Annotated in this window: 110 protein-coding genes and 1 tRNA gene (2 of these 111 cut by a window edge); 57 read left to right on the forward strand and 54 right to left on the reverse strand. The window is 58.7% G+C overall.

Annotation, left to right across the window (positions count from 1 at the left end; all coding sequences use genetic code 11):
- Nucleotides 1-842: the 5' portion of an NAD-dependent succinate-semialdehyde dehydrogenase gene (locus tag TM5383_RS12250; protein ID WP_058319319.1), read on the reverse strand. 640 nt of this gene lie to the left of the window's left edge; the window shows 842 of its 1,482 coding nt (coding positions 1-842); it begins with the start codon at nt 840-842; its stop codon lies beyond the left edge, outside the window.
- A gap of 113 nt (nt 843-955) precedes the next feature.
- On the opposite strand from TM5383_RS12250, the gene TM5383_RS12255 reads away from it, so the two are divergent.
- Nucleotides 956-1,747, forward strand: a complete 792-nt coding sequence (locus TM5383_RS12255; RefSeq protein WP_058319460.1) for a hormone-sensitive lipase — start codon at nt 956-958, stop codon at nt 1,745-1,747.
- A 4-nt stretch (nt 1,748-1,751) separates the two neighbouring features.
- On the opposite strand, the gene TM5383_RS12260 is transcribed toward TM5383_RS12255, so the two are convergent.
- Nucleotides 1,752-2,765 carry a P1 family peptidase gene (locus TM5383_RS12260; protein WP_058319320.1) on the reverse strand — a complete coding sequence of 338 codons (1,014 nt, stop codon included), beginning with the start codon at nt 2,763-2,765 and terminating at the stop codon, nt 1,752-1,754.
- Nucleotides 2,766-2,966: 201 nt separating this feature from the next.
- Between TM5383_RS12260 and TM5383_RS12265 the strand changes: the two genes are divergently transcribed.
- A complete protein-coding gene (locus TM5383_RS12265; RefSeq protein WP_058319321.1) occupies nt 2,967-4,175 on the forward strand; it encodes an aminopeptidase P family protein in 1,209 nt (402 codons plus the stop codon).
- A gap of 70 nt (nt 4,176-4,245) precedes the next feature.
- On the opposite strand, the gene TM5383_RS12270 is transcribed toward TM5383_RS12265, so the two are convergent.
- A complete protein-coding gene (locus TM5383_RS12270; protein ID WP_058319322.1) occupies nt 4,246-4,671 on the reverse strand; it encodes an organic hydroperoxide resistance protein in 426 nt (141 codons plus the stop codon).
- A gap of 132 nt (nt 4,672-4,803) precedes the next feature.
- Between TM5383_RS12270 and TM5383_RS12275 the strand changes: the two genes are divergently transcribed.
- The 3 genes from TM5383_RS12275 to TM5383_RS12285 all read left to right on the forward strand — a co-directional run bounded on the left by TM5383_RS12275 (nt 4,804) and on the right by TM5383_RS12285 (nt 6,521).
- The gene (locus TM5383_RS12275) at nt 4,804-5,253 is read left to right on the forward strand and encodes a MarR family winged helix-turn-helix transcriptional regulator (RefSeq protein ID WP_058319323.1); all 450 of its coding nucleotides are present in this window, start codon (nt 4,804-4,806) and stop codon (nt 5,251-5,253) included.
- Between the two features lie 55 nt (nt 5,254-5,308).
- A complete protein-coding gene (locus tag TM5383_RS12280) occupies nt 5,309-5,650 on the forward strand; it encodes a hypothetical protein (RefSeq protein ID WP_143570240.1) in 342 nt (113 codons plus the stop codon).
- Between the two features lie 226 nt (nt 5,651-5,876).
- Entirely contained in the window at nt 5,877-6,521 is a 645-nt protein-coding gene (locus TM5383_RS12285) for a DUF1523 family protein (protein WP_058319325.1), read from the forward strand.
- 77 nt (nt 6,522-6,598) lie between these two features.
- Here TM5383_RS12285 and pdxR read toward each other — a convergent pair whose 3' ends face one another.
- The gene (gene pdxR, locus TM5383_RS12290; protein ID WP_058319326.1) at nt 6,599-8,068 is read right to left on the reverse strand and encodes a MocR-like pyridoxine biosynthesis transcription factor PdxR; all 1,470 of its coding nucleotides are present in this window, start codon (nt 8,066-8,068) and stop codon (nt 6,599-6,601) included.
- Nucleotides 8,069-8,182: 114 nt separating this feature from the next.
- On the opposite strand from pdxR, the gene TM5383_RS12295 reads away from it, so the two are divergent.
- Both TM5383_RS12295 and TM5383_RS12300 read left to right on the forward strand, forming a co-directional pair.
- On the forward strand, nt 8,183-8,494 hold the full coding sequence (locus TM5383_RS12295; protein WP_058319327.1) for an ArsR/SmtB family transcription factor: 312 nt from the start codon (nt 8,183-8,185) through the stop codon (nt 8,492-8,494).
- The gene (locus TM5383_RS12300) at nt 8,487-9,521 is read left to right on the forward strand and encodes a permease (protein ID WP_058319328.1); all 1,035 of its coding nucleotides are present in this window, start codon (nt 8,487-8,489) and stop codon (nt 9,519-9,521) included. The genes TM5383_RS12295 and TM5383_RS12300 overlap by 8 nt, the downstream gene beginning before the upstream one ends.
- A 31-nt stretch (nt 9,522-9,552) precedes the next feature.
- Here TM5383_RS12300 and TM5383_RS12305 read toward each other — a convergent pair whose 3' ends face one another.
- From TM5383_RS12305 to TM5383_RS12335, 7 genes are all read right to left on the reverse strand, one after another.
- Entirely contained in the window at nt 9,553-10,116 is a 564-nt protein-coding gene (locus TM5383_RS12305) for a HupE/UreJ family protein (protein ID WP_143570239.1), read from the reverse strand.
- A gap of 124 nt (nt 10,117-10,240) precedes the next feature.
- The gene (locus TM5383_RS12310) at nt 10,241-10,831 is read right to left on the reverse strand and encodes a GNAT family N-acetyltransferase (RefSeq protein WP_058319330.1); all 591 of its coding nucleotides are present in this window, start codon (nt 10,829-10,831) and stop codon (nt 10,241-10,243) included.
- Complete coding sequence (locus TM5383_RS12315) at nt 10,831-12,225, reverse strand: aminotransferase family protein (protein WP_058319331.1); 1,395 nt, start codon at nt 12,223-12,225, stop codon at nt 10,831-10,833. The genes TM5383_RS12310 and TM5383_RS12315 overlap by 1 nt, the downstream gene beginning before the upstream one ends.
- A gap of 152 nt (nt 12,226-12,377) precedes the next feature.
- Nucleotides 12,378-13,337 (reverse strand): OmpA family protein, encoded by a 960-nt coding sequence (locus TM5383_RS12320; RefSeq protein ID WP_058319332.1) that lies wholly within the window; start codon nt 13,335-13,337, stop codon nt 12,378-12,380.
- An 8-nt stretch (nt 13,338-13,345) separates the two neighbouring features.
- On the reverse strand, nt 13,346-13,906 hold the full coding sequence (locus tag TM5383_RS12325) for a peroxidase-related enzyme (protein WP_058319461.1): 561 nt from the start codon (nt 13,904-13,906) through the stop codon (nt 13,346-13,348).
- Between the two features lie 40 nt (nt 13,907-13,946).
- Nucleotides 13,947-14,696 carry a GNAT family N-acetyltransferase gene (locus TM5383_RS12330; protein ID WP_058319333.1) on the reverse strand — a complete coding sequence of 250 codons (750 nt, stop codon included), beginning with the start codon at nt 14,694-14,696 and terminating at the stop codon, nt 13,947-13,949.
- The gene (locus tag TM5383_RS12335) at nt 14,693-15,415 is read right to left on the reverse strand and encodes a competence/damage-inducible protein A (RefSeq protein ID WP_058319334.1); all 723 of its coding nucleotides are present in this window, start codon (nt 15,413-15,415) and stop codon (nt 14,693-14,695) included. The genes TM5383_RS12330 and TM5383_RS12335 overlap by 4 nt, the downstream gene beginning before the upstream one ends.
- A gap of 50 nt (nt 15,416-15,465) precedes the next feature.
- On the opposite strand from TM5383_RS12335, the gene sfsA reads away from it, so the two are divergent.
- From sfsA to TM5383_RS12355, 4 genes are all read left to right on the forward strand, one after another.
- On the forward strand, nt 15,466-16,167 hold the full coding sequence (gene sfsA / locus TM5383_RS12340) for a DNA/RNA nuclease SfsA (protein WP_058319335.1): 702 nt from the start codon (nt 15,466-15,468) through the stop codon (nt 16,165-16,167).
- An 86-nt stretch (nt 16,168-16,253) separates the two neighbouring features.
- Entirely contained in the window at nt 16,254-17,066 is an 813-nt protein-coding gene (map, locus tag TM5383_RS12345; RefSeq protein WP_058319336.1) for a type I methionyl aminopeptidase, read from the forward strand.
- Nucleotides 17,067-17,352: 286 nt separating this feature from the next.
- Nucleotides 17,353-18,837, forward strand: coding sequence for a SulP family inorganic anion transporter (locus tag TM5383_RS12350; RefSeq protein WP_058319337.1), 1,485 nt, complete (start codon nt 17,353-17,355; stop codon nt 18,835-18,837).
- An 11-nt stretch (nt 18,838-18,848) separates the two neighbouring features.
- Nucleotides 18,849-19,700 carry a universal stress protein gene (locus tag TM5383_RS12355; protein WP_197407402.1) on the forward strand — a complete coding sequence of 284 codons (852 nt, stop codon included), beginning with the start codon at nt 18,849-18,851 and terminating at the stop codon, nt 19,698-19,700.
- 71 nt (nt 19,701-19,771) lie between these two features.
- Here the strand turns inward: TM5383_RS12355 and curA are convergent, their stop codons facing one another.
- From curA to TM5383_RS12380, 5 genes are all read right to left on the reverse strand, one after another.
- On the reverse strand, nt 19,772-20,806 hold the full coding sequence (gene curA, locus TM5383_RS12360; protein ID WP_058319339.1) for an NADPH-dependent curcumin/dihydrocurcumin reductase: 1,035 nt from the start codon (nt 20,804-20,806) through the stop codon (nt 19,772-19,774).
- 8 nt (nt 20,807-20,814) lie between these two features.
- Nucleotides 20,815-21,246 (reverse strand): PaaI family thioesterase, encoded by a 432-nt coding sequence (locus tag TM5383_RS12365; protein WP_058319340.1) that lies wholly within the window; start codon nt 21,244-21,246, stop codon nt 20,815-20,817.
- A 4-nt stretch (nt 21,247-21,250) separates the two neighbouring features.
- Nucleotides 21,251-22,270, reverse strand: a complete 1,020-nt coding sequence (locus tag TM5383_RS12370; protein WP_058319341.1) for a phosphotransferase family protein — start codon at nt 22,268-22,270, stop codon at nt 21,251-21,253.
- Nucleotides 22,271-22,292: 22 nt separating this feature from the next.
- Nucleotides 22,293-23,225, reverse strand: a complete 933-nt coding sequence (locus tag TM5383_RS12375) for an SDR family NAD(P)-dependent oxidoreductase (protein WP_058319342.1) — start codon at nt 23,223-23,225, stop codon at nt 22,293-22,295.
- 532 nt (nt 23,226-23,757) lie between these two features.
- A complete protein-coding gene (locus TM5383_RS12380; protein ID WP_058319343.1) occupies nt 23,758-25,389 on the reverse strand; it encodes a long-chain fatty acid--CoA ligase in 1,632 nt (543 codons plus the stop codon).
- Between the two features lie 205 nt (nt 25,390-25,594).
- Here TM5383_RS12380 and TM5383_RS12385 point away from each other — a divergent pair, with 205 nt between their 5' ends.
- Nucleotides 25,595-26,560, forward strand: a complete 966-nt coding sequence (locus TM5383_RS12385; RefSeq protein ID WP_058319344.1) for an NADPH:quinone oxidoreductase family protein — start codon at nt 25,595-25,597, stop codon at nt 26,558-26,560.
- A 169-nt stretch (nt 26,561-26,729) separates the two neighbouring features.
- On the opposite strand, the gene mbfA is transcribed toward TM5383_RS12385, so the two are convergent.
- On the reverse strand, nt 26,730-27,704 hold the full coding sequence (gene mbfA, locus TM5383_RS12390) for an iron exporter MbfA (RefSeq protein WP_058319345.1): 975 nt from the start codon (nt 27,702-27,704) through the stop codon (nt 26,730-26,732).
- A gap of 166 nt (nt 27,705-27,870) precedes the next feature.
- Here mbfA and TM5383_RS12395 point away from each other — a divergent pair, with 166 nt between their 5' ends.
- Nucleotides 27,871-28,506, forward strand: a complete 636-nt coding sequence (locus tag TM5383_RS12395) for a TetR/AcrR family transcriptional regulator (RefSeq protein ID WP_058319346.1) — start codon at nt 27,871-27,873, stop codon at nt 28,504-28,506.
- Nucleotides 28,507-28,577: 71 nt separating this feature from the next.
- Here TM5383_RS12395 and TM5383_RS12400 read toward each other — a convergent pair whose 3' ends face one another.
- Both TM5383_RS12400 and TM5383_RS12405 read right to left on the reverse strand, forming a co-directional pair.
- Complete coding sequence (locus tag TM5383_RS12400) at nt 28,578-29,690, reverse strand: S-(hydroxymethyl)glutathione dehydrogenase/class III alcohol dehydrogenase (protein ID WP_058319347.1); 1,113 nt, start codon at nt 29,688-29,690, stop codon at nt 28,578-28,580.
- A 67-nt stretch (nt 29,691-29,757) separates the two neighbouring features.
- Nucleotides 29,758-30,192: a c-type cytochrome gene (locus TM5383_RS12405; protein WP_058319348.1), complete on the reverse strand. Its 435-nt coding sequence runs from the start codon at nt 30,190-30,192 to the stop codon at nt 29,758-29,760.
- A 126-nt stretch (nt 30,193-30,318) separates the two neighbouring features.
- On the opposite strand from TM5383_RS12405, the gene TM5383_RS12410 reads away from it, so the two are divergent.
- The gene (locus TM5383_RS12410; protein ID WP_058319349.1) at nt 30,319-30,663 is read left to right on the forward strand and encodes a DUF2794 domain-containing protein; all 345 of its coding nucleotides are present in this window, start codon (nt 30,319-30,321) and stop codon (nt 30,661-30,663) included.
- Nucleotide 30,664: 1 nt separating this feature from the next.
- Here TM5383_RS12410 and TM5383_RS12415 read toward each other — a convergent pair whose 3' ends face one another.
- From TM5383_RS12415 to TM5383_RS12425, 3 genes are all read right to left on the reverse strand, one after another.
- Nucleotides 30,665-31,522, reverse strand: a complete 858-nt coding sequence (locus TM5383_RS12415) for a C40 family peptidase (RefSeq protein ID WP_058319350.1) — start codon at nt 31,520-31,522, stop codon at nt 30,665-30,667.
- Between the two features lie 10 nt (nt 31,523-31,532).
- Complete coding sequence (locus TM5383_RS12420; protein ID WP_058319351.1) at nt 31,533-32,918, reverse strand: leucyl aminopeptidase family protein; 1,386 nt, start codon at nt 32,916-32,918, stop codon at nt 31,533-31,535.
- Nucleotides 32,919-33,005: 87 nt separating this feature from the next.
- Nucleotides 33,006-33,389: a hypothetical protein gene (locus TM5383_RS12425; RefSeq protein WP_058319352.1), complete on the reverse strand. Its 384-nt coding sequence runs from the start codon at nt 33,387-33,389 to the stop codon at nt 33,006-33,008.
- Nucleotides 33,390-33,560: 171 nt separating this feature from the next.
- On the opposite strand from TM5383_RS12425, the gene TM5383_RS12430 reads away from it, so the two are divergent.
- From TM5383_RS12430 to rpe, 3 genes are all read left to right on the forward strand, one after another.
- Complete coding sequence (locus TM5383_RS12430) at nt 33,561-34,211, forward strand: carbonic anhydrase (protein WP_058319353.1); 651 nt, start codon at nt 33,561-33,563, stop codon at nt 34,209-34,211.
- A gap of 195 nt (nt 34,212-34,406) precedes the next feature.
- Nucleotides 34,407-35,369 (forward strand): class 1 fructose-bisphosphatase, encoded by a 963-nt coding sequence (locus TM5383_RS12435; RefSeq protein ID WP_058319354.1) that lies wholly within the window; start codon nt 34,407-34,409, stop codon nt 35,367-35,369.
- 24 nt (nt 35,370-35,393) lie between these two features.
- Nucleotides 35,394-36,077, forward strand: a complete 684-nt coding sequence (rpe, locus tag TM5383_RS12440; RefSeq protein ID WP_058319355.1) for a ribulose-phosphate 3-epimerase — start codon at nt 35,394-35,396, stop codon at nt 36,075-36,077.
- Between the two features lie 76 nt (nt 36,078-36,153).
- On the opposite strand, the gene TM5383_RS12445 is transcribed toward rpe, so the two are convergent.
- The gene (locus tag TM5383_RS12445) at nt 36,154-36,735 is read right to left on the reverse strand and encodes a PAS and helix-turn-helix domain-containing protein (protein ID WP_058319356.1); all 582 of its coding nucleotides are present in this window, start codon (nt 36,733-36,735) and stop codon (nt 36,154-36,156) included.
- Nucleotides 36,736-36,900: 165 nt separating this feature from the next.
- On the opposite strand from TM5383_RS12445, the gene TM5383_RS12450 reads away from it, so the two are divergent.
- The 8 genes from TM5383_RS12450 to TM5383_RS12485 all read left to right on the forward strand — a co-directional run bounded on the left by TM5383_RS12450 (nt 36,901) and on the right by TM5383_RS12485 (nt 46,588).
- On the forward strand, nt 36,901-38,184 hold the full coding sequence (locus tag TM5383_RS12450; protein ID WP_058319462.1) for an acetylornithine deacetylase/succinyl-diaminopimelate desuccinylase family protein: 1,284 nt from the start codon (nt 36,901-36,903) through the stop codon (nt 38,182-38,184).
- Nucleotides 38,185-38,212: 28 nt separating this feature from the next.
- Nucleotides 38,213-39,706 (forward strand): ABC transporter substrate-binding protein, encoded by a 1,494-nt coding sequence (locus tag TM5383_RS12455; protein ID WP_058319463.1) that lies wholly within the window; start codon nt 38,213-38,215, stop codon nt 39,704-39,706.
- A gap of 107 nt (nt 39,707-39,813) precedes the next feature.
- The gene (locus TM5383_RS12460) at nt 39,814-40,761 is read left to right on the forward strand and encodes an ABC transporter permease (protein ID WP_058319464.1); all 948 of its coding nucleotides are present in this window, start codon (nt 39,814-39,816) and stop codon (nt 40,759-40,761) included.
- Nucleotides 40,758-41,573 carry an ABC transporter permease gene (locus TM5383_RS12465; RefSeq protein WP_058319357.1) on the forward strand — a complete coding sequence of 272 codons (816 nt, stop codon included), beginning with the start codon at nt 40,758-40,760 and terminating at the stop codon, nt 41,571-41,573. Before TM5383_RS12460 ends, TM5383_RS12465 begins: the two co-directional genes overlap by 4 nt.
- On the forward strand, nt 41,570-43,180 hold the full coding sequence (locus tag TM5383_RS12470) for an ABC transporter ATP-binding protein (RefSeq protein ID WP_058319358.1): 1,611 nt from the start codon (nt 41,570-41,572) through the stop codon (nt 43,178-43,180). The genes TM5383_RS12465 and TM5383_RS12470 overlap by 4 nt, the downstream gene beginning before the upstream one ends.
- A gap of 18 nt (nt 43,181-43,198) precedes the next feature.
- The gene (locus TM5383_RS12475; RefSeq protein ID WP_058319359.1) at nt 43,199-44,653 is read left to right on the forward strand and encodes an aldehyde dehydrogenase family protein; all 1,455 of its coding nucleotides are present in this window, start codon (nt 43,199-43,201) and stop codon (nt 44,651-44,653) included.
- 37 nt (nt 44,654-44,690) lie between these two features.
- Nucleotides 44,691-45,431 carry an SDR family oxidoreductase gene (locus TM5383_RS12480; RefSeq protein WP_058319360.1) on the forward strand — a complete coding sequence of 247 codons (741 nt, stop codon included), beginning with the start codon at nt 44,691-44,693 and terminating at the stop codon, nt 45,429-45,431.
- Nucleotides 45,432-45,565: 134 nt separating this feature from the next.
- Nucleotides 45,566-46,588 carry an aspartate-semialdehyde dehydrogenase gene (locus TM5383_RS12485; RefSeq protein WP_058319361.1) on the forward strand — a complete coding sequence of 341 codons (1,023 nt, stop codon included), beginning with the start codon at nt 45,566-45,568 and terminating at the stop codon, nt 46,586-46,588.
- A 73-nt stretch (nt 46,589-46,661) separates the two neighbouring features.
- Here TM5383_RS12485 and zapE read toward each other — a convergent pair whose 3' ends face one another.
- Nucleotides 46,662-47,723 carry a cell division protein ZapE gene (gene zapE / locus TM5383_RS12490; RefSeq protein WP_058319362.1) on the reverse strand — a complete coding sequence of 354 codons (1,062 nt, stop codon included), beginning with the start codon at nt 47,721-47,723 and terminating at the stop codon, nt 46,662-46,664.
- Between the two features lie 131 nt (nt 47,724-47,854).
- Between zapE and TM5383_RS12495 the strand changes: the two genes are divergently transcribed.
- Nucleotides 47,855-49,090: an MFS transporter gene (locus TM5383_RS12495; protein ID WP_058319363.1), complete on the forward strand. Its 1,236-nt coding sequence runs from the start codon at nt 47,855-47,857 to the stop codon at nt 49,088-49,090.
- Here TM5383_RS12495 and TM5383_RS12500 read toward each other — a convergent pair.
- The 5 genes from TM5383_RS12500 to TM5383_RS12520 form a co-directional block, all read right to left on the reverse strand.
- A complete protein-coding gene (locus tag TM5383_RS12500) occupies nt 49,087-50,010 on the reverse strand; it encodes an ornithine cyclodeaminase family protein (RefSeq protein WP_058319364.1) in 924 nt (307 codons plus the stop codon). The two genes, TM5383_RS12495 and TM5383_RS12500, sit on opposite strands and share 4 nt — an antisense overlap.
- Nucleotides 50,007-50,465, reverse strand: coding sequence for a YaiI/YqxD family protein (locus TM5383_RS12505; RefSeq protein WP_058319365.1), 459 nt, complete (start codon nt 50,463-50,465; stop codon nt 50,007-50,009). Before TM5383_RS12505 ends, TM5383_RS12500 begins: the two co-directional genes overlap by 4 nt.
- Nucleotides 50,462-51,292 (reverse strand): S-formylglutathione hydrolase, encoded by an 831-nt coding sequence (fghA, locus tag TM5383_RS12510; protein WP_058319366.1) that lies wholly within the window; start codon nt 51,290-51,292, stop codon nt 50,462-50,464. The genes TM5383_RS12505 and fghA overlap by 4 nt, the downstream gene beginning before the upstream one ends.
- 206 nt (nt 51,293-51,498) lie before the next feature.
- Nucleotides 51,499-52,719, reverse strand: a complete 1,221-nt coding sequence (locus TM5383_RS12515) for an HlyD family secretion protein (RefSeq protein ID WP_156415732.1) — start codon at nt 52,717-52,719, stop codon at nt 51,499-51,501.
- A complete protein-coding gene (locus tag TM5383_RS12520; RefSeq protein WP_159438567.1) occupies nt 52,700-54,079 on the reverse strand; it encodes an ATP-binding cassette domain-containing protein in 1,380 nt (459 codons plus the stop codon). Before TM5383_RS12520 ends, TM5383_RS12515 begins: the two co-directional genes overlap by 20 nt.
- Nucleotides 54,080-54,862: 783 nt before the next feature.
- Between TM5383_RS12520 and TM5383_RS12525 the strand changes: the two genes are divergently transcribed.
- Nucleotides 54,863-56,554 (forward strand): DUF3131 domain-containing protein, encoded by a 1,692-nt coding sequence (locus tag TM5383_RS12525; RefSeq protein ID WP_058319369.1) that lies wholly within the window; start codon nt 54,863-54,865, stop codon nt 56,552-56,554.
- Nucleotides 56,554-57,957, forward strand: a complete 1,404-nt coding sequence (locus TM5383_RS12530; RefSeq protein ID WP_058319370.1) for a hypothetical protein — start codon at nt 56,554-56,556, stop codon at nt 57,955-57,957. Before TM5383_RS12525 ends, TM5383_RS12530 begins: the two co-directional genes overlap by 1 nt.
- A gap of 89 nt (nt 57,958-58,046) precedes the next feature.
- Here TM5383_RS12530 and TM5383_RS12535 read toward each other — a convergent pair whose 3' ends face one another.
- The 5 genes from TM5383_RS12535 to TM5383_RS12555 are packed head-to-tail and all read right to left on the reverse strand — an operon-like array spanning nt 58,047 to nt 64,621.
- Entirely contained in the window at nt 58,047-59,342 is a 1,296-nt protein-coding gene (locus TM5383_RS12535) for a DUF3131 domain-containing protein (protein ID WP_058319371.1), read from the reverse strand.
- Nucleotides 59,326-61,173, reverse strand: coding sequence for a glycosyltransferase family 2 protein (locus TM5383_RS12540; protein ID WP_058319372.1), 1,848 nt, complete (start codon nt 61,171-61,173; stop codon nt 59,326-59,328). The genes TM5383_RS12535 and TM5383_RS12540 overlap by 17 nt, the downstream gene beginning before the upstream one ends.
- A gap of 21 nt (nt 61,174-61,194) precedes the next feature.
- On the reverse strand, nt 61,195-61,941 hold the full coding sequence (locus TM5383_RS12545; RefSeq protein WP_058319373.1) for a hypothetical protein: 747 nt from the start codon (nt 61,939-61,941) through the stop codon (nt 61,195-61,197).
- Nucleotides 61,938-63,431: a sugar phosphate nucleotidyltransferase gene (locus TM5383_RS12550; RefSeq protein WP_058319374.1), complete on the reverse strand. Its 1,494-nt coding sequence runs from the start codon at nt 63,429-63,431 to the stop codon at nt 61,938-61,940. The genes TM5383_RS12545 and TM5383_RS12550 overlap by 4 nt, the downstream gene beginning before the upstream one ends.
- Before the next feature lie 11 nt (nt 63,432-63,442).
- On the reverse strand, nt 63,443-64,621 hold the full coding sequence (locus TM5383_RS12555; RefSeq protein WP_231725147.1) for an acyltransferase: 1,179 nt from the start codon (nt 64,619-64,621) through the stop codon (nt 63,443-63,445).
- 285 nt (nt 64,622-64,906) lie between these two features.
- Here TM5383_RS12555 and TM5383_RS12560 point away from each other — a divergent pair, with 285 nt between their 5' ends.
- Nucleotides 64,907-65,371, forward strand: a complete 465-nt coding sequence (locus tag TM5383_RS12560) for an OmpA family protein (RefSeq protein WP_159438565.1) — start codon at nt 64,907-64,909, stop codon at nt 65,369-65,371.
- Nucleotides 65,372-65,411: 40 nt separating this feature from the next.
- Here the strand turns inward: TM5383_RS12560 and TM5383_RS12565 are convergent, their stop codons facing one another.
- The 4 genes from TM5383_RS12565 to TM5383_RS12580 form a co-directional block, all read right to left on the reverse strand.
- On the reverse strand, nt 65,412-66,332 hold the full coding sequence (locus TM5383_RS12565; protein WP_058319377.1) for an AEC family transporter: 921 nt from the start codon (nt 66,330-66,332) through the stop codon (nt 65,412-65,414).
- A 195-nt stretch (nt 66,333-66,527) separates the two neighbouring features.
- Entirely contained in the window at nt 66,528-67,814 is a 1,287-nt protein-coding gene (locus tag TM5383_RS12570; RefSeq protein ID WP_058319378.1) for a bifunctional folylpolyglutamate synthase/dihydrofolate synthase, read from the reverse strand.
- Nucleotides 67,811-68,770 (reverse strand): acetyl-CoA carboxylase, carboxyltransferase subunit beta, encoded by a 960-nt coding sequence (accD, locus tag TM5383_RS12575; RefSeq protein ID WP_058319379.1) that lies wholly within the window; start codon nt 68,768-68,770, stop codon nt 67,811-67,813. Before accD ends, TM5383_RS12570 begins: the two co-directional genes overlap by 4 nt.
- 65 nt (nt 68,771-68,835) lie before the next feature.
- Nucleotides 68,836-69,738, reverse strand: a complete 903-nt coding sequence (locus TM5383_RS12580; RefSeq protein ID WP_058319380.1) for a CPBP family intramembrane glutamic endopeptidase — start codon at nt 69,736-69,738, stop codon at nt 68,836-68,838.
- Between the two features lie 334 nt (nt 69,739-70,072).
- On the opposite strand from TM5383_RS12580, the gene TM5383_RS12585 reads away from it, so the two are divergent.
- The 9 genes from TM5383_RS12585 (at nt 70,073) to TM5383_RS12625 (ending at nt 77,045) form a co-directional block, all read left to right on the forward strand.
- Nucleotides 70,073-70,705 (forward strand): hypothetical protein, encoded by a 633-nt coding sequence (locus tag TM5383_RS12585; RefSeq protein ID WP_156415733.1) that lies wholly within the window; start codon nt 70,073-70,075, stop codon nt 70,703-70,705.
- Between the two features lie 183 nt (nt 70,706-70,888).
- Nucleotides 70,889-71,665 (forward strand): DUF6478 family protein, encoded by a 777-nt coding sequence (locus tag TM5383_RS12590; protein ID WP_058319382.1) that lies wholly within the window; start codon nt 70,889-70,891, stop codon nt 71,663-71,665.
- An 11-nt stretch (nt 71,666-71,676) separates the two neighbouring features.
- On the forward strand, nt 71,677-72,054 hold the full coding sequence (locus tag TM5383_RS12595; protein ID WP_058319383.1) for a hypothetical protein: 378 nt from the start codon (nt 71,677-71,679) through the stop codon (nt 72,052-72,054).
- Between the two features lie 122 nt (nt 72,055-72,176).
- The gene (locus TM5383_RS12600; protein WP_058319384.1) at nt 72,177-72,506 is read left to right on the forward strand and encodes an ArsR/SmtB family transcription factor; all 330 of its coding nucleotides are present in this window, start codon (nt 72,177-72,179) and stop codon (nt 72,504-72,506) included.
- A 27-nt stretch (nt 72,507-72,533) separates the two neighbouring features.
- Nucleotides 72,534-73,040 (forward strand): arsenate reductase ArsC, encoded by a 507-nt coding sequence (locus tag TM5383_RS12605; protein WP_058319385.1) that lies wholly within the window; start codon nt 72,534-72,536, stop codon nt 73,038-73,040.
- Nucleotides 73,037-73,720, forward strand: coding sequence for an MIP/aquaporin family protein (locus tag TM5383_RS12610; RefSeq protein ID WP_058319386.1), 684 nt, complete (start codon nt 73,037-73,039; stop codon nt 73,718-73,720). The genes TM5383_RS12605 and TM5383_RS12610 overlap by 4 nt, the downstream gene beginning before the upstream one ends.
- Nucleotides 73,717-74,139 (forward strand): arsenate reductase (glutaredoxin), encoded by a 423-nt coding sequence (gene arsC / locus TM5383_RS12615; RefSeq protein WP_058319387.1) that lies wholly within the window; start codon nt 73,717-73,719, stop codon nt 74,137-74,139. The genes TM5383_RS12610 and arsC overlap by 4 nt, the downstream gene beginning before the upstream one ends.
- Complete coding sequence (arsH, locus tag TM5383_RS12620; RefSeq protein ID WP_058319388.1) at nt 74,132-74,863, forward strand: arsenical resistance protein ArsH; 732 nt, start codon at nt 74,132-74,134, stop codon at nt 74,861-74,863. Before arsC ends, arsH begins: the two co-directional genes overlap by 8 nt.
- A 157-nt stretch (nt 74,864-75,020) precedes the next feature.
- Nucleotides 75,021-77,045 (forward strand): NADPH-dependent 2,4-dienoyl-CoA reductase, encoded by a 2,025-nt coding sequence (locus TM5383_RS12625; protein ID WP_058319389.1) that lies wholly within the window; start codon nt 75,021-75,023, stop codon nt 77,043-77,045.
- Between the two features lie 64 nt (nt 77,046-77,109).
- Here the strand turns inward: TM5383_RS12625 and TM5383_RS12630 are convergent, their stop codons facing one another.
- Nucleotides 77,110-77,454, reverse strand: coding sequence for an antibiotic biosynthesis monooxygenase family protein (locus TM5383_RS12630; protein WP_058319390.1), 345 nt, complete (start codon nt 77,452-77,454; stop codon nt 77,110-77,112).
- Between the two features lie 226 nt (nt 77,455-77,680).
- On the opposite strand from TM5383_RS12630, the gene TM5383_RS12635 reads away from it, so the two are divergent.
- A complete protein-coding gene (locus tag TM5383_RS12635; RefSeq protein ID WP_231725149.1) occupies nt 77,681-78,565 on the forward strand; it encodes an AEC family transporter in 885 nt (294 codons plus the stop codon).
- Between the two features lie 133 nt (nt 78,566-78,698).
- The gene (locus TM5383_RS12640) at nt 78,699-79,604 is read left to right on the forward strand and encodes a LysR family transcriptional regulator (protein ID WP_058319391.1); all 906 of its coding nucleotides are present in this window, start codon (nt 78,699-78,701) and stop codon (nt 79,602-79,604) included.
- Nucleotides 79,605-79,751: 147 nt separating this feature from the next.
- On the opposite strand, the gene ureG is transcribed toward TM5383_RS12640, so the two are convergent.
- The 3 genes from ureG to ureE are packed head-to-tail and all read right to left on the reverse strand — an operon-like array spanning nt 79,752 to nt 81,539.
- A complete protein-coding gene (gene ureG, locus TM5383_RS12645; protein WP_058319392.1) occupies nt 79,752-80,387 on the reverse strand; it encodes an urease accessory protein UreG in 636 nt (211 codons plus the stop codon).
- On the reverse strand, nt 80,384-81,028 hold the full coding sequence (locus TM5383_RS12650; RefSeq protein WP_058319466.1) for an urease accessory protein UreF: 645 nt from the start codon (nt 81,026-81,028) through the stop codon (nt 80,384-80,386). The genes ureG and TM5383_RS12650 overlap by 4 nt, the downstream gene beginning before the upstream one ends.
- Entirely contained in the window at nt 81,018-81,539 is a 522-nt protein-coding gene (gene ureE, locus TM5383_RS12655; RefSeq protein WP_058319393.1) for an urease accessory protein UreE, read from the reverse strand. The genes TM5383_RS12650 and ureE overlap by 11 nt, the downstream gene beginning before the upstream one ends.
- Nucleotides 81,540-81,702: 163 nt before the next feature.
- On the opposite strand from ureE, the gene TM5383_RS12660 reads away from it, so the two are divergent.
- Nucleotides 81,703-82,026 carry a hypothetical protein gene (locus tag TM5383_RS12660; RefSeq protein WP_197407404.1) on the forward strand — a complete coding sequence of 108 codons (324 nt, stop codon included), beginning with the start codon at nt 81,703-81,705 and terminating at the stop codon, nt 82,024-82,026.
- Nucleotides 82,027-82,043: 17 nt separating this feature from the next.
- Here the strand turns inward: TM5383_RS12660 and ureC are convergent, their stop codons facing one another.
- From ureC to TM5383_RS12685, 5 genes are all read right to left on the reverse strand, one after another.
- A complete protein-coding gene (ureC, locus tag TM5383_RS12665) occupies nt 82,044-83,804 on the reverse strand; it encodes an urease subunit alpha (protein WP_058319395.1) in 1,761 nt (586 codons plus the stop codon).
- Nucleotides 83,805-83,823: 19 nt separating this feature from the next.
- A complete protein-coding gene (locus tag TM5383_RS12670; RefSeq protein ID WP_058319396.1) occupies nt 83,824-84,228 on the reverse strand; it encodes a lysozyme inhibitor LprI family protein in 405 nt (134 codons plus the stop codon).
- Between the two features lie 77 nt (nt 84,229-84,305).
- The gene (locus tag TM5383_RS12675) at nt 84,306-84,614 is read right to left on the reverse strand and encodes an urease subunit beta (RefSeq protein WP_058319397.1); all 309 of its coding nucleotides are present in this window, start codon (nt 84,612-84,614) and stop codon (nt 84,306-84,308) included.
- A 16-nt stretch (nt 84,615-84,630) separates the two neighbouring features.
- Entirely contained in the window at nt 84,631-84,933 is a 303-nt protein-coding gene (locus tag TM5383_RS12680; protein ID WP_058319398.1) for an urease subunit gamma, read from the reverse strand.
- A 7-nt stretch (nt 84,934-84,940) separates the two neighbouring features.
- The gene (locus TM5383_RS12685; RefSeq protein ID WP_503169798.1) at nt 84,941-85,714 is read right to left on the reverse strand and encodes an urease accessory protein UreD; all 774 of its coding nucleotides are present in this window, start codon (nt 85,712-85,714) and stop codon (nt 84,941-84,943) included.
- 479 nt (nt 85,715-86,193) lie between these two features.
- Between TM5383_RS12685 and TM5383_RS12690 the strand changes: the two genes are divergently transcribed.
- The 11 genes from TM5383_RS12690 (at nt 86,194) to TM5383_RS12740 (ending at nt 98,302) form a co-directional block, all read left to right on the forward strand.
- Nucleotides 86,194-86,270 (forward strand) — tRNA-Met (locus TM5383_RS12690).
- Between the two features lie 270 nt (nt 86,271-86,540).
- Complete coding sequence (locus tag TM5383_RS12695) at nt 86,541-88,715, forward strand: response regulator (protein ID WP_159438564.1); 2,175 nt, start codon at nt 86,541-86,543, stop codon at nt 88,713-88,715.
- 346 nt (nt 88,716-89,061) lie between these two features.
- Nucleotides 89,062-90,657 carry a methyl-accepting chemotaxis protein gene (locus tag TM5383_RS12700; protein WP_058319401.1) on the forward strand — a complete coding sequence of 532 codons (1,596 nt, stop codon included), beginning with the start codon at nt 89,062-89,064 and terminating at the stop codon, nt 90,655-90,657.
- A gap of 126 nt (nt 90,658-90,783) precedes the next feature.
- Nucleotides 90,784-91,068, forward strand: a complete 285-nt coding sequence (locus TM5383_RS12705; protein WP_058319402.1) for a hypothetical protein — start codon at nt 90,784-90,786, stop codon at nt 91,066-91,068.
- Between the two features lie 30 nt (nt 91,069-91,098).
- Nucleotides 91,099-91,464, forward strand: coding sequence for a response regulator (locus TM5383_RS12710; protein WP_058319403.1), 366 nt, complete (start codon nt 91,099-91,101; stop codon nt 91,462-91,464).
- Complete coding sequence (locus TM5383_RS12715) at nt 91,464-93,476, forward strand: chemotaxis protein CheA (protein WP_058319404.1); 2,013 nt, start codon at nt 91,464-91,466, stop codon at nt 93,474-93,476. The genes TM5383_RS12710 and TM5383_RS12715 overlap by 1 nt, the downstream gene beginning before the upstream one ends.
- The gene (locus TM5383_RS12720; RefSeq protein WP_058319405.1) at nt 93,473-93,973 is read left to right on the forward strand and encodes a chemotaxis protein CheW; all 501 of its coding nucleotides are present in this window, start codon (nt 93,473-93,475) and stop codon (nt 93,971-93,973) included. The genes TM5383_RS12715 and TM5383_RS12720 overlap by 4 nt, the downstream gene beginning before the upstream one ends.
- A 101-nt stretch (nt 93,974-94,074) precedes the next feature.
- Complete coding sequence (locus TM5383_RS12725) at nt 94,075-94,602, forward strand: chemotaxis protein CheW (protein WP_058319406.1); 528 nt, start codon at nt 94,075-94,077, stop codon at nt 94,600-94,602.
- Entirely contained in the window at nt 94,599-95,432 is an 834-nt protein-coding gene (locus tag TM5383_RS12730) for a CheR family methyltransferase (protein ID WP_058319407.1), read from the forward strand. The genes TM5383_RS12725 and TM5383_RS12730 overlap by 4 nt, the downstream gene beginning before the upstream one ends.
- Nucleotides 95,433-95,435: 3 nt before the next feature.
- A complete protein-coding gene (locus TM5383_RS12735) occupies nt 95,436-96,575 on the forward strand; it encodes a protein-glutamate methylesterase/protein-glutamine glutaminase (protein ID WP_058319408.1) in 1,140 nt (379 codons plus the stop codon).
- The gene (locus tag TM5383_RS12740) at nt 96,575-98,302 is read left to right on the forward strand and encodes a hypothetical protein (RefSeq protein WP_058319409.1); all 1,728 of its coding nucleotides are present in this window, start codon (nt 96,575-96,577) and stop codon (nt 98,300-98,302) included. The genes TM5383_RS12735 and TM5383_RS12740 overlap by 1 nt, the downstream gene beginning before the upstream one ends.
- Before the next feature lie 137 nt (nt 98,303-98,439).
- Here the strand turns inward: TM5383_RS12740 and TM5383_RS12745 are convergent, their stop codons facing one another.
- Complete coding sequence (locus TM5383_RS12745) at nt 98,440-101,307, reverse strand: ATP-binding protein (RefSeq protein ID WP_058319410.1); 2,868 nt, start codon at nt 101,305-101,307, stop codon at nt 98,440-98,442.
- A 675-nt stretch (nt 101,308-101,982) separates the two neighbouring features.
- On the opposite strand from TM5383_RS12745, the gene TM5383_RS12750 reads away from it, so the two are divergent.
- The 4 genes from TM5383_RS12750 to TM5383_RS12765 all read left to right on the forward strand — a co-directional run bounded on the left by TM5383_RS12750 (nt 101,983) and on the right by TM5383_RS12765 (nt 106,851).
- On the forward strand, nt 101,983-103,101 hold the full coding sequence (locus tag TM5383_RS12750; RefSeq protein ID WP_058319411.1) for a THUMP domain-containing class I SAM-dependent RNA methyltransferase: 1,119 nt from the start codon (nt 101,983-101,985) through the stop codon (nt 103,099-103,101).
- A gap of 78 nt (nt 103,102-103,179) precedes the next feature.
- Complete coding sequence (gene mutL, locus TM5383_RS12755; RefSeq protein ID WP_058319412.1) at nt 103,180-105,099, forward strand: DNA mismatch repair endonuclease MutL; 1,920 nt, start codon at nt 103,180-103,182, stop codon at nt 105,097-105,099.
- Entirely contained in the window at nt 105,099-106,424 is a 1,326-nt protein-coding gene (locus TM5383_RS12760) for a DNA recombination protein RmuC (RefSeq protein WP_058319413.1), read from the forward strand. Before mutL ends, TM5383_RS12760 begins: the two co-directional genes overlap by 1 nt.
- A 100-nt stretch (nt 106,425-106,524) precedes the next feature.
- Nucleotides 106,525-106,851, forward strand: a complete 327-nt coding sequence (locus TM5383_RS12765; RefSeq protein WP_058319414.1) for a DUF3775 domain-containing protein — start codon at nt 106,525-106,527, stop codon at nt 106,849-106,851.
- Nucleotides 106,852-106,933: 82 nt separating this feature from the next.
- Here TM5383_RS12765 and TM5383_RS12770 read toward each other — a convergent pair whose 3' ends face one another.
- The 6 genes from TM5383_RS12770 to TM5383_RS12795 form a co-directional block, all read right to left on the reverse strand.
- Entirely contained in the window at nt 106,934-108,070 is a 1,137-nt protein-coding gene (locus tag TM5383_RS12770; protein WP_058319415.1) for a saccharopine dehydrogenase C-terminal domain-containing protein, read from the reverse strand.
- Nucleotides 108,071-108,087: 17 nt separating this feature from the next.
- Nucleotides 108,088-109,143 carry a saccharopine dehydrogenase gene (locus tag TM5383_RS12775; protein WP_058319416.1) on the reverse strand — a complete coding sequence of 352 codons (1,056 nt, stop codon included), beginning with the start codon at nt 109,141-109,143 and terminating at the stop codon, nt 108,088-108,090.
- Nucleotides 109,144-109,175: 32 nt separating this feature from the next.
- Nucleotides 109,176-109,835: a histidine phosphatase family protein gene (locus tag TM5383_RS12780; protein ID WP_058319417.1), complete on the reverse strand. Its 660-nt coding sequence runs from the start codon at nt 109,833-109,835 to the stop codon at nt 109,176-109,178.
- Nucleotides 109,836-109,971: 136 nt separating this feature from the next.
- Nucleotides 109,972-110,211, reverse strand: coding sequence for a WGR domain-containing protein (locus tag TM5383_RS12785; RefSeq protein WP_058319418.1), 240 nt, complete (start codon nt 110,209-110,211; stop codon nt 109,972-109,974).
- Between the two features lie 67 nt (nt 110,212-110,278).
- Nucleotides 110,279-110,992: a response regulator transcription factor gene (locus TM5383_RS12790; RefSeq protein WP_058319419.1), complete on the reverse strand. Its 714-nt coding sequence runs from the start codon at nt 110,990-110,992 to the stop codon at nt 110,279-110,281.
- Complete coding sequence (locus tag TM5383_RS12795) at nt 110,989-112,941, reverse strand: PAS-domain containing protein (protein ID WP_058319420.1); 1,953 nt, start codon at nt 112,939-112,941, stop codon at nt 110,989-110,991. The genes TM5383_RS12790 and TM5383_RS12795 overlap by 4 nt, the downstream gene beginning before the upstream one ends.
- A 199-nt stretch (nt 112,942-113,140) precedes the next feature.
- Between TM5383_RS12795 and TM5383_RS12800 the strand changes: the two genes are divergently transcribed.
- Nucleotides 113,141-113,391 carry the 5' end (the start) of an AMP-binding protein gene (locus TM5383_RS12800; RefSeq protein WP_058319421.1) on the forward strand. Its footprint extends 1,723 nt past the window's final position, so only the first 251 of its 1,974 coding nucleotides appear in the window; the start codon lies at nt 113,141-113,143; the stop codon falls past the right edge of the window.

Below are 113,391 nucleotides of genomic sequence, written 5' to 3' on the forward strand. Positions count from 1 at the left end.
TCCAGATCGGCGTCGTCAAAGACGATGAAGGGCGCGTTGCCGCCCAGTTCCATCGAACATTTCATCACCTGATCCGCCGCCTGACGCAGCAGGATACGACCCACGTTGGTCGATCCGGTGAAGGTCAGCTTGCGCACCGCGTGGTTTTCGCAGAACTCTTGCCCCGTGCCTGCGGCATCTGTGGTCGGCAGGATCGACAGCACGCCTTTGGGGATGCCTGCACGGTCGGCCAGCACACCCAGCGCCAGCGCGGATAGCGGGGTCAGTTCCGAAGGACGCGCTACAAAGGCACAGCCCGCTGCCAGCGCCGGACCGGCCTTGCGGGTGATCATCGCATTGGGGAAGTTCCATGGGGTGATCGAGGCGGCAACGCCGATGGGCTGTTTCATCACCATGATACGCTTGTCACGCTGGTGGCCGGGGATCGTCTCGCCGTAAACGCGCTTGGCCTCTTCGGCAAAGAATTCGATGAAGGAGGCCCCATAGGCGATTTCGCCTTTCGCCTCTGCCAAAGGCTTGCCCTGTTCGGCGGTCAGGATGGTGCCCAGATCGTCCTGATGTTCCATCATCAGATCGAACCAACGGCGCAGCACGGCTGCGCGTTCCTTGCCGGTCCAGCTGGCCCACTCTTTCTGCGCGGCTTCGGCCTTGGCAATCGCCTCGGTCACCTGCGCGCGGCTGGGATCGGCAACAGTGGCGATGATATCGCCGCGGGCAGGGTTCGTCACCTCGTAGGTGGCGCCAGTGTCACTGTCGACCCACTCGCCCGCGATATAGGCTTGGGTCGCCAGCAGCTCTGGATCTTTTAGCAGCGATTTCAGATCGGTGGTTGTCTGTGTCATTGGTGGCTCCTCCCAACGTATGCTTGCGATATCTCTGGCATAGGTGGACCATCTGGCGATAGGATTGTCCAGAAAAAGTGATCAAATTCTGGGAGGCCTTGATGAAACCCGCCATGGAACTGGATGAAGCCTACGCAAATATGCAGTTTATCGAAAACGGCGCTGAATACCCGCAGCGCTGGGCACAGGCCGCAGCCGCGTTTCGTGAAGGCATGATGCAAAGCGGTCAGGTTGAACTGGACCTGCCCTATGGGGAGGGCGCGCGCCATCGTTTCGATCTATACAAACCCGAGGGCACCCCAAAGGGCCTGCTGGTTTTTGTGCATGGTGGCTATTGGTTGTTCTTTGACAAATCCAGCTGGTCCCATTGCGCACAGGGCGCGTTAGAGGCGGGGTGGGCGGTGGCGATGCCGTCTTATGACCTGTGCCCCGATGTGTCGATTGCCGAGATTACACACCAGATTGCCCGCATGATCCCCGTGGCAGCGGAAATGATTGATGGACCGATCCATCTGGCCGGTCATTCTGCAGGCGGGCATCTGGTGGCGCGTATGTCGGTGCCTGGTCTGTTGCCTGACGCTGTGGCAGCGCGGATCAAACGGGTGATGCCAATTTCGCCGGTGTCAGACCTGCGACCTTTGTTGAAAACCTCGATGAACGAGAAGTTCAAGATGGACGAAGCAGACGCGCGCGCCGAAAGTCCCGTGTTGCAACAACCGCTGTCCCATATCGATGTCACCGTTTGGGTCGGGGCGGAGGAGCGTCCGGCGTTTCTGGAACAGGCTACTGCCTTGGCCGAGGCATGGGGGTGCGAGTGTGTGATTGACGCGGGTCGTCACCATTTCGATGTAATTGATCCATTGGCGGATCGGGATGGGCGGATACTGGCGCGGCTGTTGGGTTAAGGTCTTAGCCGTGCCGTTCGGCCCACGTCGGCTGGGCGTCATTTGGCTGTGCGGTTGCATGATAGATCGCGCGGGCAATGGCGCGGGCCATCACAGTGGCCGCTGCGTGGCCGAGGTAGAGAGTATCTGCAATCGGGTCGCCCAGTGGTTTTTCGGATGTGGCTGCGGCGAAGATTAGGTCCCCGTCCATCGGCGTATGGGAGGGATACAGCGCGCGGGCGTAACCGTCATGGGCCGCAGTGGCGAGGCGTGTGCATTGCGCCTGTGTCAGCGCGGCATCTGTGGCGATGATGCCGATGGTGGTGTTGGCGTGCGCCGCCAGTTTGGTTGGCGGCACATGGGTGTCGCTATAGCTTTGCGCCACGCCTTTGCCGCCGAACTCAGCATTCTGTTCAAACGGCGCGGCCCAGAACGCGGGGCCGTCGCCTACCACGGCAGATCCCAGCGCGTTCACCGCCACCAGCGCGCCAACCGTGTGGCCTGAGGGCAGGGTGATGGATGCAGAGCCAAGCCCGCCCTTCAGGTTCGCCGTGGTCGCGCCGGTGCCCGCGCCGGTGGATCCGAGGGCGAAATCTGTATCTGCATTTGCCAGCGCCGCAGCGCCCAGCCGTTTATAGGGGTTTTCAGACCAGTTCTTGTCGCCGCCATTGATCAGGTCGAACAGGATTGCGCCGGGCACAATCGGCACCAGTTGATCGCCCACCTTGAAGCCGCGCCCCTGTGCGCGCAGCCCATCGGCAACGCCAGACGCCGCATCCAGACCAAAGGCCGATCCGCCAGACAGCACCAGCGCGTCCACCTGTTCCACCGTTTTGTCCGGCGCCAACAGGTCTGTTTCCCGCGTCCCCGGCGCGCCGCCCATCACATGCACACCGCAGGTAAACGGCTGATCCGCCAGCAGAACTGTCGCGCCAGTCTTGATCGTCTGATCGTCGGCATTGCCGACGCGCAGGCCCGCGACATCGGTGATCAGATTTCGGGCACCAACTTCGGTACTGGGCTGTGCGGAAATGGTCATTGTGTATTTTTCCCTGAAAAGGTCGCAAAAACATCTTGCCTGAATTCTCAGGATCGGCAAGTTGGGGCTTATACGGGTCAGGCCCTTCGGGCTGGGCGATGGCGTCGCCGCATTGCTGCACAACGGATGCAATAGCAATGGGACCCCGTTCAAACCGTCCTGAACGCCGGGACCTTTCTTTTGATTAAGGAGGGTCAACAAATGACATCTCGTCCTGAATTCTATCGTTTCCACAATGGCGAAAAGGCTGCGCTGCAGTTTGCAGATGCCGAATATGCCAACCGCGTTGCCGGCCTGCGCAAGATCCTTGTCGACACCGGTGTGGATGCGGCGGTGTTTTCGTCGATGCACAACATCTCTTATTATTCTGGCTTCACCTATTGCGCCTTTGGCCGCCCCTATGCGCTGGTGGTGACAGCGACAGAATGTGTCACTATTTCAGCCGGAATCGATGCAGGCCAGCCGTGGCGACGGTGTTATGGCGACAACATCACCTACACCGACTGGCAGCGCGACAACTATTGGCGCGCGATCCTGTCCGTCACCGGCGCGGGCAAGGTCATCGGCTATGAAAGCGATCACCTAAGCCTGTTGCAGAAATCCAAACTGGACAGCTTCCTGTCGCCCGCCGCGACCAAGGATCTGTATGAGCCGACCATGCGCCAGCGTATGCACAAATCCGCGGCCGAGCTGGAAATGATCCGCGCAGGTGCTGCGGTGGCTGATGTGGGCGGTTATGCGATCCGCGATGCGGTGAAAGAGGGCGCGCGCGAAATTGACGTGGCGATGGCCGGTCGTGACGCGATGGAGCTGGAGATCGCTAAACGCTTCCCCGATGCGGAATACCGCGACACCTGGGTGTGGTTCCAATCCGGTATCAACACCGACGGCGCCCACAACCCTGTCACCGCACGGCGGTTGCAGCGTGGCGATATCCTGTCGCTGAACACCTTCCCGATGATCTCGGGCTATTACACCGCCCTGGAACGTACCATGTTTGTGGGTGAGGTTGATGACGCTTCCCTCAAGTATTGGGAGGCGAATGTGGGCGCGCATGAGCTGGGGATTTCGCTGCTGAAACCCGGCGCCAGCTGCGCCGAGGTGACCCATCAGATCAACGAATTCTTCGCTGAACGTGACATGCTGCAATACCGTACGTTTGGGTATGGTCATTCCTTCGGGGTGCTGTCGCATTACTATGGTCGTGAGGCCGGTCTGGAACTGCGCGAAGATATTGACACCGTGCTGGAACCGGGCATGGTCATTTCGATGGAGCCGATGCTGACCATCGCAGACGGCCAACCGGGCGCGGGGGGCTATCGCGAACATGACATCCTGATCATCACCGAGGATGGCAATGAAAACATCACCGGCTATCCCTATGGGCCGGACTTTAACGTGGTTGGGTGATTGGCCCCATACCATGAAACGAGAGAGGGAGGGCGCATTGCCCTCCCTCTTTGCGTTCGGCCCCCTCTGATCACCCCTTCAGGCGCGGGGTGATGTCGATGTTGCCGCGGGTGGCGTTGGAATAGGGGCAGACCTGATGCGCGGTTTCGATCAGCGCCTCTGCCTGTGCGGGATCCATCCCGGGCAGGGAAACGTCGATCGCCACATCCAGACCAAAACCACCGCCAACGCGCGGGCCGATGGCAACGGCAACATCCGCGGTGGCATCCGCAGGCACGGCGATTTTTTGTTCGCCGGCCACATGTTTCAGCGCCGACAGGAAGCAGGCCGCATAGCCTGCCGCAAACAGCTGTTCGGGGTTCATGCCATTGCCGTTGCCGCCAAATTCCTTGGGCGGGGCCAGGCCGAAGGTTGCGTCAGAATCAGCAAAGCTGGCGGTGCCATCACGGCCCCCGGTTGCGGTTGCGGCTGTTTTGTAGATTACGCTCTCAAGCATTGTCATGTCCTTTCGGTCTCGCAGGTACTCAATTTGTTATCGAGCAATTAAATCGTGTGCGATATAAGTGTCGGCATCATCTCGCACTGTCAACCCTTGCGATTTAATCGTGTGCGATTTAATTGGGTAAGCATGACACAGACCGCACCCTTCACCACCCTCGACCAGCAACTTTGCTTTGAGGTCTATGCCGCCTCTCATGCGTTTACCAAGTTCTACAAACCCCTCTTGGATCCGCTGGGGCTGACCTATCCGCAGTATTTGGTGATGCTGCTGCTCTGGGAACGCGATGACCGCGCGGTTGGCGATCTGGGGCAGGCTCTGTCACTGGAAAGCTCAACCTTGACGCCGCTGCTCAAACGGATGGAGGCATCGGGCCAGATCACCCGCCAGCGCGACCCCGAGGATGAGCGCCGCGTCCGCATCCGCCTGACCGACGCAGGCCGCGCTCTTCAGGATCAGGCCGCCACGATCCCCGCCTGTCTGGGGGAGGCTGCGGCAATGCCCGCGTCAGAGGTGACTGAGTTGCGCGAAGAAGTGCGGCGTCTACGTTTGCGATTGGAAGCGGCGCTGGCGGGGTGATTGCGGTAGGCTTTGATTCATCGATCAGCTCGCATAGATTGTATGGTGAAAGTGAATGGCCATGAATTTAAACATTTTTCGAAAGCGGACACCTCTTCGCGTGCGCAGCGTTAAAGAGTTGGACCCGAAATTCAAACCGCGTTGGGTGAAAATTGAGCTGGGTCTCTTAGCTGCTATGGCAGGCGCCTGTGGTTGTGTTGTGGTTGCTGCGATCTTGCAAATTGGTTGGTTGGCGATGATTGCTTTCTATGGCCTTCCGACTCTGTTTGCTGCCGTTTTCGCGGTGAAATACGGCACAGTTGGTTTGGGTTTCATCGGGGTTTGGTTCCCGATTTTGGCTTTAAAGGCCGCGCAATTGGAGCGTTGGTTGGAACTGGATCTGGATTGGAAGCGATGAGGAATGGAACTGCAGGCATCGTCGTAGAGAGCCCAAAAAGTCACATCTGCACAGATGGTTGTCGTAGTGCTGCAATCCACACAACCTCATTCCTAATATGCTAACCGTTGCGTCGCAGCGCTGACCTGTTCTTGAAACTTCGGCCCAAATCCCCCAACTGTGTCTGTAGATTTTAGGCGCCTGCTGGCGTAGCAAGGCGTAGAGCGGATTTCAGAAAGGGGCCGTCATGGGCTATGTGAAATGGGCATTTCGGATTGTGGTGCTGACCCTTGTGGTCGGATTTTTCCACTACACCCTGCCGCAGCATGACATTGTGCGGGTGACCGGCACCTATGAAGAGCGGATTGATTTCGGCAACAACTCCCTCTTCTGGTCTAGTGCCGGTAGCGGCAATGCGGCATCGCCAGTGAACCGTGATGTGTTCTTTATCCAGACCAAATCGCCCGAAGATGAGGTGATGGTCTACCGTAATGAGGACACCGGCTGGGGCTGGCCGCCGTATTTCAAGTTCGACACGTCGAACCTGCAGGCCGAGGTGGGCGATATGGAATCCACCGTCGAGGCGCCGAAATGGGTGGTGATCACCCATTATGGTTGGCGCAATGAGCTGTTTTCGATCTATCCCAACGCGGTGGATGTGCGCCCTGCAACGGGTCCGGATGAACAGATCATTCCTTGGTTCAATATCGTTTTCCTGACCTTCATGGCGGCGCTGTTCTGGGGGCTGTACGTGCGTTGGCGGCGTTTCCGCGAGGCGCGGATTGATCCGGTGCTGGAGGATATCGAGGATGGCTATGATGCCGCCTCTGACGCGATTGCCGATCGCGGTAGCCGTATGGGCCGCTGGCTTAAAGGTTTGCGTGGCAAGTAAGTCCGGCTTGGTGCTGGTTGCAGCGCTGGATTTGGGATGTTTTGGGAACGGTGAAGGGCGCGGTGTGGCGCCCTTTTTCATGCGCCGGTGTTTGCGGCGATCGCGGCGGCGATGCGCGCGACGCCTTCGGTGATGCGATCGGACGGGATCGAGGAATAGGCCAGCCGGTAATGATTGCGCGGGGCTTGCGCGCCGCTGAAAAACCGATTCCCGCTTTCGATCAACACGCCGTCGTGCAGGAGGTGCTGGCGCACCTGTTCCATATCCGCGCCTTCTGGCGCCTGCATCCAGAAGCTGGAGCCGCCGAAGCTACCGCTGCCTGCAATGCTCAGCCCATGATCCAGCAGCGCAGCCTGCATCACCGCGCGGCGTTCGGCCAGTAGTCGCGACATCCGCTTGATCTGCGCATCATAATGGCCAAGGCGCAGGAAATAGGCTGCTGTGCGCTGGATATGTCCCGGCGGGTGGCGCAGCACCGTGGCGCGCAGGGCGCGGGCCTGCCGGATAAACGGTTCGGGACCCACCAGATAGCCGAGGCGCAGCCCGGGAAACAGCACCTTGGAAAAGCTGCCGACGTAAATCACCCGCCCATCGCCATCCAGACTTTTGAGGGCGGGCAGGGCAGGGGTGAGGAAGGACATTTCAAATTCATAATCATCCTCCACCACCAAGGCGCCACGGTCGCGGGCAGCTGCCAGTAACGCCTTGCGCCGTGCGACGGGCATTGTCGCCGAGGTTGGGCATTGATGCGACGGTGTGGTGAATATGACGTTGCATTGATCCGGCAGCGCCTCGGGCGGCAGGCCGTCTGCGTCCACATCCACGGGCGTGACGTGACAGCCGATCTGCGCCAGCGTGTCCTTCAGCGGCGGGTAGCCGGGGTTTTCCACCACCGCGCGGCGGTTGCCGTCCAGCAGCACCTGCGCTGCCAGCCACAGCGCGTTCTGGGCGCCCATTGTAATCAGCACCTCCTGCGGGCGGGCGCTGATACCGCGGCGGGGCAGGCTGTGGCGCAGGATAAATTCGATCAGTTCGGGATCGTCCTGATCGTAGTAATCGGTGGTCAGCGCGGTGAAATCCTTCTGCCCCAGCGCCTGTAACGCACACAGCCGCCAATGGGCGTGATCAAAAAGCGTCGGATCCGCTTGTCCGTAGACAAAGGGGAAGCGGTAGCGCGCCCAATCTGAAGGGCGTCCAGGCACGACAGAGGAGGTCAGTTGCTTTGGCAATGCCGCGTCCCAATCGACCGTTGACGCGCCCTCGGGCGGGGTGGGGTCTGGCAGCGGTTCGGGGGCATTGTCGCTGACATAGTAGCCGGAACGGTCGCGCGATTGCAGATAGTCGCTGACCTGCAACTCGGTATAGGCCAAGGTCACAGTCAGGCGGCTGACGCCAAGGTGTGTCGCCAGTTTGCGCGACGATGGCAGTTTCTCCCCTCGCCGCAGACGGCCCGACAGGATCGCACTGGCGATCATCTGCTGGATCTGTGCCTGCAGCGTGCCCTGTGCATTCGGGGTGAGGAAGAAGGTTTCGACGGGAACAGCCATGGGGGCAGATTAGGCTGGACCTAAGATGGCTGCAATCTGGATATATATGAGGGCCTTGTGCTTCTTTATTAAAACTATAAAACTAGTTTTATAGAATCAATTGGGATATGACCGATGGAACTGGAAGTGGCCGCAGGCGGCTTTGGCGCAATGGGATCAGAGGCACGGTTGGACGTGCTGCGCATCCTGATCCGCGCCGGTGCTGCAGGATTGAGTGTAAGTGAGATACAAGAGAGGTCGGGCATTGCCCCCTCAACGCTGGCGCATCATCTGAAGTTTCTGGCCGCGGGCAATGTCGTCCTGCAAGAACGTCAGGGGCGCAGCACGATCACACGGGCGAACTTTGATCACCTGCGACTGCTGGCAGATTACATCCTGTGCGAATGCTGCGCCGATGCCCCACAGGAGGTGGCGAACGATGACTGATATTTCCCAATCCCCGCGTAATTGGTCCACTGGGCTAAGCTATCTGAAAACCCCATGGTCCTTGGTGATCCTGCTGCTGGCACTGGTGGCGCTGTTGGATCCGGCGAACCTGCGCGACGTGACCGAATTTGCCATCGCGGCTCTGCTCAGCACTGCACGCTACATCGTGTTGGCGGTGTTTCTGCTGGCCTATCTGAAGGCCACGGGGGCAGAGGTGATGGTGGCCCGCGCATTTGAGGGGCGGGAAAGCCGGATGATCCTCTTGGCCGCGCTGTTTGGTGGGCTGGCGCCGTTCTGCTCCTGTGAGGTGATCCCGTTTATCGCCGGTCTGTTGGCGCTTGGCGCCCCCTTGCCTGCGGTGATGGCGTTCTGGTTGTCCTCGCCCCTGATCGATCCGCCGACGCTGTTGATCACTGCCGGTGCGCTTGGCTGGCCTTTTGCGATTGGTAAGGCTGTGGCGGCTGTATCCCTCGGGCTGTTTGGTGGCTTTGCCCTGCGTGGGTTGATGCGTTTGGGTGCGTTCCAATCGCCATTGAAAAAGCAACAGTCGTCGGGTTGCGGCAGCTGCTGCAGTGCGCCCAAGATGGGCGGCAAACCGCAGTGGAAATTCTGGCAAGAGGCAGAACGTCGTCAGACATTCGGGCGCGAATTCCGTGGCAATGCGCTGTTCTTGCTGAAATGGCTGGCACTGGCCTATGTGTTGGAGGCGTTGCTGGTGCACTATGTGCCCGCCGATCTGATCGCCACGCTGGTGGGGGGCACCGGTGTGCTGCCGATCATCACCGCTGCCTTTGTCGGGATGCCTGCCTACCTCAACAGCTATGTCGCGCCGCCGCTTTTGGCTGGGCTGATGGATCAAGGGATGAGTGCGGGGGCCGCGATGTCGTTCATGATCGCGGGCGCGGTCAGTTCGATCCCTGCGATGGCCGCGGTGTGGTCGCTGGTGAAACCGCAGGTCTTTGCTGCCTATCTGGGGCTGGGGATCAGTGGCGCGATCCTGTCGGGTATTCTGTTTCAGATGCTCTAACGAAAAGAGGGGGCCGCGCGGCCCCCTTTTGTCATCCAACGGCTATAATGACACCGGCCAATGCGGTGCCGCCGCCAAGGATGCGTAGGGGCAGTTGGAACCGTTGCAGGCTGGCCCCGATCAGGGTGCCAAAGGCGTGCAGAACAATCGTCGCCATCAGGAAGCCCGCGCCATAAGGCAGCGCCTCTGCCGCGCCCAGTTCCGACCCGTGGGCGTGACCGTGAAACAGGGCAAAGCCCGCCACCGTCAACATCGCCCAATGGGTTTGCGGCTGCACCGCCAGTGCCACCAACAGGCCCAGAATGACCGACGACGCTAGGATCACTGGCTCCACCACTGGCAGCGGTACACCGGCGAGGGATGCAAGGAAGCCTGCCAGCATGGCCGACACAAACCCCAATGGCACCGACCAGATCGCCCAGCCGCCGATTTGCGCGGCCCACAGGCCAACGACGATCATCGCCAGCACGTGATCAAGGCCAAACAGAGGATGGGTAAAACCCGCCGCGATCGAGCCATGTTCGGCGGGGTCCATATGGGCAAAAGCGGGGGAGGCCAGCAGCAGCGCGGCCAGAAGAGTGAGATATTTCATCATCGGATCCTTAGTTAGGTCATCCGGCACCCCGAAATGGGTCGTGCCTGTACGTGATCTAAGACCACGCCCTGCGCGAAAGCGCAAGGCGGAGGTGTTGGCTGGGTAGATTGCCCAGCCCAGATGCTTAATCGCGCGGCTTTTCCAGCTGCCAGTTCAGATGCGCCTGCACCATTGGCCATTCATGCGACAGGATGGAATAGACCGCCGTATCTCGCAGGCTGCCGTCCGCCATACGGGTATGGCTGCGTAACACGCCATCCAGTTTTGCGCCCAGCCGCTCAATCGCACGGCGGCTTTGATGGTTCATGAAGTGGGTGCGAAACTCTACCGCGACACACTCAAGATCATCGAAAGCATGCGACAGCAGCAGGCGCTTGGCCTCTGTGTTCAGCGAGCTGCGCTGCACCTCTGGCGCGTACCAGGTGGAGCCAATCTCAACCCGTTTGGTGGCGGCGTCGATATTCATGTAGGTGGTCATGCCCACCGCACGACCCGTCGGCAGCAACACGGTGAAGGGCAGCATCGACCCCGCCTCTTGCAAGCCAAGACGGCGGGCAATTTCTGCCTCCATCCCATCGGCCGAGGGCACGCTAGTGTACCACAGTTTATGCATGTCGCCGCTGGCACTGGCGGCCTGTAGGTCCGCCAGATGGTCAAACGACAAAGGGGCCAGCGTTACATGCTGGCCCGTCAGTTCAATTGTTGCTGGCCACATCAGCCGAAAACCTCGCTCAGTGCTTTGTCGACCGTATCAGTGATCAGATCGACATCCTCTGGCGTTACGATCAGTGAGGGAGAGAAGCACAACACGTTGTTGCGCCCGGGCACTGATCGGTTGGATGCACCGATGATGACCCCCATCGCGCCACAGGCTGCGACGACCGCGCCAACCTGCGCCTCTTCCACCGGTTCCTTGGTATCGCGATCCTTGACCAGTTCGGCGCCCAGAAACAGACCCTTGCCGCGCACGTCGCCGATAACGGCGTGCTTCTCTTTCAGCGCCTCAAGATTAGCGAAGAAGCGTTCGCCCATCTTTTCGCAGTTTTCCAACAGGCCCTCATCTTCGATGATGCGCATGTTTTCCAGTGCCGCCGCCGGACCGCTGGCACAGCCGCCAAAGGTCGAGATGTCGCGGAAATGGTCCAGCTTGTCCGAAGGATCGGATTTGAAGCAGTCAAAGACTTCTTCGGTCGCCACCATACAGGCAATCGCCGCATAACCCGATGCCACGCCTTTGGCCATGGTCACAAAATCCGGTTTGATGCCGTATTGCTGATAGCCAAACCACGTGCCGGTGCGCCCGATGCCGCAGACCACCTCATCAATGTGCAGGAGGATATCGTATTTCTTGCAAATCTCTTGCACGCGGGGCCAGTAGCCGGGGGGCGGGGTAATGACGCCGCCGCCTGCGGTCACAGGTTCCAGACACAAGAGGCCGATGGTGTCCGCACCTTCGCGCAGGATCACATCCTCAATCAGGTTGGCGGCGGCGATGCCGAACTCTTCGCCTTCCAGATGGCCGAGGCCCAGTTCGTCTTTGCGGTATTCCATGCAGTGGGGCACGCGAACAAAACCGGGGGCAAAGGGACCGTATTGCAGGTTGCGTTCATCCTGACCGCCCGCCGACATCGTGGCCAATGTGCCGCCGTGATAGTCGCGGTCGCGGTAAAGAATCTTGTTCTTTTTGCCGCCGTATTTCTTATGCGAAATCTGGCGCACCATTTTGAAGACTTTCTCATTCGCCTCCGAGCCAGAGTTACAATAATAAACGCGGCTCATCCCCGGCATTTTGGAGATCAGTTTTTCAGCGTATTTCGAGCCGGGGATCGACCCCGCGGCCTGCGCGAAATAGCACATCTTGACCAGCTGTTCCTGCACCGCCTGTGCAATGCTCTCGCGGCCATAGCCTACATTCACCGTCCACACTGCGCCGGACACGGCATCAAGGTATTCCTTGCCGTTTTGGTCCCAGACACGCATGCCCTTGCCTTCGATGATGATGCGCGGTTCCGCCTCTTCGAAAGGTTTGTGCTGGGTCAGGTGGTGCCAGACGTGGGCGCGGTCGGCGTCGACGACTGCCTGAATATCGTTGTCACGGGTGCCGTCCATTGGGCTGTCCTTTCGCAATGTCATGGGGGTGCGCGACACATGTCCGCAGCATATGCATATTGAAGGCTGAATTTAGGAAATGGCGTAGGTCCAGATGCGGGTCTATGATAGGTCCAGAATGCCCCCCGCAGATGATCGCCCGAATTTATTGGCTATTCTGTGTTCAATAGGACGGCTTCAACACGGCGGTTTTCTTCGCGGCCCTCGTTGGTCAGATTGCTGGCGCGTGGAGCCAGATAGCCCATTCCTTCGGCGTCGAGCTGTTCTGCGTTAACGCCAAGCGTGCTGATCAGCCGATCACGTACGGATGCCGCACGACGGCGGGATAGTGCAATGTTTCGATCCAGCGCCCCCACCGCATCGGTGTGGCCCACCAGCGCAACACGGCGGTTTGCATCCGCATTCAGGTAACGCGCCAGAGCGGCCAGGCTGGCAAAATCAGCCGCGCCCAGATCTGCAGAACCGGTTTCAAAGGTTAGATCGCCCAGCACCACATGGCCGCGGTCCTGCAAGGTATCGATCAGGTCGTCGCCGAACGGCGCTGTATTCAGACGACTGACCGCAGACAGTTGAGGGCCTTCATTGGCCGCAGCATTGGTGCTTAGGTTCGTGGTTTCGTTCTGTTCTGGTGTTACGCGGATCAGCTGGATAAATCCGGCATTGGCTGAGCGCGAGACAAAGAGACTCAGGTGGTCTTCGTCCCCTTGTCGCAGCGATATGAAGTGGAAATCTCCCAGATCCACATGCATTGCCGGGGCTGCAAACACTTCGGTTTCGAACCGGAAATCAAACCCGCCGCAGGCCTGAGTGGCACAACGGAACAGCACCTCATATCCCAGTTCAGTCAACTGCTGTTCCAACGGTGTCAGGACCTGCAACGCGGTTAGCCCCTGCGAACCCACCCGCCAGCTGCTGCGCTGCACCTGTCCGGTCAGGTTCTTCACCGGCAGGGCGCCATCACGGTAGGCCCCAATGGGCAGCGCATAGGCGTCCAGGGCACTGACCTCATCGCTGAGGACAGTGCTGTTGCCCGGCAAGGTCAGTGACAGCGGCGCAGCGCCAACCATCGAAGGCAGGAGCAAAGCAGCAGCAAGCAAGGCGTTTAGGCGCATTGGGGTGATTATCCGCGGTGTTGAGCGTGGTATTCAGGGTTGGGACGCATATCCAGCGACGAGGCGACCCGGTTCGTCATATTGTAGAAAGCGGCGGTGTTGGCAATGTCCCAGATATCACGATCACTCCAGCCCGCATCGCGCAGGGCCTGACGGTCCGGCTCTTCGATGGTGGCGCTGGCCTTGGTCAATTTGACGGCGAAATCCAGCATTGCGCGCTGGGGTGGTGTGATCTTGGCAACGCGATAGTTCATCACTAGCGCCTCACCCAGCGCAGGATCGCCGGACAGCTCACGCACTGCCGCGCCATGGGCGGTCAGGCAATAGAAACACTTGTTTTCCGACGACACGGTGACCGCGATCATTTCGCGTTCCAGCTTGCTTAGGCCGCTGTCCGCCAACATGATGTTGTTATAGAGCGCCGAGAAGGTGTTCAGCTTTTCGATATCAAAGGCATGCGCTTTCAGCACATTGGGCACCATCCCCAATTTTTCCTGACAGATATCAAAATACTTCTGCGTCTGTTCAGGCAGCGGATCCACCATCGGCAGGTTCAGGGCGGTGGGCATGTCGTCTTGGGTCACGTGTTTCTCCTCCGGAAACGTGTGGTTACAGGTCGTCGCCATGTTTGCGATAATGGTACTGTCCTGCAAGGGTCATTCCTAACCCACGGTAGAGGGCGTTGGCGCCATCGTTCGCCTGCGTGCACAGCACAGACATGTGGCGCGCACCATTGTCACGCGCCCAGAAGGCAGCTAGCCGCATAAGGTATTGCGCCATCCCCTGTCTGCGTTGGGTTGGCACGACCTCTAGGGCATGCACCATTGCGATTTGGTCATGGATCCCGACAAAACCTGCACCAGCAGGGCTGTCATTCAACCGGCCAAGCAAGGCGGTTTTTGCACAATTCGCGCGGCGCATGACGTCGATGCGCGCGGGGCCAATGCCGCCGTTTGCCCAGATGTCGATCTGGATCGCCAATGGTTCCCAGACCTGAAAGGCGGTGACGGGCGGGGGGAATTCGGTTGCGATGTCTTCAATGCCCGCAACCCAAAGGTTCACTGGATCGACGATTTCATAACCACGTTCTGCCAGCATTTTATCCAGCGCGGCATCGCCGTCGCGGATCTGGAACAGGCGGGGTTGATCTAGCGCCTGCATCGCGGCCTCGGCCTCTGCAATATCATCCGTCTTTGGAGTGTCTACAGCCACGGTCGCCGACGCGCGCTGTCCACCGTTTTGTCCATCACGAATGCGCCATGGACCCTGCCGTGTTTCCGTGGCGGCGGGCCATGTGGCATCGGTTACATCGTAAAGCGCCTGTGCGTCGGGCAGGGCATGTGCCGGGGTGGGCGTCATGATTGCATCGCCTCTGCCAGAGCGGTCATCGCCTGATCCAACTGCGCCCCATCCTGACCACGGATCACGATATTGGTGCCGTAAAGGCCGTTCTGGCTGAACGGGTAGGATCCGAATGACAGATCGGGGTAGGCGTCGGCCAGCGCGGTCAGCGGCGCGGCAATGTCGCCTTCACCGCGTTCCACCCGCAGCGATTGGCTCAGCAATGGCGCGCCGCCTGTCAGCGTTGGCAGCACAGAGGCCACCATGGTTTCAAAAATCGTCGGCACGCCCGCCATCACATGCACGTTGTGTAGGGTGAAACCGGGGGCGGTGGAAATCGGGTTGTCGATCAGCGTAGCGCCATCGGGAATACGCGCCATGCGCAACCGTGCCTCGTTCAATTCCTGCCCCTGGCGGTCATAATGTGCCTGTAACAGGGCGCGCGCGTCGTCGCGTACATCAATCGGTGTGTCGAAAGCGGCGGCGATACAGTCGGCGGTGATATCGTCATGAGTCGGCCCAATTCCGCCCGAGGTAAAGACGTGATCATAGGCCGCCGCCAGCGTGCGCGCCGCATCGGTGATCGCCTGCGCGTCGTCCGAGACCATGCGCGCCTCTTTCAGGTCGATGCCGTGTTTGGTCAGTTCCTTGGCAAGGTGGTTCATGTTGCTGTCACGGGTGCGACCGGACAGGATTTCATCCCCGATCACCAGCATGGCGGCTGTTGGGTTTTGCATCCTCGCTCTCCTTCCTTGCGTCTTTACCTGCTACGGTATAGGCGCGTGATATGCGCTTTCAAACCCCTCTTGTCCCCGCCCGGCTGATCCGTCGCTATAAACGCTTCCTTGCGGATGTGATTTTGGACGACGGGCGCGAGGTGACAGCCCATTGCGCCAACCCCGGTTCGATGATGGGGCTGGCGGATGAGGGCATGAAGGTCTGGCTGGAACCCAACGATGATCCTAAGAAAAAGCTGAAGTATGGCTGGCGTTTGGTGGATCACGAAAACGGTCATTTCACTGGCGTCGACACCTCGGTCCCGAACCGCGCGCTCAAGGCCGCGCTGATGGCGGGTGAGGTGCCGGGGCTGGTCGCGCCGCTGGTGCGCCCCGAGGTGAAATATGGCGACAAATCGCGCATCGACTTCCTGCTGTCCGGCGATGGCCCTGATTGCTATGTCGAGGTGAAGTCCGTGACGCTCTGCCGTCAGGCCGGATTGGCGGAATTTCCCGACAGCGTGACCGCCCGTGGCCTGAAACATCTGGGCGAGCTGACCAAGATCGTACAGGGCGGCGAACGTGCGGTGATGCTCTATCTGGTGCAGCGCACGGATTGTGACCGCGTTAGCATTGCCGCTGACATTGACCCCGCCTATGCCGTAGGTCTGCGCGACGCGATGACCGCTGGGGTTGAGGTGATGTGTTTTGACTGCCAGATCAGCCCCGAGGGCATTGATGTGGGCAAGTCGCTGCCTTTTGTTCCTGTTTGAGGGGCCAAACAGCACAGCCTCTGGCATCCGATCCGCAAACGCCTTACATACTGTGGCAAATGTAATCTGCACGAGAAGGTGATCCCGTGAACGACACGCATCAAGGCCGTATCACACGCGACGGCATCCGCATCCACCAGACCTCTGACTTTGCTGGTATGCACAAGGCGGGCGCGGTAACGGCCAAGATCCTTGATGAGATCGCTGAACACGTCTTCCCCGGTCAGACCACCGGCGAATTGGACCGCATCATCGAAGAAAAGGTGAAAGAGGCGGGCACCACCTCGGCCACCATCGGCTACAAGGGCTATCAGCACGCCAGCTGCATTTCGATCAACCATGTGGTCTGCCACGGCATCCCCGGCGACAAGAAGCTGAAGGATGGCGATATCCTGAACATCGACGTCACTGTGATTGCCGATGGTTGGTTCGGTGACAGCAGCCGTATGTATGTGGCCGGCAAACTGAACCGCAAGGCGGAGCGCCTGATCCAAGTAACCCATGATGCGCTGTTCAAGGGAATCGAGGCGGTGAAGCCCGGCAATACCTTTGGCGATATTGGTCATGCGATCCAGGCCTTCGCCGAAGGCCACCGGATGAGCGTTGTGCGCGATTTCTGCGGTCACGGTCTGGGCCGTGTGTTCCACGCGCCGCCGAACGTGTTGCACTATGGCCGCGCGGGCACTGGTCCGGTGCTGGAAGAGGGCATGTTCTTCACCATCGAGCCGATGATCAACCTGGGTCGCCCTGAAACCAAGGTTCTGGCCGATGACTGGACTGCCGTGACCCGCGATAAATCGCTGTCGGCGCAGTTTGAACACTCGATCGGTGTGACCGCAGATGGGTTTGAGATCTTTACCCTGTCGCCGACAGGACGGTTCCACCCGACCTACGGCTAAACACGACACTGGTTGAGATTTGAAAGGGGCCCGCTGGGCCTCTTTTCTATTCTGCACCCGCCCAAATCTGCATCGCCTGTGCGTCAACCATCTGCGGTCTGTGATTGCTCGGCGACACTGCCCGTGCAGTCCCAACCACAAGCGCCGCTGGGGGTTGCGATCTAACCAGCCCCTTATATAAGCGGCCCAAACGTGATTATGGCCTTGCTAGCCAAGGCCGCTACCCTGCGAACAGGACAACATATGCACCCCGGCCACCGCAGCGGTGGCCCGGAACCGGAGGCGAATGATGCTGCTATCCAATTACAAACACGAATGGTTCGGAAACATCCGCGCCGACCTGTTGTCAGGTCTGGTGGTGGCGCTGGCCTTGATCCCCGAGGCGATCGCCTTTTCGATCATCGCGGGCGTGGACCCGAAGGTGGGGCTTTATGCGTCCTTCTCGATCGCGGTGATCACCGCCATTGTGGGTGGTCGCCCCGGCATGATCTCTGCCGCTACGGCCGCAACTGCGGTTCTGATGGTCACACTGGTGAAGGATCACGGGCTGCAGTACCTCTTGGCCGCGACGGTTCTGGCTGGCGTGCTACAGGTGGGCGCCGGTCTGTTGAAGCTGGGATATGTCATGCGGTTTGTTAGCCGGTCAGTGATGACCGGTTTTGTGAATGCGCTGGCGATCCTGATTTTCATGGCGCAGCTGCCGGAGCTGATCGATGTGCCGCAACTGACCTATGTGATGGTCGCCGCTGGTCTGTTGATCATCTACACCTTCCCGCTGCTGACAAAATCCATCCCGTCGCCGCTGGTGTGTATTGTGGTTCTAACTGCTATTTCGCTGTGGTTGGGTCTGGACCTGCGCACCGTCAGCGACATGGGTGAGCTGCCCGATACCCTGCCGATGTTCCTGATCCCGGATATCCCGCTGAACCTTGAAACCCTGATGATCATCCTGCCCTATTCGGCAGCCGTCGCCGCGGTTGGCCTGCTGGAAAGCTTGATGACGCAGAACCTCGTCGATGATCTGACCGACACCACGTCGGACAAGAACCAGGAATGCATCGGTCAGGGCGTCGCCAACATGGCAACCGGTTTCATCGGTGGCATGGCGGGCTGTGCGATGATCGGTCAGTCGATGATTAACGTGAAATCCGGTGGCCGTGGCCGTCTGTCCTGCTTCATCGCCGGTGTGGTGCTGCTGATCCTTGTGGTGTTCCTTGATGATATCGTGGGCCTGATCCCGATGGCCGCGCTGGTGGCGATCATGATCATGGTATCTGTCGGCACCTTCAGCTGGTCGTCGATCACCAACCTGCGTGAACACCCTGCGTCGTCCTCCATCGTGATGGTGGCCACCGTGGTCTTTGTTGTGTTCACCCACAACCTTGCCATCGGCGTTCTGGTCGGCGTTCTGCTGTCGGGCCTGTTCTTTGCGTGGAAGATCGCGCAGCTATTTGCCGTCACCACCGATCTGTCCGAGGATGGCCGCACCCGCACCTACACGATCCATGGCCAGCTGTTCTTTGCCTCGTCCGAGGATTTCATGAAGGCGTTTGATTTCAAGGAAGCGCTGGAAAAGGTCGTGATCGATGTCAGCCGCGCCCACATCTGGGACATTTCGTCGGTTGCTGCGCTGGATATGGCTGTGTTGAAATTCCGCCGTGACGGTGCCGAGGTTGAGATTATCGGAATGAACGAAGCCTCCAAAACCATCGTTGACCGTCTGGGCGAACATGACAAGCCCGGCGCGATGGACAAACTGATGGCCCACTAAGGATGACTGACATGAGCAAGAAAATCTTCGCACTGGTGGATGGCTCTGCCTATTCTGAATCGGTCTGCCATCACATCGCATGGATTGCCGGGCGCATTGGTGCCTCGGTTGATCTTTACCACGTTCTGGGTCGCCGCGATGGCGGGTCCGAGGACCTGAGCGGCAATCTGCGTCTGGGCGCACGGTCCAAGATCATGGGCGAACTGGCAGAACTGGACGCGCAACGCGCCAAGCTGGCACAGGCGCAGGGGCGTGCGATCCTAGAGGACGCGCAGGCGTTGATCGAAAAGGATGGCGTGGCCGAGGTACATCCGCATCTGCGCCTTGGTGACATGGTCGAGACCGTGGAAACCATGGAAGGGGACGCTGATCTGGTGGTCATCGGCAAGCGTGGTGAAAAGGCCGATTTTGCCAAAAAGCACCTTGGCTCCAACCTGGAACGTGTGGCGCGTGCGACCACGAAACCCGTGTTCGTTGCCAACCGTGAATTCCAGCCGATCGAAAAGGTGCTGATCGCCTTTGACGGCGGCACCAGCGCGATGAAGGCGGTGGACTATGTTGCCAAACACCCGCTGTTTGCTGGTCTGGCCTGCACTGTTGTGACCGTTGGCAAACCCTCTGACGCCGTTGCCAAGGGTCTGGAAGACGCCAAGGCCACGCTGGCCGCAGGCGGTCACGCCGCAGAGGTGAAGGTGGTCGAAGGCCAGCCCGAGGTCGCATTGGCCGATCTGATCGAGGCGGATGGTCATGATATGCTGGTCATGGGCGCCTACGGTCATTCGCGCATCCGCGCGATGATCATTGGGTCGACCACTACGGCGATGATCCGCACCTGCAAGGTGCCGGTGCTGCTGATGAAATAAACCGGCGACTATGCTGGGATAGAAAAGGGGCCCAATGGGCCCCTTTTTTGTTGCGACGCTATAGATGTCACTTACAGCGCAACGATCTGTTTGCCTTTGTTTCCGCCCTCCAGCATGCGGATAAAGGCAGTTGGCGCGTTTTCCAGCCCTTGGGCCACATCCTCGACAAACCGGATTTGACCAGCGGCCACCATCGGCGCGACCTCTTTCATGAATTCACCATACTTGCCCCAGAGGTCAGTGATGATGAAGCCATGCACATGCAGGCGTTTGACCAGAATAGTGCGCCACAGTTTGGGCAGTTGATCCATTGCGCCGCCCTGATTGGCCCCCAGTGCGCCGGCGTTGTACCACGCAACCATGCCACACAGTGGAATGCGACCGCCCGTGTTCATCAACGGCAAGACGGCCTCTAGGACTTTGCCCGCGACGTTTTCGAAATAGATGTCGATGCCATCGGGGCAGGCGTCGGCTAATGCGGCGCGCAGGGCGCTGGCGTCGTCATAGGCGCGGTGGTCTAGGCAGGCATCAAACCCGAACGTGTCTAAGGCCATCTGGCATTTGTCTGCGCCGCCTGCGATGCCGATGACGCGTAGGCCCTTGGCCTTGGCCAATTGCCCAACGATAGACCCGACGGGCCCTGTCGCGGCAGCGACCACCAGTGTTTCGCCAGGTTTAGGATCGCCGTAGGTCATCAAGCCCGCCCAGCCGGTAAAACCTGGCATGCCCAAAACGCCAAGGGCCGCAGTTGTCGGTCCCATGGTTGGATCAAGCTTTTGCAGTTCTTTGCCCGGCAGGCAGCCATGGCTAGCCCATCCAAACATGCCAAACGCATGGTCCCCGGGTTCGAAGCCGGGGTGGTTGGAGGCTACTACCTCTCCGACGCCACCGGCGGTCATCGTGCCGCCCAAAGGTACGGGTTCGGCGTAGGATTTTGCGTCATCCATGCGCCCCCGCATATAGGGATCGAGTGAGAAGTGGCTGAGTTTTACCAGCACTTCGCCTTCGGCAGGGGTGGGCAGGGGGCTTGTTTCCAAACGAAAATCATCAGTCGTCGGAGCGCCTTCGGGGCGGCGCGCCAGAACGATGTGCTGCATCTGTGTCATGCTGTGTCTCACTTGTTTCTGCTGCGCAGCCGGAAGGTGCCCACGCCGCTGGCTATTGGATTGCCCAATTCGTCTTTGACCATCGCTTCGGCAAAATAGGTGGATCGCCCGCCGCCGGTTTTGCGTGCGGTGGCGATCAGGCGTTTACCCTGCACCTGCCCCAGATAGTTCACGGTCATCGACAGGGTCATGACCAGCTGGCGGTTGGCGGGATCACCAGTGTAGCTGCCACAAAACCCCATCGCGGTGTCAATCAATGTGGCATGTAGACCGCCATGCGGGATGCCGTAACGGTTGCCATGTTTTGTTTCCAGATCCAGTTCGACCTGCGCAAACCCGTCTGCCCAGCCAATGATCTGAAACCCCACCAGTTGTTGATAGGCATAAGGATCCTCGCGTAGGTCGGCTGCGATAGGGTGGGGATTTTCGACAGTGTTCATTGCTTTACTCCGCCGACTTCAGGCCGTTTTGGGCAAAGACCGTGACATAGGCGCCAAAGGCTTTGGCCCGTCCGGGGTCGGATGCGTTGCCATCCAGCGCACGTTTGTAAACGCCCTGCAGGATCGCCCCCATGCGGAAAAAGGCAAAGGCCAGATAGAACCCGAACCGATCAATCCCCGCCAGCCCGCGGCGGGTGCAATACATCTCGATAAAGGCTTGATCGCTCATCAGACCTTCGGCGTTGCGATCCACACCGGCCAGCCCGCGGCCCTCTCCCCCCGGTGGCATCTGCCATTGCATAATGACAGCGGCCAGATCGGCGTAGGGGTGGCCTGTTGTGCTCAACTCCCAGTCCAGCACGGCCAGACAGCGCGCGCTGTTCGTATCAAACAACATGTTGTCGATCCGGTAATCGCCATGGACTAGCGTACGCTGGCCATCCTCTGCCGGAATATTCTGATCCAGCCAGCTGATCAGCTCTTCCATCGGGGCAATGACCTCAGTTTCTGAGGCGCGGTATTGTTTCACCCAGCGGTCGATCTGACGGCGATAGTAATTTCCGTCCGGTCCATAATCCTGCAGACCCACCGCGCCGAGATCGACTGAATGAATTGCAGCCAGAACACGGTTCATCTCTTCGAAAAACGCCATACGGTCGGGAATGGCGATATCCAGCAAACGTGGATCATCGAAGTGGCGGCCCTTGATCTCTTCCATCACGTAGAAGGCAGACCCGATCACATCGTCATCTTCGCAAAGATGATACATCGTCGGCACCGGCACATCACTGCCAGCCAAGGCACGCTGGACCCGAAACTCGCGATCTACCGCATGGGCGGATTTCAGTAGCACCCCCGGTGGTTTGCGCCGCAACACCCATGATCTATCCCCACTGCTGAGGCGGAAGGTGGGGTTTGATTGCCCCACCGCAAATTTCTGCGCGCTCAGCGGTAGGGTTAGGCCATCAATGTGATCCGTCAGATAGTGGCCAACGGCATCAAGATCCAGATCAGGGGTGCTCATTCGCGCGTCCTTTCAGCAGGGATTAGTCGTTCCACGGCAGGGGCAGACCCCGCGCCGCGGCTGCCATGCGGGCAAATTTACGGGTCTGGGCAAAAGCGTGTTCGACGGGCGTCGCGCCTTCGGGATCGCGGATCTGGTCCATCGCAGCCAGCACCGCCTCTGGCGTCATCTGGTCATCGGCCAGGGCCACACCAGCGGTTTCACGCACCTGCACCTCGGCAAAACAGCCTGCACCGGCGCCAAGGATCATCTTGCTCGGGGCATCCGCGCTGACCAATGCCAGCACGCCCGGGGTGATGGTTTCCGGCTGCATCAGCGCCAGCACATCCGCAGACAGCAGACCTTCGGTCATCCGTGTGGCCGCCGATGGGGCCAGCATGTTGGCGCGAATGTTGAACTTCGCCCCCTCAATCGACAGGACGTTCATCAGGCCCAACATCGCCGATTTCGCGGCACCGTAGTTCGACTGACCAAAGTTACCGTAGAGGCCCGAGGCAGAGGTTGTGAACAGAATACGTCCGTAGCCCTGTTCCACCATGTGCGGCCAAACCGCATGGGTGCAATTGGCGCTGCCGATCAGGTGAACATCCACCACCGTCTGGAAATCAGCCATCGTCATCTTGGCAAAGGTCTTGTCGCGCAGGATACCGGCGTTGTTGACCAAGATGTCGATACGACCATAGGCGTCGATGACGGCATCGACCATTGCGCGCACCTGCGCCTCATCCGACACATCCGCACCATTGGCCATCGCGGTGCCGCCCATTGCCTCAATCTCGGCCACAACGGCCTGCGCGGCAGCGGAACCGGTGCCGCTGCCATCTACGCTGCCGCCTAGATCATTGACCACAATCGTGGCACCACGCGCAGCCAGACCTAGTGCATGGCTACGTCCAAGGCCAGCACCTGCACCGGTTACGATGGCCACCTGACCGTCAAATCTTACGTCGTTCATCTGTCTTCTCCGAACTGTTTGACGCAGGAGAACGCTGCGCCAAATGGATATTTAATGGGTGTATTGCTGTGGGGAACGGATCCGTATTCTGTGTGGAAACAGTCTGGATTCGATCGATCGGCTATGGGCGCAGAGGGCGGCTGATCCGGCGTCCTGACTAGGGCGCAGTGCAGTTAACCGCGCAGATCCCATTGCGCTTCCTCCCTTTAAGACGCAACTTTCTCCGGTTTTCGACCTGACGTTAGGCTGAGCATTTGACTCCGGCAAGGATTCCGCCAATAAAAGACGTAACGTCGTTGAAATCCGACGTTACGGTTCTGTTGACGTAGCAAACGATTTTTTCCCGAGAAACCGCCGGATCCGGCGCGAAAAGGGACTAGGTAGTTTTGGGTATGTCAGTCTATAGTCTGATGGCGAATCAGACATCCGCGACTCAGGGAAGGGAGGAGCCCTTTGTTGCGACCCCTGCACCTTTTAGGGGTAGCACCCGGTCAGTTATCTGGCCGGGTGCTTTGTTTTGAGCCTGTAGCGATCACCGCATGTCCGGCAGCACGTAGTCCGCCATACGCTTGCGCAGGCTCAGCTTGGATACTTTGCCTGTTGCCGTCAGCGGCAGATCATCGGCCCAGACCACATCGTCGGGCAGTTGCCATTTGGCAAAGTGTTCGGACATGTGGCTGTGCAGCTCTTCGAGGCTGGGTCGCTCATCACCCGCAGGCACAGCGACCAGAACCGGGCGTTCGTCCCATTTCGGGTGGGCGATGGCGATGGCCGCGCAGCTGGCGATTGCGGGGTGCGACATGGCAGCGTTTTCCAGATCAATAGACGAAATCCACTCGCCGCCCGACTTGATCAGGTCTTTGGACCGGTCTTGAATGGACAGGAACCCGTTTGGATCAACCGTGGCAATATCGCCGGTGCCAAACCAGCCATCTGCATCAAGCGCTTTTTCCGTGGCTTCAGGGTTTTCAAAATAGCCCGAAACAACCGTGTTGCCGCGCACAAACAATTCACCCGGGGTTTGGCCGTCTTGGGGCAGCGGATTGCCGTCTTCGTCGACCACTTTCATTTCAACGCCATAAGCGCGCCGCCCCTGTAGGGCCTTGCGGTCGATCATCTGATCGAAGGGCAGATCGCGAACCCAGCCCGGCATGTTGCCATGTGTGCCCAGCGGGCTCATCTCGGTCATGCCCCAAACGTGGCCGACAGAGACGCCCATTTTTTCCAGCGTTTCGATCATCACGCGCGGCGCCGCGGAACCGCCAACCACCAGATCAGCAAAGCCATCGGGTTTGCGTCCCTGTGCGTCGATTTCGGCCAGTAGGCCCTGCCACACGGTGGGCACGCCCCATGCGGAATGAACTTTCTCTGTGTCCATCAGTTTGAACAGGCTTGGGCCGTCCAGCGCGCCGCCAGGCATTACCATGTTCAACCCCAAGAGCGGGGCCGAATACGGCAGGCCCCAGGCGTTGACGTGGAACAGGGGCACAACAGGCATCACGCTGCTGCCTTCTGGCATCGTGGCCCCAAGGCAGGTGCAAACCATCAGGGCATGCAAAACAGAAGAGCGGTGGCTATAAAGCGCGCCCTTCGGATTGCCTGTTGTGCCCGAGGTGTAGCACAGGCCCGAGGCGGTGTTTTCATCAAACTCAGGGAATTCAAACTGCGGCGAATGATCGGCCAGAAACTCTTCATAACACAGCGCATTGAGTGAGTTTTCAGGCATATGTGCGCGATCGGTCATGATCACATAGGTGATGTCAGCCGGTAGTTGATCCTGCACTGCCTCCAGGACGGGGACAAAGGTGGTATCAACAAAAATCATCCGGTCTGCGGCGTGGTTGACGATATAGACCAGTTGTTCTTCGGACAGGCGCGGGTTGATGGTGTGGCAAACGGCCCCGCTGCCGGAAATTGCGTAGTACAATTCGAAATGCCGATAGCCGTTCCAGGCCAGTGTTGCGACACGATCCCCGTGGGCGATGCCGTGCGCCTTCAATGCATTGGCCAGTTGGCTGACCCGACCGAGTGTTTCGCCATAAGTCTGGCGGTGAACATCGCCCTCTGTGCGTGCTGAGATGATTTCTGCATGTGGAAAGGCTTGCGCCGCAAATGTCAGAATATCCCGGATCAGCAACGGCCGATGCATCATCATGCCTTGCATGGTGTTCTCCCTTTAATCTCCTCGGGGAAAACCGTAGCGCGGCGAACAAAGATCGTAAAAGGGAAATCGCTGTACGCGTTAACTGTTTTTCAGATCAAGGTGACGTAGGGTGTTTTGCTGATCCCCTTGCGGAATGGGGACGCTTTGCGCCAGCCTGTGCGCAAAGCGCCCATAGGGTGTATTTTGCATGAGGGAGGATACCAAAATGAAAGCAGTGACATGCCACGCATTCGGGCCGCTAGATGATCTGCGCGTCGAAGAGCAGGACAATCCAACAGCAACCGGGCGACAGGTGGTGCTGCGGGTCGAAGCGGCAGGTATCAACTACCCGGACGGTTTGTTGGTGCAGGGCCTTTATCAGATGAAGCCCCCGTGCCCCTTTGTGCCCGGAATGGAAGCCGCTGGTGAGGTGATCGCCATCGGCCCAGAGGTGCAAGGCGTGAAGGTCGGTGATCGTCTGGGTGCGATCCCACAGTTGGGTGGTTACGCTGAACAGGTCGCAGTGGATGAGCGTGCGACCTTTCCCATCGGTGATGCCGATGCCGCCGAGGTTTGCGCGCTGATGGTGGCCTATGGCACCTCGCATCATGCGCTGAAACAGCGCGCACAGTTGCAGGCAGGTGAAACGCTGCTGGTTCTGGGCGCTGCGGGCGCAACCGGTCTGGCGGCTGTGCAGATCGGTAAACTCATGGGGGCGAAGGTGATCGCAGTGGCCTCCACCACAGAAAAACAGCAGATCGCTCGTGATGCTGGCGCAGATGAGGTCATCGGTTATGACGCTCTGCGGGATGATGTGAAGCGCCTGACCGATGGCAAAGGGGTCGACGTTGCATTTGATGTGGTGGGTGGAGATGTATTCGACACCTGCACCCGTGTGATGGCCCGCAACGGCCGCCTGCTGGTTATCGGTTTTGCCAGCGGTGAAATTCCGAAATTTCCGGTCAATTTGGCACTGGTGAAAGAGTTCGCCGTTGTCGGTGTATTCTGGGGGAACTTCACCAAGGCAGAGCCGCAGGTTTACGGTGCCAATATGATGGAACTGATGAACTGGTATCGCAAAGGTCAGATCAAACCCTTGATCGAAGGGCGCTATCCTTTGGCGCAGGCGCCAGAGGTGCTGGCCCGCATCCTAAACCGCGGTGCTGTGGGCAAATTGGTTCTGGTGCCCTGAGGACGGGGCGCTGGGCCTATCGTTGACACCATCGATAGTACGCGGATCACCCTAGCCAAGAGGGGCTGCTAAGGGTGATCCGCCTAACGCTAAATGCGTCGTTGCCTGTCTGTCATAGCCTGTACTGAGGCAATTCTAACGTGGACTGGTTAACAAATCCTTACTGGCCCTAGCCCGATCCAATCAGTACACCGGCCCCAAAGACCAAGGCACCGCCCAGTACTACTTGCAGCGCGGCGCGGAAAAACGGTGTTTCCATGTATTTGTTCTGGATCCACGCAATTGCCCACAGTTCCACAAACACAACGATGATTGCGATAATGGTCGCAGTCCAGAAATCGGTAATCAGATAGGGCAGGGCGTGACCTAGGCCCCCAACTGTCGTCATGATGCCAGAGGCAAAGCCGCGTTTGGTTGGCGAACCGCGACCAGACAGTTCGCCGTCATCTGATGCGGCTTCGGTAAAGCCCATTGAAATGCCCGCGCCTACCGATGCCGCCAGCCCGACGAGGAAGGTTGTCCAGGTGTCTTGGGTTGCAAACGCGGTGGCAAAGATCGGTGCCAATGTCGAAACCGATCCATCCATCAAACCCGCCAGTCCGGGCTGCACCCACGTCAGAATGAACTGGCGGTGGGCATTGCGGTCTTCGTCGGCGCGGCTGTCGTCGTCCAAATGGCGCGCTTCTAATTCTGTGGCGCTTTCGACATGGCCCGCTTCGGCGGCGGCCAAATCACCCAGCAGGGCACGGGTGTCTGCATCCTGACTCTGCGCGGCAGCTTTCTGATAAAAGGCTTCGGCAGCGCGTTCCATTGCGGCGGCTTCGGCGCGAATCTGGTCCAGGCTAAGGTTTTCGGTCAGCCATACGGGTTTGCGTGAATAGAACCCCGCCACGTGTTCGCGCCGGATCAATGGCAGGTGGTCGCCAAATCGCGATTTGTGCAGATCCAGCAGGCGGCGGCGATGCTCGTCCTCTTCGGCGGCCATTCCGTCAAAAATCGCTGCTGAGTCTGGATACTCGGCCCGCAGATGGTGGGCAAAACTGCGATAAATACGTGCGTCGTCTTCTTCGGACGCGATGGCCAGCGCCAGAACTTCTTGCTCGCTTAGGTCTTTGAAACGGCGGCGGTTAAGGGTGTATCGCATCTGAACCTCTTTTAGAATAATTCTAAGTTATGTCGTTGATCACGGCACTTCAACCCTGCAAAGACACGGCATCCTGCTAGCAGTTAGAGGTTGCGATGGCCTATGCGCTGGATCAAACTAGGACCGCACTAGCGCCCTGCCAGTTCGCTTGTCAGTTAGGATAACAATGCCGCAAACGGAAAAAGACACCCTACGCAAAGATGTTGTGCGCACAGGGCGGAAATTTGACCAAGTGCTGCAAGGCGCGCGTGAGGTTTTTATGGCTGATGGTTTTGCAGCGGCCTCGGTCGATGATATCGCGCGCGCTGCGGGCGTATCGAAGGCAACGCTTTACAGTTACTTCCCTGACAAGCGGCTACTGTTTATCGAGGTCGCTCGCGATGCTTGTCGGCGTCAGGCAGAGGCTGCGCTTGACCTTACAGACATTAACGCTCCACCTCGCGACGTGCTAACGCAGGCGGCCCTGCAACTCACGACCATCATCACGGCAGAGTTTTCTCAGCGTATCTTTCGCATCTGCGTGGCTGAGGTGGACAGGTTCCCAGAACTGGGGCAGGCATTTTATGAAAGCGGTCCGATGTTGGGGCGCGACCGTATTTCGCAATATCTGAAACATGCTGTTTCGCGTGGAGATCTGGCGATCGACGATATTGCGATGGCGGCCGATCAGTTTACTGAGTTGTGCAAGGCGGAACTGTTTATGCGTGCGGTCTTTGGTATCCAGTCACAGTTTAGCGAAGCAGAACGCGCCCGTGTGGCCCATGCTGCGGTAGATATGTTCCTGGCCCGTTACAGCGCCTGAACGGTCTCTTAGCAACGAAAAACGCCGCCCAAGGAGGCGGCGTTTTGTTTCGTGCAGTGATCAAAGGGCGCTTAGTAAACGACGACCGAGCGGATCGATTCACCGGCGTGCATCAGGTCGAAGCCTTTGTTGATGTCATCCAGACCCATGGTGTGGGTGATCATCGGGTCGATCTCGATCTTGCCGTCCATGTACCAATCGACGATCTGCGGCACATCGGTACGGCCGCGGGCGCCACCAAAGGCGGTGCCGCGCCAGCTGCGGCCAGTGACCAGCTGGAAGGGACGGGTCGAAATTTCCGCACCTGCAGGGGCAACGCCGATGATGATCGATTCACCCCAGCCCTTGTGCGCCGATTCCAGTGCGGTGCGCATCACCTGCACGTTGCCGGTGGCATCAAAGGTGTAGTCTGCACCGCCGCCGGTCAGTTCGACCAGATGGCCAACCAGATCGCCCTCAACTTCGGTCGGGTTGACGAAATCGGTCATGCCGAAACGCTTCGCCATTTCGACTTTGGCAGGGTTCAGGTCAACGCCAACGATCTGATCCGCGCCAGCCATGCGCAGGCCCTGAATGACGTTCAGGCCAATGCCGCCCAGACCGAAGACGATCGAACGGTTGCCGATTTCTGCTTTGGCGGTGTTGATCACCGCGCCGATGCCGGTGGTGACGCCGCAACCGATGTAGCAGATCTTGTCAAAGGGCGCGTCCTTGCGCACCTTCGCCAGTGCGATTTCCGGCAGAACCGTATGGTTCGAGAAGGTCGAGCAGCCCATGTAGTGCAGGATCGGGGTGCCATCCAGCATCGAGAAACGGCTGGTGCCATCGGGCATCAGACCCTGGCCCTGGGTCGAACGGATCGACTGACACAGGTTGGTTTTGGGGTTCAGACAGTATTCACACTCGCGACACTCAGGGGTGTAGAGCGGGATAACATGATCGCCCGGTTTCAGGCTGGTCACGCCCGGGCCCACTTCCAGAACCACACCGGCGCCTTCGTGGCCCAGGATGGCGGGGAACATACCCTCTGGGTCAGCGCCCGACAGGGTAAATTCATCGGTGTGGCAAATGCCCGTGGCTTTGATTTCCACCAGAACCTCACCCGCCTTCGGGCCTTCAAGGTTCACTTCCATAATCTCAAGTGGCTTGCCCGCCTCAACGGCGACGGCTGCTCTGGTACGCATCGTTTATCCTCCGACGACAATATCGGGATGTGTCGCCACATCCCGTTCAAGTGCCTGATTGTTCAGGTCACTTCTTGATCCGATAGGCCTTGTGACAGGTGCGGCAGGTTTGCCCGATGCCACCCAATCCGGCTCTTAGTGTTTCCAAAGATGACGTATCCAAAGCGGCAATGGCTGCGTCCATTGCGACAGATTGCGTCGTAAATCCGTCCCATTCTTCCCAGATGGCCGGGGCTGCTTCGCTGTGGGGATCCGTTGCAGGTGGTTCAAACGTCGGCAGCACCTGAGCGGATGCCTTTTCAAGGGTCGCTTTGGCTGCTGCGGCCGCATCCGCGTCAAAGGCAACTTCGCCCTTGGCCATCCCGCCGAGGGTTCCCATTTGTTTGCCAATCGTTTCCATCACATTCATGCGGGCCAGAACTTGTGGGTCCTTTACCCCTTCATGGGCTGCGGCGGGCAGGGCAATCAGAGTCAAAATCAGGGGAAGGGTGCTGCGTTTCATGAGGCCTCCTGCTGGCTATTTTGCGTGCATTTTTAGACTAACGGAAACCGACCCGTCTGGCAGTGACTTTTTCGTCAAATCACCAGTGACCTTGATTTCATCCCCGATCAGGGCAACCTTAGAGGTATGAGTATTCAACACACGACGCCCTTTCCGCGCCCCGCAATGCCGGAACAGGTTTCTTTCCACCGCACAGAATTGGCGGTGATCATGTCCCTTTATGGCCGGATGGTCGCGGCAGGCGAGTGGCGCGATTACGGGATTTCAGCGCTGAAAGACCACGCGGTTTTCTCGATCTTTCGCAGGACAGCGGAGAACCCGCTGTACCGTATCGAAAAACACCCCAAGTTGCGTCTGAAACAGGGGCAGTATTGCGTGATCTCGATGGAGGGTCAGATGCTGAAACGCGGCAATGATCTGAAAACCGTGCTGCGGGTACTGGAACGCAAACTGATCCGCGCGGTCGAGTGATTTAACCCGCTGCTGCTGATTTCGGTAAGCGTTTGTGTGCTGTGACCGGTCCGTCCCCCGCAGCGGCAATACGTGCAATGGCGGCATCCAGATCCTCATAACAGGTGGTCATGGAATGGGCGTTTGCGTGCAGGATGCGGTTTTTGCCCGCAACCAGTGCGACGTGTCCTTTCCAGAACAGCAGATCACCTTTGCGGGGTTTGGTGCCCTCTGGCAGATCACGGCCCAGAAGCGCCTGCTGCTGATCACTGTCACCGGGGCAAGGGATGCCACAGGATAGACATGCCGCCTGTACCAGACCGGAACAATCGATACCCCAGATCGAGTTGCCGCCCCACAGATAAGGCACGCCCAGATAGCGCTCTGCCACTGTTAGAACATCGTCATCCTGAACGGCTGCGTCACGTAGATGGATCATCGGCACATAGCCATCCGCAACGACCAGAAAACCGTTTTCTTCACCGCGCGAACACAGGCCCGTGCCAAGGCTTAGGCCCATACGTTCCGGCGATTTGAAGTCAGGTTCATAGTAGATATGCGTTGACCGTGCGATCACCCGATGGCTGGGTTCGCGGCGATCCTCCAGGTCCTCGGAACGAATGTATCCGACGTACCCATCGCGTTTGGCCTGCACGAAACACCAGCCGCCGTGCGTTTCGTAGCTTAGTACGGGTTCGCCCAACAGCAGTTGGCGTTCCCGTCGGCCCAAGGGGGCATGCAACAAGTCAACAACAGGGCGGGCAACAATGCGCAAGTCGCCCTCAACGTAGGTTGGCGCATCCACCTTGCCCCGCAGGCTACGCGCCGCGACGCGGGTGTTGGCGGGGATCAGGCGGCGGTCAAGCGTGTCGGTCGTCATCTCGCAGGCCTCAGATGTCCAGCAGATCCGGCAGCGCCTCTAGCAGGGCGCGGGCGCCCATGCCAACGCCGCCTTTGGGCCGTGCGGGTGCGCTGGCCGGTTGCCAGCCGTAGATGTCGAAATGGCTGTAGCGTACATTCTCACCGGCAAAGCGACGCAGGAACAGCGCGGCGGTGATCGCGCCGCCAAAGCCGCCCTTGGGCGCATTGTCCAGATCGGCAATACCCGGTTCAATCTGCGCCTCATAGGGTTCCCAGAACGGCAGACGCCACAGCGGATCGGCCACATCGCGCGATGCTTGCATCAGGCGGTCGGCAATCCAATCTTCATCACAGAAGAACGGCGCCAGATCAGCGCCAACGGCCACACGCGCCGCACCGGTCAGGGTGGCCATCGACAGCATCATGTCAGGGTTTTCTTCGGCGCCATAGGCCAGTGCATCTGCCAGCACCAGACGGCCTTCGGCGTCGGTGTTGTTGACCTCGACACTCAGACCCTTGCGCGAGGGCAGGATGTCACCGGGGCGGAAGGCATTTGCCGACACCGCGTTTTCCACCGCAGGCACCAGCACCCGCAGTTGCACCGGCAGGCCCAAAGCCATGATCATATGCGCCAGACCCAAAACGGTGGCCGCGCCGCCCATGTCCTTTTTCATCAATCCCATGCTGGCACCGGGTTTCAGGTTCAGTCCACCAGTGTCAAAACACACGCCCTTGCCCACCAGCGTTAGTTTCGGCCCCGCAGTGCCCCAGCGCATATCAATCAGACGCGGCGCGCGGTCACTGGCGCGCCCCACCGTGTGGATCAGCGGGAAGTTCTGATTGAGGAGGTCATCGCCCGTGGTCACAGCGATCTGCGCCTGATGCTGATCCGCCAGTGTACGCGCCGCCGCCTCCAGCGCGTCGGGTCCCATGTCATTGGCGGGGGTGTTGATCAGATCGCGGGTCAGAAATTCACCGGCGGCAATCGCCTCGACCTCGGCGGCGTCCACACCTTCGGGCGCAACAAGGCGCACGGGTTTCGGCTGTGCGCCTGCGTAGCGGTCAAACTTGTAGGCGGCCAAGAGCCACCCCAGCGCCTCAACCTCTGCTACATCCGCAGGCAGGCCAGATGCGATCTGATACGCCCCTTCGGGCAGGGCAGGCACGGCTGCGGCTAGATGAAAACGAGTCCGTTTGCGCTGCGCCGGTGTGCCATAGCCCACCAGAACCTCTTCGACCGCGCCGCTGGCGCCGGGGATCAGCAGCACCTTGCCCAGTGCGGGCTTGTATTCCGCGCCGCGTACCCATGTCTGAATGCGCGCGGGTTGCTGATCCAGCCAGTTTTGCAGGCTCTCTGCCTCAACCACATGAACGGGGATGGGGGCATCTGCGGAGCTGGCAAAACGTGGGGACATGCGGGCGGGCCTTTCGCTGAGGATCACGGAGTTGCACCCAGCCTACGCGCTGCGTCCGGACCTGCAAGGCCATTTTGCTGCGCTGCGTCAAAGCCAGCGACTGCGCTGCAGGTCAGTTGCCGCCTCTAAGCCGCTGCAGACCAGTCGTTGCAATCGGCTAAGTGTGGCTTGGCATGCGACTGCATCCGCTTGTGCGGCAGCGTCAAGCATATGAGCAACAGGCGGTTGCAGCACCGCCAAGCCGATCTGCGCCGCGACAGAAGACAGGGCGCGTGCCTGTTTGCGCAATTGCGTCAGATTCCCCGTGGCCAGCGCGGCTTCACAAAGCGTCAGGCGCTGGGCAATGTCGGCCAGTGCCTTTTGCACCACCCGTTCCGCGCAGTGGGCGCCCAGATCTTCGTAAAGCTGCGCCATGTGAAACCCGTTTAGCTTCACTGCTTCGTTTAGTTCCATTTTGGCAATCGAACCCATGCCGTTCCCCTCTTTTTATTGCCTGATTGCGGATGCAGACACCGCCGTTCGTGGGGTAATAGACAGTAGGTTTGGTTCCCAATTGGTTTCTTGGGGCGCATTAAACCACTCAAAAAGGTTTCAAATGTCATTGATTTGCTCTTACAACGGCCTAAACGACGAGGAGACGACATGCAGCATGCAAAGCCACTGCCCAGTTACTTGGTGCAACGCTATCAAGGTTGGAAAGCCACGACCCACGCCGAGAGCCAGAATTGGTTTCGCCGTCTAGGCACTGAGGCACAGCGCCCACGTGCGATGGTGATTTCCTGTTGTGATAGCAGGGTGCATGTTACTTCGCTGTTTGGTGCAGACCAGGGTGAGATTTTTGCGCACCGCAACATCGCCAACCTTGTCCCCCCGTGTGAAGTCGACGGCGGCCGCCACGGAACCTCGGCGGCACTGGAATATGGCGTGACGGCGTTGAAGGTGTCGCATCTGGTTGTTGTGGGGCATTCTGCGTGCGGCGGCATCAAAGGATGTCATGACATGTGCGCGGGCCATGCACCTGAGTTGGAACAGGAAACCTCTTTTGTTGGGCACTGGATCGACGCGTTGCGTCCGGCCTATGACGCGACCAGCGACATCCAAGACGAAGAGGTGCGCCTGCGTGAAATGGAGAAGCGTGGTGTTGTGACCTCGCTCGAAAACCTGATGAGCTTTGAATTTGTGAAATCAGCGGTCGATGCGGGCGACCTAACAATCCACGGTCTTTGGTATGACATTTCCGAAGGTGTGCTGGAGGAATATAGCGCCGAAGATGACAAATTCCGCGCGCTGTAACGGCGGCCTTTGATTAGGTATCGGAACGGCCCCAGCGGTGATCCCGCGCGGGGCCGTTTTCATGTGCGGATGCGTTTGCGTCCATCAAAGCTGAGAAAACACATCGAATTTGCCGCAAAACATACGGGAAAACTGGACGGGGCCGCGTTTTCCTGAGATAGCAGCCCCATCTTTTCATCAAAAACGGACTCGATCATGACCAGCCCGGCCAACGTCATTTCGCCCGACCTTATCCCCGATGCGCTTTACCCTACCATCAACGCGCTCTGCGCCACCTCTATTGATGTGGCTGCGATCATCGCGCGCGCTGGTCTGGGACAGTCGCTGGCTGCGCAGGTCGGTGAAAACAGCGATGGCGACGGTCAAAAGGCGCTGGACGTTCTGGCCGACGACATGTTCGAGGCCGCGCTGCGCGGTGGCGATGTGCGTTGGTACGCATCGGAAGAGCAGGAAGACGCGCTGCTGACCTCTGAGGGTGGCAAATACGCGCTGGCGATTGACCCGCTGGATGGGTCGTCGAACATCGACGTGAACGTGTCCATCGGCACCATCTTCTCGATCTTTGACACCAAAGAAGGTGCTGAGGAAAGCTTCCTGCGTCCCGCATCGGAACAGATCTGTGGTGGCTACATCCTGTACGGTCCGGCAACCTGCCTGGTTGTGACCTTCGGCAACGGCACTCAGCAATATGTGCTGGATCCGTCGAAGGGTGAATTTGTGCTGGTGGAAAAGGCGATGGAGGTTCCCGAAACCTCCAAGGAGTTTGCGATCAATGCGTCGAACTACCGCCACTGGACCAAGCCGGTACGCACCTACATCGACGATTGCCTCGCTGGCAAAGACGGTCCGCGCGGCATGGATTTCAACATGCGCTGGGTTGGTTCACTGGTGGCGGAAACCCACCGGATTCTGACCCGTGGCGGCATCTTCCTCTACCCCGGTGATGCGCGCCCAGGCTATGAAAACGGACGCCTGCGTATGGTTTACGAATGCGCGCCGATCGCCTTTATCATCGAGCAGGCCAAGGGCCATGCAACCGATGGCGAAACACCGATTCTGGAACGTCAGGCTGCAACCCTGCATGGCCGTGTGCCGTTGGTCTTTGGCTCTGCCCAGAAGGTGCAGCGCGTGGCGGATCACCACGACCTAAGCGAATAACCCCCTCTTTCTCGGAGAAACCCCATGAGTTTTGACCGTTCCCTGAAGATCGCCCCGTCGATCCTGTCAGCTGATTTCGCCAACTTCGGTCAGGAAATCGAAGCCGTCGAGGCGCAAGGCGCCGACTGGATCCACGTGGATGTGATGGACGGGCATTTCGTGCCCAACCTGACCTTCGGCCCGCCGCTGTGTAAGGCGATCCGCAAACACATCAACACGGTGATGGATGTTCACCTGATGATCGCGCCGGTCGATCCTTATATCGAGGCGTTTGCCGACGCGGGTGCGGACATTCTGACCGCCCATCTGGAAAGCGGCCCGCACATTCACCGCACCCTGCAGGCCATCCGCGGCGCAGGCTGCAAGGCAGGTCTGGCGCTGAACCCCGCCACCGGTCTGGATGACGTGGAATACCTGCTGGATATGGTTGATCTGGTCTGCATCATGACCGTGAACCCCGGCTTTGGTGGGCAGAAGTTCATTCACAGCCAGATCGAAAAAGTGCGCAAGCTGCGCGCGATGATCGGTGACCGTCCGATCCATATCGAAATTGACGGTGGCGTGACCCCAGAAACTGCGCCGCTGGTGGCAGAGGCCGGTGCCGATGTTCTGGTCGCAGGTTCCGCCGTGTTCAAGGGCGGTTCGGTTAGCAATCCTGCGCCCTACGGTGACAACATCCGCGCCATCAAGGCGGCGGTTCAGGGCTAAATCCTGTTCTTGCAGAATAGACAAAGGGCTGCGCCGAGAGGTGCAGCCCTTTTTGTTTGGCGCGTTTTAATGGCGCTTACGGTTGCCCCAGATCCTGCGTGCGCGGTTCGCTCTCACCGTTGAAGCCGGACAGGCGGGCCAGCAGAACGGCGACGTTCTTGACCTCAAACTTCTTCAACAGACGGGCGCGCACATCCTCGATGGTGCGCGGTGACAGTTCCAGCACCTGTGCGATCTCTTTGCTAGTACGACCGCGGCTCAGCCACATCAGCACCTCACGTTCGCGTGGTGTAAGGCTGGGGCCGGTGGGTTTTTGATCAATCGGAGAAAAGCTCAGCACGATCTGCGCCAGCGGATCCTCTGGCGTCAGGGTGCGGGCGCGGAACCGAACCCAGATACGCGATCCATCGGCGCACCGCATGATACGTTCGTCAGTGTAGGGGTGCGATTGGCGCAAGGGGCCCAGACCGATATCGCGTACCTGATGAAATTCCTGATCGGTGCCGTACAACAGGCGAAAGCTTTGGCCGATTAGCTGTGCCTTGGTGTAGCCGAACATGTCGGCAAAAGTCTGGTTGCAGCTGCGGATGACCCGCTGTTCTGTCAGGGCCAGCCCCATCGGAGCCTGATCAAAGGCGAGTTGTTCTAGATCTTGCATGTGTCACCATTTCGGGGGGATTCTGCACCGCAATGATACGGTATTGGCACCGTAATAAGCGTTGCCGCATAGTTTTTCCAACATATTTTTTACCAAGGGTTAAAATTGTCGGACAAAGATCAATCGCCTGCCATCGCAATAACCAGCTGTGCCCGCAAAGAAGCATTGGCGCAAACCCTTGCCGTCGAGGTGGAGGCAAGGCGAGATGATTTGATCGATCTGACACGGGACCTGATCCAGATCCCGACGCTTAATCCCCCCGGTGATTGCTACCGCGATATTTGCGATTATCTGGCAAAACGCCTGCGCAACAGCGGCTTTACCGTTGAGTTGATCCGCGCCCACGGCACGCCTGGCGATTGCGAACAATACCCGCGCTGGAATGTTGTGGCCCGCCGTGAAGGGGGGGCTGCCGGTGAGTGCGTACACTTCAACAGCCATATCGACGTGGTGGATGTGGGGCGCGGCTGGACGATGGATCCCTTCGGTGGCGAATTGAAGGATGGCAAGATCTATGGCCGTGGTGCCTGTGACATGAAGGGGGGGCTGGCCGCATCCATTGTTGCGGCAGAGGCGTTTCTGGCCATCTGCCCTGAGTTTAATGGCGCGATTGAAATCAGCGGCACGGCGGATGAGGAATCAGGTGGCTTCGGCGGCGTCGCCTATCTGGCGCAGCAGGGGTATTTCGCACCGGCCCGTGTGCAGCATGTGATCATCCCCGAACCCCTGAACAAGGATCGCATTTGTCTGGGCCATCGCGGCGTCTGGTGGGCCGAGATTGAGACATTTGGCGAAATCGCCCATGGCTCCATGCCCTTCCTTGGTGATTGCGCAGTGCGTCACATGGGCGCCGTGGTGCAGGAAATGGAGGATAGCCTGTTTCCCGCCCTTGCCCAGAAACGCACCGATATGCCCGTTGTGCCCGAAGGGGCGAAGCAATCAACGCTAAACATCAACTCGATGCACGGCGGGCAGGCAGAATTGCCCGAAGGCTTCACCGGATTGCCAAGCCCCGTTGTGCCGGACAGTTGCCGCATGGTCATTGATCGACGGTTCCTCATTGAAGAGGATATAGATGCGGTTCAAGAAGAGGTTATGCAGGTGCTACGCTCCGTTGAGGCCAAGCGTGACAGTTTCCGTTATGAGCTGACAGAACTGCACCGCGTTCTGCCGACCATGACGCAGAAAACGGCGCCTGTGGTTGAAACTGTAGCGAAAGCAATTGCACAAACCCTTGGAAAAGATGCAGAATATGTCGTGTCTCCGGGGACCTACGATCAAAAGCACATTGACCGTATAGGCAAATTGCACAACTGCATTGCTTATGGGCCCGGTATTTTGGATCTGGCCCACAAGCCGGACGAATATGTCGGGGTCGAGGATATGATCGATTCCGTCAATGTAATGGGCCGCTCATTGATTGACCTGCTGGTGCAACCAGAGGCGTAGGCCTGACAACAGGGAGAAGGCAATGACAATGGACTACCAGAAGGCAGGCCGATATTTCAAACTGGGCCTGATCAGCACCGCCGCGCTGGCCGCAACTGCAGGCATCGCGCTGGCAAAATCAGACATCGTAGTGGCGATGCAGCTGGAACCGCCGCATCTTGATCCGACCTCGGCCGCGGCAGGCGCGATCGACTCGGTCCTCTATTCCAACGTGTTTGAAGGTCTGACCCGTTTCGGCCCCGATGGATCGGTGAACCCCGGTCTGGCGAAGGGTTGGGAGATTTCAGAGGACGGCAAGACCTACACCTTTATGCTGCGTGAAGGTGTCACCTTCCACGATGGCAGTGCGATGGATGCGGAGGATGTGAAATTCTCCCTCGACCGCGCACGGGCTGAGGACAGCGCCAACGCACAAAAGGCGCTGTTTGAAGGCATCGAAAGTGTTGAGGTTGTGGATCCCCTGACCGTTAAGGTCACGCTGGCCGCGCCCAATGGCAGCTTCCTTTTCAACATGGCCTGGGGTGACGCGGTGATCGTTGCGCCGGAAACCATTGCAGACATCAAAACCACCCCCATCGGTACGGGTGCCTTTACCTTCAAGAACTGGGTGCAGGGCGACAAGATCGATCTGGAAAAGAACGCCGCCTATTGGGGCACACCAGCGAAACTGGACAAGGTGAGCTTCAAGTTCATCTCGGACCCCACCGCCGCCTTTGCCGCTGTGATGGCCGAGGATGTGGATGCCTTCGTCGGCTTCCCCGCGCCGGAAAACCTGCCCCAGTTTGAGGCGGACCCGCGGTTTCAGGTCCTCGTCGGATCGACCGAGGGGGAAACGATCCTGTCCACCAACAACAAAATGCCGCCCTTTGACAACGTGAAGGTGCGCAAGGCGTTGGCCCACGCGATTGACCGTCAGGCAATCATTGATGGCGCGATGTTTGGGTATGGCACGCCCATCGGCACCCACTTTGCACCGCATAACCCCGATTACGTCGATCTGACCGCGAACAGCGCCTATGACCCCAAAATGGCCAAGGCCCTGCTGGCCGAAGCAGGCTACGCTGACGGGTTCAAAACCACGCTGAAACTGCCGCCGCCATCCTACGCCCGTCGCGGGGGTGAGATTATCGCCGCACAGCTGCGTGCCGTGGGTATTGAGGCAGAGATTAGCAATCTGGAATGGGCGCAGTGGCTGGAGCAGGTGTTCCGTGGCAAGGACTATGGCTTGACCATTGTTAGCCATACGGAACCGTTTGATATCGGGATTTACGCCCGTCCTGACTACTACTTCCAGTATGATAACCCCAGCTTCCAGCAGTTGATGACTGATCTGGGCGCAGAGGCCGATCCGGCAAAGCGCTCGGCGCTGCTAGCGACCGCGCAGGAAACCATTTCCGGTGATTATGTAAACGGCTACCTGTTCCAGCTGGCCTACCCCACAGTAGCCAACGCCAAGGTGCAGGGCCTGTGGAAGGACGCGCCGACGCAGGCCACCGACCTGACTGCCGTATATTGGCAATGATCTGACGACTCCGGCGGCTGTGTTTGTGGCCGCCGGAGGATACTTGAGTACCTAACGAACATTGAAAGAGTGGGGCGTTTCGCCCCCATCCGGGGGTGGCGGCGCCGATGCTGCACTATCTGTTGAAACGTCTGGCCTCTCTCGGCCTTAGCCTTGTGGTGGCGTCCTTGGTGATCTTCCTCACGCTTGAGGTGGTCCCGGGCGACCCGGCCGCCTACATGCTGGGGATCAATGCCCAAGAGGACACGCTGGCCGCATTGCGCGACGAACTAGGCCTGAACGGTTCTGTGGCTGAACGCTATCTAAGCTGGGCCGGTGGCCTACTGGTCGGTGACTTCGGCACCTCTTACACCTATCGCACCCCCGTGGCTGAAATGATCGGTGAGAGGCTGTGGGTCTCCTTGCCGCTGGCACTTTACGCGCTGGCGCTGTCGACGCTGATTGCCTTCCCCGCCGGTATCTGGGCCGCGTCGCGTCGCGGATCGGCGGTGGATGTGGGGGTGATGGGGATCACCCAGCTGGGCGTGGCGATCCCAAACTTCTGGTTTGCTATGTTGATGGTGCTGATCTTTGCCATCAACCTGCGCTGGTTCTCTGCTGGTGGGTTCGTCGGCTGGGACGCGGGCTTTGGCGCTGCGCTAAAATCGCTGACGCTACCTGCCGTGGCCTTGGCACTGCCGCAGGCCAGTATTCTGGCGCGGGTGATGCGGTCGTCGCTGCTAGACACCCTGTCAGAGGATTTTATTCGCACCGCACGGGCCAAGGGGCTGAGCCGTGGTCAAGCGTTGCGCCGCCATGCGTTGCGTAATGCGTTGATCCCAGTGCTGACCATCATCGGGATGCAGTTTTCATTTCTGCTGGCGGGGGCGATCATCATTGAAAACGTCTTCTTCCTTCCGGGCCTTGGACGGCTGGTGTTTCAGTCGATTTCCGCCCGCGATCTGATCGTGGTGGAAAGTGTTGTGATGCTCTTGGTCTTTGCCGTCATTGTGGTGAATTTTCTGGTCGATCTGACCTATGCGATTGTCGATCCCAGACTGCGGGGGCGGCGCTGATGCGGAACCTTTGGCTGGGCGGGCTGCTGACCGCCGTTTTCGCTGGTATGGCGGTGCTAAGCTTCCTTTGGACGCCCTATGATCCGACGGTGCTGGACATCGCGAACAAGATCAAAGCGCCCACATTGGCGCACCCCCTTGGCACCGATCACTTTGGCCGCGACATCCTGAGCATGATCATGGTGGGTGCGCGCACCTCCATCGCGGTGGCGCTGGTGGCGGTGGGCATCGGCATGGCGCTGGGTGTGCCGCTGGGCCTAATGGCGGCAGCGCGCAAGGGTAGCCTGTGGGATGAGGTGATCATGCGCGGCAACGATCTGGTCTTTGCCTTCCCGTCGCTGCTGATCGCCATCATGATAACTGCGGTTTTCGGTGCCTCGGCGCTGAATGCGATCATCGCGATCGGCATCTTCAACATCCCCGTTTTCGCCCGACTGACCCGTTCCGGCGCGCTGAGTTTGTGGAGCCGCGAATATGTCATGGCGGCCCGTGTCGCCGGCAAGGGCGCGGCGCGCATTTCGGTGGAACATATCCTGCCCAATGTCGCCAATCTGTTGATTGTGCAGGGCACGATCCAGTTCTCTCTGGGTATTCTGGCTGAGGCAGGGCTGAGCTATGTGGGCCTTGGTGCGCAGCCGCCGACGGCCAGTTGGGGACGGATGCTGGCGGACAGTCAGACGATGATTTCCTTCGCGCCGCATATGGCGCTGTTTCCGGGGCTGGCGATCCTGCTGACCGTGCTTGGCCTGAACCTGATGGGCGACGGGTTGCGCGATCTGTTCGATCCCAAACTGCGGAGGGCACGGTCATGAGCCTTTTGCAGATTGAGGATCTGAACCTGTCGATCCACGGCACCCCGGTCCTGCAGGATGTGTCGCTGTCCATTGCGCCCGGTCAGATTTTGGGTGTGATCGGGGAGAGTGGGTCGGGCAAATCCATGACCGCCTTTGCCGCGATGCAATTGCTGCCGAACGGTACCGTATGTTCGGGGCGGATCACGCTGGCGGGGCAGGACGTTTTGAACATGAGCGAGCCTGAGCTGTGCCAGATGCGCGGCCGCGATGTGGGCATGGTGTTTCAGGAGCCGATGACCGCGCTAAACCCGATCCGCACCATCGGTGATCAGGTGGCGGAAACCATCCTGATCCACGAGCGCGTCAGCAAGAAAGAGGCACTGGCCCGCGCCGCCGAGGCGCTGACACGGGCGGAGCTGCCGCAGGATCGCTTCCCGCTCAGCCGCTATCCGTTTGAGCTGTCCGGCGGTCAGCGCCAGCGGGTGGTGATTGCGATGGCCATCGCTCTGCGCCCCAAGCTGTTGATCGCGGATGAGCCGACAACCGCACTGGATGTGACCACGCAGGCTCAGATCCTGTCGCTGCTCAAACGGTTGGTGATTGAGGATCAGATGGGGCTGATGTTGATCAGCCACGATCTGGCGGTGGTTGCCGATCTGGCCGATGACATCGCGATCATGCAAAAGGGCCGTGTGGTTGAGGCAGGGCCAGCCGCAACCCTGTTTCAGACGATGCAGCATCCCTATTCCAAGGCGCTGCTGGCGGCCTCCGCCCATCATCCCGACCGCCTGGCCGAACCGCAGGAACAGCCGTTGCTGACCGTGCGCGATGTGGTCCGCGAATACCGGTTGCACAGCAACGGGTGGTTGGGCGGCACCACGACCCTGCGGGCGGTGAAGGGCGTCAGTTTCGACATCAAACGCGGTGAAAGTCTGGGGCTGGTGGGCGAGTCTGGGTGTGGAAAATCGACCCTAACACGGGCGATTTTGGGTCTTGAACCGGTGCAGGGCGGTCAAATCCTGCTGGACGGCGAACCGGTGTTTGACGCCAAGGGCACCAACCGATCCATACGGCGGCGTATGCAGGTGGTGTTTCAGGACCCCTACGGTAGCTTCAATCCTCGCTGGAAGGTGCGCCGCCTGATCGCAGAGCCGATGTATCTGCTGGATCAGCCGCCCAAAGGGCAGGCGCTGCAGGACGCGATGGTAGAGGCGATGGAAAATGTCGGCCTCACTGCCGATGATCTGGATAAATACATCCACGAATTTTCCGGCGGTCAGCGGCAACGTATCGCCATTGCCCGCGCGCTGATCATCAAGCCCGATCTAATCATTCTGGACGAAGCGGTCTCTGCCCTTGATGTATCCGTACGCGCGCAGGTCCTCGACCTTTTGGCGGACCTGTCGGATCGCTATGGGCTGACCTATCTGTTTATCAGTCACGACCTGTCGGTGGTGCGCTCCATCACTGATCGGGTGCTGGTGATGCAGGCCGGTGAAATCGTCGAACAGGGCGAAACAGAGACTGTTTTTGACGCCCCCCAACACCCCTACACCCAACAATTGATCGCCGCTGCGCCAGCTTTGCCAGCCACAGACCCCTCGGCGGAATTACCCAAGACCTGACGATATAAAGGATACGCTATGACGGACGCGCTGAACCTGTGGTTTGACCCAACGAAATGCCTGATCGACGGCGCTTGGGTGGCGCCTGCGTCTGGGCAGTGCTTGCCTTTGTCGAACCCTTCGACGGGGGAGGAGATCGGTGCGATTGCCCGTGGCACCGCCGCTGATATTGACGCGGCAGTGGATGCCGCGACCCGCGCGTGGCAGGGCGATTGGGGTCGCGTTACGGCGGTGGAGCGTGGGCGTATCCTCTATCGTCTGGGCCAGTTGGTACTGGAACGGGCCGACGATCTGGCACGGATCGAGGCGCTGGATGTCGGCAAACCGCTGAAACAGGCCCGCGCCGATGCTATCGCGCTGGCCCGCTATCTGGAATTTTACGCTGGCGCTGCGGACAAACTACACGGCCAAACGATCCCCTATCAGGACGGCTACACCGTCTACACTCTGCGCGAGGCACACGGTGTCTCCGCCCATATCGTGCCGTGGAATTACCCGATGCAGATCATTGGCCGATCCGTTGGCGCAGCGCTGGCAACCGGCAACGCCTGTGTGTTGAAACCGGCGGAGGATGCTTGCCTAACAGCGCTGGCCTTCGCCGATCTGGCCAAGGCTGCGGGTCTGCCGGATGGTGCGCTAAACGTGGTGCCCGGTCTGGGGGCAGAGGCGGGTGCCGCGTTGAGCGGTCACCCTGGCGTGCATCATGTCAGCTTCACCGGATCGGTCATGACAGGCGTGCAGGTCCAAACTGCAGCGGCGCAGAACGTAGTGCCGGTGACGCTGGAATTGGGCGGGAAATCCCCGCAGCTGGTGTTTGACGATGCCGATCTGGACGCCGCCCTGCCGTTTCTGGTGAACGCAGGCATTCAGAACGCAGGCCAAACCTGTTCTGCTTCTTCCCGCATTCTGGCGCATCGGTCCGTTTATGATCAGGTGGTGGAGCGTATGGCCGCCCGTTATGGCGAATTGCGCGTGGGTCCGGCGATGGCGGATCTGGACGTGGGGCCGCTGATCTCTGCTAAGCAGAAGGGGTTGGTCGAGGGCTTCCTGTCCCAAGGCGCGGATCTGGAAATAGCAGCGCAGGGCGTCTTGCAGGACGCACCCAACGGCGGCAACTACGTGCAGCCGACGCTGTTCTGCGGTGTGGCCCCCGATCACAGCCTCGCACGGGATGAGGTGTTCGGCCCCGTGCAGGTCGTCATCCCCTTCGACACCGAAGAAGAGGCCGTCGCGATTACCAATGGCACTGACTATGGCCTTGTCGCCTCGGTCTGGACGCAGAACGGCGCGCGGCAGATGCGGTTGGCGCGGGCCATTCGCAGCGGTCAAGTGTTCCTGAACAACTACGGCGCGGGTGGCGGGGTGGAATTGCCCTTCGGCGGTATCGGCAAATCCGGTCATGGCCGTGAAAAGGGGTTTGAGGCGCTTTATGGCTTCACCACCTTGAAAACCGTCGCCGCCTATCACGGCTGAGCCTGAAGAAAAGAGCCTTAGAGCAAAGGAAATGAAGATGAGACTGGCAGGAAAAACCGCGATTGTGACCGGTGGCGCGTCGGGCTTTGGCGCGGGGATTGTGCGCAAATTTGCGCAAGAGGGCGCAAAGGTCATGGTCGCCGATCTGAACATGGATCTGGCCCGCGATGTGGCGGCAGAGGTGGGCGGTATTGCCGTACAGGTGGACGTGTCGCGCGATGCAGACGTCGCCGCGATGGTTGCCACAGCCAAGGCGCAACTGGGCGGCATCGACATTCTGGTCAACAACGCGGGCATCACCCATCTACCCAAACCGATGGAAGAGGTCAGCGAAGAGGAGTTTGACCGCGTTTTCGCAGTGAACTGCAAATCCGTTTACCTGACCGCCAAGCACATCATGCCGGTGATGAAAGCCGCAGGCAAAGGCGCGGTTTTGAACGTCGCCTCTACCGCAGGCCTCAGCCCGCGCCCGAACCTCAACTGGTACAACAGTTCCAAGGGTTGGATGATCACCGCAACCAAAACTATGGCGGTGGAACTGGCCCCCGCAGGTATCCGGGTCAACGCCATCTGTCCGGTGGCGGGGGAAACGCCACTTCTGGCCAGTTTTATGGGCGAAGACACGCCCGAAGTGCGGGCCAAGTTCCTGTCCACCATCCCGATTGGCCGTTTTTCCACGCCCGAAGATATGGGCAACGCCGCCTGTTTCCTGTGTTCGGATGAGGCAGGCATGGTCACAGGTGTGGCGATGGAGGTGGACGGCGGGCGCTGCATCTAGCGTCCTGCCCCCTAAACAGCCCCACGCGCGCGGATGTTTCGATACAATATAGTTGATCACATCCGCGCGAATCCCCTTTTTTAGCTGTGTTTGTTCAGGTAACAGCGGCCTGTCCAAACCAAAGGAGAGTCCCAATGGGCTACAAAATCGCCGTTGTCGGCGCCACGGGCAACGTGGGCCGCGAAATGCTGAACATCCTGGCCGAACGCCAGTTCCCTGTTGACGAGATCGTTGCGCTGGCTAGCCGCAAATCTCAAGGCACCGAAGTGAGCTTCGGCGATACCACCCTGAAGACCAAAGATCTGGACACCTTTGACTTCACCGGCTGGGATATCGCGCTGTTTGCTGTCGGCTCCACCGCGACCAAGGAATACGCGCCCAAAGCCGCTGCGTCCGGCTGTGTGGTCATCGATAACTCGTCGCTGTACCGCTACGATCCGGACATCCCGCTGATCGTGCCTGAGGTGAACCCGCAGGCGGTGCATGACTATTCCAAAAAGAACATCATCGCGAACCCGAACTGTTCAACCGCGCAGATGGTTGTGGCGCTGAAGCCGCTGCACGACCGTGCCAAGATCAAGCGCGTTGTTGTGTCGACCTACCAATCGGTGTCCGGCTCCGGCAAGGACGCGATTGATGAGCTGTGGAACCAGACCAAGGGCATGTATGTTCCCGGTCAGGAAGTGGACCCCAAGGTTTACACCAAGCAGATCGCCTTCAACGTGATCCCGCACATCGATGTCTTCATGGACAGCGGCGACACCAAAGAAGAGTGGAAGATGATTGCCGAGACGAAGAAAATCGTCGACCCGTCGATCAAAGTGACCGCCACCTGTGTGCGCGTGCCGGTTTTCGTTGGCCACTCGGAATCGATCAACATCGAAACCGAAGAGTTCCTGGACGAAGATGAAGCCCGCGACATCCTGCGCGAAAGCCCCGGCCTGATGGTCATCGACAAGCGTGAGGATGGCGGCTACGTCACCCCGATCGAATGTGTTGGCGACTTCGCCACCTTTATCAGCCGTATCCGTCAGGACGTGACCGTTGAAAACGGCCTGAACCTGTGGTGCGTCAGTGACAACCTGCGCAAAGGCGCGGCGCTGAACGCGGTACAGATCGCTGAACTGCTGGGCCGTGAGGTTTTGAAAAAAGGTTGATCTTCAGCCTTAGAGAATAGAAAAGGGCGCCCGCTGTGGCGCCCTTTTTCGTTTTTGGGAATGTGCGCTGGGGTTAGTCCCGCTGCCCCCAACTGGCCGATTGCATTTCACGCAAGCGGCTGGCGGTGCGTTCAAATTCAAAGACGCCTTCGCCCTCGATATACAGGCTCTCTGGCTCATCTGCCGCCGATACGATCAGCTTGGTGCCTGCCTCGTAGAGGGCATCAATCAAGGTCACGAACCGCTTTGCCTCGTTGAAGTTTGACCGGCCAAGGCGCGGAATATCCTCTAGGATCAGCACCTTCACGTTTTCCGCCAGTGCCAGATAATCGCCCGCGCCCAGCATCTTGCCACACAGGTCATAGAAACTGGCCCGCGCTACGCCATTGCGGAACTGCGGGATCTCTACCTCGCGGCCTTTCACGGTCAGGATCAGCGGCCCTGCAGGTCCGCCAGTCAGGTGTTCCCAAACCTCGCGGATTTTTTGACGGCTTTCGGCGTTGATCGGGCTGAAATATACCTCTTCACCTGCCAGACGGTTCTGACGGTAATCATTGGGGCTGATCAGTTCCCAGACGCACATCTTTTCCTTCAGCACCTCGATAAAGGGCAGGAACAATTGGCGGTTCAGCCCGTTCTTATACAGGTCATCCGGCACGCGGTTGGAGGTGGTCACAACCACCACGCCCGCGTTGAACAGGATCTCAAACAACCGGCCCACGATCATCGCATCGGTGATGTCGGTGATCTGCATTTCGTCAAAGGCCAGCACCTTCACCTCTTTGGCGACCTGCGCGGCGACGGGGGCCAGGCTGTCCTCCACCCCGTCCTGCCGTGCCTTGTGCATGGCGGTATGAATTTCTTGCATGAAGGCATGGAAATGCACCCGCCGCGCTGGCACGTTCAGCTGATCGACGAACATATCCATCAACATCGACTTGCCGCGACCAACCCCACCCCAAAGGTACAGCCCCATTGGCGGCGGCGGTGCCTTGCGAAAGAAGCTTTTCTTTACCGGCTGGGCCAGCTCTGCACGGATGCGTTCAAATTCCGGCAGCACAGCCTCTTGGGCGGGGTCGGGGGTGATGTCACCGGCGGCAACACGTTGGGCGTAAAGGTCGATCAAACTGGTCATACCTTTGCTGATAACGAATTGGATTGCATCGCGAAAGGGCTGCGCCCGCGAATGTCCGTGATCCGTAGTGTTACCAGCTTGTGTGGGGAGATAACGCCCGTAATACTTTCCCAGCTGTAGGAGATGCCAATATGCAAAAATCCACCCCCTTGTTTACACCCGTGCTGATTGTCGGGTGCATCATCATCATGACGGGGTTTGCGATCCGGGCGTCTTTTGGCGTGTTCCAAATCCCGATCTCCCAGGAATTTGGCTGGTTGCGGTCAGAGTTTAGTCTGGCGATTGCTATTCAAAACCTAGCCTGGGGTATTGGTCAGCCGATTTTTGGCGCTGTGGCCGAAAAGCTGGGCGATCGCAAAGCGATTGTCATGGGCGCGCTGTTCTATGCGGCAGGATTGGTTGCCTCTTCCTTTGCGACGACTCCGGGCGCGCATCAGTTTTTTGAGATTTTTGTGGGTTTCGGCATCGCAGGCACCGGTTTTGGCGTGATCCTCGCGGTGGTGGGGCGTGCGGCATCTGACAAAAACCGTTCAATGGCTATGGCGATTGCCACGGCGGCCGGTTCGGCCGGGCAGGTGATCGGCGCACCGACTGCAGAATGGATGCTGGGGTTCATGACGTGGCAGTCGGTGTTTCTGGCATTTGCGGTGATCATCCTGGGGGTGTTGCTGCTGTTGCCGATGATGCGCGCACCAGAAGCCGCCACGAAAGCGCAGCTAGAGGAGAGCATGGGCGCGATCCTGACCAAGGCATTGAAGGATCCAAGCTACACGATGATCTTCCTCGGGTTTTTCAGCTGCGGATATCAACTGGCCTTCGTGACGGCGCATTTTCCGGCCTTCGTGACCGAGGTATGCGGGCCAATCATGCCCGGTGGCTTGCTACATTCGGTGGGCATTACCACGACTTCGGCTTTGGGCGCGGTGGCAATTTCGCTGATCGGTCTGGCCAATATCGGCGGCACGATTTTGGCGGGGTGGCTGGGGAACCGCTTTTCCAAGAAGTATCTTCTGGCGACCATCTACGCCCTGCGCACAGTGATCGCCGCGGCGTTTATTCTGGTGCCAATGACACCGCTGACTGTGCTGGTGTTTTCGCTGTCGATGGGATCGCTTTGGCTGGCGACGGTGCCGCTGACCTCTGGCCTCATCGCACATCTTTATGGCCTGCGCTACATGGGTACGCTTTATGGTATCGTGTTCTTCAGCCACCAGCTGGGCAGCTTTTTGGGCGTCTGGCTGGGCGGTCGGATGTATGACGCCTATGGCTCATACGAAGCCGTATGGTGGGTCGGCGTCGGCGTTGGTGCCTTTTCTGCCCTGATCCACCTGCCGGTCCGCGAAAACCGGCAGGCGATGGCAGCTTAACCGTTTGCGGCCCGCCAACTGTCGAGGATATGGCGACTGGTCATTAGGTCCAGATGCGCCCCGCCGCCGTTTTTAAACAGAGTGATTTCATCGTCGCTGCGGCGCTGGAAGGCGTCCAGATCGTAATAATCTGCGATCAGATGATCACGGCTGATCGCGCCGGATTGCAGTGGGATTTCCACCTCGCCGATGTGGCCCAGGGTGGTATCAAAACTGTCGACAAAAACGCGGGCACGCTGCAGCGCCTCATCATCCGCTTCGCGCATATCAGGACGGTAAGCGCCGATCAGGTCGATGTGCTGGCCCGGTTGCAGCCACGCACCTTTGATCAGCGGTTCGGTCACCATGGTGGCGCTGGTCACGATATCGGCGGCGCGCACGGCGGTTTCCAGATCCTCGGCTACCTGCATTCCGGGGAATTCGGCCGCAAACGCGTGGGCCTTGGCCGCCGTGCGGTTCCAGATGGTAAATCGCGCCTCGGGGAAGGCTGCGCCGTAGGCCTGTCGCAGGGATCGGCCCACTGTGCCCGCGCCGACGATCAGGATCTCACGGCTGTCAGGGCGCGCCAGACGGGTTGCGGCCAACAGGCTGTCGCCAGCTGTTTTCCATTTGGTCACCAGATGAAAATCGACCAGCGCCGACAGCATCCCGTTCTTATCATCATAAAGGGACACTCCGCCGTTCACCATCGGCTGCCCCGACGCCGGATTGCCCGGAAAAATCGTCGCCGATTTCACCGCCAATCCCAGCCCATCAATCCACGCTGCCCGATTTAGGAGGGTGTCATCGCCACGATAAAGAAAGTTATCCGCAATCTCTGCCTTCGGCAGCTTGTGCCCTGCGGCCAACGCCTCGATAAAGGTGAGCCAGTTCAGCGATGCCTCGCCAGCGTCGAAGGAAATGATGGGAATTGTACTCATGGTTTTTCTTTCACGGCTTTGCGCAGGCAACGTTCCAGCGCGTCCAGAAAACGGGATCGGTCTGCCTTGGAAAAGGGGCGCCCGCCGCCCTGACGAAACGGATCGGCTGCGCGCAGGTCGGTCATCAGATCGCGGGTGGCCAAGGCATTGCCGACGTTTGCGGCGGTCAGCGCCTCGCCATTGGGTTTCAGTACCTGTGCGCCATTGGCGACGACCTTGGCCGCCAATGGAATATCGCTGGTGATCACCACGTCGCCCGTTTTGGCGCGATCCGCGATCCACATGTCAGCCACATCCGGCCCCTCGGGCACGATGATGTTTTCGACAAACGGATTGGGTGAGGGGCGCAGCCCCCCGTTGCTGACCAGTTTCATCGCGATGCGGTGGCGGGTCGCCACGCGTTCCGCCTCTGCCTTCACTGGACAGGCATCCGCATCGACGAAGAGGGTAGTCATGAATACAGCGCCTCTGCGTGGAAGGCGATGTGATCCTCCATGAAGGTCGACACGAAGAAGTAGCTGTGATCATAGCCTTTTTGCAGGCGCAGCTGGGCTGGAACGCGGGCGGCTGTTACCGCCTCTGCCAGTGCTTCGGGCATCAACAGGTCGATAAACTGGTCGCTGCTGCCGGTGTCGATCAACAGCGGAATATCCAGACCCTTTTCACGCATCATCAGCGTGGCATCATGTTTCGCCCATGTCTCTGGTGCATCGCCAAGGTAGGCCTGTAGCTGCTTGCGGCCCCAGTCACCTGCAGTGGGGTTGCAGATCGGCGCGAAGGCAGACACCGACTTGAAACGTCCCGGCAGGTTCATCGCCAGCGTCAGTGCACCGTGGCCGCCCATCGAATGGCCGGTGATCGACTGGCGGTCCTCATCAATCGGGAAATTCGCGGTGATCAGACGTGGCAGCTCATCGGCCACATAGGACCACATGTTGAAATGAGGTGCCCAGGGGGATTGGGTCGCGTCAACATAGAACCCTGCGCCCTGGCCCAGATCGTAGGCGTCGTCATTTGCCACACCTTCGCCGCGCGGCGAGGTGTCGGGGAACACCAGCGCGATGCCCTGTTCCGCGGCCCACGATTGTGCGCCCGCTTTCACCATGGCGTTTTCATGGGTGCAGGTCAGACCCGACAAATACCACAGAACGGGCACTGGGCCGTCCTGCGCCTCTTCGGGTAGGAACAGGCCGAAGGTCATGGTGCAGCCGGTGACTTCGGATTTGTGGGAATAAACGCCTTGGGTGCCCCCAAAGCAGCGGTTTTCAGAAATGATTTCCATTCCTCGACGTCCTTCTTTGTCGTGGTGCGCTAGCTGCATGCTGTAAATGTTGCAGGCGATGAGACAAGCGCGTCGGCATATGGCTACATCGCGCATTTGCACCGAAGCAAGAGGCGAGCGGCATCCTTGTGCTAAATTTATGTGCGCTGGCCCTATGGGGGGGCAGGATCTGCGGGGCACTGGTCGTGGTGTGTAACGAAAATGCTCTAGGGGCGTCGCCCCTGCCACAGGTTCAGGGCGCTGCTTTGTAAATGTGTCAGGAACGGAACCGGCTGTAGTGTCAGTTCGGCATTGGCCTGTCCGTTCATTCGCTCAAGATGGCGGATAATTCGTCGTCGCCAGCGCGGATCTGCGATATCGCTGGGCAACATTTCTAGTTGTGCCTTGTGTGCGGGGCTGCTGTCAAAATGACCTTTCTGCATTGCAATCAGGCGTATCCGCGCCGGAATCTTCGGCGCGGTCAGGGGCAGGCCAGATAGGCGCAGCATGACCCTATCGCCGGCCGTCAGCGTGGCGGCGCTGTCATCCCTCAGGGTTATATTTGCCTGATAGCCTGCTTCCTGCGTCAACAATTGCGCGATCGCTGTGTCCGTCATCGGGGTGCCATCGCGCGGCAACGGACGCTGTCGGATTAGCATACCGGCCTGAGGTGCGCGTAAAAACGGGTCCTCCAGCAGTTGCTGGAGTTCAGCGCGCTGCTTTTGCAGGGCCGCCTGTTCCTGCGTCAGGCGGTGCAGCTCTGCTTGGCGGGTGTGTCGCTGATCAGCGATCAATTTTTTCAGCAACACCGTTTGGCGGCGAATGTCGATCTGGAGGGCATGTCGCTCAACCTCATAGGACAGCTGAGTGGTGATTTGGTCCTGGCGGGAACGCGCATTTTCCAGTGATGGCCCTGCGTATTCTATCTGTTGCCGGATAAGATGCAGCTGACGAATGCGTTGTTCCTGTTCTTGCCTTTCTAGCATGTCTGTTTGCTGCTGTATTTCACAGGCGCTCGCCCCATTGTCTGAGGCTGGATCAGGCACGTCGCCTGCGGTTTCTGTTTGAGCTGCAGACGCGGTCAGGCAACGGTGTGTGTAGGCAAGCCGCTGCAGGTCTGCCTCTAGGTTGGACATACGTTGATCTAGTTTTTCGGTGTCATAAAGCAGCACTGCCTGCCCTTGGCTGACGGGGGTGTCATTTTCGACCAGTACTTCGGCAACTGGCATATGCGCAGGCAGGATGACATCCTGCGTGGTCGTTTGCCGAACGAGCGATCCGGTCAAGGTGAGCGTTGGCGCAAATAGCTGGAGTGCGGCAGCGGCAAAAATCGCCCAAACCGCCACGCAGAGTGTGGCCCAAATCAAGATCAGCCATAGCCAAGGCATCAGGTGCAATCGGCGCAGGGGCTTATGTGATAGCCGTGGATCAGGATGTGGCGTCGACATTTTTTTGCGACCTTGCAGCGGGTTGAGGGGGGCGATCGACCTTGCGCGGATCGTAGATTTCGATGCTCACTTCCATCCAGTGCTGACCATCATGGTGCGTGTTTTCGACCGCCAGACTGTCCCGTAGAACGCGGGCCAGCGGTGCGTCCGTCAATGCATCGTCGTTTGTAGCCTGTATTTCGGCGCGTTGCAGCGCACCGCTCGACAACGGTTGGGGTTGCTGCATGCGCAGTTGGCATCGCCCTGCGAACAGTTTGATTTCGAAACATACAGTGTCCGTTGCTGCCGGGTCATCTGAGCGACAGGCCAATGTCAGCATTTCGTTGGCGACCATGCAAACTGCCCGTCGGTTTGCGCCATCGCCATCGCGGCGGAATTGGGCGTTAATCCAACTGTCGAGTGCGTCTTCGCTTTCAAGCTCGCGGGTGGCAACAAACCTTTGCCATCCAGAAGAAGCCCGAGCGCGCATTTCATCGGCAGCGGCCATTTCAACCAATCGCCCGCTTTGCAGGCTGATCAGGTAATCACACGCTTCCAGCATGGCGCGATCTTCGGTGACGAGTAAAATGCTGGCGCCGCGGCGCGCCTCATCCTTCAGACGGGTGAGGAGTGTATTGCGCAACACTTCGGAGAGCCCATCTTCTGGTCGGTCCAGCAGATAGAGAGCGGGGCGCAGGCTGAATGCGCGTACAAAAGCCAGAATTTTTTGTTCGCTATGGGATAGATGTTGCGCATTGCGGCATTGAAGGATCCGTCGGGTGGTGTCGGCATTATGCAACAAGCTTTTCAGTAGGTATTCTGCGCGTTGCGCCATTTGATCGGTCGGGTGCAGCAGATTGGCGCTGCTGCTATCGGGTAAAATCAGCGGCGTTGCTGGTAGATGAATGATCGCGGCACTATGTGGCGAGGCGCTGCGCATCCAAGGGGATAAGCCGTTTAAGCGCACATTCCCTTCTACCTGTAAGTCGGTCATATCAAGTGGCGCAGAAAGAGCGCGCATCAGTAGAGATTTTCCGGAAAAGCTATCCCCGATGAGCGCAGTGATACTGCCTTCGGGCAATTGGAATGACAGATCGTGGAGTAAGTATTGGCCACGATCTGTCTGTACGCTCAGACGATCGACCCAGAGCCCGCTATCAGGTTGATCCGTGATGTCACGGCGTGGCGGCAACATTTGAACATGTGCAGCGCGTTCTGCGTATTCAGGATCAACTGTGGATGTGGCGCGCCAATAGATGAACAATGCCCTGCTAATTCCGGCGCTTATCAACGCGGTTGGCGCAATTGCAGCACTGACCAGAACGTCCCGCAGACACAGCCAGCTGGCCAGCGCGAAACTGGCGATGAAAACGGCGCCCATAACCCCGAGTGACAGGGCATCTACAGTGGGCGCGCGTCGCGTGCGTTGCATCAGCAGGGACAGCCCACGTTGATCGCGTCCGCTAAGAACCGATGCAGCCTCCTCCGGGAGGGCGTTCCAGGCCCGTTCCCGCGGCAACATGCGGGCGAGTGGTCGTGATATGACCCACCCCAAAGCCCCCCCAACCAGAGGCGGGAGCAACAACAGCGGGTGCAGCATTGCCAAACCACCGGCAGTTAGTACGGCGGCTATGACACCGCCGATTGGCCCGCTGCGGCGGCGCAGATCGTGATAGCCTGCCAAAGACCGCGCATGACCCAGCTCGAACAACACAATGCCAAGAACAGGGACAAGCGCACTTAGCCCCAGAATGGGGGCGTAGATTTCGATGTTCTCGACAGCGACCAACTGATGCAGGAACAGCGCAAAAACAACCAACGCAAGCGTACAGACGGCAGTTCCGAAGGTGAACAATGATGACAGAATTGCCGCCCAGGTGGGGACGCTACGGTCCCGGATCAGGCGCGTTGAGTGTGTTTCATCCTTGCCCGAGTTTAGTGAGTCGGGCGGCAGATTTGTAGAAACGGTTTGATGCGACATCGGCAAATCCTTCGCGGTTTCACCAAGGTCTAAGTCAAAGAGATTAATTTTAGGTTGTCACACCGTGCGGAAAATTCGCCGCGGTTTTTCCGCGTTCAGATGAATTTGGATCAGCGTGGGGCTTGGTCGCTTTTTGTTAAGGGATTTGGTGTTTGCTGTGGGGGAATCACGTTGGAGGGATCAATGCCCCGCAGCTCGGACAAGTTACAACGGCGCTCGCCACTTTGGGGTGGGGTGCTGTTGTGTGCGGCGATTTTGGTACTCGGTGGTGCCAGCTATTCGGTTGGCATTACCGCGCGCCATGTTTTCCTGCAGCAAGAGGATGAGGTGATCCCTATCATTGCAGGTGGGGCGCTGGATGACATTCCTGCATTGATGCGCGGCAATTTACCTAGTGCAACGCTGAGTTTGGTCGAAGGTCAGCCGAAACGGGGCCTGACACCGCGAATGTGTGAATTGCCTGCAGACTATTTCGAGCGGTTGGATCGTGGGCTGGATGCGGCGGCCGGTTACACGCCGCACAATGCCTATGTGCGCAAATATCGTGCCCGCCGTGGTTTTTTGACCGAGCGTGAACTGCGTGCGGCCAAGGTCGCCTGGCACTATTTCGAACGCTTTACCCAGGAAACGACCGGGTTGGCCAATTCAGTTGGCAATTACCCATCAACAACGCTTTGGGATACGGCATCCTACATCGCGGGGTTGGTGTCCGCCTATGAGCTGTGCCTGATAGAAAAGCCGGAGTTTGACCGGCGGATCACCCGCCTTTTGACGACAATCAAATCGTTGGAACTGTTCCGTATGGAATTGCCCAACAAGGTGTATCACACCAAGACGGGTGCCAAGGTCGATTACACGAACAAACCTGGAGAAATCGGGTTTTCGGCCCTAGATATTGGGCGGTTCCTGGTCTGGTTGCGTATCTGCAAAAACCGTTACCCCTATCTTGCAAACACCATCGACTCGGTCCTGCTGAAATGGGATTTCAGCAATGCCATTGATAGCGAAGGCCTGATGTTCGGTGCCTATGTCGATAAAGAAACCGGTGAAACGGTTTACGCGCAAGAAGGACGGTTGGGCTATGAGGAGTATGCCGCCAAAGGTTTTGCCCTCTGGGGGTTGCGCCCGCTGCTGGCCCACCGCGCCGAACCGTTTTTGACTGCGTCGATCTTTGGCGTGCAGGTGCCTTATGACGGGCGCGACCCGCGGGTATTTCATTCGCAGAACTATGTGGTGACTGAATCCTACCTGCAGGATGGCATGGAACTGGGGTTTGACTTGCCTCATGACGATATCACACCCGACTGGTTGCACAGCGATGGCTGGCGCGCTGAATTTGCGGATCGCATCTATCAGGTTCAGGAAAACCGGTGGCGGCGCACTGGGTTTATGACGGCGCGGTCTGAACACAACGTCAAAGGCCCACCTTATTTCACCTACGACACGATTTTCTCCGATGACTATCCGTGGAACACCGTAACGCCACGGGGGGACTACGTTCCTGACCATGCCGCTGTTTCGGCTAAGGCGGCGCTGGGTCTATGGGCCCTGTGGGAAACGGAATACACCGATGTTCTCTTCGAGGCGATTATTGAACTTTATGACCCTGAAAACGGCATGTTTGAGGGTCTATATGAGCGCGGTCAGGGCCGAGTGGAAATTTTCACCGCCAACAATAACGGGATCATCCTGACTGCACTGCTACACAAGGTGCAGGGTACGATTTTGACGCCATACCTCGGCGAGACAGAGGTTTGGTACACCGCGTTTCGCGACCAAGACATCCGGTTGCGGCGGAATTATCCCGATCCCCCACAAAAACAGGATTGGTTGCCAGCACTTAGACATTCGGTTCAGGAAAAGGCAGATTTTTGATGACACAGTTGCATGCAAAAAACATCTGGTTCGGGATTGGCGTGATTGCCCTGAGTGCGTTGGTTCCGTTGTCCACAAACGCGCAATCGGTTGATCTGAATGCCCGACCGGCAGAATTTACCGCCGAGAGCGCAATTGTGGACACCGCGATTCCCTTTGCGATCGGCGCCAGTGAGGCGCGACAATCGCTGCGTGGGGCCTTTGGTTGGCCCACATTTCAGGAAGGTTTGGTCGAAGGTGTGTACTTCCGCTTCGACCCGGATGGATATGCACGCTTTTCTCCAAATCCCCGTTTGGATGTCGATGTGTTCGAGGTGCTGTGTAAAGCGCGCACCAAAGACTGCCACGCACGCAAGGCTGGATTGACCGTTTTGCTGACGGCCCGTGGGCAATTGCAGTTGGCCGTAGAAGGGGTGATCGCCGGCGACAGTTTTTTCCTGTCGGAAGGTGTCAGCGAAATCCAGGTCCCAGAAAGGGTGTTGCAGCCTTTGGATGTTCAGTTGGAACACCTGCTCTCATCATCACTTGAGCTGGTTGTGCGTCGCGGCGGGGAAGAGGTCAGTCGTCATTCGCTGCGCGGATTTCTTGCGGCAACGGCCTATCTGCGCTGGATTGCAAATAATCAGGATTACGCCGTATTGCCCCGCGACTGGCCGGTGCCCAACGGACGCCAAATAAACGATGCGCAGCGTTTGACACAAAATGCGACCTGGCAATCGCCGATGCCTCAGCCTCAGGTGATTGCAATCACCTCCACACCGGCGACTTCGGCCCCGCTGCAGGGAGAGGCTGATCGGATCGAAGCTCAACTCGAAGATTTGCGCGGGATGCTTGAAACACTGCGCAGCACTCCCCCGTCCGCGACTGACCCCACGCAGCCATCGCCATTGCCTGCACAGGCGATCGAAACCACCCGGTTGGAGCAACAGTTGCGAGATCTTGCTGCTGAGGTGCAAACACTGCGAGAGGCGAACAATTCCAATTCGGTTGCAGCAGGCGTTTCGCCGACACTGCCAAAGGCGCCACCTCTTGCCAGTCCCCCTGAGGTGCATGAAGAGGATACGCGCGATCGCACAACGGATAAGCTGGCCTACCTGGTTGAAGAGTTGGGGCTCGACCTTAGGTCGGCGGTAGCGGTGCTGGAGCTGGCCGAGGGAAATACCACGGACATGTTTGATCCCTTGGCGCCCCGAGAGAAACAGCCAAACATAACGGTCAGTTCAGCCACGATGGAATCTGCCGCCGCGCCGCAGATCGCAGAGGATGCCGTGGCGGATGAGCTTGAACCGGCGCCGGTGCATAGCGGCCCTCAGATTGTGACCGTCGCAGAGTATACACTGCTGTCAGATTACTTCCGGTCTGCGGTGCTGCCGGCGCTGCAGGCGGATATGTCATCACGCTAGTTTCTGCGTGACGGCCACCTGCCAGTCTGCGTGATTTGCTTTCGCCTTAGGAATAGCACCTTGATCTGATCGAGCAGATCAAGGTGTGCTTATTTCGACAACTGCATTAAAGGACCGAACGCTTTGTAGTGCAGGGCCTGCAAGACAACTGCATTTGTATTGGCGGTTTGAACCTGATTGGTGCTTTGATCACCTTCATATCGCCCAGAGCGCCAGCCGGTTTCATTGGCAAGGTCGCTCAGGGTTGCGCGCAGATTTGTCGTATAGGGCGTGTCGTACATCGCATGCCAGCCGTAGACGGCCTTGAGGCTGATGCTGCGCAGCTCAGGATGATGTTTGCCATCCTCGGAAACGACTGCCCAATCGCGTCCGTTGCTGTAAACCGAAGTGTAGAGAAAGTGAGGTTCGCGGTCGATGTGGCCCTCTGACACCATGGTTTCGATTCCGGTTTCGGAGAATCGGTTTTCTTGTGCGCGATACACACGTTCTGCCAGAAGCCGCCCTTCTTGTGTCAGTCCCATTTCCAGGGACTGCAGAAAGAACGGTTCGCTGAGAATTGGGGTCACAGCCTTGTATTTTGTCGCGCGGCGTTGGTCGATCGGGACCTCCACGCCGGACATTTGATGCCATTCCAGAATGGATCTGGCGCTGATCGCATCCAAAACGTCCAACCCCCAAAGTGCCGCGGCGCGGGCGCCATATTGTTCATAGCCTAAACGCCCTTCTTGTAGGATGACCATCTGCCCATCCTGATGATCCGCGCCCATCAACCGACCCTGTGCGGTCATTTTGCCAAGGTTCCATTGGAGGAGTATCAGCCGTATGTCCGCGGCATATTGCGGGTGATGATGTTCCAACACGCGAAATCCCGACAATAGGCGCGCGATGTCCAAGGCTGACCAGCCAATCCCTTCGGGGGTGATCGTGTTTTCATAATCCACCATTGTGAGCGTACGTGTGTCATACACTTTGTTCGGTAGAAGCCCCTGATACAGCGGAAGTGCTGCAATTGCGGACAAAAAGCGGTGCGCTCGTTGATGGAAATCCTCATCTGATATGACACCCAAACGATGCGCTGACACCAACCCCAGAAGGTAAGAACCTTGGTCCCAGATGGTCCCCGACGGGAAACCTGCGACCGCATCGACCAGGCCTGTTTCAGCGCGGGTATTGTTGGCGAAATAGGCCCAAGCGACGCGGGCATCTGCGATATCGGTGGCATCGATCCCCCGCCCGGGTTTCAGGGGTAAGGTTGTATCGCCGACAGGTAAGGCATGGCTGGTACGGGTGAAATTCGGAACGGCGTCATACCAAAGGCTGGCGCCCGCAGTGACCGACAGCCCAGCAACAAAGACGAGACTGGAGAGGTTATTGTGAAACGGCATGATGAGGCACACTCTTGTCTGGGTGGGATAATGGCTGGGGTGTTGCGGCGGGATGCTGCGGTGTGCGGCAAACGGCGTGTAGCCATGCGCCAAGGGGCAGGCGCACCAGCATTGCGATGTTCCAACTGATCCAAAAAAGGTTGATCAGCAAAAAGGTCAGGCCAAAGCTGTTCTGGCCGCTCAGCCAGCGGAAAACGCCGTAAAGGGCGGCCAACGACAGGGCGCCGGCCCAGATTATCAATGGGCGGGCAAATTGAAATTCGCGACCGGTGCTTTCTGTTTTGGGCGTTGGTGGGAACCGGGGCCGTTTGCCCTGTAGCACTAGCGCAAAGGCGCGCAATTGCAGGGGCAGCGTGGCGATTGCCAGATAGCGGCCATTTGTAAGGGAGTGTCCTTTACTGGTCGCGACCATAGCGATTTCATGGGAAATCAGCATCGGAAAGAAATAGAGAAAAAATTCAAACGAATATGCAGTGACGGGGGCGATGCCGGTGACCAACGAATAGGCGGGTGCCAGCAGCAGTATCGGCGCCCACAAAGCTGTTAGGTACGAGAAGAAGGTCGCCGCATAGTGCAATCTATGCTGCCAGGGCATGTTTTTACGCAACGGCGGCAGATCGCGAAACATCAGATCAATGCTGCCGCCAGCATATTTCAATCGTTGGGTGCAGAAGGCCTCAAGACTGCGAGGAGAGAGCATTTTTGCCTCCACCTCAGGATGATAGACGGAACGCCAGCGCGCCTTGGCGCAATGCATGTCGATTGAGGTGTATAAATCTTCGGAGACATGGAAGCGGTAAGGCTGCAGAGGTGGCGCCATTGCCTTTGCTTCAGGGGTCGAAGGGATCTGTATGTATGCGCGGGCTTTTTGTGTCAGGGCCACCTCGAACACAGCTTCGCGTCGATGGATTGAGGCAGCCCCGCAGCAAAAGGAGGCGTGATGAAGGTTGCGGCGCCTTTGGATAATGTCAAAAAAAATGGTTGGCTCTGCCAGATATGGATCCTGCATTACTGTGCGATTACCCGATAGGCGGAATAGCAACGCACGTAATCGCCATGGTGCTTGGGGCCAAAGCCGCCGCAGTATTTTGAGCGGTGAAATGCCTGAGGGTATATCGTAAAACCAATGCGGTGTTTGCACCCAGGCGACTTGGGGATCGCGAAAATAGCCGAGCGTGTTTTGCAGAAAATGGGGTAGCAGGATGGTATCGGCGTCGCAGATAAGAACGAAATCCCCATCTGAATGAAACAGCCCGTTGCGCAGATTGCCCGCTTTGAAACCTATGTTGTCGCTGCGGCTGAGATAGCTGACGTTCTGGTTGCGGCTGAGGGCGGCTATCGCGGGCCTGCTGCCGTCATCCAGGACATAGATCTGCACGCTGCACCCTGTCGGAACTATCAGGTTTTTCGCTCCTTTGATCGTGTCGGCGACCAGTGCGGCATCTTCATCGTAGGTGGTGATGAAAACGTCGACAGCTATCGGCGCGATGGGTTTGTGGCGAGTGTGCTGCGCGGATGTTGTCAGATCATCCAGCGCGGCCTCTTGGCGTTGACGAGGTGGGGAGGAACGTGTGGTGTCGCCCTCTTGCCAGACGTCATAGAAAAACAGCGCCGTTCCCACTGCAAACAGCGTTTCCGCCATCACCACAATGATTGAAAAAACGACTGCGTCAGGGTTGAGCGAGGCTGTCCAGCGCCAATGCAAATATAAGATGTTGCAACCGATTGCGATCCCAGCGGCAAACTGCCAGAACAGCTGTCGGCCGCGTGATATCGCGGGGAACGATGGGGGTTGGCGGTGGCGATAACTGCAATAGTAAGGTCGCTGCATCTTGTGCCTTTCGGACAGGGTTTAGTTGGGGTTCACCTGCCGGTGATCGCGGATCAGCGCATCGGCGACGCGCAAAATTGCAGCGCGTTCATCGCCCGAGTGTGTTTGGTCTTTGGAGCCTGTGGAATAGGCCCAGACACCAGCGTTGATCTTGATCCTGATATCGCGTGCCAGCATCACGTCCTGTGTGAGTGAGGCAAAGACCGAGTATTCGTAGTGGCATTGCCCTTGCGGATCGTTGAATGAGAAAAAGATATTCAATGTGGGTTGCCCAGGGATGGTTTTGATCGTGTCTGCGTCCACAACCCGCAGGCCAGCTGCCGTCAGTTTGGCCACAAAGGCGCGGTGCACGCGGGGGCCGAAATCAGTGCTGTGACCAGGGGCTGGTTTCAGTCGGGTCAGATCTACATGGATGGTAGAAATGCCGCGCAGGGCCTCAATCTTTAACGATTGCGGCACTGCCAGCGGGTCAAATCCAAGCGCCAATTCAGTGGCCTGATCATCGCAGACAGCGGGGGCTGCGGGGTCGCTGGAACGGAACGTTTCGCCGAAGCTGCGGGGATCCATCACGCCAAACATTCGGTAGATGTCTGCGGAGTTTTCCGAGGAGAGCGGGCGGCTGGAAAACTCGCGTTTGGTCAGGCAGCCGGCCCCATTGGGGCAGTCGGGGCCAACCTGATGATAGCGTTCCCAAAGTAGCCAAAACCGATCCTCGGCCTGTGCGATAGATGCCAGAAGGCAAAGAAACAAAACGAAAAGCCATCTCATGCGCGAATACCTTTGTTCTGTGACACATGCGTCGGGGACAGTTCGATAGGCCCGACGCGATCCAGTGCGGGATGGGGGTGGCGGGCCAGCGTGCCATCCGCATCTGCGTGACTGATCGACCATGTCGGGGCGGTAATTTGCCCATCAATCCACGCCCCGAGGTGCACTTGGGTATCTGCAAGGATGATGCTGTTGTGGATCAGGCTAGGGCCGCTGATCCTGCAATTGTCGCCAATGATGCAGGGGCCATTAATTTCGACGCCTTTTTCGATTGTCGCATTGCGGCCGATGTAGCAGGGGCCTGTGATCTTGGTCCGCCGTGACAGGTGCGCACCCTTGCCGCACCACAGATCCTCTCGCATTTTTTGTCCTGCTGGAGCGAGGGTCCGCAGCTGTGCGTTCAGTGCATCAAAATGCGCCTGTGCGAAATCGTGCGGGCAGCCCAAGTCGACCCATTCAAATGGCTCTTCGTATGCGGAAATAAGGCGTCCGTTTTTCAGCAGACTGGGCAAGAGATGTGTTGCAATATCCTGATCTGGTGCATCTATCAGATAGGGCGCCACTGTCGGGCTGAAGATGTAAACGCCTGTATTGGCCAAGTTGGACAATGCCTGCGCCGGTGTTGGCTTTTCCTGAAAACTCAGAACTCGTCCTGTGCTGTCGGTCTGCAAGATACCGTATTTTTGGCAAGACGCGCGTGGGACCTTGGCGGTGGCAATGGTTGCTGTGGCACCAGTATTGCGATGATGGCGCATCATATCTGCAAGATTGATGTCGACCAACGCATCCCCGCAAAGAACGATAAGGTCCGATGTGAGCATGTTGTGGCGATGATGTAGGCGGGCCAGCGTGCTGGCTGATCCGATTGGTTCAGCGTGCCAACCATCAGCGTCGTGGCGCCCCTCGTTAAAGAAGTGCAGGCGCTGTTGGGGTTGGGTGGGGCGGAACTTCAGGAATTGGTCGCCGTGATATCCGGGGTTTAGCAGAACATCATCGATGCCGAACTGACCTAAGTGATCCAGAATATATGTCAGAATCGGGGTGCCAAAAAGCGGCAACAATGGCTTGGGGCAGGCCGCACTCAGTGGCGCCATTCGACTGCCGGCCCCCGCACATAGAATGAGTGCCTTTGTACCTGTCAGCCGTCGGGCTAAAAAAGGGGGGCTTTGCAATGCACAGTCGCGTGTTGGAAAATGGGGCAACAACGTTGCGATGTGACTGGCTGCGATCTGGGTGGCCACGGTGGGCTCAGCGTTGCAAAAAGCGAGGGGGTATCCCGGTTTGAACTGGGCGGCCAGTTCTACCAGCGCCGCGATACCTGCCGTTGTGATCCGCCGTACCCGCCCCAAATCGATCAGCATGCCATGTTGGCCACGGGCCAGCAGCTTGTCCCGCGACGCCAACAAGGCAGGCAATGCGGCCGCAGACAGGCGATGGGTGGCCAGCTGCACAATGGTAATGCTGCCGCAGTCTTCTTCATTCATGAGCATTGGGTGTCCTTTCAACCTTGGCGCAGGGCGTGTTTTGGGATCGCAAGGCTGGGCAACGGGCCCAGTCCCACTGTCCATCCAAGTGCGCGATTTTTGTCGAGGAAGCGGACCAAGCCCAATGTCAGCGGGATGGTGATAGTGAGTTTGGCAATCACCTGAGCCAAAGGCGTCATTTCCGGCACCAACAGCATTTCGGCCAGATCCATAAAAATCGGATGACACAGGTAGATGCCAAGCGAATAGGGCGCCCACCGTGACAGGCACTGGGGCCATTTGCGGCTGGCAAGCGTCATACAAAGCGCAAGCAATACGATCGGCATCAGGAAATCCGCCCAATAACCGGCGCGGTCATCAAAGACCCATTGCCCCGTGGCGATAACACCCAGTATCGTGTGGATTTTGACACTGATCAGGGCCATGGCGCTTAGCAGCAATATGGTAAACACGGGGCGCTGAACGGTTGCGATGAACTGCTGCGCATGTCGCATCCACATCCCCGCCAACGCAGCCGCGGCAAGGCCGTAGCCGAGGTAGCCAACAATCTTAATCGCGCGGATTATGTAAGGCAGCTCTGCTGTGCCCCAAAATGCCGGATATGCCCAACGTTCCATCGTCCATTTGAATGTGAGCCCGACAATCGCGGCGCTTAGCAGCCAAGGTCGCTTCACGGCGCACCGGAACACGGGGTAAAACAGCAATATCCCGAAAAGTGTGGGGATGAAGTGCATGTGGTATTTCGCACTGCCTAGAACCAGTCGTTCCAGCCATTCAGCAGGGGTCGAAAGCTGATCAAGAGCGGTTGCAAGATAGCCGAGGTGCCAAGCCTTGATCAGAGAAAACAAGCTGTAGAAAACCGTCCAGAACAGGAATGGGATCAATAGCCTGCGCCCTTGTTCCACCATCGTGCGTTGATAGTTGCGAGGCCGTTTTTCCAACGACATCATCAGCAAAAAGATCGATATCATGATGAACAATTCTGTGCGCGCGCAGTAAAACAGTGCGCGCAGCATCATAGGCCAGAACCGTTCTTCTGCTGTTGCCTCTGCAAACGGCAGACCGTGCATGTCGGCGCTGGCATGTAAACCGACCATCGATATGCCTGCGGTCAATCGCAAACTATCGAGCCAGACCAGCCGTTGTGCACCCTGTCCGCTGGGCGGTGGGAAACGGTGGGCTGGGTCTGTTTTCATGGTCTGTGGCATCAAAAGCCTCCAGCAAGGGGCGCGGTGTGCGCTTGAACGGGATCATTGATGCGTCAGAGAATCGCAATAACCGGTTAACAGCGTCGAATTTGACGAGAAAAAATATTGGTACTGCCGGTGGCCAGTTCAGCATTTGTTAAATTCTTGCGGTTACTCCGAGGGCAGGAGGCCGATATGAGAGTTCTGATAACTATATGCTGCCGTTTGTTTTTCATGCCTATGGCAGTGTGCATTGGGTCAGTTGGGCATGCTCTAGCTGCCCCGCCACAGGCCGTGTGTGATCAGATTCTGCGTCAGTACGACGTTGTCGGCGTCGGCTGCCCCGTTGTTGCGTCCTTGGGGCAGCCTATGGCCGAAGTGGTGCCGCACAGTACTGCTCGCCGTCTTGCGGATCGGCAGCGTGAGTCAAACGTGTTCTTTCCCGCTGGTGGCAGCCAGATTGATGAACGGGCGCAAATCCAACTCGCTCAGATCGCACGTATTCTGGAAATCCCTGTGATGCAGGGGGCGTGCCTGAAATTGGTTGGGCATTCCGACAGCGTTGGCACTGCGGCTGCGAACCAGCGCCTGTCTATGCGTCGCGCTAGGGCAGTTGCCGACCTTCTTGCTTCTTTGCTGGCGGACCCCGATCGCATTCGCGAGGTTAAAGGACTGGGCGAAAAGGAACCGTTGCCGGGATTTGGTCCGCAGGCAGTTGAAAACCGCAGGGTTGAGGTTTGGGTCCGTAGCTGCCCCTAGTCGCTCGGCATGCGGGCTGTCCGCCTGCGCGACAGTGCCGTCACAAGGCGGCGATAATGGCGGATACCGTCAGGATTGAGAGCGCGGTTGAAATCAGGATGGCGGCAGAGGCCCGCTGTGGCGCGACGTTGTAGTGCTGGGCCAAAATGAAAACATTGCCAGCGACAGGCAGCGCAGCGGCCGCAATCATTACGCTTGCGGTGTCGCGCGACACATCAAACAGGAACAGCGCAGCAGCAGCGACAGCCGCAGGATGCAGCACCAGCTTGGCAAAGCTCAGCCATCCTGCAACAGCCATGCGTTCTGCGGATTTCCCTGCGAGCGAGGCACCGATCGCAAACAGCGCACCCGGTGTTGCTGCTGCCCCCAGAAGGGTGAGAAAACGGGCGATCGGTTCTGGGAGGGAGAGATCGAATGAAGCCCAGAGAAGCCCGAGAGAGATTGAAACGATCATCGGGTTCTTTAGTAGGCCTTTGGAAATGCTGATCAAAATCGCAGGTGACACACGCCCGTCGCGGCGGGCGGTGATCACGATCACAATCAAGCTGCCAAAAACAATCAGATCACAGGCCAGAACCATCATCACAGGGCCGATTGCATCCGGCCCCAGTAGCAGCACCAGCATTGGCACGCCCAAAAAACCTACATTGCCGATTACGGCGCATTGCGCTTCGACGGCGGCCTCTTCGATGTTGCCATGACGCCAAAGCGCGATGCCTGTGGCGATCACGTAAATAAACAAAGTACCGCTAACGTAAGCTGCGATAAACGCGGGATCGAACACCTTGCTCAGGCTGAGGGTGGCTGAAAACCGGAACAGCATGGCGGAGAGGGCGAAGTAGAACACAAACTTGGTCAGCCAAGCGGTAGCCTCTGCCGGAAAGAAGCCGCTGCGCCCTGCGCCGAAGCCGAGAGCGATCAACAGGAAGAACGGCAGGGTTTGCAGCAAAACGTCCAGCATGGCACAGCGGTATCAGGCCAGTCGCGCCCAAAAAAGGCATAAAACGAAAAAGGGGGCCGTTGGACCGACCCCTCTTCTTGTCCTGCCATCGTAACCTTGGAACTCTGGTCGGGCGGCGCATGGTGCTGCGCGCGCCCTTAAAACTTGACGGGTAGCTTAGGCGAATCGGTGCGAATCCGTCAACAGGGCGATTCGTTATCCGTTTTCCCGAAGGATCGCGCCAGCCAGATAAAGCGATCCGCAGATCAGAACACGTGCGTTTGGTTCAGACGCGATGATCTGTTCCAGCGCCGATTGCACATCTGCCGCCTCTTGCGCCTGCATGCCTGCATCCCGCGCCATACGGGCGGTTTCCTCTGCTGGTAGGGTGTTCGGCTCACCGGGAATGGACACGGCGGTCAGGCTGGCCACATGGGGCACCATCGGGTTCAGATAGCCCGAGATGTCTTTGGTGTTCAGCATACCACAGATCAGGTGGGTCGGACGTTTGGCCAAGGTCGCCAGATGGTCGCCGATGGCTTGTCCGGCGGCGGGGTTGTGACCCCCATCCAGCCAAAGTTCCGCATCAGGCGCGGCGTCGATCAGCGGGCCGGTGGCCAGACGTTGCATCCGTGCGGGCCAGAAGGCATCGCTGACGGCAGCCTCTGCCGCGACATCACCTTTTTTCAGATGACGCAGGGCGGCAATTGCGGCACCGGCGTTCTGGATCTGGTGGGCACCGGGCAGGTTCGGCAACGGCAGGTCCAGCAGGCCCTGTTCGTCCTGATAAATCAGGCGACCGCGCTCTTCCCAGACGTGCCAGTGCTGGCCATAGGCAATCAGCGGTGCGCCAAGGCGGGCGGCGGTGGCTTCGATCACATCCATCGCCTCTTCGGGCTGCGGGCCAACGATGCAAGGTACGCCACGTTTGATGATCCCGGCTTTTTCGCCCGCAATTTTGGTCAGCGTGTCGCCAAGGAATTGTTCGTGGTCGATCGAAATCGGCGTGATGATGGTCAGCGCGGGCTGATCAATCACGTTGGTCGCATCCAGACGACCACCAAGGCCCACTTCCAGCAGGGTGTAATCCGCTGGCGTACGGGCAAAGGCCAAGAGGCCCGCGCAGGTGGTGATCTCGAAGTAGGTGATATTCTCGCCGTTGTTCTTGGCGTAGCACTCATCCAGAATGTCGGTCAGGTGATCTTCGGAAATCAGATCGCCTGCCAGACGGATACGTTCATGGAAGCGTGCCAGATGGGGCGAGGTGTAGGCATGTACCTGATCGCCCGCCGCCTCTAGGCCCGCGCGGATCATCGCCTGCGTCGAACCTTTGCCGTTGGTGCCCGCGATGTGGATCACCGGGGGCATTTTGTCTTGCGGATTGTCGAGCGCCGCCAGCAGACGCCAGACACGGTCCAGCGTCAGATCAATGATCTTGGGGTGCAGCGCCATCATCCGTGCAAGCACGGCGTCGGAGCCGTGCGCCGAATTATCGATGGTCATTTTGCGTGAGCCTCTTCGCTGGTCAGTGCGTCGCTCAGGCTTTCGTCCGATGCGGGGGCTTCTGCGGCCTCGGCATCTGGGGCGGGCAAATCACCTTTGATCGCCGGGGGCAGGCCCAGCAGCATGCGGGTGATGGTGATCAATTCGTCACGCATTTCGGTGCGCTTGGTCACGCGGTCCAGCATGCCGTGGTCCAGCAGGTATTCGGCGCGTTGGAACCCTTCGGGCAGTTTTTCACGAATGGTCTGTTCGATCACACGGGGACCGGCAAAACAGATCAGTGCATTCGGTTCGGAGATTTGCACATCGCCCAGCATCGCATAGGACGCGGTCACACCACCGGTGGTGGGGTGGGTCAGGACAACGATATAGGGCAGGCCAGCCTCTTTCAGCATCTGCACGGCCACGGTGGTGCGCGGCATCTGCATCAGCGATAGGATGCCTTCCTGCATGCGGGCGCCACCAGCGGCGGAAAACAGGATCAGCGGGCGCTTCAGCTCGACCGCTTTTTCAGCAGCGGCAATGATCGCGTTGCCTACATACATGCCCATGGAACCACCCATGAACGAGAAGTCCTGACATGCGGCGACGATCGGCGTGCGGCCCATTTCACCAGCAGCGACCAGCATGGCCTCTTTCTCACCGGTTTTTTTCTGCGCGCCCTTCATGCGGTCAGGGTATTTTTTCTGATCGCGGAATTGCAGCGGGTCGGCGGTGGGGGCGGGCACGTCCACTTCGGTAAAGATGCCGCCATCGAACAGATCGGCAAAGCGTTCGCGCGGGGTGATCGCCATGTGGTGACCACAGCCGGTGCAGACGTTCAGGTTGTCGCTCAGTTCGCGGTGGAACAGCATTGTTCCGCATTCGCTACATTTGGTCCACAGGTTCTCAGGCACCTCACGGCGTGAGAAGATCGAGTTGATCCGCGGACGGACATAGTTTGTGATCCAGTTCATGAGCGCTCGCCCTGCTTAATGCGTTTGTGAGCTAGTCAAATAAGCCCGACGTAACGGAAATGCAATCAGCGCTTGATCGCAATTCGGGCCGCCAGCCAGAGAATCGCAATCACCAGCAGTTCGATGGTCAATTGGGGGAAGTCGAATTGGGCTTCGGTGACAGAGGGCGGCAGTAGCGAATCTGGCGCAGGAAACAGGATCAGGGCCAACCCAGAATCGGGGTGTCCTTCGGTGCCGAAAGCCATGAAAGCAAAGGCGTTGTTGGCCAGATGGAACCCGATTGCAGCGCCGATGGTGCCGCTGCGCGCGGTCAGGTCGGACGCGGCGAGGCCAAAGAAAAACGCCCATATCACATAGGCCTGCGCGGCACCGACGCCGCCGGTGGTGTCCCAGTGCGCGCTGGCAAACAACAGGTTGGGCACGATTAGCCAAATGGCGGGATGGCGGAACCGCGCGGCAATTTGTTGTTGCAGATACCCACGATAGACAATTTCTTCGGCGCCAGTTTGAATCAAAATCGCAAACATCGCTAAGGGTAGTGTGCTGATCCAGGCAATCGGGGCATTCAGGATGGCACCCTGCATCGGATAATAGGGCGGTAGAAATTCGATCAGACCAAATGCCAACAGGCCGCCTGCTGTGGCGCGCTTCAGGTCTGACCAAGCCTGTGCTGGCGGTCCAAACAGCGTGATGGCGGGGCGTTCATGCAGGTGCTTGGTAACCATCATCGCCGCAATCCCAAAAATCACGAAGCTGAACAGTTGCAGCATCAGGCCTGTGCGGCTGGTGCCTCCATGCACCGCGTCGACAAATGAATCGGGGGCGCTGGCCAAAAACGCATCCACCAGGTTCAGGCCCAGGTGGTAGCCCGCCTCGATCAAGATCATGCCTAGGACAAGGCGCGGCAAATCGTAGTGCGCGACCTGTGCTGGTGCGATGTATCGGTAATGGGGTGCATAGGCGGTCATCAATGCAGCGTCGCAGAAATCCCTTGTACGTCAAGCGGTAAGGCATCGGATGTGACGCAATGACCGGCTTGCAACATGTATGAGGTAAACTGGCTGTTGTCGTGGCGTCGGTGCTTGAGCCGTGGTTAGGACGGCGGTAATGATTGCCAACCGCGAGAAGATCCGCGTGTCCTTGGGGGGACGTTATGGTTGAATTTACGACAGCCGATGCTTTGCGCACCGTGAACATCACCGTTTGTGTGGGGTGTTCATGACTGGGCCTGCTCTACGTTTCGTGGCGTATCGTTTGCGCTACATGCTTGCCGGGTTGGCGGGATTTGCTTTGACAGGGTGCTTGGCCACCCCTCTGGGACAAGGGCAGGCCGATCTGGGCGAAGCGGTAATGCAGCGCGCATTGCTTGCTGGTGGTGAGGTGGTGGTTGTGCCGCCGCAGGGCTACTGCATTCAGCGGGACAGTTTGAAAACCAGCCGGCGGGGCGGATTTGCTTTGGTTGCGTCTTGTGCGCAGCTCACCGGATTTATGGCGGGCTACACCGTTGCGCCGGTCGTGATGACTGTGACCGCGGTAGAGCGTGAAACCGACGGTCCGGAACCCAGCGGCGCAGAAATTGCTGCGGCGTTGCAGGGGCAGCAGGTGTTGCGACAACTGCACGGGGATGGTTTGACAGTCGTTCAGGTCACATCCGACACACCAATATCGGCCGAAAGCGACGTTACGCATTGGCGCGGTGTCATGGTGGTTAATGGCTATACGGTGGGCTTGGCTCTTTATGGTGCGAAAGGTAGCGCCGAAGCTGGCGATCGTGGGCTCACGCAGTTGATGTGGCTGGCCGAACAGCTGCGCAGCGAAAGCCCGACGCGGGAACGTGCGGTGGCTGCATTCGCAGTTTCAGAGGTGCCGCTGGGGGCTGTCGCATCGGATCAAGGCGGCCCTGTCCGACCCAAAGCGCGCCCCCTGACACGCTGACCAATCGACCTGTGACGCTGTCGGGCCACGTCTTGCGGCAAAGCACTGTCGCTGAGTGGGCCGCATATACGCCAAGTCTATACTCTCAAACAATTTGTGTCGTATACAGGGACAATAATGCGGGTGACTCTGAAATGTTGCCCAAGGGGCAACATGCAGCCAGCAACAAAAAGGAAGTCCAGAATGGCAGGCACGCGCGGACGCGATCTGGTCAAGACGTTCATTTCTGAACGGGTGCAACGCCGTTGGGCGCGCGCAGCCCGCGCCGCCAGAAAGGTCGATCTCGCCTCGTTGCGTAAACAACGTATTCAGGCCCGTGATTTGCGCACGCATCTGAATGAGCTGATCTATGTGGCCGATGAACGCTTGGCTTTGCCCGCGATTGGATCAACCCAGTTCCGTAAACCGCAAGGGGCGGACTGGGGGTGGCGCCCCGCCTTGTGGCGCGGGCCTTTGCCTGTGCCGGGTATGTCCAGCGTCAAAAACAAAAGCGAACTGGGCGAAGAGGTGAAGCTGTTCCATGACTGCGCATTTTCGGAGCTGACCCTGCGCCAACTGCGCAACACGCGCGAAGCAGATCTGGCCCCATATGGGCTGCGTATGGACGTTTTCAAATTCGACGGCTCGTTCTTGTCGCTGGTGGTGGAGTTGCCGCCTGAATCGGTGCAGGGGCTGCAACGGCGCCACCTGCTGCGCATGGACACAATTGTCGAGATGGAAAAGCCGCTAGAGATCTTTGCGCGCCTGAACATCAAACATGGGCCAAACACTGAACAGATCGTCCGCGAACTGCCGCTACACGCCGAAGACGTGATGGTCGAATTTGATCTGGCCTATACAAAGTTGAATGAAAAACGTGTCGAAAAGGCTTGGCTCGATCTGATTTTTGAGGGACCGGATATGAACCAAGTTGTGCTGCGCGACTTGACGTTTTCCCGTCGTCCCCGTGCCGAACTGTAAGGAGTGAAGTTATGTCAGCCATGCAACTGACCAAAACCCGTTTGTTCGAAGGTGTCTGGGAAGGTGTGCTGCACACTGGCCAAGAAGGCACGGCGCAGCCCAAGATCGCTGTTTCGCATATGGATCGCCCCGTTACAGGACACAGCCTGAAAGAGGGCGATAGCGCTGGCAGTTGGGTGGTGCGGGTGCCGATTCCTGTCGAATTGCTGTCTGATGGGATGCAGACTTTTGTCATCAGTGACGCTGACAGTGGCGAAAGCCTGAACAGCTTTGCGATTCTAGCAGGCGAAGCGTTGGCCGATGATATCCGCGCCGAAGTTGAGCTGCTGCGCGAGGAATTGGATATGCTAAAGCGCGCGTTCCGTCGTCATTGTCTGGAAACGCTTTAAATACATCTTGGCTATAAAATGCAGGGCCGCCTCAGGAATGCTGGGCGGCCTTTTTAGTTTTTGAGCGCGTGTCATCAAAACGTCACTTGTGTTTTTCATTATATATCCATAATTCATGAAATATGGATAAGTTGACCGCCCTTTCCGCATTTGCCGCCCTGTCACAGGGTAATCGTTTGGACGCCTTTCGCCTGCTGATCAAAGCAGGGGATCAGGGCTTGGCCGCAGGTGAGATCGCCGAGGCGCTGGAGGTGAAGCAAAACACCATGTCCGCCAGCCTGTCGGTGCTGCATCAGGCCGGATTGGTTCGCAATGAACGGCAAGGGCGCTCGATCCGGTACTTCGTGGATATGGTGGGCCTGCGTGGATTGCTGGCCTTCCTGATGGAGGACTGTTGCGGCGGCAATCCCGATCTTTGCCGCCCAATTCTGGATGACATTGCCTGCTGCTAACGCGGGCCGACAAGGGGACACCCGATCATGGGACAAGTCAAAAACGTATTGGTGCTGTGCACCGGCAACTCTGCCCGCTCGGTCTTGGGTGAGGTGCTGATCAATGAGCTGGGACAGGGCCGTTTCCGCGCCTATTCCGCAGGGTCGCAGCCGACTGGTAAACCCAATCCTTTCGCGGTCGAACTGTTGGATGGGCTTGGCTACGACACATCTTATGTCCGTTCCAAAAGCTGGGATGAGTTTTCCGGCGATGGCGCGGTGACGATGGATTATGTGATCATCGTCTGCTCCTCCGCCGCAGGTGAAACCTGCCCCTATTGGGCGGGCGCACCGGTCAGCGCCCATTGGGGCATCCCTGATCCTGCCGGTGCTGGCGAAACGGATGAGGAGAACCGCGCCGCGTTCCGTCTGGCTCATCAACGGATGAAAGCACGGGTCGAGGCGTTTTTGGCCCTGCCACTTGATGACATGGACACAGCTGCCCAGAAAGCGGCGCTGCAAAAGATCGGTCAAGAGCTGGAGGGCGCGGCATGACCTATTCCCTGACCAATCGCCTTACGGCAGAGGCTCTGGGCACTGCACTGCTGGTCTGCACCGTTGTTGGGTCCGGCATCATGGCGGACAAGCTGACACAGGACGTGGCGCTGGCGCTGCTGGGCAATACGATCCCAACGGGCGCGATTCTGGTGGTGTTGATCACCATTTTTGGCCCCATTTCGGGCGCGCATTTCAATCCGGCGGTGTCGCTGGTGATGGCCATTCGTGGTGACATGCAATGGAACTGTTTTGCGCCATATGTGGTGGCGCAGAGCCTTGGCGCGATCCTCGGCTCGCTGGTGGCGCATGGAATGTTCGATCTGGCGATCCTGCAAACATCCACCACCGTACGGACCGGCAGCGCGCAATGGTTTGCCGAAGCGGTCGCAACCTTCGGTCTGGTGCTGACGATCCTTGGCGCCGTGCGTTTCCGTGCGGAAAGCGTGGCGGTCATGGTCGGTCTGTATATCACGGCCGCCTATTGGTTCACGGCATCCACTTCCTTTGCGAACCCTGCTGTGACCATTGGGCGTGCGTTCACCGATACATTTGCTGGCATCAATCCGGCAGACGTGCCTGCATTTATCATCGTGCAGGTCATTGGTGCCTTGGTGGCGATGGTGGTTGGCGGATTGCTGTTTTCCGGCGCGCCAGAAGCTGAGGTTCAAAAAGCATGAGCATTGTCATCCATCACAACCCGGCCTGCGGCACCTCGCGCAATGTGTTGGCGATCATCCGTGCCAGCGGGGTGGAACCGACCGTGGTTGAGTATCTGCAAACCGGTTGGACCCGCTCACAGTTGCAGGCGCTGTTCGCTGCTGCGGGACTGACCCCGCGCACCGCGCTGCGCACCACCAAATCCCCCGCCGCCGAGCTGGGCCTGTTGGACCCCGAGGTGTCTGATGAGGTGTTGCTGGATCACATGTTGGAACAACCGGTTCTGGTGAACCGCCCCATCGTCTGCACCGCCAAAGGCGTGCGTCTGTGCCGCCCGTCCGAGGCTGTGCTGGACCTGCTGGAGGAGCGCCCCAAGGGGCCGCTTTACAAAGAGGATGGGGAAATGATTTTGAACGAAAAAGGAGAAAGCGTTGTCTGACGCCACCACCCCAAATATCGCCGATGACAGCTTCCACGCGATTGACGAGGCGCAGCTGTTTCCCACCGACCGCCCCACTCACAAGCCGCGCATTCTGCTGCTCTATGGGTCACTGCGTCAGCGCAGCTTCTCGCGGTTGATGGTCGAAGAGGCAGCGCGCATTCTGGAACGTCTGGGCTGCGAAACCCGCGTTTTCAACCCGTCTGGCCTGCCGCTGGTGGACGACGCGGATGCCGATCACCCCAAGGTGCAGGAATTGCGCGACCTGGTGATGTGGTCCGAAGGCATGGTCTGGTGTTCGCCAGAACGCCACGGATCGATGACCGGTATCATGAAAACCCAGATCGACTGGATACCGTTGGCCCCGATCGGCGGCGTACGTCCGACACAGGGCAAGACGCTGGCGATCATGCAGGTCGAAGGTGGTTCACAGAGTTTCAACACCGTGAACCAGCTGCGCATCTTGGGCCGCTGGATGCGTCTGATCACCATCCCGAACCAATCGTCCGTGGCCAAGGCCTGGGATGAATTTGACGATCAGGACCGGATGAAGCCTGGTCCGTTCTACAATCGCGTTGTCGACGTGATGGAGGAGTTGGCGAAGTTCACGCTGCTGACCCGCACGCAGGCGGCCTATCTGGTGGATCGCTATTCTGAACGTGTCGAAAGCCGTGAAGAGCTGTCCAAGCGGGTGAATATGCCCAAAGCAGTTGCCAAGGATTGATGCGAAATGGGTGGGCAGATTGCCCACCCTACGCCACCGTAGGGGCGGTACTATTTGCGTTACGTCGCTGTCCTTTACGTAAGCGTTACGCTGCGTTTCGGATGACTCCACCAAACCGCTCGCGCAAACTGCGCGGCAACTTGCGAGGAGGCACGCTATGACAAAGTATCCGCACCTACTTGCCCCGTTGGATCTGGGCTTCACCACATTGAAAAACCGCGTCCTGATGGGCTCGATGCACACGGGTCTTGAAGAGACCAAAGATTGGGCCCGTGTGGCAGAATTCTACGCTGCGCGCGCCCGTGGTGGCGTGGCGCTGATGGTCACAGGCGGCATCGGCCCGAACCTTGAAGGGTCCGTTCTGCCCGGTGCGGCGATGATGACCACGGATAAGGATGTGGAAAACCATAGCGTTGTCACCAAGGCCGTGCATGAGGCAGGCGGCAAAATCGCGATGCAGATCCTGCACGCAGGCCGCTATGCCTATTCGCCCAAATGTGTGGCCCCCAGCCCGGTGAAATCGCCGATCTCCCCCTTCCCGCCAACCGAGCTGGATGAAGAAGGTATTGAGAAGCAGATCAGCGACATCGTGACCGCCGCCACGCTGGCCCAGAAGGCCGGCTATGATGGGGTCGAGGTGATGGGATCCGAGGGCTACTTCCTCAACCAGTTCCTTGTCACCCATACCAACAAGCGCGAGGATCGCTGGGGCGGTTCCTACGAAAACCGCATGCGCCTGCCGGTGGAGGTGGTGCGCCGCATTCGTGAGGCGGTTGGCGAAAACTTCATCATCATCTACCGCCTGTCGATGATTGATCTGGTGCCCAATGGATCCACCCATGACGAGGTTGTACAGTTGGCCAAGGCGGTAGAGGCTGCAGGCGCCACCATTATCAACACCGGCATCGGCTGGCATGAGGCCCGCGTGCCGACCATCGCCACCTCTGTACCGCGCCGCGCCTTTGCTTGGGTGACCAAGAAGCTGATGGGACAGGTGAACATCCCGCTAATCACCTCGAACCGGATCAACATGCCCGACGTGGCCGAAGATGTGCTGGCCGAAGGCTGTGCCGACATGGTGTCCATGGCGCGTCCGCTGCTGGCGGATGCGGATTTCGTGGTGAAGGCTGAAGCAGACAAGGCAGCTCACATCGCGCCTTGCATTGGCTGTAACCAGGCCTGTCTGGATCACACCTTTGGCGGCAAGCTGACCAGCTGTCTGGTCAATCCGCGTGCCTGTCATGAGACCGAATTGCAGATCACCCAGACCGAGGCCGTGAAAACGGTGGGTGTTGTCGGCGCAGGTCCTGCTGGCCTGTCGGCGGCGCTGACGGCGGCGGAACGGGGTCACAAGGTCACCGTGTTTGACCGTGCGGATCGTGTGGGTGGCCAGCTGAACATGGCGCGTCAGGTCCCCGGCAAAGAAGAGTTCCACGGTCTGGTGGATTGGTTTGAAACCCGTATTGCGGATGCTGGCATTGACCTGCGGCTGAACACCGAGGCGGGCGTTGACGATCTGAAACACTTTGACGAAGTGATCATCGCCACTGGCGTTGTCCCCCGTGATCCGGGCATCCCCGGTCAGGACCGCGACAACGTGCTGACCTATATCGACGTGCTGCGCCACAAGGCAGAGGTCGGTCAGAAGGTCGCCGTCATCGGTGCGGGCGGCATCGGTTTTGATGTCAGCGAATACCTTGTCACTGGCGATAGCCCGACGCTGGATTTGCCCGAGTGGATGAAGGAGTGGGGCGTTGCCGATCCCGCCGACGTGCGCGGCGGTCTGGCCGAAACCGGTCCCCAGCCAGAGGCGCCGACGCGCCAGATCACCCTGATGCAGCGCAAGGCCAAGGCGCTGGGCAAAGGTCTGGGCAAAACCACCGGCTGGATCCACCGCGCCGCGCTGAAGATGAAAAACGTCGAGATGATCGGCGGCGTGAACTACGAACGTATTGATGACGAAGGCCTGCACATCTCCTTCGGGGAAGCACGCGAAAACCCGCGGGTGATCGAATGCGATACCGTTGTGCTGTGTTCCGGTCAGATCAGCGAACGCACGCTGGCGGATGCACTGGAAGAAGAAGGCGTGTCTTGCCACGTTATCGGCGGTGCTGATGTGGCGGCTGAGTTGGACGCCAAACGCGCGATCAATCAGGGCACCCGTCTGGCCGTGGCCCTGTAAGTTTTCCAAGATCACAAGACGAAGAAGGCGCCGTTTGCATCGGCGCCTTTTTTGTTGGGGGGCTTTACCCATGCAATGCGCGCGAATCCTCTGGCGTGCTGTCCCGCTCTTCCATCCCATAGTCGCGTAGGACGCCGGCGACGCGTAGACGGTAGCCTGCGAAGATGCCATCCCGCCCCGCGGTTTGCGCCGCGCGGTGTTCTGACATGCCCCGCCAATTCGCCACCGCCTCTTCATCGCGCCAGAAAGAGAGGGAGAGGAGCTTGTCTGGATTGTTCAGACTCTGAAACCGCTCAATGGACAGAAAGCCGTCCATCTCCTCTAACAGCGGTCTCAGATCCGCCGCGATGTCGAGGTAGGCGTCGCGTTGGCCTGAGGCGATTTCAACTTCGAAGATGACGGCGATCATAAGTGTTCCTTGCGGCGGCGTGGTGAGTGTACGCGGCAGAGGATGCGTTGAAATGACCACAAGACAAAGCGGAACCTCTGCGCAGTGTGCCGATAAGCGAGTCATTGCGATGACCGCTTTAGCGGATAGCGCTTGAACGGCGCTGATGCTTCGCCCTAGATGCGGTGACGCTTGTTTGGGCCTGGAGGGGCCGCTGATGGTTTTTCTGACAATCCTATTAGGGCTCATGCCCAGTTTTCTGTTGGTCGCTTTGGGTGGGGGGCTGCGTAACCGGCTGACACAGGCGGCATGGCAGGGATTGGACAAGCTGAACTTTGAGGTGTTGTTTCCCGCGCTGATCTTTGTGGCGGCGGCGTCGCGGCCTATTGGGTTGGCGGACATCGTCACCATTGGTCCACTGGTGTGGTCGGTGATGACGCTGGGATTGGCACTGGGCTATCTGGCGCGGCGGTTTGGGCCGACGCGGTTTCTGGATTTCGCGGGCTGCTGGCAGGTGGCGTGGCGGTTTAACACCGCGCTGGCCTTTGTGGCGGTTGAAACGCTTAGCCAGCCACCACTTGGGGCGCTGGCGGTGGCCGTTGGGCTGGCGATTCCGTTGGCCAATGTGTTTGCGGTGACGGCGCTGTCGCGCGATGCGGGGTCTTTGTGGCAGACCGTGGGGCGTGTGGCGCGCAATCCGTTCTTGCTGGCGGCGTTGGCGGGTGTGGTGGTCGGCATCAGTGGCGTGTCGCTGCCTGCACTGTTGCTGGCGCCGTTGGAATTGTTGGCGCGCGCGGCGATCCCGTTGGCACTGGTTTCTGTGGGGGCAACAATGAACTGGGGGGCGCTGGCGCGGCTGGATCGGTTCAGCGGTATCATCGTGGGAACGAAACTGCTGGCCCTGCCGGTTTTTGCGCTTGGACTGACCTATGCGCTATCGCTCAGCCCCACGGTGGCGGCGACGTTGGTGTTGTTTGCTGCTATGCCCACCGCATCAGCGGCGCATGTTCTGGCCGCAGGTTTCGGCGCGGATCGGCAATGGCCTGCGACCTTGGTGGCGCAGACGACGCTGCTGTCTGCGGTGACGTTGCCACTGTGGATCACGGTGATCGAACTGGCGATTCTGCGCTAATCTACCGTTTCCATGACATGAACGATCCGTGCAATTACCCCGATATTGTCGGGTCGCTGCCCAGATCCTGCCAGATTTGGTGTCGATAGATGTTTCCAAGAGAGAAACAACGCAACACCAAAAGGACACGCCAATGGATCGCCTGACCGAAATGGAAGCTTTTGCCACCGTAGTGGATCAGGGTGGGTTTACCGATGCAGCCCGCAAGATGGGGATTTCCAAATCCGCCGTGTCCAAACATGTGTCGAGCCTTGAACATCGCCTTGGCGCCCGCCTGTTGAACCGCACCACGCGCCGCGTGTCCCCGACCGAAATTGGTCTGGCCTATTACGACCGCGCCCGCCGCGTGCTGAACGACGCGGGCGAAGCGGATGCGCTGGTCACATCGATGCAATCGGCGCCGTCTGGCCTGCTGCGGATTTCGGTGGCGACGGATTTTGGGGTGAACCACCTCAGCCCGATCCTGGGTGAGTTTCTGTCGGATTTCCCGGACATCAACGTCAACATGGTGCTGAACAACCGCTATGTGGAGCTGATCTCCGAAGGGTTTGACATGGCGATCCGCATTGGTGAGCTGGAAGACAGCACCCTGCGTGCCCGCAAACTGACCGAGACGACGAAACGCATGATCGCCGCGCCCGGGTATTTTGAAAAGCACGGTCGTCCGCAGAAAATCGATGACCTGAACGATCACAAGCTGCTGCACTATTCCAACCAGTCCAGCGGCAATGTTTGGAAGCTGACTGCGCCGTCTGGTGAGAAGCGTCAGGTCCGAACCGCCGGTGGGTTGAGTGTGAATGATGGTCAGTCGCTGTTGAACGCGGCGGTTGCTGGCCTCGGCATCGCGTATCTGCCCAGCTACCTTTATGCCGATGCGATGAAGCAGGGGCTGGTTGAGGATGTGATCCCCGATCTGCCGGTGGAGACGCAGGGCGTCTATGCCGTCTACCCGCCGGGTCGTTTCACCCAGCCGAAGGTGCGCGCCTTCATCGACTTCCTCGTGCATGAGTTCGCCGATAAGGGGCCGTTTGACTGGTAAGCCCGCGAAGCCCTGAGGCAGAGATTTCCCCCTCGCGCCCAATCAGCGCAATTGGCCGAAGTGACAGGATCACTTCGGCCCTTTTTTTGTGCGCTACACTTGTGGCGGGGCGGCGTTTTCTGGCGTCAGAAAACGCGCGCGCGTGTCTCAGGCGGTGTCCAGCCCACCAATCTCTTCTATCTGGGCGACGATCTCTTCCACACCCTGACCGTGGCGCAGGGCTGCGAATAGGAAGGGGCGGTCAGCCCGCATGCGCGTAGCGTCGCGTTCCATCACCTCTAGCGAGGCGCCGACATGAGGGGCCAGATCGGTTTTGTTGATGATCAACAGGTCCGATTTGGTGATCGCGGGGCCACCCTTGCGCGGGATTTCTTCGCCTGCGGCCACGTCAATCACATAGATGGTCAGGTCCGCCAGTTCGGGGCTGAAGGTGGCTGACAGGTTGTCGCCACCGGATTCGATCAGCACTACCTCCACATCTGGGTGCCGCTCTTGCATCTCAGCCACAGCGGCAAGGTTGATGGAGGCATCTTCGCGGATCGCCGTATGCGGGCAGCCGCCGGTTTCCACGCCGATGATGCGGTCTTGTGCCAAAACCTGCAGGCGCATCAGCGCTTCGGCATCTTCCTGTGTGTAGATGTCATTGGTGATCGCGCCGATCGAATATTTTGCGCCCAGTGCCTTGCACAGGTTGGCGGTCAGCGTGGTTTTGCCTGCGCCAACAGGGCCGCCGATGCCGATGCGCAGGGGGCCGTTTAGCTGGGGTTGGTTCGGATGTGTCATGTGCGAAACAGCCTTGTGTATTGAGTTTCATGTTTCATCGATGCGACCTCTGCCAGCACGCAGGCCCCGCCGAGGTCGTCGAGGGTTTCTTGCAGCGCCTGTTCGGCCAAACGCTCACACAGTGGGGCGAGGGTGTGCAGCACGCGGTTGCCCTCTGTCTGGCCCAGTGGCACCAGCCGCATTGCCGCTGCGCAGAGGTTGGAGGCAAAGGCGTGCAGGTACATCGCCGCGACCTGTGGCAAGGGCATATCCTGACGTGCCGCCGCATACCCCAGCGCAACGGGGTAGGTCAGCTTGGTCGGCATATCGCCCCAAATGGCATCGGTGATTTTGACAAAGGCCGCGCCCTGCGCTTGTGTTTCCAGCAGGCGTTCCCGGCTGGCGGCAAAGGCGCGAGCGATCTCATCCACTTTTGCCAGCCCCTCTGGCGTTGCGGCATAGGCCGCGGCCATCAGGATCACGTCATTGCGCCCGCTGCCCTGTTCCAGAATGTCCGACAGCCACGCGGCAAAACTCTCCGCATCGCGCACCTGTCCGGCCTCCACCGACCATTCCAGCCCGTGACTGTAGCTGAAGGCGCCAATGGGGTAGGCGGGGGACAGCCATTGCGTCAGCGTCAAAAGCTGCGGGTTAGTGAGCATGATCATGCTCCGTATCATGTCCTGCGTCGCCGGAACCATGCGGGTGCGTATGGGTGCTGGCGCCATGTTCATGGGAATGAGTGCGCCCATGGCCATAGGCGCCGCCTTCGGGGGTGAAGGGTTCGATAACCTCCACCACATCGGCCCCAAGATGGGCCAGCATGGTGTGAATGACCTTGTCGCGCTGGATTAGCAGACGGTCCGCCTCAATCTGGCAGGGGGTGTGGCGGTTGCCGATGTGCCATGCCAGACGTGGCAGCGCATCGCCTGTCACCTGCAACAGCGGTTCGGGTGCGGCCTGAATGGCGATCAGCGTGCCATCTGCCACCTCCAGTGCGCCGCCGTGATCCAGCGACGTGACCTGTGCTAGGTCGACCAGCACCATTTGCCCGCCATCGGTGCGCAACCGTTTGCGGCGGAAAAACCGATCCTCATAGCTGAGGGTCAGGCTGTCAGCCGCAGGGCCCGCAGGGTGGGGCTGATAGGTTTGGGCAAGGAGCTGTTGTGTCATTTTTGCCGATCCAGATGATTCTTTGCTGATTCTTTTGTGAGTCTTTTCGAGGGCTTAGTCAGTTGGCCTGCCGCTTGCAGCTTTCCATCAGATGCGCTGCAAACGATCCGAGCGATGACTGGCAGCGCAAATGGTGGAAATGATGAACACGGGGTGTACCCAGATGATGCATAAAATCAGCCTTGCCGACGAATTGGCCGAGATCCGCGCCGAGATTGCCCGCCTTAAAGAACGCGAAGCCGCGCTGGAGGCGGCGGTGCATGCCAGCGAAGGCACCGTGCCTAATGGGCGCAATAACCGCGTGCGCGTTATCACCCGCCGCGAAACCGAATTTGACCCCGCCCTGCTGCCCCATGAGGTTCGCGAAAACCCGCGCTATTGGCGTGAACAGCTGAGCGTGCACGTGGAATGCCTGCCTGTTGACGGTCGCATGGTGCGCGCCGGTTGGCCTATGAAGCGCCTGTTTGCGGATACCCTGCAGCACTGAACTAATCCGTTCGCGCCTTAGAACATGAAGTAGCGCTGCGCCATTGGCAGGCTTTCAGCCGGTTCGCAGGTCAGCAATTCACCATCGGCGCGCACCTCATAGGTTTCGGGATTTACCTCCACATGTGGGGTGGCGTGGTTCAGTTTCAGGTGGCTTTTGCCGATGTTGCGGGTGTTTTCCACCGCAACCACCTGTTTGGCCAGACCCAGCTGATTACCGATCCCTTCGGCCACCGCTGCCTCTGATACAAAGGTCACGGCTGCGTTTTCCACCGCGCGGCCAAAGGCCCCAAACATTGGCCGCGAATAGACCGGCTGCGGCGTCGGGATCGACGCATTTGGATCACCCATCTGCGCACAGACGATAGATCCGCCGATCAGCACCATTTCCGGCTTCACCCCGAAAAAGGCAGGATTCCACAGAACCAGATCGGCGCGCTTGCCCACCTCGATCGATCCGATTTGATGGCTGATGCCGTGGGCAATCGCCGGATTGATGGTGTATTTCGCGATATAGCGGCGCACGCGGAAGTTATCGTTGTCGCCGGTTTCCTCAGGCAGACGACCGCGCTGTTTCTTCATCTTGTCCGCGGTCTGCCAGGTGCGGATCAGCACCTCACCCACACGGCCCATGGCCTGACTGTCGGATGCGATGATCGAAAACGCCCCCATGTCGTGCAGAATATCCTCTGCTGCGATGGTTTCACGGCGGATACGGCTTTCGGCGAAGGCCACGTCTTCGGGGATGGATTTGTCCAGATGGTGGCAGACCATCAGCATATCCAGATGTTCATCCACCGTGTTGACGGTAAAGGGCCGCGTCGGGTTGGTGGAGGAGGGCAGAACATGCTCCTCACCACAGATCTTGATGATGTCCGGCGCGTGGCCGCCGCCTGCACCTTCGGTGTGGAATGCGTGGATGGTCCGCCCTTTCAGCGCCGCAACCGTGTGTTCGACAAACCCAGATTCGTTCAGCGTGTCGGTGTGGATCATCACCTGCACATCCATCGCGTCAGCCACCGACAGACAGTTATCAATGGCGGCTGGGGTGGTGCCCCAATCCTCGTGCAGTTTCAGCGCGCAGGCGCCTGCCTTGATCTGTTCCTCAAGGGCTGCGGGCAGCGACGCATTGCCCTTCCCCGCAAAGGCAAGGTTCATCGGGAAGGCATCCGCCGATTGCAGCATCCGGCCCAGATGCCACGGACCCGGTGTGCAGGTGGTTGCCAGCGTGCCGTGGGCAGGGCCGGTGCCACCGCCCAGCATGGTGGTCAGGCCGGAATGCAGCGCATCCTCGATCTGTTGCGGGCAGATGTAATGGATGTGGCTGTCAAAGCCGCCAGCGGTCAGTATTTTGCCCTCACCTGCAATCACTTCGGTCCCGGGACCGGCGATGATGTCGACGCCTGGCTGGGTGTCGGGGTTGCCCGCCTTGCCGATGGCGTGGATGCGGCCATCTTTCAGGCCGACGTCGGCCTTGTAGATGCCGGTCCAGTCCACAATCAGCGCATTGGTGATCACCGTGTCCACGGCCCCTGCGGCGCGGGTGGTCTGCGCCTGCCCCATACCGTCGCGGATCACCTTGCCGCCGCCAAATTTCACCTCTTCGCCGTAGTACATGGCGTTGTCGCCGCTGCCGCCTGTGGCCGCAGCACCGGCACGTTCGGCGGTCAGGTCACGCTCTACCTCGATGATCAGGTCGGTGTCTGCCAGACGCAAACGGTCGCCCACGGTGGGGCCATACATGGCGGCGTAATCGGCGCGGGAAATTGTGGCAGGCATCGGCCTCTCCTCAAGGTGTCTAGTGGCGCAGGGTCTGCGCGATCTCTCGTAAATCTTCGGTGCGTTTTTCGGTCAGATCGGCGTGGCAACTGGTGATCAAAACCGGTTCCAGCGTGCCGCCGCGAAATGGGAAACCAGCCAGCGCGCAGTCTGCATCGCGCAGTTTGATCCATGCGCGCTGGGCTTCGCGTAGGTGATGAACCGCACCGCCGTCGGCGCGTTCCTCGTGCAGGGCGTCAGCCTCGGCTGCAGCTGCCTTGGCGTCGCGATAGGCGGCGTTCAGCTGCGCATCGGCGCGCTTCAAATCCTCGGCTGCGCAAATACGCATCTCCAGCGTGGTGACGGGATCGCTACAATCCGCGGCCATCGCAGGGGCGAGGGGCAGTGCAGCGCAAAGGAAGAAGGCAGGTAGAAAACGGATCATCTGAAAACTCCGGTGTGATCTAAAAGGGCCCTGACACAGTGCGCCGGATGACATGGCACTGGTCAAGTCCCCGCTGATCAGTCGAGCGCCCCCATAATCTGTTGGTTAAAACCATAAACCTTGCGTGCGCCGCCCAGCGGGACCAGCGCCACTTCGCGGCGTTGGCCGGGTTCAAAACGCACGGCGGTGCCAGCGGCGATGTCCAGACGCAGGCCACGGGCGGCCGCGCGGTCAAAGTCGAGGCCGGGGTTCGCTTCGGCAAAGTGGTAGTGGCTGCCCACCTGAATGGGGCGGTCGCCGGTGTTTGCGACCATCAGGGTGACAACGGGCTGGCCGGGGTTCAGTTCCAGGGTGCCGCTTGCGGGCAGCAGTTCGCCGGGGATCATTCAGATGCCTCCTCTATCAGCGGATCGGCTGGTGGACGGTCACCAGTTTGGTGCCATCGGGAAAGGTCGCTTCGACCTGCACTTCGTGGATCATCTCTGCGATGCCCTCCATGCAGTCGTCGCGGCTGATCACCTCGGCACCGGCCTGCATCAGGTCCGCAACGGATCGACCATCGCGGGCACCTTCGACCACCGCGTCGGTGATCAGGGCAATCGCTTCGGGGTGGTTCAGCTTGACGCCGCGCACCAGTCGTTTGCGCGCCACTTCGGCGGCCATGGCGATCAGCAGCTTGTCTTTCTCACGGGGTGTCAGTTGCATGGGTTCCTCAGATCATCCAGGTGCGCGGCAGCTCCGCGCCATTCAGCAGTGTCAGTGTGGGGATCATATCGCGGCGCAGGCAAAAGCCGTCTTCTGCCAGAGCGCGCAGCACCAACAGATCAGGGCGCAGCAGGCTGGCGCCAGCCGTTTCAGATAGCATCGGCCGGATCTGTGCCAGCAGCGCTTCGCATTCGTTCGCCGGTGCCGCGAAGAGAGCTGTCATCATCGCGCCGGCCCCATCGCCAATTGCAGGGCGTTTCATTTGAAGATTCAAATCGCGTTCAAAACGCAACGCATCGGCAAATATCAGGGTGTTATCGCGGTAGATGCGCCAACTGTCCCGCAGGGACATTTGGGTCAACACTTCGCCCATTGCGGCGCGACCAAATATCAGGGGTTCGACCATCAACAGGCGCGCATCATGCGCCAGATCCACCCGCATGCTGCGGCGCAGGCTGCTGTGATCGAACAGGATTGTTTCCTGCGGCAACCAATCTAGGCGGGCGCCTGCCGCGACTGTCAGCGATGTCTCAACGGTTCCGGGGCGACCATCAACACTGCGATAGATGCGTTCAGCTGCCTGAGTGGTCAGGCGCAGATGGCTTTGTTCTTCGGCTTGCGCGGCAAACATCAGATGGTCGCCGCCTGTGATTCCGCCCGCAGTATTAAGTTGCACCGCAGTCATGGCGGGCTCTTGGGTTTGTGGGAACAGCAGTTTCAGGCAGCCAGAGGTGCGCAATTGGGCAACCGCTGTGCCGCGAGGCTGTGATTTGACAGCCAAATGCCCACGACCGACGGCCCGCGGCGGATTATACGCCTGTGTTGCGGGGGCGTCTTGCGATGGGGATATGATCGCCTGATGGTGGATTTGCCGGTCTCCGGTATGTGGGTGTCAGTCGCGGGGGCACAGTCATTGCCGCGGGGACATGGGGGGAGAAGGCAGTCGAAGTGGCAAGATAACATGCCTGAAAATTGGGCGAACGACGCGTAAGGCTCCGGAATGGATTAAATGCGTGGCGAATTTTCGGGCATATGATGAATATTTAACCAAAAAGCCAAGTTTTGAGCAGAGGTGCCCGGATTGGGACGCGCCGACCGTATGAGGCCAGCGCACACTATTTTTGACGCTCGTGGCCTATGCCGGTGAGCGGGTGGAGGGACCATTGAGGAGCGACGCGTGAAAAGACGCGGATTTTCTTTCTTTTTGTCATTTTCGCCCTTGACCCTCCGGCTGCTTCGCCGTAATTCCACGCTCACTTCGGCGGAGTAGCTCAGTTGGTTAGAGCAGCGGAATCATAATCCGCGTGTCGGGGGTTCAAGTCCCTCCTCCGCTACCATCACCCCTTAAAAATTGTGATAATGTTGTCGCCGCGGTAGCGTCGCGCTTAAGTGTTGCTTTGCTGCAACGTTTTTCGGCTGATTAGGATGCGCCGTCCCCTTGTTTCTAAGGGGTTTGCACAACAACGAGAGCCACATTCTGAAACTGCAATGTCTAGTCTCTTCTGCTTGGGTGGAAAAATCGTTTTTTATCAATGGTTTTGATCGCTAGGATTCGGCGCAAGGAAAGAAGACAGCCGACTGAGATGATTGAAACGCAACAAGACCTTATGTCGTTAAGGCTGCTGCAAGAGCGCCTGCGCCGCAATGCGTTAGGGCTGTTTGTGGTGCGGTTCTGTCTGTTGCTCACATTGCCGTTTTTAGGTTTCTTTTCGTTGTTTGATGATGGCGTCGGTTGTGCCCTTGCAGTGGCGTATGTGCCTGTCGGGCTGTTTGTGCTGTGGCTCTATAAAAAAGAGTTTGATCTAATCGCACGTGTGGGAACGCTGTTAGGTTCCGCCACATGGGCATTGATGTATTGCATTTATTTCGTCGGTGTGGCCCCGCCAGAGTTGATCTTTCTGGCCTATGTCGGTGCGCCGTTCCTGTTGCTGTCTTGGCACCATGAAAGGGCGATCCTGCTGGGAGCGGTGGTCGCGATTGCCACAATGTCGACAATCGCCTTTGTCGATTACAGCTGGAGCATTGCCCTACATTTCGATTTGCCTAACTCGGGCGGCTACGAAGCGTTGCCAGGCGTGCGTTTGGGCATCGTTTTATGTGTTGGGATTTTAGTCGCGCTGCAGCTTGGCTATTTCGCCTACACTGCAGAACGGACGTCGCATGCTGTGGTCAGCGCCATGGAAGAGGCGCGGGATGCTTACGAAGCCAAGAGCCGCTTTCTGGCCAATATGAGTCATGAAATTCGCACGCCGATGAATGGGATCGTGGGAACCATTGATATTCTGGAACATTCAGGATTGAAGCCGAGTCAGCAAAAATCGACAGCCACAATCCGCGAATCCGCAATTGCGCTTATGCGGATTATCGATGACGTTCTTGATGCCTCCAAGATGGAGGCGGATAAACTAGACATCCTAAGCACCCGCACCGAAGTGCCCGTTTTGTTTGAACAGGTTGCGTTGACCTTGGTGCCACTTTGCGCATCGCAGGGGGTACAGCAGTCGCTGTTCATTGATCGGGATTTGCCGACGTGGGGATTGCTGGATGGGGGGCGGGTGCGCCAGATCCTGCTGAACGTGATCGGCAATGCGATTAAGTATTCCGCCAGTAGTCTGACAGATCGCCCGGGTGAGGTCAGTGTCTTTGTCCGGCGGGCGCCTTGCCAATCCGGTCAGGGGCAGCCTTGCCTAGAGGTGCTGGTTGTCGACAATGGAATCGGGATGTCGGCGGAGTTGGTCGAAACATTCTGTCAGCCTTTTGTGCAGGGGCGCGATGCGGCGCAGGCAAAAATGCGTGGCACAGGATTGGGTATGGCGATCACCAAGCGCCTGATCGAATTGATGCATGGAGAGATGACCGTCGAGAGCATCAAAGGGCGCGGTACGACCATTACATTGATGTTGCCCTATGAAGCGATCGATGCGCAGGACACTTTGCCAGATCTGTCGCGGTTGCGCGTTGTCTGTCTGGGTGATTTCCGTCCGACCTGGCAAATGGGTATGCAGCGCATGCTCGGTACGGCAGTGCGCGATTTGCAGTTCCATAGGGTGGGGCAGGATCTGGGGCACATCAGCGGGTCTGATACGGTTTTTCTGCTGCAGCCAATGGCGCAGGACGAGCAAGACGCTCAATGTGCGCAATTGCAACGCCGCTATCCAGGTGCCTCGGTTCTCTTGGGGACCATCGATCGCAGCCAGTTGATGGAAAAACGCGCAGGCCGTGTTTTTGTCCTGCCGATGATCCCGTTGTTGCGCAGCGACCTTTACGAGGCATTGTCAGAATGTGCAGCTTGTGCGGATGCAGGATCGGCAGACCCGTCAGGAATTCACACACTTGCGCCGCCGCCGGCGGTGCTTTCCTCGGCTGTTGTGACGGGGTCTGATCCGGTGAAACGGGTTTTGATTGTGGACGATAACATGATCAACCTGCATGTGCTGAGGTCGCAGTTGGATATTTTGGGCCACCACGTTGTCAGTGCCTCGGGCGGCGAAGAGGGTCTGACGCATTGGCGCGAAAACAAATTGGATCTGATCATTACCGATTGCGAAATGCCTGATCTGTCAGGGTACGCAATGACCCGCGCTATCCGCGAAGAAGAGCGTGCCACAGGGCGTCCGCACATCCCCATTTTGGGTCTAACAGCGAACATTTCACAGGGCAGCAACCAGCGGTTTCTGCGCTCGGGAATGAATGACTACATGTTGAAGCCGATTTCGATGGATTCGCTGTCTGCACAGATCGAACAACTGTGCGCCGTGCCCAATATTCAGGCAAAGATGTAACCCGAACACACCATTGAGGTGAGCAGGCGCTTGCTAGGGTTCCTGACGGTTTTATGCCCCGAGTCTTAAGTATGGGCGCGCGCTAGCCTGACGCCTAGGTGCAGCAGTGAATCCGTAGACTCTGCGAAAACTCCTCTCTGAGCTGTCGTATGTTCAAGTCAGGGCGCTTTGGCGTCGTTGAACAGTTTTTAGTGCAAGTGTGTGTTTCCGTGTTCCCAGCCGTCGACCCTCTCCCACGATCCGATCTCATGATCCGATGTGCCGCCGCTCGGTCCGTTCAGGTCCAGCGTGTGTGGCCGGTAGAGGGGTGCATGGACCTCATTTGTGAACCCAAAGAGGAAATCCGATGAGATTGACGATCAAGGCAAGGCTGGCATTCACCTTCATGGCGCTTTTGCTGATTTTTGCGGGGGCGGTGCTGTTTGCAGTGCAGCAACTGAACGGTGCCAATGCCGCGCTTCAGCGCGTGGCAAAACAGGATGCGAGCAAACTGATGCACGCCCAGCAGGTGTTTATTCTGGGGCAGGGCATTCGTTTGGACAGCGCCGACATCATCATTGACTGGCAGGGCGAAGCCGATGCGGCCGCCCGTATCGTGCGCCAACAAGACGAGATTGGCATTCAGAACGCCCAATTGGGTGCTGTGCTGGAAGAGCTGGAAGCCTTGGCAACAGAGGATGAAAAGGCGTCCTTGGCGGTGCTGAAAGAAGAGATCGGCAAGTTCTACGCCCTGTCCAACGATGCGATCCGCGCCAAGCAGTCGGATCCGGCAAAAGCGGCTGAAATCTACCATGATTCTGCAGCAAAGGCCGTGCAGGCAGCAGCCGCGGCGGCGATGAAGCTGCAAAGAACCGCAGCGACGCAGTTGAATGCGTCGATTGCACAGTCCGAAGCTGACTTTGCCAGCGCACGCAGCAAGCTGATTGTTGCGGCAATCGTGGCAGGCATTGTGGCATTGGTATCAGCGCTGTTGATCCTGCGCACGTTGTCCAAAGGCCTGAGTCAATCCATCAGCCTGGCACAAAGTGTTGCCGGGGGCGATCTGACCCGCACGGTCGAGGTGAGCGGCAAACATGAAATTGCTGATCTGCTGCAGGCGCAGAACGACATGGTGGTCAAGTTGCGCGAAACCGTGGACAACGTCGGTAGCGCGGTGCGCAATCTGGCTGCAGGTGCGGACCAAATGGCGGGTACGTCTGAATCGCTGTCCGAAGGGGCATCTGTGCAGGCCAGCTCGACCGAAGAGGTGTCTTCGGCGGTTGAACAGATGTCTGCCAATATTTCCTCCAGTTCGGAAAATGCGATCTCGACCGAAGAAATGGCGCGCCGCTCTGCCGACGAAGCGCAGCGTTCCGGCGTTGCAGTGGCAGATGCCGTCAAGGCCATGAAAACCATCGGGGAGCGTATCAATGTTCTGCAGGAAATTGCGCGTCAGACTGACCTCTTGGCTCTGAACGCTGCGGTTGAGGCTGCGCGTGCTGGTGAACATGGCCGTGGATTTGCGGTGGTTGCCGCTGAGGTACGTAAACTGGCCGAAAGCAGCCAAGAGGCGGCGTCGGAAATTTCCAAACTGTCCAGCGACACCGTCAGAAGTGCCGCCACCGCTGGCGAGATGTTGGAAACTTTGGTGCCCAACATTGAAAAAACTGCCGCACTTGTCAGCGGCATCACCGGTGCATCGCGTGAATTGGCGATCGGTTCTAGCCAGATCAACGAATCCGTACAGCGATTGGACTGTGTGACACAGGAAAACACGTCCGCTGCCGAGGAAATGTCGTCTGCCGCGACTGAACTGTCCAGTCAGGCGGAACAGCTGGCTGATGTAATCTCGTTCTTCCGCGTGGACGGTGCCGAGGTGGCAGCGCCTGACACTTCAGAGGTCGCGGCGATTGATCTGAGCGGCGACGCCGAAGACGAAGCAGATTTTAAGATCGCGTCTTGATCCCTTTGGTCGGTCCCGCGGGGTATTCCGTGGGGCCGTCCCCCCCCCTGTGCTGCACGCAGGCCCCCTGCAGCCCTGAGTGAGAAACCCGCGACTTTGGCCCGGTCGCGATGAAAGGAAACCCTGATGCCGGAAACGGAAATCAAAATCGCGCTGGATAGTACCAGCACATTCGACAGCTTGGTGCCGCTGCGCGACCAGCTGGCAGCGGCAGAGAGCTGCGCCCTGGTTGCGGAACTGGCCGATGACACCCCGAGTGCGGTGATCTTTGGTCTGGGTCAGCTGCTTTGTGCAGCTATGCGCGACGGAAAGGTTAAATCCGACGCGATTGCGCCGTTGAAGGATGTAGCCCCCTTTGGTGCGATGCTTGCCACCACGGGGTTTGACAACGCTCTGGCCCAAGCGGCCTGAAACGACCCAAATTGCTGAAGGTAGTATGACATGAGTAAAGAAATTCTGATTATCGACGACTCGCCATCGGTTCGGCGGATGGTCGCAATGACCCTGCAGCAGGAAGGCTATGAGGTAACCCAGTGCGAAGACGGCGCTGAGGGACTGGATACAGCCAAGGCCAAACGCTTTGACATGGTCATCACCGACCAGAACATGCCGAATATGACCGGGATCGAGTTCATTCAGGCATATCGCAATGATCCCTCGTCCTCGGGCGTGCCGATCATCTTCCTCTCCACCGAAAGCGAAGGCGACCTGAAAAGCCAAGCCAAAGCCGCCGGTGCGCTGGGCTGGGTGATGAAGCCTTTTGAACAGGCCAAACTGCTGGCCGTGGTGAAAAAGGTCGTCGGCTGATGATTGATGAGGAAACCCAGGAAATCTTCCGCCAAGAGACGGAAGCGCTAATCGAGAGCCTGCAGGAATGCCTGCTGCAGCTTAACTCCACCCCCGAAGACATGGAACTGGTCACTCAGGTGTTCCGGGATCTGCACACCTTGAAGGGCACCGGCGCTATGTTCGGTTTTGCTCGTCTGGCAGAGTTTATCCATGACTTCGAAGCGGCCTTTGAACAGGTGCGTTCCGGCAATGCAGTTGTGACCCCCGATCTTATCGCGGTGTCCTTGCGGGCCTATGACCTGATCGTTGCCCTTCTGGAAGGTGAAGACCCGCCTGCCGAGCAGGATGCTGAGCTGAAGGCAGCCCTGTCTGCCGTTACCAGCGGCGGTGCGGCCCCTGCAGCCGCTGGAGCTGAGGTGGCCGAAGTTGCCGAAGCCGAAGCGGATGGTGAGACCGAGGGCTGGAAGCTGCGCTACAAGTTGCCGCCCGAGTTCATGGAGATCGGTGGCAATCCTGTGGCGATCCTCGAAGAGCTGCTGGAAATTGGCGGCCCTGAAACCAAGGTTGAGGCGATTTTGGATGGTCTGCCCTCGTTGGCAGAACTGAAACCGAATGAGCTGCACACCGCTTGGGAACTGACCCTGCCTGCGGATGCCGACGAAGAAGAGATCCGCGACGTTTTCATGTTCCATGAAGATTCGATGGAACTGGAACTGACCGCGATCCGCGCGGCGGCCCCTGCTGCCGCTGAAGTGGCTGAGGTTTCGGCAGAGCCGGTGGCATCTGCGGATGCTCCGGCAGCAGAAGCACCGAAGGCTGAGGCCAAGAAGCCTGCGGCGAAGAAATCCGGCTCCGCTAACGTGCAGATGCGCGTATCTGCTGAACGTCTGGATGACATCATGGACCGCGTCGGTGAATTGGTGATTGCCGAGGCGCGCTTGAGCGATCTGGCGCAAAAGCTGAACGATCCGAACCTGACAGAGGTGGTCGAAGACATCCGCCGTCTGGCGCTGGGTCTGCGTGATACCACCATGGCGATCCGCCTGACACCGCTGTCGTCGATCACCGGTCGCTTCCAGCGTCTGGCGCATGATCTGGCGGGCAAAACCGGCAAGGACTTCGACTTCGTTATCGAGGGCGAAGAGACCGAACTGGACAAGACAGTGATCGAAAAACTGTCCGATCCGCTGGTCCACATCCTGCGCAACGCCGTGGATCACGGGCTGGAAGATAACGACACCCGTGTGGCCAATGGCAAACCCGCGCGTGGCACGGTGCGCCTGAAGGCGTCCTATTCCGGTGCGGATGTTCTGATCTCGGTTCAGGATGACGGTAAGGGTCTGGACCCTGACTTTATCCTTGGTCGTGCGATCGACCGTGGGCTGGTGTCGGCAGATGCCAACCTGTCGCGTGGCGAGATTTTCCAGCTGCTGATGGCGCCGGGCTTCTCTACTGCGGAACAGGTGACGGATCTGTCTGGTCGCGGTGTGGGCACCGATGTGGTGAAATCCACCGTTGAAGCACTGCGCGGTTCGGTTGAGATTGAATCGGAACTGGGCGCAGGCAGCTCCTTCACCCTGCGTCTGCCGCTGACACTGGCGATCATCGACGGCCTGCTTCTGCAGGTTGGCGAAGAACGCTACACCGTGCCGCTGGCCGCGGTTGAGGGCATCGTCGAAGAGCCCGAAGCGATCCGTGATGGCCAAGAGCCAACCACCACCGTTGAACTGCGCGAAAAGCTGATTTCGATCATGCGCCTGCGCGAGATCTTTGAAACCGGTGGCGAACGCGCTGAATTCCCCAAGGTGGTTCTGGTGCGCACTGGCGATCAACAGATCGGTCTGGCGGTGGATCGCATCATCGGATCCTACCAGACGGTGATCAAACAGCTGTCTCCGATGCACAGCCGCCTCAATGTCTTCTCCGGGGCAACGATCCTTGGCGATGGCGACGTGGCCCTGATCGTGGATGTGGCGCAACTGGTGAAGGCGCAAGGCCTTGATCACGACGGGAAGGAGCAAGCAGCATGACCCTAGAATTGGTATCTGCAAGCGAGGACGACCTGAAGGATATGGTCGCCTTTGAGATGGGTGGTGAACTGCTGGTCGTACCGACCCGCATCCTGCGCGAAGTGCTGGAACCGCCCAAGCTGACCCGTGTGCCGCTGGCCGGTCCCTATTCCGCGGGTCTGATCAACGTGCGCGGCGTTGTGCTGCCGGTGGCTGATCTGCGTCCTCTGTTCGAGATGGAACAGAAGCCGTTTGATATCGACACCCGCGTTCTGGTGCTGGAACTGGCACTGGAAGAGGGCACGATGACCCTGGGCGTGATCGCTGAAAAGGTACACGCCGTTCTGGCGCTGGATCCTGAGACGATCCAGAAAGTGCCTTCTGTTGGCACCCGTTGGCCGCAGGGCGCGATCAAAGGCATTGGCCGTTGGAAAGATGGTTTCGTCAATCTGATCGACGTTGAACGCATCGCTGAAACCTATCTGGGTGCGATGCCCACCGACGAAAGCCTCGGCTAAGGCGGACCTGACCATGCGCGAACAAAACATTGAAAAACTACCGGCACCTGCCGGGCTGATGCCCCGCTTTTGCCCCATCCAAATTTTGCAGGAGGCCTAAGGTGTTTGAGACCAATACAACCGTGGACGAAGTCCAGAAAACCTACCTGACCTGTGGTCTGGGCGATGAGAAGGTCGCGCTGCCGGTCGTACGTGTCAAAGAGATCCTTGATCCCAAACCCGTCACGCCGCTGCCTCATACCCCCGACTTCCTGCTGGGGTATATTGACCTGCGCGGCGAAAGCATTCTGGTGGCAGACCTGCGTTTGCTTCTGGCTCGTCCCTATCGCGACAATGAACCAGACACGCGCATCATTGTGCTGCTGGTCAATGTTGCGGGCAAAGAGCATGCCGTAGGGCTGCGTGCAGATCGTGTGTTTGAGGTCACCCGCCTTGATGACGATCGTTTGGAAGAGTTCGCGAGCGAAGGCCTGTTGAACTGGGACAACCGTATGGTTGCCGGCGTTGGCCGCCGCGATGGGGGCTTTGTCACTGTTCTGAACCTGGACGGCATGTTCAGCACCGGGGTTATTTCTGAATTCCATCAGCAGGTTGGCGCGGATCAAGACGCGTATCGGGAGGCAGGATGAGCACAGCAACATTAGAAGCTGACCGCGCCCTGCAGAAAAAACTGTGTGAGATCATCACCAGTAAAACAGGGATCCAGCTGCCCGAAAACAAACGCACGATGATTGAAGGCCGCCTGCGCAAGCGTGTGCGCGCCCTTGGGATCCGCGATCTGCACACCTATCTGCAGATGGTGATGAAAGAGGGGATGCTTGAAACCGAGCTGCCCCAGATCATTAACGTGATGACCACCAATAAAACCGATTTCTTCCGCGAGGATGCACATTTCGATTATCTGGTGCGAAACATTCTGCCGACCCATCCAAAGGCGCAGACCTTCAAGGTCTGGTCCGCGGCCAGTTCCAGCGGCGAAGAAGCCTACACCACTGCCATGGTGCTGAATGAGCATGGCAAACGGTCTGCTGGTTTCAACTTCTCCATCGTTGGCACCGACCTGTCGACGGAAATGGTGCGCAAAGCGCGCAAAGGCATCTACACCCCTGAGGAGATTGTAGATGTGCCTGATGACATGCGCGCGCTCTACCTGGAGGAAGGCCACGACAGTGTCGGCCGTCAGCTGACCCGCGTTGTGAAACAATTGCGTGATCGTGTCGGGTTTGCGCAAATGAACCTGATGGATAAGGCCTATCCTGTTGAGAAGATGATGGATGTGGTCTTCTTGCGGAATGTGTTGATTTATTTTGACGACGCGACCCAGCGCCGCGTTGTGTCCTCGGTCACCGATCATTTGAAACCGGGTGGCTATTTGTTTGTGGGGCATTCGGAAACCTCTGTCGCTGCGGACCCGCGTTTGGTTCAAAAAGCGGCGGCTGTGTTCCGGAAGGAGGCATAACCAATGAATGCTGTAACGAGTGACGAGCAAATTAAGGTGATGATTGTCGAGGACAGCCTCACCGCGCGTACCATGCTCAAGAATATGATCGAAACCCAGTCCGACCTGAAGGTCGTGGACATGGCCAAAGATCCCTTTGATGCCGCAGACAAAATGCGCAAAGGCCTGCCGGACGTGATGCTGCTGGACGTGGAAATGCCGCGGATGGATGGCCTGACCTTTCTGCGTCGGATCATGGCCCAGCACCCGATGCCGGTGGTGATCTGTTCGAACCATACTGAAAAAGGCTCTTCTGCGTCGATGAAGGCGTTGGAAATGGGCGCGGTTGAGGTGCTGGCAAAGTCTGCAATCGGTGCGCTGTCGCGCGATGATCACGGGATGAACCGTGTATGCGATGCGATCCGTGCAGCCGCCCATGCCCGCGTGAGCCCCAAGGCGCGCAAGCGTCGTCCGCCTGCCCGCGAACTGAAACCACAGAAAAAACAATCCGCTGACGTGATCATGGCCGCCCGCAATCCCAATGCGCCGCCGGTTCTGAACACACCGCCGATCATCGGTATTGGTGCCTCCACCGGTGGGACCGAGGCACTGGCTAAGATGCTGCAGATGCTGCCCGCAGACAGCCCGCCCATCGCGATCGTTCAGCATATGCCGGAAAAGTTCACCGAAGCTTTTGCCAACCGGTTGAACAAGCTGTGCGACATCAACATCAAAGAGGCCCGCGATGGTGACAAGCTGACCCGCGGCATGGCCGTGGTTGCGCCCGGCAGCCATCATATCATCGTTGAGCGCAGCGGACGCGATTACACCTGCCGTGTGATCGATGGTCCGCCGGTAAGCCGTCACCGTCCGTCGGTGGATGTGCTGTTCCGCTCTCTGTCTATCCAGGCCGGTGCGAATGCTATGGGCGTGATTATGACCGGCATGGGGGACGACGGTGCCCAGTGCATGTTGGAAATGCGCGAAGCGGGGGCGACCACGCTGGCGCAGAACGAAGAGTCCTGTGTTGTCTACGGTATGCCGCGCGAAGCGGTAGAACGTGGCGCGGCCCAAAATGCCGTTCATCTCAGCAAAATCGCTGAAAATATTACAGCCTTTGATCGCAGCCATCTGGCCAAGATCGCAGCGAAAGGTGTGCGCTGATGCAGCATTTCCGTATGACCGCACCCACCGTTCCGGCGATCAACGACGGGCCGTTCCTGCGTATGGAAACGGTACTGACTGATATTCTGGACAAGCTGTTCTTTGCTTTTGATACCACCAAAACCCTGCGCAAAGGGGTGGCTGATCTGGATCAGCTGCTGGCGCCGGAGAATCTGGTGCAGATCAATGAAAAGCAGGGCGCTATTGCCGACCTGATGGCGCAGATTGATGAAAACAGCAAAGACGCCAAGGCGTTTGTGCAGGATCTGCGCGACAATGGTCGCAAGATGTCGTCGACCCTGAAAGATCTGTCAAAGATCATTCAGTCGTCCAACATCGTATCGCTGAACGCCCGTATTATTGCACAAAGCCACCGTCACAAGGCGCTGGGCGCGCAGCTGATCCGGCTGGCCGAGAGCATTTCTGATATTTCCGGCGATGCCACCAATCTGGTGTCGGAAATGTTCGATGTGATCGACACCATTGTGACCACTACCGAGGACATGGGCCAGAACGTCGAGGCGCGCGCTCGCGCCCTGTTCTCTACCCTAAAGCCCAAGGCCAAAGCACTGGAAGCTGCGCTGATCTCTTTGGAAAAAGGGATGAAGGCGGCGTCCACCGCTTCGGCATGGCTGTCGGACTATGTGGCGGTTGCCGAAAAGGACGTGTCCGAAGTGATTTCCGCGCTGCAGGTCGGGGATCGGTCGCGTCAGCGCGCAGAGCATGTACGCTTCATCACCGAACGTGCGTCCCTGCATCCGCCGCATTCAACCGAGGCCGCCAGTCTGACCCTGTTGGCGCGGGCGCAAATGCAGGAAACGGTGACTGAGACTATCACCGATACCCGCAAAGCTCGACAGCTCTTTGCTTCGCTTCGTGAACGTCAGAAGGATTTCCTTGCACGTTGCGAAGAGATCGCGCGCTCCTTTCAGGACAGTGCCTATGCGCTGACCAATGCTGCGGCACCTATTGACGGCAAGGCGTTTGACTTCGCCGCCAGCGCCGAAGCCGAGCAGCGCACGCAGGAACGTCTGAACGAAGCGGACACCGCATTGGCCAGCCATTCCAAGGTCTTGTCTGACAACGCATTCCAGATGCAGCTTGCCGCGTTGAACACCATCATCACCTGTGCCCGTGGGTTCAAACAGGCGATGGATATGATCATGATCTCACAGCAGATCAACGAAGTGATCTCTGAGGCGCCTGTGACGTTCGACAAGTTTGCTGAAACGATGGAGCAGACCAAAGCCAAAATGCAGGCCTGGGCCGCGCGCGAGGCCGAAGGGGGCGAAGGGGCCGACATCAGCCATATGGACAACGAGGATCCGGCGCTGCAACAGGCACGTGAAGTTCTGGAAAAGCTGTTGCCCAGCCTCGAAGGGGATGCGCCGCAAATCGCCCACGCGATTGTCAGCAGCGCGGATTCCTTTGAGAACTTCGTCGAGGAGTTGGAGCTGCTAGATCAGGTGGAAAAGGTAGCCCTTGCGCCGCTGCCGCTTGATCGCGGTTTGGTGAGCGAGGCGTTCATCGATCATTTGGCCGAGATCCACAAAGTCTACACTATGCAGGCCGAGCGTGACATTCAGGATGTGATGTTCAGCCAGCTGAAAGAAGAAGAGCCGGCAATCGAAGACGCCGCCGCTGTAACTGCGCCTGCCGCTGCGGCCCCAGCTGCAGCAGAGCCAGCCGCTGAGGCAGAGGATGATCTGGACGATATCTTCTTCTAGATTGCCCATCGCAAAGAACCTGTGCCAGTGCCGGGCGCGGCGATGGCACAGGGTAACTAAAAGGCTGGGAAAACTTCCCGGCCTTTTGCATTTTGTATGTTGGGATTGGCTGCCTGCCTTCTGCCGCATCCCTGATCTCAGCTGGTGAGAGGCGTTCCATCCAACGATCCGGGCATGTGGACCTGCAATAGAGTGCGTAATTTTCCAGGGGTCAGCGGTTTTGGAACGTATTCGTCGATCTGGCTATCCTGACAAAGACGTTCGATTTCCATCGTCATGTCTGCAGATACAGCGATGATGGGTGTTTTAGGCAATGCGCGCCGTCCCTCTTCGGCACGGATTTCCGATGCCATCTGAAACCCATCCATGATCGGCATATGACAGTCCGACAAGAGCATACTGTAGCGTCCGGAGCGCCACTGGTTCAGCCCCTCTTCGCCGTTGATGACCGCATCGGCAGGAATGCCCAGTTGGTTCAGCATCCGCAGCGTGATTTCGCGGGTCATATCGTCGTCTTCGACCAACAGAAGGCGGCGGTCCTGTTCCGTATCTTTGATCTGATCTTGACCCTCAGCGGCATCACCGAGCAGGTCGACGATATTGGCGATGATTTCACTGGGTAGGACTGCGCTGGTTGGTAGGCCAGCCATTGGAATGCCGCGCGTTTCGCTTGCTTCTATCAGGTCAGGACGGCGGTTGCCCGGTGGGGCAATTGCCAGAACCGGAACTTCACTGAATGCCGAAAGCAACGCGTCGTCTGGTTTAGGGGCCTGTGAATTGCCTTCCAGCACGATCAGATCAGGGCGGGGCAGCTTGGCAATACCGGCCGCATCTAATGCGGCAGGTTTCACTGTCTGCGACCGCCCGCCTGCAGAATGCACGTAACGGGTTAGGCTATCGGCGATATCACTATTGCGGGCGTTGATCAGGATCTGTTTCTGATCCAATGGTTTTGCGCGGGGTAGAACGGTTTTGCTGACATCAAGGGGCAGTTTCACCTCAAACTCGGTCCCGCTGCCGGGATCGCTCATCACTGAAATATGGCCGCCCATCATTTTGATCAGCCGATCTGAAATGGTAAGACCCAGACCCGTGCCGCCAAATTTGCGGCGGATCGTGCCGTCCGCTTGGGTGAAGGGCTGGAAAATCTGCTGCATGGTATCCTGTGTCATGCCGATACCGTTGTCGCGAACGGTCAGGATCACATACATTTGCCCATCCCCTGCGGGTTGGCTGCGCAGGGATACCTCAACACGGCCCGGTTGGCGCATATTTGCACTGAATTTGATGGCGTTTGACATCAAATTCAGGATGATCTGGCGCAGTCGCAAACCATCACCGACAAAGATCGGCATATAAGGATCGCAAAACGGGACAAGGGCAACGTCGTTCGCATGGGCCTGCCATTTCAGCATTGCAATGACATCTGACAGAATGCGTTCCAGATTGACGTCCTGTTGCGTCAGTTCCAGATTATCAGCCTCCATCCGCGAATAATCCAGAATGTCGTCAATCAATCCCAACAGCAGCTGCCCCGACCGCTGCGAGGATACCAGAAGGGACCGGTCATCATCGTCCTTGGCGCGTTCGGCCAGCAATTCCAACGCCGCAATCACCGACAACAAAGGCGAGCGCAGTTCATGGCTGATGGTCGACAGGAACGAGGATTTGGTTCGACTGCCAGATTCTGCACGACGCAGCGCATCTTGCAGCTCTTTCTCGCGACGTTCTACTGCGCTGTAGTCATGCACCACGACAAGATATTCCAGCGCGCTGGTTTGGTCGTTCGACAGCGGCTCAACCTGAATAGCGATGGGTTTGCGGCTGCCGTTGTCACAAATACCTTCGCAACGCAGTAGTCCATTTTGTTGTGTCTCTCGGGCGAGGGCACGCAGCGCACCGCGCCGCAGACTCGCTTCGCGGCGGTTCCCCAGATCCACAAATCGGGTGATCGATTGTCCAATGCCTAATTCTGGTGCGACGCCGAACAGACTTTTCAGCGCGGCGTTGGCCAGTTGAATCCGGCCTTCGGTATCAATCAGGAAATTCACGTCTTGGCTGGCGTTCAATGTCGCAGCCAAACGGCGGCGGTTGGCCTCCATACGGCGGCCCAGCATCATCATCCACCAAAAGATCAGCACCACAACTGTTGAACAAATGGCAAATGCCGCCAGTGTGACCTGATGTAGAAAGGCCGCGGGTGCGAAAGCCTCATCATAGGGCTGTTCGGTGATTACGCCGAAATTCAGATCGTCGAAATAGTGCCAGGCACCGACAACCTTGTCGCCAGCGTAGTTATGGTAACCTGCGATATCGCTGGCGTTGTAGCCGCGCAATGCCTGCCGCACTGGCAAGACCAGCCGCCCAAGATGGGGCGGATAGCGGTCGTTGTTTTCCGGTTGTAGCAGAAGATGGTCCTGCCCCTGGCGCCAGATCCCGCGTCGGCGCATCAAATCCAGATCTGACACCCGCGTCAGCAGGGCACCACGGCGATTGAAGGCGTAAATCGCCGCGCTGTCAGGGGCTTCGACAAACCCCATTAGGCGGAACAGTTCCCTTTCCGGGAACAAACGCAGGGCCAAAATGGCGATCACCTGACCCGAGTCATCACGTAGAGGGGCAGCAGCAAAGTTGGTGACGTTTTCACGGATATCATTGCTATCGACCAACGAAACATCGGAGCGCACCAGACTGGTCAAAAGGGGCTCACCGTTTAGCAGGCGCGCAAACATCAGAGGCTGCGCCAGCAGTAGATTGGGTGTGCCGATGTTGGAATCGCGCGACGAAGCGAGGCTGGTGCCGTCAGGGGCGATCAGGAAATATCCATTCACGTGTTCCTGATACAGGAAAGAAGCGAAAAAGGTGCGCAGGCGATCCTGTGCCTGGGCGTTGATCAAAGCCTGACGGTCATCTTTGATCGCCAAGAGTTCATTGGCGGCGCGGCGCAATACCGGGTCTTGGGCGTGGGCGGTTGCTTCGCTCTTGCGGGTGTCTACCCAGTGCATGACTACCCTGCGATTGTTTGCAAGTGTCTCTTCCAGATCTTGCCGCAATCCATCTTCGAAATTGCGCAATACTCTCTCTGAAACAGCGAGATAGCCCACGAATAGAACCAGTATCGCCAGGGCAAGAACTGCAATGGAATTAAGACGCCTGCGCGTGATCATTTGGCGCTCCATTGCTTAAGTGTCCGCTGCAAGGAGCGATCCGACAAAACTGAAGCATAGCCGCGAGGTAAGGCGCTTGACGCCTGCATTAACAATCCTGTCAGCATGCTGCTTCGCTTGTCCTAATTCAGGTTTACGATCACGTGTTTTAGCCGCAGCGCCAAGTTGTGTCGCTCGCGGCTTAAACTATCTAAAAGCTCGAAATTTTTGCCAGATCATGGCGCGAATTTATGGATTTCGCTACGCCTTACATACGAAAGAGAGGCGTTGGCGGCTTTAATATTATACTTTCGGATGTATTTTGCTGAGATAGTTAACATGAAAACAATTTCGACGTGTGCATCAAGGTGGTGTTTATCCTTATAAGTATGATCTAAATGCTGTTTAGCCACATGTAATGCCTATGTTTTAGTCAACTGAGTCGGCGCAGCGGGTGTGGTTGGGGGCATCTCAGGCGTTCTTGTTGTGGACTTTCGGGTCGCGCGACTGCGGCTTTCAGGGTAAGCAGCGGGCATGGATACATCGTTTGAAATTTTCATGGTCGCCCCGCCGGGGCTGGAACCCCAGTTGCGCCAAGAGGTGCAGGGTCTGGGCTATAAAGCTGCCAAGCAGGTGCCCGGTGGCGTCACGGTCGAGGGCGGCTGGCCTGATGTGTGGCGGTTGAACCTTTTGTGCCGTGGCGCAACCCGTGTGCTGGCGCGGATCGGTGAATTCCGCGCATTCCATCTGGCCCAGCTGGACAAACGGTCGCGTAAATTCCCATGGGCCGAGGTGCTGCGCCCAGATGTGTCCATTCGTGTGGAGGTGACCTGTAAGAAGTCCAAGATCTACCACGCGGGCGCTGCTAAACAGCGGATTGAAAAAGCGATTGCCGAAACCTTGGGCGCAGAGGTTTCTGATAAAGGGCAGGTGCAGATCAAGGCACGGATTGACGACAATCTGGTCACCTTTAGCGTCGATACCTCGGGCGAGTCGCTGCACAAACGTGGGCACAAGGCTGCGGTGGGCAAGGCGCCGATGCGCGAAACACTGGCAGCGCTGTTCCTACGCGCGGCTGGATTTGATGGGCGCGAACCGGTTCTGGACCCGATGTGCGGCTCGGGCACCTTTGTGATCGAGGCGGCGGAACAGGCGTTGGGCCTGTCAGCGGGCCGCGCGCGCCGCTTTTCCTTTCAGGATCTGGTGACCTTTGACGAAAACCAATGGTCGCGGGCCAAGGCAGAGGTGCTGGCGCCGGTCGATAACCTGTCTGATCTGACCTTCCGTGGGTCTGATCGGAACGAGGGGGCGATTGCCAATTCAACCGCCAACGCCGATCGCGCCGGTGTGGCGATGCTGACGGAATTTACCCACGCGGCGGTCAGCGATCTACAACGCCCCGATGGCCCGCCCGGTCTGGTCATCGTGAACCCGCCCTATGGCACGCGGATCGGCAACAAGAAGCTGCTTTTTGCCCTGCACGGCGCCCTTGGTGAGGTGTTGAAAGAACGCTTTAGCGGTTGGCGTGTGGGCATTGTCACCTCTGATGCTGCATTGGTGCGCGCAACTGGCCTGCCGTTCCTGCAACCGGGGCCGCCGGTGCCGCATGGCGGGCTGAAGGTAAAGCTCTACCAAACCGCGCCGCTGCCCTGATTTCTTTCCTGATTTGCGGCGCTGTGGCCCGCATTCGCCATTGGGCGAATCGCGCCGGATCATGCTAGGTTTTGTGATATGTCCGATACCGCCCCCAACATAAGCGCCGCGCAGGTTGAAAACGCCCAGCCGGTGATCCGCCAACTGGATGACGCAGCGATCAACCGTATCGCAGCGGGTGAGGTGGTGGAACGTCCCGCCTCAGCGGTGAAGGAACTGGTTGAAAACGCCATCGACGCCGGTGCGCGACGGATTGAGATTGCGATTGCTGATGGGGGTAAAACCCTGATCCGTGTCACTGATGATGGCTGCGGTATCACGCCCGATCAGCTGCCACTGGCCCTGTCGCGCCACGCGACGTCCAAGATCGACGGCTCTGACCTCCTCAACATCCACAGTTTCGGCTTTCGCGGTGAGGCACTGCCGTCACTGGGCGCGGTGGGACGTCTGACCATCACCAGCCGCGCGGCTGGGGCAGAGGCAGCGCAGATCGCCGTTGCAGGTGGCGCGATGGAGGCGGTGAAGCCAGCGGCCCTCAACCGCGGCACGATTGTCGAGTTGCGCGATCTGTTCTTTGCCACGCCTGCGCGGTTGAAATTCATGCGCACGGATCGCGCGGAAACACAGGCGATCAATGATGTGGTCAAACGTCTGGCGATGGCCGAGCCGTTTATCGGCTTCACCCTGCGCGACGTGTCCGGTGGCGGTGAGGGACGCGTCACCTTCCGCGCCGATCCTGAAAGCGGCGATCTGTTTGACGCGCTGCATGGTCGCCTTGCCCGTATTCTGGGGGCAGAGTTTGCTGATAACGCACTGAAGATTGACGCTGAACGCGACGGTTTCATGTTGACCGGCTATGCCGCCTTGCCGACCTACTCGCGCGGCTCTGCGGTGGCGCAGTTCTTGTTCGTCAATGGCCGTCCGGTGAAGGATAAGCTGCTGGTCGGTGCCCTGCGCGGGGCGTATTTTGACTTCCTCAGCCGTGACCGTCATCCGGCGGCGGCGTTGTTTATCGAATGCGATCCGCATCTGGTCGATGTGAACGTGCATCCGGCCAAGTCCGAGGTCCGCTTTCGCGATCCCGGTTTGGTACGTGGCTTGATTGTGTCTGCCCTGCGCAATGCGCTGTCGGGGGCGGGGCATCGTGCCTCAACCACTGTGGCGGATGCGACATTGAATGCGCTGCGGCCCGAAGGGATGGGCGCCGCGCCGACGGGCCCGCGTGTCTACCAAATGGACCGCCCGTCGCCCTCGGCCCTCAGGACCAGCTATCAGGGGCAAGCGCCTGAGGCGTTTAACCATACGCAACCGTATGCTACGCCCCCCAGCGGGTTTGCCGATCTGGCTGGCAGCTATTCCGCACGGGTGGAGGAGGTGGTTGAACCTACGGCAACCCCAGACGCCCCCCCGTTAGAGGCGCTGCCGCTCGGCGCCGCACGGGCGCAGGTGCATGAAAACTACATCGTCGCCCAGACTGAAACCGGCATGGTGATCGTCGATCAACACGCCGCGCATGAACGGCTGGTCTATGAAAAACTGAAACATCAGATGGCTGAAAACGGTGTCGCCGCACAGGCGCTGTTGATCCCCGAAATTGTCGAACTGTCCGAAGGGGACTGCGCCCGCATCCTAGAGGTGGCGGAGGATCTGGAACGCCTCGGCCTTGGCCTGGAACCCTTTGGTGGTGGTGCGATTGCGGTGCGCGAAACCCCCGCCATTCTGGGTGAGGTCAACGCGCGGCAACTGGTCCTCGACATCCTGGATGAACTGGCGGATATGGGCGACAGCCAGACGCTACAGGCGCGGATTGAGGCGATCCTGAGCCGCGTGGCCTGCCATGGTTCTATCCGATCTGGCCGCCGGATGCGCGCCGAAGAGATGAACGCGCTCCTGCGCGAGATGGAGGCAACGCCGCATTCCGGTCAGTGCAACCATGGTCGACCCACCTATGTGGAATTGAAACTCAGCGATATTGAACGCCTGTTTGGACGGACCTGATGATGGATTTGAACACCCTTTTGCAAAACCCCGCTGCATTGATCGCTGCGGCGGCGGTGCTGGCCGTGATTGTGGCGCTGATCCTGCGCGGTGGGGCGCAGAAACGGGCCGAACGGACCGAAGCGATGATCGCGCAATATATGGGCCAGATGGCGCAGCGGGTCGATCAACTGGCGGCAGGTCAGGCACAGTTGGATGGTGGCCTACGGGCACAGGCGCAGGCCAGTGCACAATCGCAGGGTCAGATCGCCACGCTGATGGAACAGCGTCTGGGTGAGGTGCAGGTGAAACTGCATGAAAACCTGTCCAAAGTGCAGCGCGGGACGGGTGAAAACCTGGCCGCGATGCAGCAGAAAATGGCGGATACGCTGGCGGCGCAACAGCTGCAGATGCAGGAAAACCTCGCCAACATGCAGATGCGGACCAACCGTTCGCTGACCGATTTGCATGAGAAGTTGAACACCTCACTTGCGGGTAACGCGAAACAGACAGCGACATCGCTGACGCAGTTGCAGGAACGGCTGGCGACCATCGACAAAGCGCAGGAAAACATCACCAAACTGTCTGGCGATGTACTGTCGCTGCAGGACATCCTATCGAACAAACAGACGCGCGGGGCGTTTGGAGAAATCCAGCTGAACGATATCGTCGGCAAGGCGCTGCCGCGTGACAGCTACACGCTGCAACATACGCTGACGAACGGCAAACGCGCCGACTGTCTGATCCATCTGCCAAACCCGCCCGGCCCCATCGTCATCGACAGTAAATTCCCGCTAGAGGCTTATGAGGCGATGCTGTCTTCGCAGACCGAGGCAGAGCTGAAGGCAGGTATCCAGCAGTTCAAAACCTCTGTCCGCAAGCATATCAAGGATATCTCGGACCGTTACATTATCGAAGGCGAAACAGCCGATGGCGCGCTGATGTTCCTGCCGTCAGAGGCGATTTATGCCGAGCTGCACTCCAAATTCTCGGACCTTGTGCGCGAGGGATTTGAGCGTCGTGTCTGGATCGTTTCGCCCACCACCTGCATGGCGACGCTGAACACCATGCGGGCGATTCTGAAGGACGCGCGGATGCGCGAACAGGCGGGCGAAATTCGCAAAGCACTGCGCAATCTGCACCGTGATGTGGAAATTGTTGGCGAACGTGCGGGCAAGCTGGAAACCCATCTGCGACAAGCTGGCGATGATGTGGCTGGCATTCTGACCGCAGCCACCCGTGCCAATAAACGTGCGCACAAGCTGGATAATTTCGATTTCGAAGAACTGGCGCCTGAACCGGAGCCGGAGGTGCAGCGCGATCTGCTGGAGGCGGACAAGTCCTAAGGCAAACATCGGCACCTTTCACGATTTGCCCCAGATCAAAGCCCGCGCGCGGACGCAGGGGCAGGGTAGGGGCAGATATAGCGCGAAAGGAATCGAAACCATGCTGACCACCTCTGTTCAAAAGGTTGCCAATATCATCCTGATGGCCCGTGAATTGGGGCGTGCTGAGGGTGAGCTGCGCGCCTTTATCGATCGTATGACCGAAGAAGAGCAGGCCGATATGGTCGCGCTGATGTGGATCGGGCGCGGAAGCTTTGAACCCGAAGAATGGGATGAGGCCCGCGATACCGCTGTGGCGGAGGCCACGACGCCAACCGCTGATTACCTGATCGGCACGCCGCACCTGTCGGACCATCTGGAAAGCGGGTTGGAGGCACTGGGCCTGTCCGCCACGGATGAAGAGGATGAACTGATCCGCGGTGGCTAAGCCACATCCGAGCTACTCAAACAAAAACGCCCCGCTGATCACTCAGCGGGGCGTTTTATATACGGGTGCGTATGGTTGACCTTTAGTGGGTCACAACCTCAATGTGCTGTGCCAGTTCGCCAACGGTGTCCAGCCAATCACTGACCAGATCCGCCTGCGCAGGCGCTGCGGACACACCGGTGGCAATGCGTTCGTCCAGCACCGCCTCAACGGCCATTGCTACGGGGCTGGAGACCAGACGCGCCATGGCCGATCCACGTTCGTCGCCCCATGCGTCCATCGCGTAGGTTTTGTGCCAGACGGTTTCGCCGTCCCGCTCTGCCTTCAGTGCGACGCACATGATCACGCGGTCCGGCTCACCCTCATCATAGGCGTTGTCGGCCCAGAACTGATCAGACATTTCCTTCAGGCGCGCATCGCCTTCGGGGCCTTCCAGCGTTTCGATTTCTTTGAACACATCAGCCCATGCTTCGGCCCAGCCGTTCAGACGCAGGGTGCCGCGCACGAACTGTTTGACGTTCCAGTCGGCCTCAAACCCGTACTCTTCCATGAAGGGCAGCGAGTCGCGGTTCGGGTAGACCTCAAACGCCTCGGCCGTGGGCAGGGGGGCGGTGTAGCTGGACAGTGCGTCCCAAGGACGCTGGGCGACAAATTCTTTGCCATCCAGAATGGATTTCGATGGCGAACGCAGCGCTTTCAGAACACCTACAGGCGACCAGCTGAATTTGTAGCGGAAGGGGTTTTCGTGTTTCGGCACGCCGCCACAGTAAGAGATAAAGGACAGCTCATTGCCCGCATCAAACGCGTCCGAAGCTTTGTAGTCTGCCATCAGCGCGTGGGCCATCAGGTGGTCGATACCCGGGTCCAGACCCACCTCATTGACGAAGCACAGGCCTTTGTCTTTCGCTGCTGCATCCAGCGCCCGCATTTCCGGCGCGATGTAGGAGGAGGAGACAAAATGCGCGTCCTTGCTCAGGCACAGTTCAGCCAACGGGACGTGCTGATCGGCAGGCAGCATAGAGACGACAACGTCGCCTGCCTGCATGGCCTCGGCCACAGCCTCCATCGAAAAGGGGCGGATGTCCTTGGCCAGATCGCCAACGGCCTCTTCGGCTTTGGCGACGGTTCGGTTCCATACGGTGACGTCATGTCCTGCTTCCATCAGGCGGCGCAGGCCGGGGATGGCCGACAGGCCGGTGCCACACCAGTGAATAGTCATGTTCTTCCTCCTAAATTTCAGACCTTAGCGACGTGTTCGCGGAACGTCGCTTCGGCACGGCCCCATACGCCGGCGTCCAGATCGCCAAGGGTCAGCAGCGACGGCAGCAGCTGTGCGGCGTAATCCTCGGAACTTTCTGCGGGCAGCATAGAGGGCAGGTTATCAATCGCCATCACATCCATGACCGGATCGTTGGCCACGCGCAGGGCAGGTTCAGCCCAGGTGGTGGCGCGGTCATAGACGGGGATCGGGTTGTAATCGCTGTCAGGGTCACAGGCGACATCGCCAATCGCGGTCAGCTTGCGATCTGCATTCAGCGCCTCTGCGGGGACAAAGACCGGCGTGCCGGGGCGGGCAAAGATGCAGTTCAGGAATAGGTCGTGATCCAGAATTTCAGGGAAGGGGCCGCCGCTGGCGGTTTCGGCCATGTCCCATTTGGTCACGGCAATGCTCATCGCCTCGCACAGGTCCGCTGCACCGGTGCCGACGCGACCCAGTGCGCCGATCACGATGGCGGTGGGGCGGGGTTTGCCCGTCGCCTCGACCTCGGCCAACAGTTCGGCATTCAGGGCGTCTTTGTCCTTGTAAACGCCAACCTCTGGGCAGACTTCGCCGCGCTGCTGTGCGGCCCATGTTTTCAGGGTCACAGCCGCGCCAGCGTAGCCAGCCCAGTAGCCGAAGGCAGCAACACGGCGGCCGGTTTCGTCGACCAGATATTCCAGATCATAGAGCGTGCCACCGCCCGCCTTGAACCGTTCCAGCAGTGCCTTGCCGGAATGCTGACCCTTGTAGGCGTGGCCAAACATGATGTGTTTGTGCGGCAGCGGCGTGCCATCTTCGGGCAGTTCCTTGAGGCCGAAGATGATCGCGTCTAGTGGTGCCTGTGGCCAGCTGTTTTCCAGCGCGATTTCTGCACCTGCGGCGATGTAGCCGTCAATCGGCAGAGCGCGGGTTTTGCTTTCTTCGACCGTGACGCGGATGCCGGCTGCGATCAGCGCTTTGACGCCTTCGGGCGTCAGGCCAACGCGGTCTTCGTTCAGGCGCTGTTCAGCGCGGACCCAGAGATGTGTCATGTCTGTGTGCCTCTCTTTGACGCGGATGCGCCTTACAGATGTGTTTGTGCGTGTTGGCGATCTGGATGTTCCAGATGCGGCACGGCGTTGAATTGTGTCATCATCAGGCTGCCGCCAACGTGATGCAGTTGGTGCATGGATGAATTCATGATGGCCAGCGCCAGGCGTGAGAACCCTTCGGTTTCCAAGCCAAGTACACCGCGCAGCGCCATCGCAATGAAGCCGCCGGACGTCACCACCAGTGCAGATCCGCGCCCTTGCCCGATTTCTGCGATGATCGAAGCGGTGCGCGCCTCAAAGTCCTGATAGGTCTCCGGGGGGGTGTCAATTTCGCCTGCGCGCCATTTCTGCATGAGCATGGGCAGATAGGTTACGAACTCTTCGCGTTCTTGCGGAATCGCCACGTCTTGTTGGGTGTTCAGCAGATTGGCGAGGGTGAAAAATTCCATCTCGTTTAGGCGATCATCTTCGATGATTTCAGCCTGATCTTTCAGGGCAATACCTGCCGCTGTTTGCCGGTGGCGGGTCAAAGTTCCGCAATAGACGCGTTCATAGTGCGTCCCGTTTTGCCGCAGGTGATCCCCAAGCCAGCTTGCTTGTTGCTGCCCAAGTGCGCTGAGCGCGTCATAGCTCACTTCGTCACGGGCGTTGGTGTTTGCCTGACCGTGGCGCACAAGAGTGATGTAGGACATGGGGACCCTCCCTGCGGGTGATGTTCCATCAGCAGGGTTGTGGGTAGGCAATGCGCCTTGGCTGTGCAATGAAATTTGGCGCCGTTTCGCGCAAAAAGCGTGAGGTCACGCGCCTGTTTGTGGAAACTACGGCGGGTTAGGCCGCATCGGTGCGCAGATAGCCGCGCCGGATGGCGGCACGACGGGCTTTGTCCGCCGCCTCCGAGGCGTGGCGCAGGTTGCCGAAGATGTCGATCTTGGACGTGCCTTTGCTGCCGGAAACGCCCCATTCACGCAGGACGGAAACCTCTTCAAAGAGGTTCATCGCAATTTCTACCCGGTAAAACCGCGGGCGGAAGTTTCGATCAGACGGACGATAGAGCAGGCAGCTGGTCATGCTCTGATTCTAGGCAGGCGATTCGCCGCGCGCAAGTGTTTCTGATTCGGGTGTCGATCAGGCGCCCTTAACGCCAGCTGACGTCGCCCAGAAAGATGTAACCTGCACCATATATGGTTTTGATCAGGCGGGGGTTTTTCGGGTCTTCCTTCAGCTTGGTACGCAGGCGCGAAATGCGTACATCCATCGCGCGGTCGAAACTTTCGCCTGCGGCACCCCCCAGAATTTCCTGCATGACCGCGCGTGAAATCAGACGTTTTGGGCGTTCCAGAAATAGCCGCAGAACCTGACCTTCGGCATGCGACATTGGGGTTTTGTCTCCGGTTTCATCTTCCAGCAGGTAACTGTCAAAATGAGCGGTCCAACCGCTGAAACTGGCAGTGTTTCCAGACTGTTGCTGGGGTTGCCCCCGACGTAGGCGGGCACGCACACGCGCCACCACCTCTGTCGGGTCGAAAGGTTTGATGATGTAGTCATCAGCCCCCAGTTCCAATCCGGTGATCCGATCCTGCACCTGCGCGCGGCCTGAAATGATGATCACTGTCGCGCCCTGTTCCAGCGCAAGCCGGTGTACCAGCGTTAGCCCGTCTTTGTCCGGCAGTGACAGGTCCACCAGACAGACATCAGGCGTCGCAGATTGTAGCGCGGCCTCGAACTCGGTTGCGCGCCCAAAGGACATGGTGCGAAATCCTGCTTCCTCGAGGGCGTCGGACAGCATTGCGCGGATGGCAGGTTCGTCATCCAGAATAGTGACAAGCGGTGCAGATGGGTCGGCGGTCATCGGATATTCGGGTCCTGTTGCAGGAATGAGGTCAGCTGGGACTGTGTGAAAGGTTTGCGCAGAACGGGGCCGCCACGCGCAGCGGCTTGGTGCAGGGGATCAGTCGGCGGACGCGATGTCATCATGTGCATCGGCGGCGCATCGGGCCCCAGACTGTCGCGTAGGTCAAGCCCGGTCTTTTCCCCGACCAGCGAGATGTCAGACAGGATACGCGCAATGCCTGGCACCCCGTCAATCAGCGCGCGCGCCTCGTCATAAGAGGCGGCTTCGATCACTGTGTTGCCCATATCGGTAAGCATGGGGCGCAGGACTTCGCGGATGTCACTGCTATCTTCAACCAGCAGAACCAGCCCGGGTTTTGGTGCAGCGCGTGCGGCACGCATCGGCAGGCGCAGGGTGATGCGTGCGCCTTTTTCGCCATTGGCAATCCGCAGTCGCCCGCCCGCCAGTTTTGCGGTGTCATAGACCATGGACAGGCCGAGGCCCGATCCCTCGCCGCCCTTGGTGGTGTAGAAAGGCTCCATCGCACGTTCCAGCGCGGTTTCGGAGAACCCAGGGCCAGTGTCTTCGACGATAAACTCAGCCCAGAGGTGCTGTACCGGCGCGACGGTCAGGGAAATTTCCCCCGATGTTCCACAGGCATCGCGTGCGTTCAGGATCAGGTTCAGCAGCGAATCCTGCAACATGCCAGTGTCCAGCATCAGCATTTTTTCATGCAGCAGGTTCGATATATGCAACGTGAAACCTGGTGGCAGGGCAGGGGTTGCGAGGATCTTCATATCATCCAGCAACAGGGCGACGTCCGCAGGGACCGGATGCCATTCACGGGCGCCAGTGATGTCGGCGATACGGTTCAACAATGAACCACCGCGGTGTGCGGCGGACAGGGTTGCGGTCACCTGTTTCTGGGCCTGTTCAGGTAGGTCCATACGCTGCAGTCTGGATTGACTGCCAAGGATGATCGTCAAAAGGTTCGAAAAGTCATGAGCCATACCGCTGGCCAATTGCGCGGCCAATTCGCGGCGTCTGGTCTGCTGTAGGGCCGTGCGTGCCTGCGATTCTCGGGTAATGTCCATCGACAGAATGTAGACGCCACCGTTTTGATCCGCTGACGTATGGATGCCGTCGGTGCCCCGCACCAGATCCTGTGCTGGGGTAAAAGACGCGCGAATACGTCGTGAACTGCTTTCGATAAAGAACTCAAAGACCGAAGCTTCGCCAGCGAAAGCCTTGTCCAGATGTGGGGCAATTTCGCTGTAGATCTCTTCCCCTAGCGCCTCTTCGATATCCAGACCGGTGATTTCCGACGGCCGCCCCGGCATCACGTTGGACAGTTTGCGGTTGGAAAACGTATAGCGCCGGTCACGGTCCACATGGGCGATATGGGCGGGGATCATTTCGGTGGTCTGGCGGGTGCGGGCCTCGGTCTCGGCCAGTTGACGCTTGGCCTCTTCTAGGGCGGTGACTGTCGCCTCCAGCTCGCGGTTGGTGGCGGCCAGCTCTTCGGCGTAGCCGAGTACCCGATCTGACAATGCTTCGGACCGTGTGCGCAGCAGCGCCTCTTGTCGTTTGGTGCGGGTGATGTCGGTGTAAACCGCGACCCAGCCGCCCTGCGGCAGCGGCGACCCCTCAACAGCAATCCAACGCCCGTTTGAGCGTTCCCGTTCCACATAGTGTGGGGTGAAAGCGCGGGCCTGATCGACGCGGAACTTCACCGCCTCTTCGATGTCGTCCACTTCGCCATATTCACCGCGTTCGACAAGAAATCGAATCGTATCCTCAAAGTGGACACCAGGACTGCTGTAGGTTTCCGGTATGTCGAACATTTCGCGGAAACGCTGATTGCACAGCACCATTTTCAACTGATCATCAAAGATCGATAGCCCCTGCTGAATCAGGTTCAGCCCGGCGTTAGTCATTGATGCTGTTTCATTTTTCCCCAAAGCCATGCGGCCCTCCTGCGTACTGGCTAGCATTCTGGCGAGCTTGGGGAAAGCACCTGCTTGTCGCTTGTTACAATTTGTTAGGATTGGGAAATGATCAGGAAAAAGTTGCTGGCCTAACTTGATAGCGCACCCTCGGTTGAGGGATTTCGCGGTGGGAGGACGCCGCGCGCTCGACGAAAACGGGCATTTGGGAGGAACAGAATTGGCACAGTCGTCACAGGCGACGGATGGACTGCAGTCCATTCCGGCGCTGTTGCATCGCAACGCCACCGAGATGGCGGATAGCCCCGCGTATCGCGAAAAACAGTTCGGGATCTGGCAAAGCTGGACCTGGCGGCAATCGCAGCGCGAGATTAACAATCTCGCACGGGGTCTTTTGAACATTGGCGTAAATGAGGGCGATTTCATCGCCATCATCGGGCGCAACCGCCCTTACATGTACTGGTCGATGGT

This window comes from Thalassovita mediterranea, assembly GCF_001458435.1.
GTDB lineage: Bacteria > Pseudomonadota > Alphaproteobacteria > Rhodobacterales > Rhodobacteraceae > Thalassobius > Thalassobius mediterraneus.

Coding starts and splice junctions, on each gene's coding strand:
- TM5383_RS12255 (WP_058319460.1), top strand. CDS start 956: ATGGAACTGGATGAAGCCTACGCAAATATGCAGTTTATCGAAAACGGC.
- TM5383_RS12260 (WP_058319320.1), bottom strand. CDS start 2,765: ATGACCATTTCCGCACAGCCCAGTACCGAAGTTGGTGCCCGAAATCTG.
- TM5383_RS12265 (WP_058319321.1), top strand. CDS start 2,967: ATGACATCTCGTCCTGAATTCTATCGTTTCCACAATGGCGAAAAGGCT.
- TM5383_RS12270 (WP_058319322.1), bottom strand. CDS start 4,671: ATGCTTGAGAGCGTAATCTACAAAACAGCCGCAACCGCAACCGGGGGC.
- TM5383_RS12275 (WP_058319323.1), top strand. CDS start 4,804: ATGACACAGACCGCACCCTTCACCACCCTCGACCAGCAACTTTGCTTT.
- TM5383_RS12280 (WP_143570240.1), top strand. CDS start 5,309: ATGGCCATGAATTTAAACATTTTTCGAAAGCGGACACCTCTTCGCGTG.
- TM5383_RS12285 (WP_058319325.1), top strand. CDS start 5,877: ATGGGCTATGTGAAATGGGCATTTCGGATTGTGGTGCTGACCCTTGTG.
- pdxR (WP_058319326.1), bottom strand. CDS start 8,068: ATGGCTGTTCCCGTCGAAACCTTCTTCCTCACCCCGAATGCACAGGGC.
- TM5383_RS12295 (WP_058319327.1), top strand. CDS start 8,183: ATGGAACTGGAAGTGGCCGCAGGCGGCTTTGGCGCAATGGGATCAGAG.
- TM5383_RS12300 (WP_058319328.1), top strand. CDS start 8,487: ATGACTGATATTTCCCAATCCCCGCGTAATTGGTCCACTGGGCTAAGC.
- TM5383_RS12305 (WP_143570239.1), bottom strand. CDS start 10,116: ATGATGAAATATCTCACTCTTCTGGCCGCGCTGCTGCTGGCCTCCCCC.
- TM5383_RS12310 (WP_058319330.1), bottom strand. CDS start 10,831: ATGTGGCCAGCAACAATTGAACTGACGGGCCAGCATGTAACGCTGGCC.
- TM5383_RS12315 (WP_058319331.1), bottom strand. CDS start 12,225: ATGGACGGCACCCGTGACAACGATATTCAGGCAGTCGTCGACGCCGAC.
- TM5383_RS12320 (WP_058319332.1), bottom strand. CDS start 13,337: ATGCGCCTAAACGCCTTGCTTGCTGCTGCTTTGCTCCTGCCTTCGATG.
- TM5383_RS12325 (WP_058319461.1), bottom strand. CDS start 13,906: ATGCCCACCGCCCTGAACCTGCCGATGGTGGATCCGCTGCCTGAACAG.
- TM5383_RS12330 (WP_058319333.1), bottom strand. CDS start 14,696: ATGACGCCCACCCCGGCACATGCCCTGCCCGACGCACAGGCGCTTTAC.
- TM5383_RS12335 (WP_058319334.1), bottom strand. CDS start 15,415: ATGCAAAACCCAACAGCCGCCATGCTGGTGATCGGGGATGAAATCCTG.
- sfsA (WP_058319335.1), top strand. CDS start 15,466: ATGCGCTTTCAAACCCCTCTTGTCCCCGCCCGGCTGATCCGTCGCTAT.
- TM5383_RS12350 (WP_058319337.1), top strand. CDS start 17,353: ATGATGCTGCTATCCAATTACAAACACGAATGGTTCGGAAACATCCGC.
- TM5383_RS12355 (WP_197407402.1), top strand. CDS start 18,849: ATGAGCAAGAAAATCTTCGCACTGGTGGATGGCTCTGCCTATTCTGAA.
- curA (WP_058319339.1), bottom strand. CDS start 20,806: ATGACACAGATGCAGCACATCGTTCTGGCGCGCCGCCCCGAAGGCGCT.
- TM5383_RS12365 (WP_058319340.1), bottom strand. CDS start 21,246: ATGAACACTGTCGAAAATCCCCACCCTATCGCAGCCGACCTACGCGAG.
- TM5383_RS12370 (WP_058319341.1), bottom strand. CDS start 22,270: ATGAGCACCCCTGATCTGGATCTTGATGCCGTTGGCCACTATCTGACG.
- TM5383_RS12375 (WP_058319342.1), bottom strand. CDS start 23,225: ATGAACGACGTAAGATTTGACGGTCAGGTGGCCATCGTAACCGGTGCA.
- TM5383_RS12380 (WP_058319343.1), bottom strand. CDS start 25,389: ATGCAAGGCATGATGATGCATCGGCCGTTGCTGATCCGGGATATTCTG.
- TM5383_RS12385 (WP_058319344.1), top strand. CDS start 25,595: ATGAAAGCAGTGACATGCCACGCATTCGGGCCGCTAGATGATCTGCGC.
- mbfA (WP_058319345.1), bottom strand. CDS start 27,704: ATGCGATACACCCTTAACCGCCGCCGTTTCAAAGACCTAAGCGAGCAA.
- TM5383_RS12395 (WP_058319346.1), top strand. CDS start 27,871: ATGCCGCAAACGGAAAAAGACACCCTACGCAAAGATGTTGTGCGCACA.
- TM5383_RS12400 (WP_058319347.1), bottom strand. CDS start 29,690: ATGCGTACCAGAGCAGCCGTCGCCGTTGAGGCGGGCAAGCCACTTGAG.
- TM5383_RS12405 (WP_058319348.1), bottom strand. CDS start 30,192: ATGAAACGCAGCACCCTTCCCCTGATTTTGACTCTGATTGCCCTGCCC.
- TM5383_RS12410 (WP_058319349.1), top strand. CDS start 30,319: ATGAGTATTCAACACACGACGCCCTTTCCGCGCCCCGCAATGCCGGAA.
- TM5383_RS12415 (WP_058319350.1), bottom strand. CDS start 31,522: ATGACGACCGACACGCTTGACCGCCGCCTGATCCCCGCCAACACCCGC.
- TM5383_RS12420 (WP_058319351.1), bottom strand. CDS start 32,918: ATGTCCCCACGTTTTGCCAGCTCCGCAGATGCCCCCATCCCCGTTCAT.
- TM5383_RS12425 (WP_058319352.1), bottom strand. CDS start 33,389: ATGGGTTCGATTGCCAAAATGGAACTAAACGAAGCAGTGAAGCTAAAC.
- TM5383_RS12430 (WP_058319353.1), top strand. CDS start 33,561: ATGCAGCATGCAAAGCCACTGCCCAGTTACTTGGTGCAACGCTATCAA.
- TM5383_RS12435 (WP_058319354.1), top strand. CDS start 34,407: ATGACCAGCCCGGCCAACGTCATTTCGCCCGACCTTATCCCCGATGCG.
- rpe (WP_058319355.1), top strand. CDS start 35,394: ATGAGTTTTGACCGTTCCCTGAAGATCGCCCCGTCGATCCTGTCAGCT.
- TM5383_RS12445 (WP_058319356.1), bottom strand. CDS start 36,735: ATGCAAGATCTAGAACAACTCGCCTTTGATCAGGCTCCGATGGGGCTG.
- TM5383_RS12455 (WP_058319463.1), top strand. CDS start 38,213: ATGGACTACCAGAAGGCAGGCCGATATTTCAAACTGGGCCTGATCAGC.
- TM5383_RS12460 (WP_058319464.1), top strand. CDS start 39,814: ATGCTGCACTATCTGTTGAAACGTCTGGCCTCTCTCGGCCTTAGCCTT.
- TM5383_RS12470 (WP_058319358.1), top strand. CDS start 41,570: ATGAGCCTTTTGCAGATTGAGGATCTGAACCTGTCGATCCACGGCACC.
- TM5383_RS12475 (WP_058319359.1), top strand. CDS start 43,199: ATGACGGACGCGCTGAACCTGTGGTTTGACCCAACGAAATGCCTGATC.
- TM5383_RS12480 (WP_058319360.1), top strand. CDS start 44,691: ATGAGACTGGCAGGAAAAACCGCGATTGTGACCGGTGGCGCGTCGGGC.
- TM5383_RS12485 (WP_058319361.1), top strand. CDS start 45,566: ATGGGCTACAAAATCGCCGTTGTCGGCGCCACGGGCAACGTGGGCCGC.
- zapE (WP_058319362.1), bottom strand. CDS start 47,723: ATGACCAGTTTGATCGACCTTTACGCCCAACGTGTTGCCGCCGGTGAC.
- TM5383_RS12495 (WP_058319363.1), top strand. CDS start 47,855: ATGCAAAAATCCACCCCCTTGTTTACACCCGTGCTGATTGTCGGGTGC.
- TM5383_RS12500 (WP_058319364.1), bottom strand. CDS start 50,010: ATGAGTACAATTCCCATCATTTCCTTCGACGCTGGCGAGGCATCGCTG.
- TM5383_RS12505 (WP_058319365.1), bottom strand. CDS start 50,465: ATGACTACCCTCTTCGTCGATGCGGATGCCTGTCCAGTGAAGGCAGAG.
- fghA (WP_058319366.1), bottom strand. CDS start 51,292: ATGGAAATCATTTCTGAAAACCGCTGCTTTGGGGGCACCCAAGGCGTT.
- TM5383_RS12515 (WP_156415732.1), bottom strand. CDS start 52,719: ATGTCGACGCCACATCCTGATCCACGGCTATCACATAAGCCCCTGCGC.
- TM5383_RS12520 (WP_159438567.1), bottom strand. CDS start 54,079: ATGGGCGCCGTTTTCATCGCCAGTTTCGCGCTGGCCAGCTGGCTGTGT.
- TM5383_RS12525 (WP_058319369.1), top strand. CDS start 54,863: ATGCCCCGCAGCTCGGACAAGTTACAACGGCGCTCGCCACTTTGGGGT.
- TM5383_RS12530 (WP_058319370.1), top strand. CDS start 56,554: ATGACACAGTTGCATGCAAAAAACATCTGGTTCGGGATTGGCGTGATT.
- TM5383_RS12535 (WP_058319371.1), bottom strand. CDS start 59,342: ATGCCGTTTCACAATAACCTCTCCAGTCTCGTCTTTGTTGCTGGGCTG.
- TM5383_RS12540 (WP_058319372.1), bottom strand. CDS start 61,173: ATGCAGCGACCTTACTATTGCAGTTATCGCCACCGCCAACCCCCATCG.
- TM5383_RS12545 (WP_058319373.1), bottom strand. CDS start 61,941: ATGAGATGGCTTTTCGTTTTGTTTCTTTGCCTTCTGGCATCTATCGCA.
- TM5383_RS12550 (WP_058319374.1), bottom strand. CDS start 63,431: ATGCTCATGAATGAAGAAGACTGCGGCAGCATTACCATTGTGCAGCTG.
- TM5383_RS12555 (WP_231725147.1), bottom strand. CDS start 64,621: ATGAAAACAGACCCAGCCCACCGTTTCCCACCGCCCAGCGGACAGGGT.
- TM5383_RS12565 (WP_058319377.1), bottom strand. CDS start 66,332: ATGCTGGACGTTTTGCTGCAAACCCTGCCGTTCTTCCTGTTGATCGCT.
- TM5383_RS12570 (WP_058319378.1), bottom strand. CDS start 67,814: ATGACCATCGATAATTCGGCGCACGGCTCCGACGCCGTGCTTGCACGG.
- accD (WP_058319379.1), bottom strand. CDS start 68,770: ATGAACTGGATCACAAACTATGTCCGTCCGCGGATCAACTCGATCTTC.
- TM5383_RS12580 (WP_058319380.1), bottom strand. CDS start 69,738: ATGACCGCCTATGCACCCCATTACCGATACATCGCACCAGCACAGGTC.
- TM5383_RS12590 (WP_058319382.1), top strand. CDS start 70,889: ATGGCAGGCACGCGCGGACGCGATCTGGTCAAGACGTTCATTTCTGAA.
- TM5383_RS12595 (WP_058319383.1), top strand. CDS start 71,677: ATGTCAGCCATGCAACTGACCAAAACCCGTTTGTTCGAAGGTGTCTGG.
- TM5383_RS12600 (WP_058319384.1), top strand. CDS start 72,177: ATGGATAAGTTGACCGCCCTTTCCGCATTTGCCGCCCTGTCACAGGGT.
- TM5383_RS12605 (WP_058319385.1), top strand. CDS start 72,534: ATGGGACAAGTCAAAAACGTATTGGTGCTGTGCACCGGCAACTCTGCC.
- TM5383_RS12610 (WP_058319386.1), top strand. CDS start 73,037: ATGACCTATTCCCTGACCAATCGCCTTACGGCAGAGGCTCTGGGCACT.
- arsC (WP_058319387.1), top strand. CDS start 73,717: ATGAGCATTGTCATCCATCACAACCCGGCCTGCGGCACCTCGCGCAAT.
- TM5383_RS12625 (WP_058319389.1), top strand. CDS start 75,021: ATGACAAAGTATCCGCACCTACTTGCCCCGTTGGATCTGGGCTTCACC.
- TM5383_RS12630 (WP_058319390.1), bottom strand. CDS start 77,454: ATGATCGCCGTCATCTTCGAAGTTGAAATCGCCTCAGGCCAACGCGAC.
- TM5383_RS12635 (WP_231725149.1), top strand. CDS start 77,681: ATGCCCAGTTTTCTGTTGGTCGCTTTGGGTGGGGGGCTGCGTAACCGG.
- TM5383_RS12640 (WP_058319391.1), top strand. CDS start 78,699: ATGGATCGCCTGACCGAAATGGAAGCTTTTGCCACCGTAGTGGATCAG.
- ureG (WP_058319392.1), bottom strand. CDS start 80,387: ATGACACATCCGAACCAACCCCAGCTAAACGGCCCCCTGCGCATCGGC.
- TM5383_RS12650 (WP_058319466.1), bottom strand. CDS start 81,028: ATGCTCACTAACCCGCAGCTTTTGACGCTGACGCAATGGCTGTCCCCC.
- ureE (WP_058319393.1), bottom strand. CDS start 81,539: ATGACACAACAGCTCCTTGCCCAAACCTATCAGCCCCACCCTGCGGGC.
- TM5383_RS12660 (WP_197407404.1), top strand. CDS start 81,703: ATGATGCATAAAATCAGCCTTGCCGACGAATTGGCCGAGATCCGCGCC.
- ureC (WP_058319395.1), bottom strand. CDS start 83,804: ATGCCTGCCACAATTTCCCGCGCCGATTACGCCGCCATGTATGGCCCC.
- TM5383_RS12670 (WP_058319396.1), bottom strand. CDS start 84,228: ATGATCCGTTTTCTACCTGCCTTCTTCCTTTGCGCTGCACTGCCCCTC.
- TM5383_RS12675 (WP_058319397.1), bottom strand. CDS start 84,614: ATGATCCCCGGCGAACTGCTGCCCGCAAGCGGCACCCTGGAACTGAAC.
- TM5383_RS12680 (WP_058319398.1), bottom strand. CDS start 84,933: ATGCAACTGACACCCCGTGAGAAAGACAAGCTGCTGATCGCCATGGCC.
- TM5383_RS12695 (WP_159438564.1), top strand. CDS start 86,541: ATGTCGTTAAGGCTGCTGCAAGAGCGCCTGCGCCGCAATGCGTTAGGG.
- TM5383_RS12700 (WP_058319401.1), top strand. CDS start 89,062: ATGAGATTGACGATCAAGGCAAGGCTGGCATTCACCTTCATGGCGCTT.
- TM5383_RS12705 (WP_058319402.1), top strand. CDS start 90,784: ATGCCGGAAACGGAAATCAAAATCGCGCTGGATAGTACCAGCACATTC.
- TM5383_RS12710 (WP_058319403.1), top strand. CDS start 91,099: ATGAGTAAAGAAATTCTGATTATCGACGACTCGCCATCGGTTCGGCGG.
- TM5383_RS12715 (WP_058319404.1), top strand. CDS start 91,464: ATGATTGATGAGGAAACCCAGGAAATCTTCCGCCAAGAGACGGAAGCG.
- TM5383_RS12720 (WP_058319405.1), top strand. CDS start 93,473: ATGACCCTAGAATTGGTATCTGCAAGCGAGGACGACCTGAAGGATATG.
- TM5383_RS12730 (WP_058319407.1), top strand. CDS start 94,599: ATGAGCACAGCAACATTAGAAGCTGACCGCGCCCTGCAGAAAAAACTG.
- TM5383_RS12735 (WP_058319408.1), top strand. CDS start 95,436: ATGAATGCTGTAACGAGTGACGAGCAAATTAAGGTGATGATTGTCGAG.
- TM5383_RS12740 (WP_058319409.1), top strand. CDS start 96,575: ATGCAGCATTTCCGTATGACCGCACCCACCGTTCCGGCGATCAACGAC.
- TM5383_RS12745 (WP_058319410.1), bottom strand. CDS start 101,307: ATGCACTGGGTAGACACCCGCAAGAGCGAAGCAACCGCCCACGCCCAA.
- TM5383_RS12750 (WP_058319411.1), top strand. CDS start 101,983: ATGGATACATCGTTTGAAATTTTCATGGTCGCCCCGCCGGGGCTGGAA.
- mutL (WP_058319412.1), top strand. CDS start 103,180: ATGTCCGATACCGCCCCCAACATAAGCGCCGCGCAGGTTGAAAACGCC.
- TM5383_RS12760 (WP_058319413.1), top strand. CDS start 105,099: ATGATGGATTTGAACACCCTTTTGCAAAACCCCGCTGCATTGATCGCT.
- TM5383_RS12765 (WP_058319414.1), top strand. CDS start 106,525: ATGCTGACCACCTCTGTTCAAAAGGTTGCCAATATCATCCTGATGGCC.
- TM5383_RS12770 (WP_058319415.1), bottom strand. CDS start 108,070: ATGACTATTCACTGGTGTGGCACCGGCCTGTCGGCCATCCCCGGCCTG.
- TM5383_RS12775 (WP_058319416.1), bottom strand. CDS start 109,143: ATGACACATCTCTGGGTCCGCGCTGAACAGCGCCTGAACGAAGACCGC.
- TM5383_RS12780 (WP_058319417.1), bottom strand. CDS start 109,835: ATGTCCTACATCACTCTTGTGCGCCACGGTCAGGCAAACACCAACGCC.
- TM5383_RS12785 (WP_058319418.1), bottom strand. CDS start 110,211: ATGACCAGCTGCCTGCTCTATCGTCCGTCTGATCGAAACTTCCGCCCG.
- TM5383_RS12790 (WP_058319419.1), bottom strand. CDS start 110,992: ATGACCGCCGACCCATCTGCACCGCTTGTCACTATTCTGGATGACGAA.
- TM5383_RS12795 (WP_058319420.1), bottom strand. CDS start 112,941: ATGGCTTTGGGGAAAAATGAAACAGCATCAATGACTAACGCCGGGCTG.